Annotated in this window: 112 protein-coding genes and 1 tRNA gene (1 of these 113 only partly in view); 53 read left to right on the top strand and 60 right to left on the bottom strand. The window is 63.1% G+C overall.

The genetic code is table 11. From position 1 onward, the window contains the following. The 7 genes from BV95_RS07095 to BV95_RS07060 all read left to right on the top strand — a co-directional run. Positions 1–941: the 3' portion of a KpsE/RkpR family capsule polysaccharide export protein gene (locus tag BV95_RS07095; RefSeq protein ID WP_234703111.1), read on the top strand. The gene continues 58 nt to the left of window position 1, outside the view; only the last 941 of its 999 coding nucleotides appear in the window; its start codon lies beyond the left edge, outside the window; its stop codon occupies positions 939–941. Further along, positions 938–1,744, top strand: coding sequence for an ABC transporter permease (locus tag BV95_RS07090; protein WP_234703110.1), 807 nt, complete (start codon positions 938–940; stop codon positions 1,742–1,744). Before BV95_RS07095 ends, BV95_RS07090 begins: the two co-directional genes overlap by 4 nt. Continuing rightward, a complete protein-coding gene (locus BV95_RS07085; RefSeq protein ID WP_037449253.1) occupies positions 1,741–2,388 on the top strand; it encodes an ABC transporter ATP-binding protein in 648 nt (215 codons plus the stop codon). Before BV95_RS07090 ends, BV95_RS07085 begins: the two co-directional genes overlap by 4 nt. 15 nt (positions 2,389–2,403) lie before the next feature. Beyond that, positions 2,404–3,936: a glycosyltransferase family 4 protein gene (locus BV95_RS07080; RefSeq protein WP_037449249.1), complete on the top strand. Its 1,533-nt coding sequence runs from the start codon at positions 2,404–2,406 to the stop codon at positions 3,934–3,936. A gap of 23 nt (positions 3,937–3,959) precedes the next feature. Then, positions 3,960–5,588, top strand: coding sequence for a glycosyltransferase family protein (locus tag BV95_RS23465; RefSeq protein WP_156028605.1), 1,629 nt, complete (start codon positions 3,960–3,962; stop codon positions 5,586–5,588). A gap of 10 nt (positions 5,589–5,598) precedes the next feature. Further along, positions 5,599–6,201 carry a tetratricopeptide repeat protein gene (locus BV95_RS23460; RefSeq protein ID WP_156028603.1) on the top strand — a complete coding sequence of 201 codons (603 nt, stop codon included), beginning with the start codon at positions 5,599–5,601 and terminating at the stop codon, positions 6,199–6,201. An 86-nt stretch (positions 6,202–6,287) separates the two neighbouring features. Next, positions 6,288–7,358, top strand: coding sequence for a polysaccharide biosynthesis/export family protein (locus BV95_RS07060; RefSeq protein ID WP_234703109.1), 1,071 nt, complete (start codon positions 6,288–6,290; stop codon positions 7,356–7,358). A 243-nt stretch (positions 7,359–7,601) separates the two neighbouring features. Here BV95_RS07060 and BV95_RS23000 read toward each other — a convergent pair whose 3' ends face one another. The 5 genes from BV95_RS23000 to BV95_RS22995 form a co-directional block, all read right to left on the bottom strand. Next, the gene (locus BV95_RS23000) at positions 7,602–8,252 is read right to left on the bottom strand and encodes a class I SAM-dependent methyltransferase (RefSeq protein ID WP_081873301.1); all 651 of its coding nucleotides are present in this window, start codon (positions 8,250–8,252) and stop codon (positions 7,602–7,604) included. A 298-nt stretch (positions 8,253–8,550) separates the two neighbouring features. Next, a complete protein-coding gene (locus BV95_RS23455; RefSeq protein ID WP_156028601.1) occupies positions 8,551–9,606 on the bottom strand; it encodes a hypothetical protein in 1,056 nt (351 codons plus the stop codon). Positions 9,607–10,071: 465 nt separating this feature from the next. Further along, complete coding sequence (locus tag BV95_RS07050) at positions 10,072–11,532, bottom strand: mannose-1-phosphate guanylyltransferase/mannose-6-phosphate isomerase (protein ID WP_037449236.1); 1,461 nt, start codon at positions 11,530–11,532, stop codon at positions 10,072–10,074. Positions 11,533–12,531: 999 nt separating this feature from the next. After that, entirely contained in the window at positions 12,532–12,780 is a 249-nt protein-coding gene (locus BV95_RS07045; RefSeq protein ID WP_081873300.1) for a hypothetical protein, read from the bottom strand. A gap of 34 nt (positions 12,781–12,814) precedes the next feature. Continuing rightward, positions 12,815–13,315 (bottom strand): class I SAM-dependent methyltransferase, encoded by a 501-nt coding sequence (locus BV95_RS22995; RefSeq protein ID WP_156028599.1) that lies wholly within the window; start codon positions 13,313–13,315, stop codon positions 12,815–12,817. A gap of 89 nt (positions 13,316–13,404) precedes the next feature. Here BV95_RS22995 and BV95_RS07035 point away from each other — a divergent pair, with 89 nt between their 5' ends. The 10 genes from BV95_RS07035 (at position 13,405) to BV95_RS06990 (ending at position 24,117) form a co-directional block, all read left to right on the top strand. Next, a complete protein-coding gene (locus BV95_RS07035) occupies positions 13,405–14,253 on the top strand; it encodes a transketolase (RefSeq protein WP_051749644.1) in 849 nt (282 codons plus the stop codon). Next, complete coding sequence (locus BV95_RS07030; protein WP_037449228.1) at positions 14,246–15,109, top strand: transketolase family protein; 864 nt, start codon at positions 14,246–14,248, stop codon at positions 15,107–15,109. The genes BV95_RS07035 and BV95_RS07030 overlap by 8 nt, the downstream gene beginning before the upstream one ends. 37 nt (positions 15,110–15,146) lie before the next feature. Next, positions 15,147–15,923 carry a glucose-1-phosphate cytidylyltransferase gene (gene rfbF, locus BV95_RS07025; RefSeq protein ID WP_037449226.1) on the top strand — a complete coding sequence of 259 codons (777 nt, stop codon included), beginning with the start codon at positions 15,147–15,149 and terminating at the stop codon, positions 15,921–15,923. After that, on the top strand, positions 15,905–16,999 hold the full coding sequence (gene rfbG / locus BV95_RS07020) for a CDP-glucose 4,6-dehydratase (RefSeq protein WP_051749643.1): 1,095 nt from the start codon (positions 15,905–15,907) through the stop codon (positions 16,997–16,999). Before rfbF ends, rfbG begins: the two co-directional genes overlap by 19 nt. After that, a complete protein-coding gene (locus tag BV95_RS07015) occupies positions 16,996–17,910 on the top strand; it encodes an NAD-dependent epimerase/dehydratase family protein (protein WP_037449223.1) in 915 nt (304 codons plus the stop codon). The genes rfbG and BV95_RS07015 overlap by 4 nt, the downstream gene beginning before the upstream one ends. Continuing rightward, entirely contained in the window at positions 17,907–18,293 is a 387-nt protein-coding gene (locus BV95_RS22660; protein ID WP_051749642.1) for a GtrA family protein, read from the top strand. The genes BV95_RS07015 and BV95_RS22660 overlap by 4 nt, the downstream gene beginning before the upstream one ends. Then, positions 18,290–19,297, top strand: a complete 1,008-nt coding sequence (locus BV95_RS07005; protein WP_081873298.1) for a glycosyltransferase family 2 protein — start codon at positions 18,290–18,292, stop codon at positions 19,295–19,297. Before BV95_RS22660 ends, BV95_RS07005 begins: the two co-directional genes overlap by 4 nt. Continuing rightward, on the top strand, positions 19,294–20,835 hold the full coding sequence (locus BV95_RS07000) for a hypothetical protein (protein ID WP_214442605.1): 1,542 nt from the start codon (positions 19,294–19,296) through the stop codon (positions 20,833–20,835). The genes BV95_RS07005 and BV95_RS07000 overlap by 4 nt, the downstream gene beginning before the upstream one ends. Continuing rightward, positions 20,832–22,832 (top strand): hypothetical protein, encoded by a 2,001-nt coding sequence (locus BV95_RS06995; protein ID WP_037449220.1) that lies wholly within the window; start codon positions 20,832–20,834, stop codon positions 22,830–22,832. The genes BV95_RS07000 and BV95_RS06995 overlap by 4 nt, the downstream gene beginning before the upstream one ends. A 382-nt stretch (positions 22,833–23,214) precedes the next feature. Continuing rightward, positions 23,215–24,117, top strand: coding sequence for an ROK family protein (locus tag BV95_RS06990; RefSeq protein WP_037449295.1), 903 nt, complete (start codon positions 23,215–23,217; stop codon positions 24,115–24,117). Here BV95_RS06990 and BV95_RS06985 read toward each other — a convergent pair. Next, complete coding sequence (locus BV95_RS06985; RefSeq protein WP_156028595.1) at positions 24,110–24,322, bottom strand: hypothetical protein; 213 nt, start codon at positions 24,320–24,322, stop codon at positions 24,110–24,112. The two genes, BV95_RS06990 and BV95_RS06985, sit on opposite strands and share 8 nt — an antisense overlap. 357 nt (positions 24,323–24,679) lie before the next feature. Here BV95_RS06985 and BV95_RS06980 point away from each other — a divergent pair, with 357 nt between their 5' ends. Next, complete coding sequence (locus BV95_RS06980) at positions 24,680–25,276, top strand: 5'-methylthioadenosine/S-adenosylhomocysteine nucleosidase (protein ID WP_037449216.1); 597 nt, start codon at positions 24,680–24,682, stop codon at positions 25,274–25,276. Positions 25,277–25,356: 80 nt separating this feature from the next. Here BV95_RS06980 and BV95_RS06975 read toward each other — a convergent pair whose 3' ends face one another. From BV95_RS06975 to petA, 4 genes are all read right to left on the bottom strand, one after another. Next, complete coding sequence (locus BV95_RS06975; RefSeq protein ID WP_013848559.1) at positions 25,357–25,893, bottom strand: adenine phosphoribosyltransferase; 537 nt, start codon at positions 25,891–25,893, stop codon at positions 25,357–25,359. 69 nt (positions 25,894–25,962) lie between these two features. Then, positions 25,963–26,811 carry a cytochrome c1 gene (locus BV95_RS06970; RefSeq protein WP_013848558.1) on the bottom strand — a complete coding sequence of 283 codons (849 nt, stop codon included), beginning with the start codon at positions 26,809–26,811 and terminating at the stop codon, positions 25,963–25,965. A gap of 14 nt (positions 26,812–26,825) precedes the next feature. Next, on the bottom strand, positions 26,826–28,145 hold the full coding sequence (locus BV95_RS06965) for a cytochrome b (RefSeq protein WP_037449214.1): 1,320 nt from the start codon (positions 28,143–28,145) through the stop codon (positions 26,826–26,828). A gap of 11 nt (positions 28,146–28,156) precedes the next feature. Continuing rightward, a complete protein-coding gene (gene petA / locus BV95_RS06960; protein ID WP_037449212.1) occupies positions 28,157–28,732 on the bottom strand; it encodes a ubiquinol-cytochrome c reductase iron-sulfur subunit in 576 nt (191 codons plus the stop codon). 192 nt (positions 28,733–28,924) lie between these two features. Between petA and BV95_RS06955 the strand changes: the two genes are divergently transcribed. The 3 genes from BV95_RS06955 to BV95_RS06945 are packed head-to-tail and all read left to right on the top strand — an operon-like array spanning position 28,925 to position 30,844. Next, on the top strand, positions 28,925–29,395 hold the full coding sequence (locus tag BV95_RS06955) for a tRNA (cytidine(34)-2'-O)-methyltransferase (RefSeq protein ID WP_037449208.1): 471 nt from the start codon (positions 28,925–28,927) through the stop codon (positions 29,393–29,395). Continuing rightward, positions 29,392–30,243, top strand: coding sequence for an oxygen-dependent coproporphyrinogen oxidase (gene hemF, locus BV95_RS06950; protein WP_037449205.1), 852 nt, complete (start codon positions 29,392–29,394; stop codon positions 30,241–30,243). Before BV95_RS06955 ends, hemF begins: the two co-directional genes overlap by 4 nt. Before the next feature lies 1 nt (position 30,244). Beyond that, positions 30,245–30,844 carry a GNAT family N-acetyltransferase gene (locus tag BV95_RS06945; protein WP_037449203.1) on the top strand — a complete coding sequence of 200 codons (600 nt, stop codon included), beginning with the start codon at positions 30,245–30,247 and terminating at the stop codon, positions 30,842–30,844. On the opposite strand, the gene BV95_RS06940 is transcribed toward BV95_RS06945, so the two are convergent. Beyond that, positions 30,826–31,614, bottom strand: coding sequence for a DUF7847 domain-containing protein (locus tag BV95_RS06940; protein WP_037449200.1), 789 nt, complete (start codon positions 31,612–31,614; stop codon positions 30,826–30,828). The genes BV95_RS06945 and BV95_RS06940 overlap by 19 nt on opposite strands. 79 nt (positions 31,615–31,693) lie before the next feature. Here BV95_RS06940 and lipB point away from each other — a divergent pair, with 79 nt between their 5' ends. The 3 genes from lipB to BV95_RS06925 all read left to right on the top strand — a co-directional run bounded on the left by lipB (position 31,694) and on the right by BV95_RS06925 (position 33,552). Further along, positions 31,694–32,398, top strand: coding sequence for a lipoyl(octanoyl) transferase LipB (gene lipB, locus BV95_RS06935; protein WP_037449292.1), 705 nt, complete (start codon positions 31,694–31,696; stop codon positions 32,396–32,398). Positions 32,399–32,459: 61 nt separating this feature from the next. After that, on the top strand, positions 32,460–32,765 hold the full coding sequence (locus BV95_RS06930) for a hypothetical protein (protein WP_037449197.1): 306 nt from the start codon (positions 32,460–32,462) through the stop codon (positions 32,763–32,765). Between the two features lie 70 nt (positions 32,766–32,835). After that, positions 32,836–33,552 (top strand): hypothetical protein, encoded by a 717-nt coding sequence (locus BV95_RS06925; protein ID WP_156028593.1) that lies wholly within the window; start codon positions 32,836–32,838, stop codon positions 33,550–33,552. Between the two features lie 163 nt (positions 33,553–33,715). Here the strand turns inward: BV95_RS06925 and queE are convergent, their stop codons facing one another. From queE to BV95_RS06795, 26 genes are all read right to left on the bottom strand, one after another. Beyond that, positions 33,716–34,363, bottom strand: coding sequence for a 7-carboxy-7-deazaguanine synthase (queE, locus tag BV95_RS06920; RefSeq protein WP_037449195.1), 648 nt, complete (start codon positions 34,361–34,363; stop codon positions 33,716–33,718). Between the two features lie 4 nt (positions 34,364–34,367). Beyond that, positions 34,368–35,060, bottom strand: a complete 693-nt coding sequence (gene queC / locus BV95_RS06915; protein ID WP_037449192.1) for a 7-cyano-7-deazaguanine synthase QueC — start codon at positions 35,058–35,060, stop codon at positions 34,368–34,370. 45 nt (positions 35,061–35,105) lie between these two features. Beyond that, positions 35,106–35,507 (bottom strand): DUF3617 domain-containing protein, encoded by a 402-nt coding sequence (locus BV95_RS06910; RefSeq protein WP_037449189.1) that lies wholly within the window; start codon positions 35,505–35,507, stop codon positions 35,106–35,108. A gap of 273 nt (positions 35,508–35,780) precedes the next feature. Next, positions 35,781–36,683: an Hsp33 family molecular chaperone HslO gene (gene hslO, locus BV95_RS06905; RefSeq protein WP_037449286.1), complete on the bottom strand. Its 903-nt coding sequence runs from the start codon at positions 36,681–36,683 to the stop codon at positions 35,781–35,783. A gap of 252 nt (positions 36,684–36,935) precedes the next feature. Further along, entirely contained in the window at positions 36,936–37,865 is a 930-nt protein-coding gene (gene argF / locus BV95_RS06900; RefSeq protein WP_037449187.1) for an ornithine carbamoyltransferase, read from the bottom strand. A gap of 81 nt (positions 37,866–37,946) precedes the next feature. After that, positions 37,947–39,137: an aspartate aminotransferase family protein gene (locus tag BV95_RS06895; RefSeq protein ID WP_037449184.1), complete on the bottom strand. Its 1,191-nt coding sequence runs from the start codon at positions 39,135–39,137 to the stop codon at positions 37,947–37,949. A 122-nt stretch (positions 39,138–39,259) separates the two neighbouring features. Continuing rightward, a complete protein-coding gene (locus BV95_RS06890; RefSeq protein ID WP_037449181.1) occupies positions 39,260–39,655 on the bottom strand; it encodes a flagellar export chaperone FliS in 396 nt (131 codons plus the stop codon). A 20-nt stretch (positions 39,656–39,675) separates the two neighbouring features. Continuing rightward, complete coding sequence (gene fliD / locus BV95_RS06885; RefSeq protein ID WP_037449178.1) at positions 39,676–41,079, bottom strand: flagellar filament capping protein FliD; 1,404 nt, start codon at positions 41,077–41,079, stop codon at positions 39,676–39,678. A 203-nt stretch (positions 41,080–41,282) separates the two neighbouring features. Further along, positions 41,283–41,747 carry a ribosome-recycling factor gene (locus BV95_RS06880; protein WP_037449175.1) on the bottom strand — a complete coding sequence of 155 codons (465 nt, stop codon included), beginning with the start codon at positions 41,745–41,747 and terminating at the stop codon, positions 41,283–41,285. A 105-nt stretch (positions 41,748–41,852) separates the two neighbouring features. After that, positions 41,853–42,992, bottom strand: coding sequence for a flagellar type III secretion system protein FlhB (gene flhB / locus BV95_RS06875; RefSeq protein ID WP_037449172.1), 1,140 nt, complete (start codon positions 42,990–42,992; stop codon positions 41,853–41,855). A gap of 3 nt (positions 42,993–42,995) precedes the next feature. Next, positions 42,996–43,778, bottom strand: a complete 783-nt coding sequence (gene fliR / locus BV95_RS06870) for a flagellar biosynthetic protein FliR (RefSeq protein ID WP_037449169.1) — start codon at positions 43,776–43,778, stop codon at positions 42,996–42,998. Continuing rightward, positions 43,775–44,047: a flagellar biosynthesis protein FliQ gene (fliQ, locus tag BV95_RS06865; protein ID WP_037449167.1), complete on the bottom strand. Its 273-nt coding sequence runs from the start codon at positions 44,045–44,047 to the stop codon at positions 43,775–43,777. The genes fliR and fliQ overlap by 4 nt, the downstream gene beginning before the upstream one ends. A 117-nt stretch (positions 44,048–44,164) precedes the next feature. Then, on the bottom strand, positions 44,165–44,938 hold the full coding sequence (fliP, locus tag BV95_RS06860) for a flagellar type III secretion system pore protein FliP (protein ID WP_037449165.1): 774 nt from the start codon (positions 44,936–44,938) through the stop codon (positions 44,165–44,167). 97 nt (positions 44,939–45,035) lie between these two features. After that, positions 45,036–45,302 (bottom strand): FliO/MopB family protein, encoded by a 267-nt coding sequence (locus tag BV95_RS06855; RefSeq protein ID WP_037449162.1) that lies wholly within the window; start codon positions 45,300–45,302, stop codon positions 45,036–45,038. A 77-nt stretch (positions 45,303–45,379) separates the two neighbouring features. Then, complete coding sequence (gene fliN, locus BV95_RS06850) at positions 45,380–45,718, bottom strand: flagellar motor switch protein FliN (protein WP_037449159.1); 339 nt, start codon at positions 45,716–45,718, stop codon at positions 45,380–45,382. Further along, on the bottom strand, positions 45,715–46,614 hold the full coding sequence (locus BV95_RS06845) for a flagellar motor switch protein FliM (RefSeq protein WP_037449157.1): 900 nt from the start codon (positions 46,612–46,614) through the stop codon (positions 45,715–45,717). Before BV95_RS06845 ends, fliN begins: the two co-directional genes overlap by 4 nt. Positions 46,615–47,050: 436 nt before the next feature. Continuing rightward, the gene (locus BV95_RS06840; protein ID WP_037449155.1) at positions 47,051–47,941 is read right to left on the bottom strand and encodes a DUF3800 domain-containing protein; all 891 of its coding nucleotides are present in this window, start codon (positions 47,939–47,941) and stop codon (positions 47,051–47,053) included. Between the two features lie 172 nt (positions 47,942–48,113). Next, positions 48,114–48,764, bottom strand: a complete 651-nt coding sequence (locus BV95_RS06835) for a flagellar basal body-associated FliL family protein (RefSeq protein ID WP_037449153.1) — start codon at positions 48,762–48,764, stop codon at positions 48,114–48,116. A 26-nt stretch (positions 48,765–48,790) separates the two neighbouring features. After that, complete coding sequence (locus tag BV95_RS06830; protein ID WP_234703113.1) at positions 48,791–50,491, bottom strand: flagellar hook-length control protein FliK; 1,701 nt, start codon at positions 50,489–50,491, stop codon at positions 48,791–48,793. 7 nt (positions 50,492–50,498) lie between these two features. After that, positions 50,499–50,924 (bottom strand): hypothetical protein, encoded by a 426-nt coding sequence (locus tag BV95_RS06825; protein WP_037449148.1) that lies wholly within the window; start codon positions 50,922–50,924, stop codon positions 50,499–50,501. Next, on the bottom strand, positions 50,921–52,249 hold the full coding sequence (locus BV95_RS06820) for a FliI/YscN family ATPase (protein WP_037449145.1): 1,329 nt from the start codon (positions 52,247–52,249) through the stop codon (positions 50,921–50,923). The genes BV95_RS06825 and BV95_RS06820 overlap by 4 nt, the downstream gene beginning before the upstream one ends. Continuing rightward, entirely contained in the window at positions 52,249–52,881 is a 633-nt protein-coding gene (locus BV95_RS06815) for a FliH/SctL family protein (RefSeq protein ID WP_037449142.1), read from the bottom strand. Before BV95_RS06815 ends, BV95_RS06820 begins: the two co-directional genes overlap by 1 nt. Then, entirely contained in the window at positions 52,868–53,881 is a 1,014-nt protein-coding gene (fliG, locus tag BV95_RS06810) for a flagellar motor switch protein FliG (protein ID WP_037449139.1), read from the bottom strand. Before fliG ends, BV95_RS06815 begins: the two co-directional genes overlap by 14 nt. Next, entirely contained in the window at positions 53,874–55,625 is a 1,752-nt protein-coding gene (gene fliF / locus BV95_RS06805) for a flagellar basal-body MS-ring/collar protein FliF (RefSeq protein WP_037449136.1), read from the bottom strand. The genes fliG and fliF overlap by 8 nt, the downstream gene beginning before the upstream one ends. 1 nt (position 55,626) lies before the next feature. Next, positions 55,627–55,986 (bottom strand): flagellar hook-basal body complex protein FliE, encoded by a 360-nt coding sequence (gene fliE, locus BV95_RS06800; protein ID WP_037449133.1) that lies wholly within the window; start codon positions 55,984–55,986, stop codon positions 55,627–55,629. A 15-nt stretch (positions 55,987–56,001) separates the two neighbouring features. Further along, positions 56,002–57,270, bottom strand: a complete 1,269-nt coding sequence (locus BV95_RS06795; protein WP_037449130.1) for a sigma 54-interacting transcriptional regulator — start codon at positions 57,268–57,270, stop codon at positions 56,002–56,004. A gap of 337 nt (positions 57,271–57,607) precedes the next feature. On the opposite strand from BV95_RS06795, the gene BV95_RS06790 reads away from it, so the two are divergent. From BV95_RS06790 to mdoH, 3 genes are all read left to right on the top strand, one after another. Beyond that, positions 57,608–58,441 (top strand): flagellin N-terminal helical domain-containing protein, encoded by an 834-nt coding sequence (locus BV95_RS06790; protein WP_013848523.1) that lies wholly within the window; start codon positions 57,608–57,610, stop codon positions 58,439–58,441. A gap of 220 nt (positions 58,442–58,661) precedes the next feature. Then, a complete protein-coding gene (locus BV95_RS06785; protein WP_037449127.1) occupies positions 58,662–60,146 on the top strand; it encodes an OpgD/OpgG family glucan biosynthesis protein in 1,485 nt (494 codons plus the stop codon). A 73-nt stretch (positions 60,147–60,219) separates the two neighbouring features. Further along, the gene (gene mdoH, locus BV95_RS06780; protein WP_037449124.1) at positions 60,220–62,112 is read left to right on the top strand and encodes a glucans biosynthesis glucosyltransferase MdoH; all 1,893 of its coding nucleotides are present in this window, start codon (positions 60,220–60,222) and stop codon (positions 62,110–62,112) included. 51 nt (positions 62,113–62,163) lie between these two features. Here the strand turns inward: mdoH and BV95_RS06775 are convergent, their stop codons facing one another. From BV95_RS06775 to BV95_RS06740, 8 genes are all read right to left on the bottom strand, one after another. Further along, positions 62,164–62,901 (bottom strand): FliA/WhiG family RNA polymerase sigma factor, encoded by a 738-nt coding sequence (locus BV95_RS06775; protein WP_037449121.1) that lies wholly within the window; start codon positions 62,899–62,901, stop codon positions 62,164–62,166. Between the two features lie 12 nt (positions 62,902–62,913). Beyond that, entirely contained in the window at positions 62,914–65,034 is a 2,121-nt protein-coding gene (gene flhA / locus BV95_RS06770; RefSeq protein ID WP_037449118.1) for a flagellar biosynthesis protein FlhA, read from the bottom strand. Positions 65,035–65,043: 9 nt separating this feature from the next. After that, positions 65,044–65,865 carry a lysozyme family protein gene (locus BV95_RS06765; RefSeq protein WP_037449115.1) on the bottom strand — a complete coding sequence of 274 codons (822 nt, stop codon included), beginning with the start codon at positions 65,863–65,865 and terminating at the stop codon, positions 65,044–65,046. 155 nt (positions 65,866–66,020) lie between these two features. After that, positions 66,021–66,329, bottom strand: a complete 309-nt coding sequence (locus BV95_RS06760; protein ID WP_037449112.1) for a hypothetical protein — start codon at positions 66,327–66,329, stop codon at positions 66,021–66,023. Between the two features lie 4 nt (positions 66,330–66,333). Then, entirely contained in the window at positions 66,334–66,615 is a 282-nt protein-coding gene (flgM, locus tag BV95_RS06755; protein WP_037449110.1) for a flagellar biosynthesis anti-sigma factor FlgM, read from the bottom strand. Positions 66,616–66,661: 46 nt separating this feature from the next. Continuing rightward, entirely contained in the window at positions 66,662–67,210 is a 549-nt protein-coding gene (locus tag BV95_RS06750) for a flagella basal body P-ring formation protein FlgA (protein ID WP_037449107.1), read from the bottom strand. A gap of 196 nt (positions 67,211–67,406) precedes the next feature. After that, positions 67,407–67,889: a flagellar motor protein MotB gene (locus BV95_RS06745; RefSeq protein ID WP_037449104.1), complete on the bottom strand. Its 483-nt coding sequence runs from the start codon at positions 67,887–67,889 to the stop codon at positions 67,407–67,409. Next, positions 67,886–68,554: a MotA/TolQ/ExbB proton channel family protein gene (locus BV95_RS06740; RefSeq protein WP_037449102.1), complete on the bottom strand. Its 669-nt coding sequence runs from the start codon at positions 68,552–68,554 to the stop codon at positions 67,886–67,888. Before BV95_RS06740 ends, BV95_RS06745 begins: the two co-directional genes overlap by 4 nt. A 263-nt stretch (positions 68,555–68,817) precedes the next feature. Here BV95_RS06740 and flgB point away from each other — a divergent pair, with 263 nt between their 5' ends. The 15 genes from flgB to BV95_RS06665 all read left to right on the top strand — a co-directional run bounded on the left by flgB (position 68,818) and on the right by BV95_RS06665 (position 82,043). Then, the gene (flgB, locus tag BV95_RS06735) at positions 68,818–69,186 is read left to right on the top strand and encodes a flagellar basal body rod protein FlgB (RefSeq protein ID WP_037449100.1); all 369 of its coding nucleotides are present in this window, start codon (positions 68,818–68,820) and stop codon (positions 69,184–69,186) included. Positions 69,187–69,188: 2 nt separating this feature from the next. Then, positions 69,189–69,599, top strand: coding sequence for a flagellar basal body rod protein FlgC (flgC, locus tag BV95_RS06730; protein WP_013848511.1), 411 nt, complete (start codon positions 69,189–69,191; stop codon positions 69,597–69,599). After that, positions 69,596–70,252, top strand: coding sequence for a flagellar hook assembly protein FlgD (locus BV95_RS06725; protein ID WP_037449098.1), 657 nt, complete (start codon positions 69,596–69,598; stop codon positions 70,250–70,252). The genes flgC and BV95_RS06725 overlap by 4 nt, the downstream gene beginning before the upstream one ends. 30 nt (positions 70,253–70,282) lie before the next feature. Then, positions 70,283–71,125 (top strand): flagellar hook-basal body complex protein, encoded by an 843-nt coding sequence (locus tag BV95_RS06720; RefSeq protein WP_037449096.1) that lies wholly within the window; start codon positions 70,283–70,285, stop codon positions 71,123–71,125. A gap of 137 nt (positions 71,126–71,262) precedes the next feature. Continuing rightward, complete coding sequence (locus BV95_RS06715; protein WP_037449094.1) at positions 71,263–72,003, top strand: flagellar basal body rod protein FlgF; 741 nt, start codon at positions 71,263–71,265, stop codon at positions 72,001–72,003. A gap of 63 nt (positions 72,004–72,066) precedes the next feature. Beyond that, positions 72,067–72,855, top strand: a complete 789-nt coding sequence (flgG, locus tag BV95_RS06710; protein WP_037449090.1) for a flagellar basal-body rod protein FlgG — start codon at positions 72,067–72,069, stop codon at positions 72,853–72,855. 125 nt (positions 72,856–72,980) lie between these two features. After that, on the top strand, positions 72,981–73,637 hold the full coding sequence (locus BV95_RS06705; protein ID WP_174544461.1) for a flagellar basal body L-ring protein FlgH: 657 nt from the start codon (positions 72,981–72,983) through the stop codon (positions 73,635–73,637). Positions 73,638–73,648: 11 nt separating this feature from the next. After that, a complete protein-coding gene (locus tag BV95_RS06700; protein WP_234703107.1) occupies positions 73,649–74,884 on the top strand; it encodes a flagellar basal body P-ring protein FlgI in 1,236 nt (411 codons plus the stop codon). Continuing rightward, positions 74,884–75,198 (top strand): rod-binding protein, encoded by a 315-nt coding sequence (locus BV95_RS06695; protein ID WP_037449084.1) that lies wholly within the window; start codon positions 74,884–74,886, stop codon positions 75,196–75,198. Before BV95_RS06700 ends, BV95_RS06695 begins: the two co-directional genes overlap by 1 nt. Beyond that, positions 75,195–76,535, top strand: coding sequence for a flagellar hook-associated protein FlgK (flgK, locus tag BV95_RS06690; protein ID WP_037449081.1), 1,341 nt, complete (start codon positions 75,195–75,197; stop codon positions 76,533–76,535). Before BV95_RS06695 ends, flgK begins: the two co-directional genes overlap by 4 nt. A gap of 17 nt (positions 76,536–76,552) precedes the next feature. Further along, positions 76,553–77,398 (top strand): flagellin, encoded by an 846-nt coding sequence (locus BV95_RS06685; RefSeq protein ID WP_037449079.1) that lies wholly within the window; start codon positions 76,553–76,555, stop codon positions 77,396–77,398. Positions 77,399–77,686: 288 nt separating this feature from the next. Then, positions 77,687–78,550, top strand: coding sequence for a flagellar motor stator protein MotA (motA, locus tag BV95_RS06680; RefSeq protein WP_013848501.1), 864 nt, complete (start codon positions 77,687–77,689; stop codon positions 78,548–78,550). A 3-nt stretch (positions 78,551–78,553) separates the two neighbouring features. Next, the gene (locus BV95_RS06675; RefSeq protein WP_037449076.1) at positions 78,554–79,609 is read left to right on the top strand and encodes a flagellar motor protein MotB; all 1,056 of its coding nucleotides are present in this window, start codon (positions 78,554–78,556) and stop codon (positions 79,607–79,609) included. A 461-nt stretch (positions 79,610–80,070) separates the two neighbouring features. Further along, positions 80,071–81,186, top strand: coding sequence for a GNAT family N-acetyltransferase (locus tag BV95_RS06670; RefSeq protein WP_037449073.1), 1,116 nt, complete (start codon positions 80,071–80,073; stop codon positions 81,184–81,186). Continuing rightward, the gene (locus tag BV95_RS06665) at positions 81,183–82,043 is read left to right on the top strand and encodes a cupin-like domain-containing protein (protein ID WP_037449070.1); all 861 of its coding nucleotides are present in this window, start codon (positions 81,183–81,185) and stop codon (positions 82,041–82,043) included. The genes BV95_RS06670 and BV95_RS06665 overlap by 4 nt, the downstream gene beginning before the upstream one ends. On the opposite strand, the gene BV95_RS06660 is transcribed toward BV95_RS06665, so the two are convergent. The 3 genes from BV95_RS06660 to BV95_RS06650 all read right to left on the bottom strand — a co-directional run bounded on the left by BV95_RS06660 (position 82,021) and on the right by BV95_RS06650 (position 84,544). After that, on the bottom strand, positions 82,021–83,076 hold the full coding sequence (locus tag BV95_RS06660) for a GNAT family N-acetyltransferase (protein ID WP_037449067.1): 1,056 nt from the start codon (positions 83,074–83,076) through the stop codon (positions 82,021–82,023). The two genes, BV95_RS06665 and BV95_RS06660, sit on opposite strands and share 23 nt — an antisense overlap. A gap of 67 nt (positions 83,077–83,143) precedes the next feature. After that, the gene (locus tag BV95_RS06655) at positions 83,144–83,509 is read right to left on the bottom strand and encodes an Mpo1-like protein (RefSeq protein ID WP_013848496.1); all 366 of its coding nucleotides are present in this window, start codon (positions 83,507–83,509) and stop codon (positions 83,144–83,146) included. A gap of 63 nt (positions 83,510–83,572) precedes the next feature. Further along, the gene (locus BV95_RS06650; RefSeq protein ID WP_037449064.1) at positions 83,573–84,544 is read right to left on the bottom strand and encodes a serine hydrolase; all 972 of its coding nucleotides are present in this window, start codon (positions 84,542–84,544) and stop codon (positions 83,573–83,575) included. 82 nt (positions 84,545–84,626) lie between these two features. On the opposite strand from BV95_RS06650, the gene ung reads away from it, so the two are divergent. The 6 genes from ung (at position 84,627) to BV95_RS06620 (ending at position 92,903) form a co-directional block, all read left to right on the top strand. After that, positions 84,627–85,322 (top strand): uracil-DNA glycosylase, encoded by a 696-nt coding sequence (gene ung / locus BV95_RS06645; protein ID WP_037449062.1) that lies wholly within the window; start codon positions 84,627–84,629, stop codon positions 85,320–85,322. Continuing rightward, the gene (locus BV95_RS06640; protein WP_037449059.1) at positions 85,319–85,585 is read left to right on the top strand and encodes a hypothetical protein; all 267 of its coding nucleotides are present in this window, start codon (positions 85,319–85,321) and stop codon (positions 85,583–85,585) included. The genes ung and BV95_RS06640 overlap by 4 nt, the downstream gene beginning before the upstream one ends. A 75-nt stretch (positions 85,586–85,660) precedes the next feature. After that, positions 85,661–86,092, top strand: coding sequence for a DUF488 domain-containing protein (locus BV95_RS06635; protein WP_037449056.1), 432 nt, complete (start codon positions 85,661–85,663; stop codon positions 86,090–86,092). A 123-nt stretch (positions 86,093–86,215) separates the two neighbouring features. Next, a complete protein-coding gene (locus BV95_RS06630; protein WP_037449053.1) occupies positions 86,216–89,545 on the top strand; it encodes a transglutaminase family protein in 3,330 nt (1,109 codons plus the stop codon). After that, positions 89,542–92,016 (top strand): circularly permuted type 2 ATP-grasp protein, encoded by a 2,475-nt coding sequence (locus tag BV95_RS06625; protein ID WP_037449050.1) that lies wholly within the window; start codon positions 89,542–89,544, stop codon positions 92,014–92,016. Before BV95_RS06630 ends, BV95_RS06625 begins: the two co-directional genes overlap by 4 nt. Beyond that, on the top strand, positions 92,013–92,903 hold the full coding sequence (locus BV95_RS06620) for a transglutaminase family protein (RefSeq protein ID WP_037449047.1): 891 nt from the start codon (positions 92,013–92,015) through the stop codon (positions 92,901–92,903). The genes BV95_RS06625 and BV95_RS06620 overlap by 4 nt, the downstream gene beginning before the upstream one ends. Before the next feature lie 76 nt (positions 92,904–92,979). Here BV95_RS06620 and BV95_RS06615 read toward each other — a convergent pair whose 3' ends face one another. From BV95_RS06615 to BV95_RS06570, 10 genes are all read right to left on the bottom strand, one after another. Further along, positions 92,980–95,391, bottom strand: coding sequence for a TonB-dependent receptor (locus BV95_RS06615; RefSeq protein ID WP_037449044.1), 2,412 nt, complete (start codon positions 95,389–95,391; stop codon positions 92,980–92,982). A gap of 131 nt (positions 95,392–95,522) precedes the next feature. Beyond that, positions 95,523–97,280: a tetratricopeptide repeat-containing sulfotransferase family protein gene (locus BV95_RS06610; protein WP_037449041.1), complete on the bottom strand. Its 1,758-nt coding sequence runs from the start codon at positions 97,278–97,280 to the stop codon at positions 95,523–95,525. A 113-nt stretch (positions 97,281–97,393) separates the two neighbouring features. Further along, on the bottom strand, positions 97,394–98,224 hold the full coding sequence (locus BV95_RS06605) for a sulfite exporter TauE/SafE family protein (RefSeq protein ID WP_013848486.1): 831 nt from the start codon (positions 98,222–98,224) through the stop codon (positions 97,394–97,396). 405 nt (positions 98,225–98,629) lie between these two features. Beyond that, complete coding sequence (locus BV95_RS06600) at positions 98,630–99,985, bottom strand: sensor histidine kinase (protein ID WP_037449038.1); 1,356 nt, start codon at positions 99,983–99,985, stop codon at positions 98,630–98,632. After that, complete coding sequence (locus BV95_RS06595; protein ID WP_013848484.1) at positions 99,982–100,701, bottom strand: response regulator; 720 nt, start codon at positions 100,699–100,701, stop codon at positions 99,982–99,984. The genes BV95_RS06600 and BV95_RS06595 overlap by 4 nt, the downstream gene beginning before the upstream one ends. Before the next feature lie 75 nt (positions 100,702–100,776). Further along, on the bottom strand, positions 100,777–101,400 hold the full coding sequence (locus tag BV95_RS06590; RefSeq protein WP_037449033.1) for an EF-hand domain-containing protein: 624 nt from the start codon (positions 101,398–101,400) through the stop codon (positions 100,777–100,779). 136 nt (positions 101,401–101,536) lie between these two features. Next, complete coding sequence (locus BV95_RS06585) at positions 101,537–102,754, bottom strand: argininosuccinate synthase (protein ID WP_037449030.1); 1,218 nt, start codon at positions 102,752–102,754, stop codon at positions 101,537–101,539. Between the two features lie 159 nt (positions 102,755–102,913). Next, positions 102,914–103,816 (bottom strand): hypothetical protein, encoded by a 903-nt coding sequence (locus BV95_RS06580; protein ID WP_081873296.1) that lies wholly within the window; start codon positions 103,814–103,816, stop codon positions 102,914–102,916. A 112-nt stretch (positions 103,817–103,928) separates the two neighbouring features. After that, positions 103,929–104,138: a DUF4169 family protein gene (locus BV95_RS06575; protein ID WP_037449024.1), complete on the bottom strand. Its 210-nt coding sequence runs from the start codon at positions 104,136–104,138 to the stop codon at positions 103,929–103,931. 24 nt (positions 104,139–104,162) lie between these two features. Further along, positions 104,163–104,236 (bottom strand) — tRNA-Gly (locus BV95_RS06570). A gap of 109 nt (positions 104,237–104,345) precedes the next feature. Here BV95_RS06570 and BV95_RS06565 point away from each other — a divergent pair. From BV95_RS06565 to BV95_RS06550, 4 genes are all read left to right on the top strand, one after another. Further along, positions 104,346–105,272, top strand: a complete 927-nt coding sequence (locus tag BV95_RS06565; RefSeq protein ID WP_037449021.1) for a LysR family transcriptional regulator — start codon at positions 104,346–104,348, stop codon at positions 105,270–105,272. A 128-nt stretch (positions 105,273–105,400) separates the two neighbouring features. Continuing rightward, complete coding sequence (locus BV95_RS06560) at positions 105,401–107,515, top strand: TonB-dependent receptor (protein ID WP_037449018.1); 2,115 nt, start codon at positions 105,401–105,403, stop codon at positions 107,513–107,515. Between the two features lie 105 nt (positions 107,516–107,620). Beyond that, positions 107,621–108,736: a DUF47 family protein gene (locus tag BV95_RS06555; protein ID WP_037449015.1), complete on the top strand. Its 1,116-nt coding sequence runs from the start codon at positions 107,621–107,623 to the stop codon at positions 108,734–108,736. Between the two features lie 12 nt (positions 108,737–108,748). Continuing rightward, a complete protein-coding gene (locus tag BV95_RS06550) occupies positions 108,749–109,750 on the top strand; it encodes an inorganic phosphate transporter (protein WP_037449012.1) in 1,002 nt (333 codons plus the stop codon). 61 nt (positions 109,751–109,811) lie between these two features. Here the strand turns inward: BV95_RS06550 and BV95_RS24275 are convergent, their stop codons facing one another. Beyond that, positions 109,812–109,979: a hypothetical protein gene (locus BV95_RS24275; protein WP_007682549.1), complete on the bottom strand. Its 168-nt coding sequence runs from the start codon at positions 109,977–109,979 to the stop codon at positions 109,812–109,814. A 123-nt stretch (positions 109,980–110,102) separates the two neighbouring features. Here BV95_RS24275 and BV95_RS06545 point away from each other — a divergent pair, with 123 nt between their 5' ends. Beyond that, the gene (locus BV95_RS06545; RefSeq protein WP_037449009.1) at positions 110,103–111,506 is read left to right on the top strand and encodes a helix-turn-helix domain-containing protein; all 1,404 of its coding nucleotides are present in this window, start codon (positions 110,103–110,105) and stop codon (positions 111,504–111,506) included. Positions 111,507–111,538: 32 nt separating this feature from the next. Here BV95_RS06545 and BV95_RS06540 read toward each other — a convergent pair whose 3' ends face one another. After that, positions 111,539–112,576: a Fic family protein gene (locus tag BV95_RS06540; protein WP_082807993.1), complete on the bottom strand. Its 1,038-nt coding sequence runs from the start codon at positions 112,574–112,576 to the stop codon at positions 111,539–111,541. Positions 112,577–112,740: the final 164 nt, after the last annotated feature.

Here is a 112,740-nt window from a genome sequence, read left to right as displayed (position 1 = left end):
GTTTAGGGGTACTCTTCAAGGGGCTAGGCTTCTCGAATGCTGGCGACGAAATGGCTATTAGCCGCGAAGCCGTTTTATCCCGCGACGCGCTCAGAGCCCTCGAGAAAAACCACGCCTTTAGCCAAGCCTTTCAACGAGATAATATTTCGATCTTCAACCGGTTCAATCCCTTCGGCTTCGCAAAGTCATTTGAAGACCTATACCAATATTATCTGGGAAAAGTAGACCTTGAACAAAATTCCTCGACCTCAGTAGCCATATTGAAGACGAAGGCCTACAATCCCAAAGATGCGCAGACGTTCAATGCCCAGCTGTTATCCATGGCGGAGGACACTGTAAATAAATTAAACGTCCGAGGGCGACAGGATCTAGTTCGTTACTCTGAATCGGAATATGATTCTGCGAAAGATTATGCGCGGAAGTCCGCTCTTTCACTTTCACAATATCGCAATCAAAAGCAAATTCTCGACCCAGAAGCGCAAGCCTCTGCGCAATTGCAAATGATTTCCAAACTTCAGGACGAACTAATCTCAAGCCAATCTGAACTTAGGCTATTGCAGAACCTGACTCCCCAAAATCCCAAGATACCTATTCTGCAGCAAAAGACGGATGGTCTTTCGGGAGAAATTCAAGCCCAATTGGCAGCGCTCGCTGGCGGCCGCAACTCGCTAGCGACAAATTCCGCCCAGTACCAGAGACTGATCTTGGAGAGCCAATTTGCGGATAAACAACTCGCTGCTTCTATGGCGGCGCTCGAACAGGCCCGGAATGAAGCGCGCCGTCAGCAGGCCTATGTAGAACGCATCGTTCAACCGAACCTCCCCGATTACCCGGAGGAACCCCGTCGGCTGCGCGGCATTCTTACCACCTTCATTCTTGGACTGGTCGCTTGGGGCATCGCCCGTATGCTGCTTGCTGGCCTAATGGAGCATAAAGAGTGATCAGCACTCTTGCCGATAGTCTGCGTGACGCAGGGCGTGCATGGGCAGTACAGCGCCGAGTACTGGGAGCGCTCCTCTTACGAGAGATATTAACCCGTTATGGCAGGCACAACATAGGGTTCTTATGGTTGTTCGTCGAGCCTATGGTTTTCACATTGGGAGTGACCGCCCTATGGTCAGCGATGAAGGCGACGCATGGCTCGTCGCTTCCGATCGTTGCCTTTGCGCTGACTGGCTATTCGACTGTGCTGCTTTGGCGCAACATGCCTGCACGTTGCGTCAACGCGATTGAACCCAATCAGACCCTTCTGTACCATCGCCACGTTAAGGTGTTCGACTTATATTTGGCGCGCGTTCTCCTCGAAGGAATGGGCGCAACGATATCCTTTATATTTTTGTCGATCTTCTTCATCACCATCGGCTGGATTGCACCCCCTGAGGATCTGCTGAAAGTCGCCGGCGGATGGATGATGATTTTCTGGTTTGGGGCCGCTCTAGCCATTTTTGTCGGAAGTCTAGCATACGACAACGAACTGGTGGATCGCATCTGGCATCCTACAGCCTACCTGATATTTCCGCTTTCAGGCGCAGGGTTCTTGGTTGATGCGTTGCCTACCAAATTCCAAGAAATACTGCTCTATTTGCCGATGGTCCACGGCGTAGAATATCTCCGAGAGGGCTATTTCGGTTCAGCAATACGGACCCATCATGATTTAGGATATATGGCGAGCGTCAATGCCGTCCTGACCTTCGTGGCGCTGGTAGAAGCCCGTAAAGTTTCAAACCGGGTGATACCAGCATGATGGAAATGGTCGATGTGTGGAAGCGGTACCCGATCCATGGCGGGCATCATCAGGTACTCAAGGGCGTAAATCTCAGCGTTTCCATCGGCGAGAAGCTCGGCATCCTCGGTCGGAACGGCGCGGGGAAATCTACAATGATTCGGCTGATCAGCGGGGCGGAACGCCCTGATCAAGGCCAGGTCACGCGGAAAATGTCGGTATCCTGGCCATTGGCATTTGGCGGCGCCTTTCAGGGAACGCTCACCGGCCTCGACAACCTCCGCTTTATATGCCGCGTCTATGGCGTCGATCCAAAGGATAAGGTCGATTTCGTCGATGATTTCGCTGAACTAGGGCCGTTTCTTAGGGAACCGGTTCGAACCTATTCTTCTGGCATGCGCGCCCGGTTGGCATTCGCCCTTTCAATGGTCATAGAATTCGACTGCTTCCTTATCGACGAAGTCGTATCAGTTGGCGACAGCCGCTTTACTGCTAAATGCGAACTGGAATTGTTTCAAAAACGCAAAGATCGAGCAATGATCATTGTGTCTCACGATGTGAATTATTTGAAGAAACATTGCCAAAAAATTGTTTTGCTTCAAGATGGACAAATCCGAACTGGCGAGAACATCGATGAAGTCCTCCGAATTTACAGCAAGTCGTAATAGAGAAGGAAGAAAATGGTAGGCCGGAAGACCAAGGTATTGCTGGAGATGCGTCCTGCATTGGAAGGGTTCGCAGGAATTCCGCAAGAGGTACGCCTACTGTTTAATGGGCTCCGAAAGATTGACACGCTTGAAGTTGAAGGAATGTTACAAACATCTCATCGATTCCTGTCAGCTGGAGCGACAAAAAAGACCCTCAGGAAGCCCAATAAGTCCCGGTTGATCAACCGCTATTCAAAGGTGATTGTTTCGATGGCGGAAGCCCCTCATGGGTCTGTCTTCGATCGCGTGGCTCGCCGCTTCCGACGCAAAATGAGCGCAACGACATTGGCTATCACCTCCTCCCTAGGGATGAATAAAATTGAGTTGGGATTGTTCAAGTCAGCGGGCTTCCACGACTTTGTGTGGCGCACATTATTTGATAAAAGCCTTTCAAATGGCGATTTTCGCAACGTCGTCGGTGCAGATTTCCGGGTCTGCTCCGTTCCTTGGCACACCATGCACCTGTCAGGACTGAACACCCTCGGCTGGAGTAGTGTCGCCCGATATCCTCGGCTTGAGACCGGCGATTTTCAGCTTTTCATTGGCCAGACGCCCTACCCGGGCAAGATATCCCGAAATACCAAAATGGTCATCCGGTACCATGACGCAATCCCGGTGCTCATGCCGCACACCATCCCGGACAAATCCATTCATCAGGCGACGCATTTTCACGCCTTGCAGGCTAACGTGAAAGCGGGCGCATGGTTTGCCTGCGTCTCTGAAGCAACAAGGCGGGATTTGCTGGAACTGTTTCCCGAGGCTGAGAAACGATCGGTCACGATCCACAATATGGTTTCTTCCAGCTATTTTCCTGAAGATGCTGCTCCAGACAAGGTGCCAGGGATTATAAGATCGCGCCTCCACGAGGGCGACAAGGCCAAGGGCGTCGATGTTAATCCAACCTTTCTGACCAATGCGGAACGCGAGGCATTTTACCGCAAGCATCTGGAAGCGAACGGGATAGAATATCTTCTTATTGTCTCGACGCTGGAACCAAGAAAGAACCATGCAAAATTGCTGGCGGCTTGGGAGCAGATCAAAAAGAACGAGGGTCCGAAACTTAAGCTCGTCATAGTAGGGGGCTTGGGCTGGGATTATGCGCCCATGCTTCGCCGTTTCAGTTCTTGGATCGAACGCGGTGAACTATTCCTGCTCAGCGGTGTCCCCTCAGCAGATTTGCGTACGCTCTACCGAAATGCAAAAGCCACCGTTTGCCCGAGCTTGGGCGAAGGATTTGACTTTTCCGGCGTAGAGGCGATGCGCTCAGGGGGCATAGTCATTGCTTCGGACATTGCGGTCCATAAAGAGGTTTATGATGATGCGGCGATCTATTTTGATCCCTATTCAACCGGCGACCTGACAAAGGCTCTTCGAAATACCCTTTACGGCTCCGAAACAGGCGCGATCCGCCAGTCGCTTGTGGCAAAGGGGAATGCTGTTTCTTCCCGGTATCTGCCCGAAAACATTCTGCCGAAGTGGCAAGACTTTATCGCGCGGATCATGTGACGGTGGACGCTTCGGAGTATTCCATGAAAAAGGCAATAGCCGTCGTCGCCTACGACAGGTTCGACTACTTCTCCTTGGTCTTACCCTCCATTCTGGCGCAAACTGTCGATGGCAGTCCTGCCGCCGACATTTACGATATATTCTATTTTCAGGATGGGTTCTGTCTCGATGATGTCCGGAGCGATGCATCGGGCCATAAGCATATTTCCGCCATGATCGGCCAGCATGCCAAAGAGGGGCGATCCTACATTCAGCAGGATAATCTCGGCGTCGCCCTTCATTTTGACTTCATCGAAAAGAAATTGTTTCGGGACTTGGGTTATGACTTTGTCTTGTTTTGTGAAGACGACCTGATCCTCGCTCCTGGTTATTTGGCAGCCATGGATTTGATGGCGGATCGATTCTCTGGAGATGAGCGGATTGGAATGTTTTCGGCGCATCCAGCACATGTTTCAGCTTCGCTGGACGAACAGAAATCGCGCGCTCATGAGTATGGACCGATGGACCACAATTGGGGCTTCGGTCTCTTTGGTGATTTTTGGGAACGACGGCAGCCATTCGTGGAAAAATATTTAGAGATAATAGGAAAAAGGCCATACCGCCAACGACCGCACAGAGTGGTTTACGAATGGCTAAAGGGATGCGGATTTAGGCCTGCCGCCTCCAGCCAAGACTATGTAAAACAATGTTCGACTGTAGCTTTAGGCGGCGTAAGGATTAGCACTTTATTCAATTTAGGAATGCCTATTGGTCGTAGTGGGTTACATTGCAGCCCTGAAATGTTTGATAAAATGGGTTTCAATAACACTATAGTATACCAAGGAATTCCTCGTTCAGTTGGCTCATTGGAACAAGACGATTATCATCGGATCTTCAAAGCCCAATCGAATATCATGGTTTCTCCGCCCGCTCTTATTGCTGAAGGGGTGGATAAGGTCGCGGTCACGGGATGGCAGCGACGTGTTGATTCCGGCGAATTCAATGTGGAGCGCGTTCTAGGAAATGATTGGATGACGCATGAAAAGCCGCAAGAGGCCGCACCGAAAATCGTGTGGACTCCGCAGGACATTCCTCGCCGACCTCATATGGAGCCCGAAGGGCTCGACAAGTTCACCGAACGCCTAAGGAACGCGCGCAGCTATCTCGAATATGGCGCGGGGGGCAGCACTGTTCTCGCCGCCGAAATGGGGATCGAGCGCATCATGTCGGTAGACTCCGATCGAGGTTTCCTCAAGGCAGTCAAGCTCGCCGCTTGCGGATCCGAAGGCGACAATCGCCTGACAGAGCACTTTGTAGACATTGGGCCGACGGCGGAATGGGGCAACCCCACAGATCAATCATGTTCTTCTCGTTGGCCAGCATATCCATCAACGGTTTGGAGGCGATATCTAGACAAGCAGGAGCATCCTGACCTCGTACTAATCAAAGGGCGCTTTCGGGTCGCATGCTTTTTGACGACCCTCATCATGGCTCGGAGCGGAACGACAATCCTTTTTGATGATTATTTCGATCGCCCCCAGTATCATCTGGTCGAGAAATATCTCACCCCTGTGTCCCGCGCTGGACGCATGGCTGAGTTCGTCACAAACGGGGACGCCCTGCTGCCCGCTATCACCTTGGACCTGTTGGAGAGGTCAACCGACTTCGGTTGAAAAAGCGCTTATGAGAGAAGACACCGCGCAGGCCATTTCGTCTAGCTTACGACTGATCGCTGATCAGTTGACAGTTGACACAAAATGGTCCGTTCAGCAGCTCGACAATATTTTGCAGACCACGTTGGTCCCATGGTATCGGGAACAGCGAGATGCAGCCCAAACGATTGAATCTCGGCTCACATACGCCCGAAAAATTGTGCAATCTGGCATCGGCGACGAGAAGGATTGGGCACATATTGCCCATCTTCTTGCTAATGATGAGCAATTGGACGAAGCTACCCGAACCATGGAACATGCGCGATCCATCTCCCCAAAAGCTGAATATTTTCAATTTTTGGTGAGCGTGAATGAGCGCATGGGACGCTTTGATAAGTCGCTAGAAATGCTCGCTTCATGGGGCCAGATTGCACCGGATGACCCCCAATTGAGAATTGATGAGGAGCGCGTAACACGTGCACTCAAAAGAGGGATGAGAAGGGCCGACTGCAGATCAAAAATGCGTTTAGCAAGTGCGCTTCTAAGATATGAGAGAAGCGGTTCCATTCAATTTATCCGGCTTCTCCCATACATGCTCCCCTTCACATTTGCCCGCCCAGGAAAAAAAATATGAGGAATCCAGCCCTATTTCGAATCGTCCCCTCGCTTGGCCTGACACTCGCACTTCTTCCATTGGTTAGCGGCTGTAATTCAACCGGCTTGACCACTTCCGTCGGCCCCTCGCGATCCAATGTCGATAGCGCGGTTCGCAAACAGTCGATAGACGGCGTCCAGATCATAGACCTTGATCCGGCGGGGGTCGCGGCCATGCCCAAGGATAAAGAGGCCGAGGGCTTGGCGCGTACCATCGGCGATGCGGTTCCATTCAATGCCATTGTCGGCCCCGGTGACGGCATCTCTATTTCTGTCGTTGAAGCTCCACCAGCAGTATTGTTTGGAGCCGGGACATTTGGAGAGGGACAAGAGAGCATCGAACAGGTTTCAAACGGATCGATGCCGGAAATTATGGTAAATCCCGCCGGCCAAATAGCGGTGCCGTTTGCAGGGCAAATACAAGCTGCGGGCCGTACTCCCGAAGAGATTGCAAGGGATGTCGAACTACGCTTGCGCAAAAAGGCCCATCTACCCCAAGTCTCTGTCCGAATCGTGAGGAATGCAAGCGCGAATGTCGTGATCGGTGGGGAGGTGAACAACTCAACCCGTCTACCGCTTTCCCCGAAAGGAGAAAGATTGCTGGATGCCATATCTGCAGCGGGAGGCGTAAAGCCCGCAGCCAACAAGACAACCATTCAGGTTGCCCGTGGAAGTAAAATTGCCTCCATGCCCTTGGACCTGATTTTCAAACATCCTACAGACAACATCATACTACAAGCAGGCGATGTGGTGACGGCGATTTATCAGCCGTACAGCTTTACCGTCTTGGGAGCGGCATCGCGCAGTGGTGAGGTTGAATTCGAGGCGACCGGCTTGACTCTGGCCCAAGCGCTAGGTCGAGTGGGAGGGTTACAAGATCAACGCGCCAATCCTAAGGGCGTATTTTTGTTCCGCTGGGAAGACAGCGGGGAACAAGGAAGCCCCAAGAAAATCCCGGTTATCTATAGGATCAACATGAAAGATCCTGCTATGTATTTCGTTATGCAAAAATTTCAAATGCAAGATAAGGATGTTCTTTATGTCGCCAATTCTTCATTAGCGGAATTTCAGCGATTCGCTGGTATAATTGCGTCAACGCTGCTCCCAGCCGTAGCGGTTAGTAACGCTGTCCGCTGACCGTCTGCATTGTCAAATCACGGGGACATACACTCCCGTGATTTGATCATCGGAGTATCTTGTGGACTATTTGGGAGTTCACCCGCCGCTTTGAGTGAGCGTCGGACATGGCTTCCATGTGCAATGATGACTTGGAATATGCCGCAATCGCCCGTCACAGCTCGCTAGAGGCGTTTCAACAAGAATGCGCCCAGCCTAAATATAAGGGCGCACTTCTAACACCAACCAAAATATCATTCAGATTCATGTCTTTTGTATGATAAATTTAGGAGCTTCAATCGCAAGTGGCTTTTCTACTTTCGCAGAAAACTCCCCGGCTGCTTTCACAACTCCAGGCCAAGAAACGTGATAATCATCACCAATTAAATATCCACCAGTTTGGAGAATCTCCCAATAATCCTCTATATCTTGAATAGCTTCTCTGTACTCATGCGCAGCATCGACATGGATTAAGGTTGGATTTATACCAGCGGTCCTTATTATCTTCGCGGCAGTGCTCGATGTCTGCGCCATTGGAACAATATAGTCTGTCAATCCCGCACGATACACATTAGACATAAATATGTTGTAGAGATCAGGCAGGCCGTTTTTCCTGGAAAATAGTTTACGTTCCGGAAACCAATGCTCGGGAGAACCCAGAAAAGTGTCTACGGCGATTACTACGCCGTCTATGCCGTTAGCTTTCAGAGCGTTCGCCATCGTTATTGTTGATTGCCCTTTCCAGACACCAACATCAACAATGATCTTAGATCCAGGAGAGGATGTGAGTCTTGACAGGGAAGGATGGGTTCCATTCCAGCCTTGAACATTTTCCTCAGTGACCTGGGGTGAAAAGTCTTCCCAGACATTGTGTCTGTACAACTTTTGCATAACGGTTTCAAAAATGGCGGTCATAATATTGCCTTTCTAATCTTTAGTTCTCGCGAAAATGGCTTGGCAAGCCTGAAACCGATTTGCATCGCGTTGCTATCAATGTTGAGAAACAGAAATCTTATTTAGAGGAAGACTGATTAGAGGGTAGTTAACATTAAAAAAGCGAAAACGGTATCTTCCTACGTAATAGACCCGCTGACCTTGGCATCTCTCATACCAAATTCCATCGGGATCCCGCATATTAAATCGCCCTTTTCGATCGTGAGAAGTTAGTGATACAGTCCACGATGTCGAAAAACATTTCGACTCGCAATTATCTTCAGTTCAATTTAAACGGCACTCGAGCGTAAATTGAATTCTTCCTCTGACTGTCCCAGAAATCCTTAGCGGGCGTGGGGTTGATTTCAGAGTAGCCGTTTTTCTTCGGCCTGATGAAATGCCCCATCATGAACATTTGCCCGTTAGGCTTTATAACAGGTATGGCATACTCAACTGGGTTCGTCGGAAGGTTCATCTTTACCGGCTTCGCCTCGTTGAAAACGTTTGGGCGCAGTGGCTCGGATATCGCTGCAATTGAAGGACGATAGCATCCCGGCCCATTGCTGGCTGGCGAAGTGCAGTCATCACCGCCGCTCGCGTACATTATGTACAGGGTGTTCCGAGATTGAAAGGTTCCAAACAAGTCAAAAATTTTCCCGCTCATCGGGCCAGCTGAATTGCGTTGCCAAACATCCACGGCAAGCGGCGTTGTCGCAGGAGCAGGTTTATCACCCCCCCCCTTTATCGCGACGCCTGTCCGGGTCGGAAGCAACCGCGTGCCACGCACTCGCCAGTCACTGAGTTGACCATTCTTCCACAAGTTGGCCGTCCAATAGACATACAGCTTATTCTTATATGCAAAAAGGTGGGGAATTGCTGCGGCCCACATAAAGTTTGCCCCTACGACTCCGCTAATTAATACCCGAGTGCGTGAAAGATCAATGCTACGCTTCTTTGGATCGTAAACACCGATACAAGACGAAGTCCCACTAACCTTATAATCCCCGCCATTTTGAATAATACACTCAAAGGCAACATATGTAATCCCGCCAAATTTTGCGACACTTGGATCATAAGCCGATTTAATAATCGCACCCTTCATCGCACCACCAGTGATGCGAGAGCGAGATACACCGGTCGCTGGATCTGTAGAGGTGTCCAGAAGCGGCTTGATCACCTTAAACCTATTATTTTTCCAATCGAGCTGGTCCAACATCAAGCTCCAGCGATTGTAACTTTTTCCAGTTTTTTGATTGTCCGGATTACCCCCAGAACAATCGCTGGCATTGGCAGGTGGCGCAAGCTCGCCTTCTGCCGTGAGCAACTGGCGACCCATGAAAAGATTTGGATTGTCTGGCAACTGGGCGAACGCAGACGCATTGCATCCCGGCGGTACAACCACTTGGAAGTCTAGGGGTGCCGTTGCGGCAGTCTGAGCCGATGCGCGGAGCGGTAACACCATCGATATCCCTAAAAATGCACGAACCGCAAGGCCGCTCCGAGTCATATCCGTTACTCCCAAGGTAGCGTGGGCAAGACTACGCTACGAAACGACGCATTGCTTAGCAATTAACGTAATGAGGGCTCCCACTGTGGAACCGCGATACGTCCACAAACCGACGTCGAACCGCCCTCACATCAACCCCACCTAGCGCAGATACGCATTTTGCAGCGCCCTGAGCGCCGCGACACAGAACCATCCATGCCACAGCTTTAAATTCAAATCCGGGATCAACGCGCTACACGGTAACGAATTATTCCTTCATCAAGCCGACGCCACACAAAGTTACAGTTTCGATCATCAGATCCGAGCATAAATATCTTCATATCTAACAATATCGTCCTCCCCAACATAAGATCCCGTTTGCACTTCAATGAAAACCATCGGTATTCGGCCCGGATTTTCAATCCTATGCCGCGCACCAAGAGGTATATAAATCGACTCATTCTCACCCAGTAATGTTTCATGCCCATCCAGCGTCACCTTCGCCGTGCCCTCAACGACAATCCAATGCTCGGATCGATGGAAATGGCTTTGAAGGCTCAGCGATGCTGCCGGCAGAACGGTAATGCGTTTCACCTGAAAACGGCTGCCTACAACCAGGCTTTCATACCACCCCCAGGGCCGGAAGTCCTTGGAAAATGCCTCGGCCTGACTAGCACCTTTGCGTTGCAAGGCTTCCACAGCCAACTTAACATCCTGGGAGCGCGATTTGTCCGCGATGAGAACAGCGTCGTGCATCGCCACGGCGACGATGTTGTCAAGGCCAAGACCAACAATCTCGAGACCCTCACTTTCAGAACGCAACAATGTATTTCGGCAATCGATCGCCGTCGCGCGGGCGGATGAAACAACGCCGTGTTCGTCCATATCCGAGTGGCTCCAAACAGCGTCCCAGCCGCCCAAATCAGACCATTCTGAATCATACGGAACGACAGAAAGGTTGTCCGCTCGCTCCATAATTGCATAATCTATCGCGACGCTTTCCACCTCTTGCCACGGCTCTGGCGCCAAGCGACAGAACCCCAGATCACCTTCTGCTCGCGCAATCGATTGGTCGACGGCAGACAAAATATCGGGGGCATATTTCTGGAAGGCCAATATCAGATCTTTCACAGCAAACAGAAATATGCCGGCGTTCCAAAGGTGGTTGCCCGCCTCCAGCATTCGGAAGGCGCGTTCGGCATCGGGCTTTTCCACAAAGCTTGTGAGCTTGATCGGGCGACCGGAGCCATCTGGGGCCGATGCAACCTGCAGATAGCCGTAACCCGTTTCTGCACGGGTAGGGCGTATTCCGAAAGTAACGAGATCACCAGCATTTGCGGCAGCAAGCCCGCTCGCCACCGCCTTATAGAACGCCGCCGTATCTGGCACCACGTGGTCCGAAGGCGCCACTAGTATGACCCCATCGGGTTGCTTGCGAGACAGATAAAGTGCCGCAGCCAACACGGCCGGCGCCGTATTGCGAGCTTCCGGCTCAATCAGAATAGCGTGCGGATCAATGCCCTCATTAGCAAGTTGGTCCGCAACGATGAATCGAAACAGAGAATTTGTGAGAACGAGGGGCTTACCAAACGTAAACGCCCCCGCGCTGCCGGAAAGGCGGCGCACCGCCGATTGGAAAAGGGTGGCTTCGTCTACAAGTGGAACGAACTGTTTGGGATACGATTTGCGGGACAAAGGCCAAAGGCGGGTTCCTGAACCGCCTGCGAGTATGACGGGCGTGATTTCAACGATCGAGGAACCATTATTATGCGACATAATCTGCCTATGTTGTTCGAGACATGCGCTGATCTAAACCAATGAATGCATTAGGCAAGCCGGCACAGTTCATTCAACCTTACCGGTCGACAGCACCTCTTCCTGATTCCCATTGGCAGCGCTCTTCCAATCCTGGCAGATATCAAGCAATCTTACGGTCCGAGACGCGTCCATGGTCCGCGTCCATTATTGGATGAATGATCGAATTCCGCCAAAGCAGCTGGCGGAACCAAGGCACAGCTTAGCGATGACAAGCACAGTAGGGTATCTGCCTTGGCATGCTCGCATGCATCCATTATATCAACTGCCCGCAACCCGGACGTTTGTACAAGCGGAGGTGACCGATGGACCAATTGGGCAAATCCCGGGCGAGCTTGGTCCTGAGTTTTATCAACCATATGATTTACAATAATAAAATTGGCACTAGCCACCGCCTTGACATCGCAGGGGTCGCAAATTCAATCCTTGCCACGCTCACCATTATAAGGCCTTAGTAATCTTCGGATTTCTAGGGTCTTGTTTGTTTCTGCCCTGCCTGACCAACGCCATTTCGGCGCTCCGGATACAATTTCAATACAGGATTCGCCATATGACGACTCTTACGAAGCATAACAAGGTTGGTTATGTCCGTAAACGCTTAGGCGACCGATTAGCTGCGAATGGCACGAGCGATAGCTACGCTCGCTGACATACATGGGGAGGCAGAGCAGTTCAGCGGGCCAACGGCTGCGAGAACAGCGAACTTCACGGCTTTTGGCTCACAAAGAACATGTGGCTTTTTAGGATTTTCCTCTTTTCCCGAAGCACACGGTTCTCAAGGCGAAACCGTTCATTCTCCGACGCAAGACCTGTCTGCGACGGTGCCGCCAAGTCTGAGGATCGGTGGTGTGACACCTATTTGTCAGGGTCGACTTGCCGATACCGAATCCGACGCAACCTTTCCCACGGCACCCCCTGATCAGCGCAATACCGCTACCGATCCAGCATCGACCTGGACCGCTATTTCGTGGCCGTGATGGCGTAACCCAGGCTATCGTCCTTCGATCCAAGACCCAAAGCCAAGCTGAAATGCGCCAGAAGCAAAAAGAGGAGGACAAACGGCAGCAGCAATAGCAGCGAGGCCCATTTCAAAACGCTGAAGCGTGACGGCTTCGCCAGACGAAGCGCAACGACGATCAACTTATTCGCAATGACGGCAATGTCATTGCCACGCTCCTCGATATGGGTGCCTGTGAACAACCCGAACATGCGATATAGCGCAAATTTGGTGAAACGGTGAAAGTCATAGGGGGCATAATGAACACGGGCGGAAAAAGGCACCGTGGCAATCAGCTTCCCCCCCCGGTTTCAGCACGCGATGCATTTCCGCAATCAGAGCCATCGGTTCGGGAGAATGTTCCAGCACCTCGGTGCAGAGTATCGCGTCGAAAGTCGCGTCCGGAAAGGGAATGTAAAGGCCATCGAAGGCGAGGATTTCGGCATTGCCCTGCATATCGAACGCACCCGCTTGCGGCACGTCGATTCCGGTGTAGCGCACCGCTTCAGGCAAGAAGCTGCGATATGGCATTTCCCCGCACCCGACGTCCAACAGATCACCATGTAGATCGGCAAGGCGAGGCCCAAGGAAAGTCCAGATTGTTCCCAATTGCAGATCGACGAAACGGCGCAATGCGAAGGCGACGCGGGATGGCAGGGATGAGCCGACCCGCAGGGGGATGGGTTTGAAATGTTCGACGCCGGTATGGGTTGGTGCAGCCATGAAATAAAACCCTCTTGCCGGCACCGGTGCAAATGACCGATCCTTCTACTTGATGGATACCGTAACGCTCTTTGGTTGAACAAATCTTAACTATATTTGATGAATTTGCGGACATGAGAGAAGCGCCCTTTGTCGCGGCCAAGCCGCAGGACACTTACCTATTGGCCCAACGCATACGGGAGCAGGCTCTGCGCATGGTCACGCGCGCCAAGGCCTCGCATGTCGGCTCGGCGCTGTCGATCGCAGATATCATGGCAGTGCTTTACGGCCGGGCGCTGCGCGTCGATCCCGACGCCCCTCGTCATCCGGAGCGGGACCGCTTCATCCTGTCAAAGGGTCATGCCTGCGTCGCTGTCTATGCTGCACTTGCTGAGACGCGGTTCATCGAACGGGCCTCGCTGGAGACCTATGGCGTCAACGGTTCGATATTGATGGCGCATATCAGCCACAAGGTGCCTGGCGCGGAATTTTCGACCGGAGCATTGGGCCATGGACTTCCCTTCGGCACCGGCAAGGCCTTGGCGGGAAAGCGGCGCGAGGCAAGCTGGCGCACCGTCGTGCTCACCAGTGACGGCGAATGGGGGGAAGGCAGCAACTGGGAAGCGGCGCTGTTCGCTGCCCATCACAACCTCGATAATCTCATCTGCATCCTCGACTATAACAAGCTCCAGAGCCTCAAGACTGTGGATGAAACGCTGAGGCTGGAGCCGCTGCATTCCAAGTTCGAAGCCTTTGGCTGGGCCGTGCGCGAGGTGGACGGTCACGATCATGGGGCCCTTGCCGATGCGCTGGAAGGCGCGCCCTGGGAGGCAGGCAAGCCGATGATGCTGATCGCCCATACGATCAAGGGGAAGGGCGTCAGCTTTATGGAGAACAAGGTGGAATGGCATTATCGCAATCCCACTCCGGAACTGCTAGAAGTCGCCCTGGCAGAAATCGCGGGGGCAAATAGCGATGCGTAATGCTTTCATAGAGGAGCTGACCGCGCTCGCCGCGACCCATGACAATATCGCCCTGATCGTCGGCGACCTTGGCTATAGCGTGGTCGAGGAATTTGCCGACCGCTTCCCCGATCGCTTCATCAATGCAGGAGTCGCGGAGCAGAACATGACGGGCCTGGCCGCAGGAATGGCGAGTGAGGGCTATCATGTCTTCACTTATTCCATCGCCAATTTCCCGACCTTCCGCTGCGCCGAGCAGATTCGGAACGATATCGACCATCACCGGCTGCCCGTGACCGTGGTCGCGGTGGGCGGCGGCGTCGCCTATGGCGCGCTTGGCTATTCGCATCATGCGGTGCAGGATTACGCATTGATGCGCGCCATGCCCCACATGATCATCGCCGCCCCCGGCGATCCGCTGGAAACGCGGGCCTGCCTGAGATGGCTGGTAGCAAATCCCGGCCCTTCCTATCTGCGCCTCGGCAAAGCGGGCGAGCCGCGATTTCATGAAAGCATGCCCGATGTCGCGCCGGGCCGTTGGGTGCCTGTCCGCGACGGGCGGGACGAAGCGATCATGCTGTCGACCGGCGCCGCGCTGGGCGCGGCCATCGCTCGCGCAGCAGGCCGGGCCGTCTGGTCGTTGCCGCTATGGAGCATGGCGGCCAAGGCCGAACAATCTGTGCAACTCGCCCGGCACGAGCGGGTGACGACGCTGGAGGATCATCTCGCCGACGGCGGTTTCGGATCGTGGCTGACGGAGGCTGTCGCGGGAACACCTGCCGCCGCATGCATCGAGCCCATCGCGTTATCTCCTGAAATTTGCGACATGGTCGCAGACCAAGCGACGCTCAACCGCATTGGAGGACTCACCTCCTAACGCTTTTTTTACCATGCCTGTCCATAGGATATGACCTATGAAAGCGATCATCCTTGCAGGGGGCCTCGGCACCCGACTTGCCGAAGAAACCTCGGTCCGGCCCAAGCCCATGGTGGAAATCGGCGGCAAGCCGATCCTGTGGCATATCATGAAAATCTATGCCCAGCATGGCGTCGATGAGTTCATCGTCTGCCTTGGATACAAGGGCTATATGATCAAGGAATACTTCTTCAATTACGCACTGCACATGTCCGACGTGACGATCGACCTGCGACGCGGCACGATGGATGTACATCGCAATGCCTGCGAGGATTGGAAAATTTCCCTGATCGACACCGGCGCGGAAACGATGACCGGCGGCCGCCTGCGTCAGGCGATGCAATATCTGGGCGAGGATGAAGATTTCTGTCTGACCTATGGCGACGGCGTCAGCGACCTCAATGTCAGCGCCGCGATCGATTTCCATCGCTCCCATGGCCGCAAGGCGACCGTGACGGCAGTGCGTCCAGCAAGCCGCTACGGCCAGCTCGACCTTGATGGCGACCGCGTTGCCGCCTTTGCCGAAAAGCCGGTCGAGGAAGGGGGCTGGATCAATGGCGGCTTCTTCGTCCTCAACCGCTCGATCGGCAATTACCTTGGTAATTCCGATGCTTGCATATGGGAGCGGGAGCCGCTGGAGGGCTTGGCTTCGGACGGCGAATTACGCTCCTTCTTCCATGACGGCTTCTGGCAGCCAATGGACACTCTGCGCGACCGGCAGATGCTGGAAAGCATGTGGGAACGCCAGGAGGCACCATGGAAAAGCTGGCATTAGTGGGCCGTAACGGGTCCGTACCTCTGCCCGATCCTGCCTTTTGGGCTGGGCGGCGCGTACTGGTGACGGGTCACACCGGCTTTAAGGGAAGCTGGCTTCTTGTGCTGCTCGACGCGCTGGGCGCGCGGGTGACGGGCCTGGCGCTCCCGCCCGAGACGGTGCCTTCCATGTTCGACATGATCGGGGGCGGGTCGCTATGCGATCACCATGTCGCGGACATAGGGGACGCTGCCGCTGTCGAAGCGATCTTCGCTCAGGCAAAACCCGAAATCGTCCTGCACCTTGCCGCGCAGCCGCTGGTACGCGCTTCCTATGCCGATCCGCTGGCGACCTATCGCACCAATGTGCTGGGCACTGCCCATGTGCTGGAAGCATGCCGCAATACCCATTCGGTAAGCACGATCGTCTCAGTTACCACCGACAAATGCTATGCCAATGATGGCCGCGCGGAGGGTTATCGCGAAGATGCCCCTCTTGGCGGCCATGATCCATATTCCAGCAGCAAGGCCTGCGCCGAACTGGTAAGCGCCTGCTGGCGCGACAGCTTCCTCGGCGAACGCGGCATCGGCCTTGCGACGGCAAGGGCAGGCAATGTCATTGGCGGGGGAGACTGGTCCACCGATCGGCTGGTGCCCGACGCGATCCGCGCCTTGTCCGAAAAGCGCGCGCTGGAAATCCGCAATCCTGACGCCGTGCGGCCCTGGCAGCATGTGCTGGAACCGCTGACTGGCTATCTGCTGCTTGCACAAGCGCTTGCCAACGACCCGTCCCGCTTCGCGCGCGGCTGGAATTTCGGTCCTGCCCCGGCTGATATGGCGAGTGTATGCCAGGTCATCGATATGCTCGGCCGGCATATGGGCGCGACCCGGCCCTGGACGCGGCAGCCCGGCGATCACCCGCATGAGGCGGCCATGCTGACGCTCGACTCTTCAGCCGCTGCCGAGGCACTTGGCTGGCGTCCACGCCTGTCACTCGACCGCGCTCTGGCGCTGACCGCCGACTGGTACCGCGCCACCGACAAGCGAGCGGCCACTCGCGCGCAGGCGGGCGATTTTCTCGCCATGGTGCCAGCATGAACCGCATCCTCATCACCGGAGCGGGCGGGTTCGTGGGCGCGGCGGTGGCGGATCTGGCGGCGCGGCAGGGGCATCAGGTCACCATATTAGTGCGCAACCCGGCGGGGGCGCGGGTGGTAGCGCTGGCGGACCGCTGTACAGTCGCTGTCGGGGATCTGGCTGACAGAGCGGCGGTGCGCGCCGTGCTGACAGAGGTCCGCCCCGACATCGTCATCCATTCCGCCTGGGAGGGCGTAGGCGGCCCCGGCCGCGCAGGCGACATCCAGCTAGAAAATATCCGCACCACCGTCGCGCTGCTCGACGAAGCCATTGCTCAGGGCGCAAGCCGCTTTATCGGCATCGGCAGCCAAGCCGAATATGGCCGCCATGACCGCCGCATAGACGAAAGCGCCGCGACGGAGCCCTTCCTTCTCTATGGTGCGGCCAAGCTGTCCGCCTGTCACCTGACGCGCCAGCGCGCGACCGAGGCGGGGATCGGCTTTGCCTGGCTTCGGCTCTTTTCGCCTTATGGTCCGGGGGACAATCCCAACTGGCTGATCCCCTCTGTCGCGGCGCAGATCATAGCCGGTCGACCACCGCGCACCAGCCCTGGAACCCAGAAATGGGACTATCTGCACATTGCCGACTGCGCGCAGGGCATATTGGCTGCTGCCCTGACAGACGGCGCAAATGGCGTCTTCAACCTGTCGAGCGGTCGCTCCGTTACCGTGCGTTCGATTGTCGAGCGCATCCGCGACTTGGCCTGCCCAGGCCTTGCCCTTCGCTTCGGCGACATTCCCTTCGGCCCCGACCAAATCATGCATCTGGAGGGCGATTGCAGCCGCCTGACCGATGCGACGGGCTGGATGCCCCACATCGCCGTTGAGGAGGGCCTCGTCACTGTGGTCGACGCGTTGAGACAGGCCGCATGATCACCCCCCCTATTGACCGCCGGTTTATCGGCTTTCTCATCGCGGGCGGGATCAATACACTGTTCGGCTATTGTACCTTTGGAGGTCTGGTGCTGATCGGCATGTCACCCCATGTCGCCCTGATCGTCAGCACCGTGGCTGGCATACTCTTCAATTTCCTGACGGCCAGTGCCGTGTTTCGTTCGCGCGATCCGCGCCGATTGCCGCCCTTCCTCCTCGTTTATGCCTTCATACTGGGCCTCAACATGCTGTTGCTGGATCTGGGCATGCGGGCGGGACTCGGCCCTCTGCTAGCGCAGGCGCTGATCCTGCCGATTTTCACCCTCACCTTCCTTGCAATGCGCCGCTTCGTGTTCGGGGCCTCGCCGGAGAAGACATCATGAAGACCATCTCCATCGTGACGCCATGCTTCAACGAGGCGGACAATGTCGAGGCATGCCGTGCCGCGGTCGCCGCCCTCTTCGCCCCCGGCGCGCCGCTGGAGGGCTACCGCCGCGAGCATATTTTCGCCGACAATGACAGCAGCGACGGCACGCAGGACATATTGCGCGCGCTCGCGATTGCCGATCCGTCGATGAAGGTGATACTGAATGCCCGCAACTACGGGCCTTTCCGTTCAAATTTCAACGCACTGCGCGCCGCGACCGGCGATGCCGTGGTGGTATTTCTGCCCGCCGACCTTCAGGATCCGGCGGAGATGATACCTGAATTCGTGAAGCTGTGGGAAAGCGGTGTGGAGGTGGTCGCCGGAGCCCGCGTCAATCGGCAGGAAAGCCTTGCGCTGCGAAGCTGCCGCGCGATCTTCTACCGCACCGTACGCAGCCTCAGCGACATTGATATACCTCTGAATGTTGGAGAATTTCAACTGCTTGACCGCAAAGTGTGGGAAGCGGTCATCAGCCATGACGACCATTATCCCTATATTCGCGGTATCATCGCCTCGGTCGGGTTCCGGCGCGCCATCGTCCCCTATACCTGGGCGGCGCGGCGATCGGGCATTTCCAAGAATAACTTGCCGCGCCTCATCGATCAGGCGCTGAACGGCATTTTCAGCTTCACCAACGTGCCGATGCGGCTATGCACCTTCGCCGGGGTGGGCATGGCCGCTCTCTGCATCCTCTACGCGGTTGTTTCCGTGGGTGTCTATCTCACCCGTCCGGACATGGCCCCGCGCGGCACGATGACGTTGATCGTCGCCCTCTTCTTCCTGTCAGGCGTACAGCTCGTCTTCCTGGGCATTCTGGGTGAATATGTGACCTCGATCCATGCGCAGGTCCGCAAACGCCCGCTGGTGGTCGAACGGGAACGAATCAATATGGAGGCGGATGCCGCCGCTAACGAAGTCTCGGTCCACAATCTGAAGCGGCCCAAAGCGGAGGCCGCGTGACGCGGGGCCTGACCCAAGCAGCATCCGACGATCGGCGCATGCCCCCCCTATCCGTTCCTTTGCGGGGGCTGACGGCTGCGCTTGTTGCGTTGTTCGCGCTCGACTCCATGCTGTTGCCAGGCCTGCTGGGCCTGCCGACGCCGTTGGTTGCGACCTTCGCCCTGCTGCTGCCATTGTTGCTCGCTTTTATCAGTTGGAAGCTGATGTCCGGCGAGCGTCGGATTGATTTGTGGACTCTTATCCTCTGCTTTGTTGTCGCAGCCATCCTGCTGATCCTGGGCGGAGAAGGACGGCTTTTCTATGCGACCCCCGATTGGCAGATACGCGACGCCGTGCTTGCCGACATGGGCAATCATCGCTGGCCGTTCGACTATTGGCTAGACGGTCGCACCCAATTGCTGCGCGCGCCCGTCGGCATGTATCTTGTCCCCGCACTGCTTGGCGGGGCGAGCCAGCTAGGCCGCGACTGGGCACTACTGGCACATAACAGCCTGATCCTGGGCCTTCTCTTCGCGCAGGGGGCAGCGCTTTTCGAGACGCGCCGCGCACGGCTGATCGCGCTTGTCGTCTTCATCATGTTCAGCGGGCTGGACGTGCTAGGCAATATCATCCACCAGCGGATGGTCGGCTGGGCGTATTGGGATCATATCGAAGTCTGGGCAGCTAATTATCAATATAGTTCGCACATCACCCAGATTTTCTGGGTTCCCCAGCATGGCTTTGCGGGCTGGGCATTGGCGCTAGCCTATCTTCTCTGGCGCAAAGGCCTTGCCCCCATCGGCCTTTTTGCGGCCAGCATTCCGCTTGTGGCTCTATGGTCCCCTTTCGCCCTGTTCGGCGCCCTGCCATTCGCTCTTTTCGCCGGTCTTAGCGTGCTGCGGTCCGGCTCATGGGACTGGTGCGATGTCGCCTTCTGCGCGCTGGCGCTCGCACTAGCCCTTCCGGCTCTTTTTTATCTTGCCGCAGGCGCCGGGTCGGTCGGCGGCGGCCCCCTTCCGCCCAACGGCGGCCTTTATATCCTGTTCATGATGCTGGAGGTCGTGCCCTTCCTATGGCTGCTGCTGCGCGATCGGACCAAGGGCGTCGACCGCACGACAATATTGATCGCAGGGGCCTGTCTGCTTCTTATGCCGCTCTGGAAAATCGGCGCGAACAATGATTTCGAAATGCGAGCGTCAATCATGCCGCTGGCGCTGATTGCCATTGCCTTTGCCGAATGGGCAGGCCGGCTGGAACTGCGCGAGGAAAAGGCATGGTTCCTCGTCATTCTCGCCCTGGGTTCCGTGACCGGCGCAGCCGAGATTGCCCGCGTTTTCCGTCTCGCACCATCGCCGGCTCCACAATGCTCGCTCGCGGGGGCGTGGGACCGCCAGACTGGCTTTGTCGTGCCACATGCCTCCTATTTCGCCGTACGCGATGCTTTTCCTTTCAAAATCCATCCTGCGGAACGGGTGAACAGTGCCCAGCCGGCCCATTGCTGGGATCGGCCATGGAACGTGTCGCGGTCTGACCTTGCGCGAAAGCATGGACACCCATGACCTCATCCTCGCCGATATTATTGGCCTATCTCGCGCTGCTCACCGTCGCGCTACTGACACCTTATGCCTCGTTATGGCTACGCCCGGGCCGTCCGCCGGTCTGGATCATTTGCCTGGCGATCATGGTGGGAGGGGTTGTCCTCACCGCCGCGCGTCATGGCGACGTCGCCGCGGTAGGCACGCTGCTACTTTTGCCGCTCATTGATCTTGGGATCATATCCCTTCTGGGCGGCATTTCCGTTATCCTGCTGTTCACATCGGTTATGTGGTGGTCGCCCAGCTTTGAGATCACGCCAGCCCAGTATGCGACTTTCGCCGGGCTTGCGCTGATCCCTGGGCTCCTGCTGCGTTGGAACCATTTGGCGAAGATCCCCGAACGGCAGCCGCTACTATGGCTGGCCATGCTGGTCTGCCTTCTTATCGGACTGGTTGCGGGACTGCTGACGGCTCCCTTTGAATCACTGGAACCCTTCTATACGGCTTGGCATCATTGGGGCGCCTTGCTAGCGCCGGTCGAGGCGTGGCGCGGGGGCGGTTTGCCCTATCGCGACTTTCCGATCCAATATGGGTTGGGCCCCACCGTGCTGTTGATGGCGAGTTGCGGCGAAAATTGCTGGCGCGGACTTTATAATGCCTCAATCATCGCCAATGCGCTTTATTTTGCAACGCTTGCTGGCAGCGCCATCCTTCTGACATCGCGGTCGCCGCGTGGGATACGCTGGCTTGCCCTGCTGGCAATGTTTAGCGCGAGCTTCGTATGGACCGGCTTTCCGATCCAACTTGCCGGCCCCGCATTGACGCCGGCGGTGGCGGGCCTGCGTTTCCTCACCATCTCCGCGATGCTGTTCCATATCCTGCTGGCCGAACAACGGCAGGTGCGACGGGATTGGATCGGCCATCTGCTGTGGCTGATCGATCTCTTCTGGTCGCCCGAAGCCGCCTTTTTTGGAACGGCGATCTGGTGGCCCTATCTCGCGATCCGCGATGCCGCCGCGACAGAGGGGAGGGTTGCCGTCCTGCTGGCGCAGGTTCACGGCGCGCTGCGGGGAGGAATTGCGTTGGTGTTGGGCAGTTGCGGCTTGGTCGCCCTCCTATGGTGGCTATCGGAGGGAAGCATCTCGGTCGACGACTTCTTCGCCTATATTCAGCATCCGCCAGGTATAAAGCCAATCAATCCGGTGGGAACGATCTGGATCGCGTTGGCATCGGTTGGGCTGGGCCTTGGCCTATTGCCGCGTCAGGGGCTGTCGTCGCGGACCCGCTCGCTCTACGTCTGCCTGCTGGGGTTCCTGGCGGCCATCGTCTACTTTATCAGCCGCAGCCACGACAATAACATCCTCAACCTGTTCCCATTGATGCTCCTGCTGCTGCTGGCGATCCTGGACAATGTGGAGCAGAGTGACGTCGAACAGGTCGGGATAAAGGTGCGATCCTTTATCCGGTCCTTCGTTCATGTGACGATGGCAGCCATGGTTACCTTTGTGGCAATCTTCAATTTCGGCGCATGGGCGGAAGGCATGTCGATCGCAGGTCCCCTCACGCTTGGCCCGAGACGGATGATTGCGCGCTTCGACCCCCACCATGGCGACAAACCTGCCCCGCTGCCCGCCGATGCGGTAGCAGGACTGGAATACCTTCGCGCTCGCGATGCGGGCATGGTCATTCTGCTCGACAGGCGGAAGGTGATGCCCAGTTCAGTAGGACGGTCGTGGACAGGCGTCAATAATGTTGCCAATTTTGAACCGCTGCCCGGCGCGAAGATCATCCACTATATCCAGCGAAGCGCGTTAACCTATCGGCGTCCGGGCTGGATATTGGTCGGGCCCGGCTATGAAGGATGGGCGGAGGGTTTCCAGATGGCCTATGACCTGCGCGAGCAGAGAATATTCGGCACCTACCGGGCCTATTATCTTGTGCCTCGCCGCGCCTTTGCCGGAGCGGGGGAAGTCTGGGCGGCCGCATCGCGCCTTGATCGGGACAAGCCTCCTCCATCATGACCAGAGATGTCTAATGGCTATCCTTCACGGCGTTTGAAGGGTTTATTGACAGTGCAATTTTGCCTTGAGCGCTCAAGGGATACATGTTTCCACGAGTATCTCTTTGCGCAATCCAAGCCGCGACCAGCGCGCCGACACTGATGAAGAACGTCGGTGGAGAATTCGACGCCTGCCTTAAAGAAAACCCGTGTGAAATGGTGGCCTCATCGAATGGCGATCGGCGAAGCGTTGAAACCCGAACATGATCCATAACCCTGCCATATTAGCGGCGGCACTCATTCGAGGCAGGCCGCTCGGCGAGACTTCATAGCGATCCACGACGAAAAGCCGCTATACACGTGCACTACAAATCAAGGGGTATGCCCGGATGAACGCCGAACCGATGCTCGCCGGAATCGAACTGGGGGGAAGCAAGGTGGTCATACTGGGCGCCATCGGGCGAGTGATAGTGGAGCGGGAGACGATTCCCACGACAACGCCCGCCGAGACGTTGGCCAACGCCGTCACCATCCTAGAACGATGGCATGCCGATACCCCCTTCGCGGCGATCGGCATTGGCAGCTTCGGCCCGCTGCGCCTTGACCGTCACGCGCCCGATTTCGGCGTCATGCTGCCTACGCCCAAGTCCGGTTGGGCCGGCACGGACATTTTCGGCACGCTGACGGCGCCTTTCAATTGCCCTGCCGCCATCGATACCGACGTCAACGGCGCGGCGCTGGCGGAATTGCGCTGGGGCGCGGGGGTTCAGGACAACATGCAGTCCGACAGCCTGTGCTACATCACCATCGGCACCGGCGTCGGCGGAGGCTTCGCCTTCAACGGCCGCGTCGTCCATGGCGCCATGCATCCGGAAATCGGCCATATCCGTCTTCCCCGCGCCCCAGGGGACGACTTCGCGGGCAATTGTCCTTTTCATGGCGATTGTATCGAGGGGTTGGTGTCCGGTCCGGCGCTGGCCCGGCGCTTCGGCGTTCCCGGCCACGAAATCGACGACGCCGACCCGCGATGGGACCATGTGGTGAGCGATATCTCGCATCTGGTCTCGACCGTCTTGCTGGGAACCTCAGCGCGTCAGATCCTGATCGGGGGCGGGATCGGCTTGGGGCGGCCCGAACTGCTGGGGCGGGTCCGCGAGAAAAGCGTCGTCCAGCTTGGCGGCTATTTGCCTCATATCAATGGCGACAGCATCCGGCGCATCGTCGCCGCGCCGCTGCTCGGCGATCAGGCGGGGGCCCTGGGCACGGTGGCGCTGGCCATGGATGCGTTGGGCATGGGAATCAACTGAGTTGCTGACGGCGGAACAGCGGCAGGAAGACCATCGGCACGATCAATGCGATAACGCCCGCGACCAGCGAATCGTCGACCAGCCGGTGCACGATCATGAACAATATCAGGACCGCCACGGCCGCCAGAGCGGGAAGCAGGCCCTTCTCCACCCATGGAAGAAATTGGGCAAGAACCATGGCTCTGTGCTTCGCGGGCGGGTTCATCTCTTCTCATCCTTGTCGAAGTATATAGTTTTATATAGCAACTTAAATTCAAATTGACAGGTGGGAAGGTCGCTACGGATCGTTTCCGGTCGCGCTATCGTCCCGCTTTCCGATATCGCACTTGCCTGCCGGGAGTGACCGCTCATAAAGAATTGCATGACCGCCACTCGTCTCCTTGCCCAGATGGTCGAAAACCCTGGGACCACACCAACAACCCGGACTCCGTTGGTTCGGCCGAGGGCTGGCGAGCGACAAGTCGGAATGCTGGTCGCGGATACCGGCAAGAGCGCCCTGTTTGCGCACCTGCCTTGATCGGCATCGAAGAGGGAAAGGGGAACGGCGATGTCGCGTGGAGAAATGATCGCCAACAGACGGGTGCTGTTCGTGATGGCGGTCGAGGATGAATATGGACCGCATCTCAGGGCCCGGTTCGATCCGCTGATGGTCGGCGTCGGGCCGGTGGAGGCGGCGCTCGGCACCGGGCTGGCGCTCCAGCGGCTGGAGCGGGATGGCGCATTGCCCGATCTGGTGGTGTCGCTTGGGTCGGCGGGGTCGCGCGTCTGCGCATTGGGAGAGGTCTATCAGGTGTCCAGCGTGTCCTGGCGCGACATGGATGCTTCGCGGCTGGGCTTTCCCAAGGGGGTCACGCCCTTTGCCGACCATCCGGTCGAAATGCCGTTACAGATGCCGCTGGAGCTGCGCGGGGCGCGGCTGTCCACCGGGGCGAATATCGTCGGGGGGGAGGATTATGCGGCCATCGACGCCGATATGGTCGATATGGAAACCTTCGCGGTGGTGCGGGCCTGTCAGCGCTTCGGCGTGCCGGTGATGGGGCTGCGGGGAATATCCGACGGTCCCGGCGAATTGGCGGATATGCTGGGGTGGACGCAATTGCTGGCGCTGCTGGATGAAAGGCTGGCGCAGGCGGTGGATGGGCTGGCGGAGGCGCTTTAATCAACCTTGGGACATGCCCTCCGTTGACCGCTCCCGCTAGCGGGAGGGGGACTATGACCGCTTGACCGATTTCAAGCCGGTCAATGCCCTTCGAAGGCGATGATCGCCGCCGACGCCACGCCGTCGGCTTCCAGCGCGGCCATGCCGCCCAGATCGGGCAGGTCGATGGCGAAGAGCGCCATCAGCACGGTCGCGCCCTGTTCGCGGATGAGTTGCGCCGCCGCGAGCGCGGTGCCTCCGGTCGCGATCAGGTCGTCCACCAGCACCACTCGCGCGCCGTCCGGTATCTGCCCTTCATGCAGTTCCAGCCGGTCGGTGCCATATTCCAGCACATAGTCGATGCCGACAGTCTTGCCGGGCAGCTTGCCCTTCTTGCGCACGGGCACGAAGCCGACGCCGAGCGCATGGGCCAGCGCAGCGCCCAGGATGAAGCCCCGCGCCTCGATCCCCGCGATGAAGGCCGGGTCGAGCGGCCGGGCGACCGCCGCCATGCGTTCCACCAGTTCGGCCAATCCCGCGCCGTCCGCCAGCAGGGTGGTGATGTCCCGGAACTGGATGCCGGGCTTCGGGAAATCGGGGATGGTGCGGACCAGGGCCGCCAGACTGTCAGCGCTCATTCATAACCCCTCATAAGGAAAGGGGGCCCGGTTTCCCGTGCCCCCTCCCATGTTCGGTTGCGGTCGCGATCAGGCGGCCTTTTTCTTGTCCGCCCAGATATTCTGGTAGGCCATATAAGCCAGGCCGGTCGCGATCAGCAGGAAGAAGATCGTCGCCAGACCCGCGCGGCGGCGGTTTTCCAGCTTGGGTTCGGCGGTCCAGGTCAGGAAGGCCGCGACGTCCTGCGACATCTGATCCACGGTCGCCTTGGTGCCGTCGCCATAGGTCACCTGGCCGTCGGCCGTCAGCGGCGGCGCCATGGCAAGGTTCAGGTTGGCGAAATAGGGGTTGTAGTGCAGCCCCGCCGGCGTCTTGGCGTCCGGGAATTCCTTCAGCAGCTCGGCCGGCTGTGCCTGGAAACCCGTCAGCAGCGAATAGACATAGGCGCTGCCATGGTGGCGGGCCTTGGTCATCAGCGACAGATCCGGCGGGATCGCATTGTTGTTCGCCGCCGCCGCCGCGACGTTGTTCGCGAAGGGCTTGGGGAAATAATCCGCCGGGATCGGGTCGCGGGTCGACATCTCGCCCGTCTTGGGATCGACGTCGGGGGTCTTGATCGCCCACTGCTTGGCGATCGCCTTGATCTCCGCCTCGTTATAACCAATGCCCTTGAGGTCGCGGAAGGCGACGAACTTCAGGCTGTGGCAGGCCGAGCAGACTTCCTTGAACACCTGGAACCCGCGCTGAAGCTGCGCCTGGTCATATTTGCCGAAGGGGCTGTCGAACGAGAAGGACACATGCTTGGGATCGCGGTGGAATTCATGTTCCACCGTCTTGGCCGGCGGCTCGGTGACGAAAGCCACCGCGCCCACCAGAAAGGAAATCAGCAGCCAGCCCGCGAAGAAAAGGCCGACGAGAAATGCGCCGATGCGTATCATTGGTCTTGTCCCCCTTAACCGGCGTGCGACGGCTGCGGATCGCTGCCCATGCCCGGAAGCGCTTCACGCTCCCCTTCGATGACGTCGCGGCCAAGAACCGCCTCCGTGATCGAATTGGGCAACGGCAGCGGCTTTTCGAAGCGCGAGATCAGCGGCAGGATGATCAGGAAGTGGGCGAAATAATAAGCCGCCGCAACCTGGGAGATCATCACATAGGGCTCTGCCGCCGGCGCGCCGCCGCAATAGCCCAGGATCAGCACATCGAGGATGAGGATCCAGAAGAACTTCTTGAACGTCGGGCGGTAATTGCCCGAACGCACCGGAGAGGTGTCGAGCCAGGGCAGGAAGAAGAGCAGCAGGATCGATGCGAACATCGCCAGCACGCCCAGCAGCTTCGCCGGCACGAAGAAGAAGTCGACGGTGAAGGCGCGCAGGATCGCGTAGAAGGGCCAGAAATACCATTCAGGCACGATGTGCGCAGGCGTCGAGAGCGGGTTCGCCTCGATATAATTGTCCGGGTGGCCCAGATAGTTGGGCGCATAGAAGAGCAGGATCGCGAACAGGATCAGGAACACGCCCGCCCCGAAGCCGTCCTTCGCGGTGTAATAGGGATGGAAGGGCACAGTGTCCTGCGGCCCCTTCACTTCCACGCCGGTCGGGTTCGAGGAACCCGGAATGTGCAGCGCCCAGATGTGCAGGATCACGACGGCGGCGATCACGAAAGGCAGCAGGAAGTGCAGCGAGAAGAAGCGGTTGAGCGACGCGTTACCGGGAGCGAAACCGCCCAGCAGCCAGGTCTGGATGGGTTCGCCCACCACGGGGATCGCGCCGAACAGGCCGGTGATCACCTTCGCGCCCCAATAGGACATCTGCCCCCAGGGAAGCACATAGCCCATGAAGGCGGTCGCCATCATCAGCAGGAAGATGACGAGGCCGAGCAGCCACACCATTTCGCGCGGCGCCTTGTAGGAACCGAAGAACAGGCCGCGGAAGATGTGCAGATAGACGACGATGAAGAAGAAGCTGGCGCCGTTGGCATGCGCATAGCGCATCAGCCAGCCCGCATTCACGTCGCGCATCGTCTGTTCGACGGTGCCGAAGGCGACCAGCGTGTTGGCGCCGTAATGCATCGCCATGATCACGCCGGTGACGATCTGGATCATCAGCGCCAGGCCGGCCAGGACACCGAAGTTCCAGAAATAATTCAGGTTGCGCGGCACCGGATAACCGGCGCCCACGGCGTTGTAGACGAGGCGCGGCAAAGGCAGCTTCTCGTCGATCCACTGCATCGCAGGATGCTTGGGAGTATAATGTTCAGCCCATGGAAAGCTCATGACAGTCCCCCTCAACCCACGAGAATGGCGGTGTCGGAAGTGAAGCTGAACTTCGGCACTTCCAGGTTCTTGGGCGCGGGGCCCTTACGGATGCGGGCCGCGGTGTCGTAGGAAGACCCGTGGCAGGGGCAGAAATAGCCGCCATATTCGCCGCGATTCTCACCCTCGCCCGCGCCCAGCGGCACGCAGCCCAGATGGGTGCAGACGCCCATGGTGACCAGCCACTGCTTCTTGCCGTCGACCGTGCGCTCCTCCAGCGTCTGCGGATCGCGCAGGCTGGACGCGTCGACCTTGTCGGCCTCGGCTATTTCCTTTTCGGTCAGGTGCCGGACGAAAAGCGGCTGCGACCGGAAGGTCGTCTTGATCGCCTGTCCCGGCTGGATCGCGGACAGGTCCACCTCTGTCGAGGCGAGCGCCAGCACGTCGGCGCTGGGGTTCATCTGGTCGACCAGCGGCACGACGACCGCGACCGCACCGACCCCGGCGAAACTCACCGCGGCGATGTTGATGAAATCCCGGCGACGCACGCCGTCACCCCCGCTGGAGACGGCTGTCCCCTCACTGTCCACATGTTCAACGATCGCCATGCACCTCAACCCTTGCAAGAACGTCCCTGGCCCCGCCGCATTGCCCATTATGGCTATGTTCTGGAGGGATCCGCAGCGCCCATGGAAATGGGCGCGCCTTTCCCCCTGGCGCGGTTTGCAGGCCTGATAACCGTAGGATGCGCCATTTGCCAAGCCTTTTAGACAGGCTAGGAGAATTAACCGCGCTGTTCTATGGCGCGGGGCATGCGTATCGCCCTTTATCAACCCGAAATCGCCGGCAATGTCGGCGCGATTCTGCGCCTTGCGGCCTGCTTTTCCGTGCCTGTGGACATCGTCATGCCGATGGGATTCGCCTTTTCCGACGCGAAGCTGAAGCGCGCGGCAATGGATTACGGCGCGTCGGCGGACGTGACCCGCCATGCCAATTTCGAAGCGTTCGACGCCCAGCGCCGGGCGCAGGGGCAGCGGTTGATGCTGATGAGCAGCCATGCGTCCCAGCGATTGCCCGAAGTCGAATTCCGCGCCGACGACATATTGCTGATGGGTTCGGAAAGCGCGGGCGTGCCAGACGCGGTCCGCGATCTGGCCGACGTGCGCGTGCGCATTCCGATGGCGCCGGGCTTTCGATCCTTGAACATCGCCGTTTCCACGGGCATCGCGGTTGCCGAGGCCCTTCGCCAGACTGGAAGTTTCCCGCAATGACATTGATGCTCGACCCGCAACAGCAAGCCGCCCGCACCTGGTTCGAATCGCTTCGCGACCGCATCTGCGCGGAGTTCGAGGCGATCGAGCGGGAGGCGGGGTCGGACGCCCGCTTCGACTATATCGCCTGGGACCGCGAAGCGCCGGGCCTGACGCCGGGAGAAGGCGGCGGCGGCATGCGCGGCGTCATGAAGGGCAAGGTTTTCGAAAAGGTCGGCGTCAACGTGTCCACCGTGGGGGGCGTCTTTTCCCCCGAATTCGCCAGGACCATTCATGGGGCGAGCGAAGATCCCAGCTTCTTCGCCACCGGCATCAGCCTAGTCGCCCATATGGCCAATCCGCATGTGCCCGCCGTGCATATGAATACGCGCTATCTGGTGACGTCGAAGCGCTGGTTCGGCGGCGGCGCGGACCTGAATCCGCCGCTGCCCCGCGAAGAGGACACGGCGCATTTCCATGAGGTGCTGAAGGCCGCCTGCGACGCGCATGACGCGGACCATTATCCCCGGTTCAAGGCGTGGGCGGACGAATATTTCTTCATCCCCCATCGCGGCGTGCATCGCGGCGTGGGCGGGATTTTCTACGATCATCTGGAGGGCGATTTCGATGCGAATTTCGCCTTCACGCGGGATGTGGGGGAGGCTTTCCTGAAGGCGTTCCCACCCATCGTCCGGCGACGCATGGGGGAAAGCTGGTCGCAGGAGGAGTATCGCCGGATGCTGGAATGGCGCGGGCGCTATGCCGAATTCAACCTGGTGCATGATCGCGGCACGCTGTTCGGGCTGAAGACCGGAGGCAATGTCGACGCGATCCTGATGAGCCTGCCGCCGATGGCGAGTTGGAGCTGAAATGAGCCTGACAGCCGTTCCGGACGATCGGATCGCGACCGTCGTCACGCATCTGGAGATGCGGGAACGGCCCCGGCCCGCGCCTATCCCGCCCGCCCCGCTGCGGCTGGTGCCGTGGAAGGCGCCGACGCCCGACGCCTATCGCGCCCTGTTCCGGCGGGTGGGGGAGCCGTGGTTGTGGTTTTCACGGCTGGCGATGGACGATGCCGCGCTGACGGCGATCATCCACGATCCCGCGGTAGAGGTCTATGCCGTGACCGACCCCCGCGGCGTGGAGGTGGGGCTGCTGGAACTGGATTTCCGATCGTTGCCCGATTGCGAACTGGCCTTTTTAGGGCTGATCCCCAGCCTGACCGGCAAGGGACTGGGCCAATGGCTGATGGCGCAGGCGAAGACGCTGGCCTGGCGCAAGCAGGTCACGCGCTTCTGGGTGCATAGCTGCACGCTCGACAGCCCGGCGGCGCTGGGCTTCTATCGGAAGGCAGGGTTCGTGCCCTATAAGCGCGAGGTGGAGGTTTTCGCCGATCCGCGGCTGGCCGGTCTATTGTCGCCCGACGCCGCGCCGCACGTGCCTATGCTGGCTCAGCCCGCCTCGGCCTGACGATAGAGGCGCGCCAGCATCACCAGCATATAGACCTGCACCACGGTCGAGACGGCGGCGGCGGCCACTCCGCCGATCAGCCGCCCGCCCGATTGCCCACCGACCAGCGTGCCGACGACGCCGAACACGGACTGGGCCGCGCCCCCGACGATGGCCGACAGCAGCGTCAGCACCAGAACGAATCCCAGCAACCGCCAAAAATGCCCCCGCGTCAGCGCCCAGCCATGGCGCAGCGACGCCATCACCCCCTCCGTCCCGTCGATCACCACGGGATTGAGCAGCAGCAGCCGAACGCTGGCGAAGATGGTGACGCCAACGACCCCCGCGCCCAGCAGCAGGGCCAGTGTCGCCCCCAACGGCTTGGCGATCAGCGACAGCGCGGTGACGACCAGCGTCGCGGCGATGACCGCCCCCGCCAGGAAACCCGCCACCACCAAGGCCGTGCCCAGCAGCACCGGCAGCCTGGCGATGCTGAGCCGCAACGCTTCGCCCACGCTGATGCCGGGGCGCAGGGCCAGCGCGAACAAGGTCAGCGACCCGAACCAGATGATGATCACCGTCAGCATCATCGCCGCCCAGAAGCTGCCCGACACCTGCGGCATGGTGGTCGCCGTCGGATTCCATTTGGCCAGATCCGGCGGCGTCATTTCCTGCAGGATCAGGCCCGGCAGCGCCACGAACAGCAGGGCGACAGGAAACAGCAGGCTCTTTTCGCGAGAGACGAAGGCGACCGCCTCCTCCCAAGCCTTGCCGATGGACATCGTCGCCATATCTTTACGCCCTGCATCACTCTTTTAAATTCGCGGAGGAGACTTGATCGCTCGCTCCGCCCAAGTCAAGGAAGCCTCCATGTCGGTCCCCTCCCCTGATCCCGCTGTCGAATGGCGCGTCGAAAGCGCGCCTGTCGACTATCCCGCCGCGCTGGCGGATATGGAGGCGCGGGCGGCCGCCATCTTCGAAGGGCAGGCGACGGAACGGGTCTGGCTGCTGGAGCATCCGGCGCTCTATACGGCGGGAACCAGCGCCGATCCGGCCGAACTGCTGGACCCGCGCTTTCCGGTCCACACGGCCGGGCGGGGCGGGCGCTATACCTATCATGGACCGGGCCAGCGCACCGGCTATCTCAACATCGACCTGCGGGAGCGGGGCAAGGACGTGCGCAATTTCGTCCATCAACTGGAGGGCTGGATGATCGAGGCGCTCGGCGACCTCGACATCCCGGCGCGGCGGGCGGAGGGGCGCATCGGCATCTGGACCGACGACCGGCAGGGGCGGGAGGCGAAGATCGGCGCGCTCGGCATCCGGGTGCGGCGCTGGGTCACGCTCCACGGCTTTTCGATCAACGTCGATCCCGACCTGTCCCATTTCGGAGGCATCGTGCCGTGCGGCATTGCCGAATATCCCGTGACCAGCATCGCCGCGCTGGGCGCAAAAGCGTCCATGGCGGACCTGGACGCGGCGTTGGCCCGGCATTTCCCGGCCTTTATCAGCCGTTTGCGACGCTGCGGGACCGGGACGTCCCCAGGGGTTGAGCAATGCGGGACAGGCGGCTAGGGTCGCGGCTTTCGCCAGGTGGGGGGCTACCGGGCATGCTGGAACGCTTGAGGAGACCCGGATGCGTCGTGACGTCAAGACGATGGTGACAATGTTTGTTTCGGCGGGCTGCCTGGCCTTGGCCGGATGCGGCAGCAAGAAGGAAAGCGGCACCGCCGTTCCCATGAACAATCTGGAAGTGGCGGACGGCACCGCCACCGATGCGATGACCGACCTGGACGGCGCGCAGAGCGAGGGGGTCGCCATGGCGCTGCCCGCCAATCGCGGCGACGATGCGGCCGCTCCGGCGGCGGCGAAGAATGAGAGCGAGGGGAAGCCCGCCGCCGATGCGCCCGCAGCCGATACCGAAGTGCTGTCGGATCAATAATCTGGCGTCCGCGTTCAGGCGTGATACAGACCGTTGGCAGATAGTGGGCTCGTTTCGAAGAGGGGTTTCAATGGCTTTCCGTTCAACTGGCCGATCGACTGGCCGTTCCGCCGCGCATCGAGCCGCCCTGGGACTGGCCGCGATGGGCGCGGCGCTGACGGCGCAACCGGCGGCGGCCCAGTTCTTCTGGTCGCCCCCCGATTTCTCCACCCCGCCCCTGACCGATGCGGAAGCGGCGACCGCGCTGGGCCTGCCCGGCGCGACCGCTGCAGAGATCAAGGCCGGGCTGGTGTGGAACCTGCGCGCCGCGCTCAACGTCGCGGCGCTGCAATGCCAGTTCGAACCGACTTTGCTGTCGATCAGCAACTATAACGCCACGATCGCCCATCATGACGCCGAACTGGACGCGGCGCAGGCCACGCTGCTCGGCTATTTCCAGCGCACGGTCGGCAAGGGCAAGCCCGGCCAGATGGCGTCGGACCAATATGGCACACGCATCTATTCGGGCTATTCGACGGTGCAGGCGCAGCGCGGCTTCTGCCAGGCGGCGGCGCTGGTCGGACGGCAGGCGATCTTCGCCCAGCGCGGGACGCTCAACGAAGTGGCGCGCAGCGGGCTGGGATCGATCAAGAAGTCGCTGATCCTGGCAGGCGAGCAATTTTACGGGGATCCGGGGCGCAGCTATTCGCTGGCGCTGCCGTCCTTCGATCCCAAATGCTGGAAGAAGGGTAAGATGCTGCCCGCATGCCAGATTGCGTGGAACCAGAAGATCGGCGTGCAGCCCTGAGTAAAATCCTCCCTGCGCGCAGCGTGGGGAGGGGGACCGCTCGCGTAGCGAGTGGTGGAGGGGAAATACGCAGGTCGTGCCCCTTCCCCTCCACCAGCCTTCGGCCGGTCCCCCTCCCCATCTCTCGATGGGGAGGAATAGGATAGGTCCGCGAACCGACCGTCTACCGCAACCCCAGATATTTGTGCGACTGGAGGCTCAGCCGCCAGCGCGGCCTGGCCAGCACCAGATCGACCGCCGCCTGCGCGTTGCGCGCCGCATCGGGGTCGTCCAGCGGCTGGACCAGCAGATGGTCGAACGCCCAGCCTTCCATATCCTCGACATCGGCGATGCCGTGCCCCTGCCCCGGCTGCGGCCAGACCAGCTTCAGTTCATCGCCGCTGCGCTGGACGACCTCGCTGCCCGCCTTGGGGCTGATGCAGACCCAGTCCAGCCCCGGATGCGCGGGCAAGGTGCCGTTGCTCTCGACCGCGATAGCGAAGCCGCGGGCATGGAGGGCATCGACCAGCGCATCGTCGATCTGGAGCATCGGCTCCCCGCCGGTGAGCACGATATAGCGCCCCTCCGGCCCCTCGCCCCAAAAGGCCAGCGCCGCTTCGGCCAGGCTGTCGGCGTCCGCGAACTTGCCGCCGCCGTCGCCGTCGGTCCCGACGAAATCCGTGTCGCAGAAGCGGCAGATCGCGGTTGCCCGGTCCTGTTCCCGCCCGCTCCACAGGTTGCAGCCCGCAAAGCGCAGGAACACCGCCCGGCGTCCGGCGTGGACGCCCTCCCCCTGCAAGGTCAGGAACATTTCCTTGACGGCATAGCTCATGGCGTCAGGGCTTTACCGCATAGATGGTGGGATCGGGCAAGCCCGCTTCCACGAAACCCTTGGAACGCAGGCGGCAGCTATCGCACTGGCCGCAATGCTTGCCGTCGGGCGTCGGGTCGTAGCAGGACCAGCTCAACCCGGCGTCCAGCCCCAGCCGGTGCGCCTCCCGCACGATATCGGCCTTGCTCATATGCTGGAGCGGGGCGTTGATGCGGATCGGGTGGCCCTCCACCCCCGCCTTGGTGGCCAGCGCCGCCATTTTCTGGAAGGCGTCGATGAATTCCGGGCGGCAATCGGGATAGCCGGAATAATCCAGCGCATTGACGCCGATGAACACGTCGTTCGCGCCCGCCACTTCCGCCAGCCCCAGCGTCAGCGACAGGAAGATGGTGTTGCGCGCGGGCACATAGGTCACGGGGATGCCGGGACCGACGCCTCCCTTGGGAACCGCGATGTCGGCGGTCAGCGCAGACCCGCCGAACGCCGTCAGGTCCAGCGGCAATACGATATGGGAGATCGCGTTGAGCGCCGCCGCCACCCGCCCCGCCGCCCGCAATTCCAGGCGATGGCGCTGATTATAGTCGATCGAGAGCGCCAGCACGCGATATCCGGCCTCCCGCGCCAGCCCGCCCGCGACCATGGAGTCGAGCCCGCCGGACAGCAGGACGACGGCGAATTTTCCGCTATTGGCAACCATAATCGCCCGCTACCCCTCCGGACGCGTCAGCGCAAGCGAGTCGGGTTAATGACACGCTCCCAGCCACCGTCCCTCCAGCGCGAAGGCGAAGGGCGCGCCGTCGGCGATGCCCTGCGACTGGATCTGCACGAGGCGGGAGGTTTCGATGCGCAGATCGGTCCGGCCATTGCCCGCCGCGCCGCATTCATAGGTGACGACCAGCCGGTTGGCCGCATCGCTGACGGTGAAGCTCTTGCAGCTATTGCCCGCGTGGCGGCTTTGCAAAAGCTGGCTGAGATTGGAAATGCAAAGCTTGCGGACGGCGCCGTCCCCGCCCCGTTCGCGCAATTCCCATTGCCCCGCTTCCAGCCCCTTGGGCAGGCGCTGCGCAGGGCCCGCCGCCTGAACGACGGAACCCGCCACCATCATCGCCATGGCCGCCGCAAGGGCGCGCCGTCTTGCCGTCATATCGATCCCCCCTGCCGACCGTCCGTCAATCCGCTCCTCCCCTTGCCCGCCAATTACGGCAATTTGATAGCGGAAGCGAATCGAACGACCATAAGGCGGTTCGTCCTAGGCTGTATCGACATTCAGAAGATGGCGAGCCGAAAATGGTGGTTTTCCGTGACCCGGCGCGCAGCGTACTCAAAGTAGGTGAGCACCGGAAGCGCGGGGATTGAAGCGAGGCACGTGACTCGCTTCAACCATTTGCAGGCCGCCAGGGCTGAATGTCGATACAGCCTATGCGAAACTGTCGAGCGCCACCGGAAAGAGCCGAGAGCAGAAGGCGCAATCGACGCCGATGATGCCCTGATCGTCGGCCATCTCCGCCCGTTCCGCCGCCGGAAAGCGGCTGATGACGCTGCGGATATGGTCAAGGTCGCAGCGGCAACCCTTGCTGAGCGCGGTCGGATCGATGACGCGGACCTCATCCTCTTCATGAAACAGCCGCCAGACGATGTCGGTCAGCGGCAGGGCGCCGTCGGTCAGTTCCGCATCCTTCAGCGTGTGGGCCAGCGCCTGGACATGTTCCCATTCCGGATGGTCGTGACGGACATGCAACCGTTCGCGACCGACTTCCCCTTCGGGCAGGTGCTGGAGCAGCAGGCCCGCCGCCAGGCAACCCTCGCCCGCATCGTGGCGGGTCGCGATCTGGATGATGCTGGGGATCTGTTCGGACTGGAAGAAATAATGTTCCGCCGCGTCGGCCAGCGATTCGCCCTCCAGCGGGACGATGCCCTGATAGCGCTCGCCCGACACCGCCTGGTCGAAGGTGATGGCGAGATAGCCCTTGCCGAACAGGCCGAAAAGCGTCGGGTCGGGGCCGAGTTCGGCCAGACGGTCGGCGTCGAACTTGGCATAGCCGCGCACTTCGCCGCCCTTGTAATCGGCGACCAACAGGCTGACGACGCCATTCTCGGTCTGCGCCTGGAGGGTGAGCTGCCCGCCCGCATCCTTGAGCGTCGAGCCGAGCAACGCCGCCAGCACCAGCGCGGAGGCGAGCAGCCGTTCGATCTGCGGCGGATAGGCGTGGGCGGCGAGGACATCGTCGAGGACCGGCCCCAGCCGCACGATCCGCCCCCGCGCATGACGCGAGGGGATGGTGAAGCCCAAGCTTTGGTCGAGGCTATTGGAAGGGGTCAAATCAGGCTCCGTGCGGCGCGCCAAGGCGGGCCGGTCATGCAAAGGCGGTTAGATGGGGGGCGATTGGCGCGCTTGCAAATCGGGGGATGTGGGGTGGAGAACGAACCCATCCAAATCCTCCCATCGGGAGATGGGGAGGGGGACCAGCCGAAGGCTGGTGGAGGGGAATTGGCGCGACCTCCGAATTTCCCCTCCACCATCGGCTACGCCGACGGTCCCCCTCCCCACGCTTCGCGTAGGGAGGATTTAGGGTCAGCCGAGACGCCCCAGCGCCCAGAGCAGCACCGACTTCTGCGCATGGATGCGGTTTTCCGCTTCGTCCCAGATCACCGATTGCGGCCCGTCGATCACCGCTTCGACCACTTCCTCGCCGCGATGGGCGGGCAGGCAGTGGAGGAATTTCGCCGTCGGCTTGGCCAGCGCCATCAATTCGGGCGTCACCTGATAGGGCATCATCGCCGCCAGCTTCTCCTCGGCATGGGCCTGGCCCATGGAGATCCAGGTGTCGGTGACGACGATGTCCGCGCCCGCGACCGCCGCCCACGGGTCGCGGGTGCGGGTGATGGTCGCGCCGCGCGCCTGCGCTTCGGCTTCGAAGGACGGATCGGGATCATAGCCCTCCGGCACGGCGATGCGCACGCCGAACTTCATCAGGCCCGCCGCCTCGACGATGGAATGGAGGACGTTGTTGCCGTCGCCCAGCCAGGCCCACTGGCTGCCCGGAAGCGCAACGCCATGTTCCACCACCGTCAGCAGGTCCGCGACGATCTGGCAGGGATGGGACAGGTCGGTCAGGCCGTTGATCACGGGCACGGTCGCGTGATGCGCCATTTCCTCGATCTTGGCATGATCGTCGGTGCGGATCATGATGGCGTCGGCCATGCGGCTCAGCACGCGGGCGGTGTCGGCGATGGTCTCGCCCCGGCCCAACTGGCTGGTCGCGCCGTCCAGGATCAGCGACGTGCCGCCCAACTGGCGGATCGCCATGTCGAACGAAACGCGGGTGCGGGTCGAATTCTTCTCGAAGATCATCGCCAGCGTGTGGCCGGCCAGCGGCGCGTCGGCATCGGCCCTGCCCTTGGGCTGCCCAAGTCGCGCCGCCTTGCGGTCGATGGCGTCGGAAATCATGGCGGCGATCGCATCGCCGCCCGCGTCACTCAGATTCAGGAAATGATTGGTCATGATAACCCCCACTCCCGCCCTCCGTTCGTTTCGAGCTTTTCGACTTCGCTCAAAGCGAACGGACGGGGGATATGATTGGCGTTAGGCCGCAGCCTCCGCAAAGCTCCGCGCACCGGCAGAAAGCCTCTCGACGCATTCCGCGACATGGCTTTCCTCGATCACCAGCGGCGGCAGGATGCGGACGACGTTCTGCCCCGCCGACACGGTCAGCAGGCCGTGATTGTCGCGCAGATGCGCCACGAACTCGCGGGCGTCGAAATCAGCCTTCAGCTTCACGCCAAGCATCAGGCCGATGCCGCGCACATCCTCGAACATGTCGTGATTGGGGATGAGCTGCTCCAGCGCGGCGCGCAGGCGCGCGCCGATGCTCTTCACATGGTCGAGGAAGCCGTCGCCCAACACTTCGTCCAGCACGGCCATGCCCACCGCCATGGCCAGCGGATTGCCGCCATAGGTGGACCCATGGGTGCCGAACACCATGCCCTTGGCCGCTTCCTCGGTCGCCAGGCAGGCGCCCAGCGGGAAGCCCGCGCCAATGCCCTTGGCCACCGCCATGATGTCGGGCGTCAGGCCATATTGTTCATGCGCGAAGAAGGTGCCGGTGCGGGCATAGCCGCACTGCACTTCATCCAGGATCAGCAGCAGGCCCTGATCGTCGCACAGCTTGCGCAAGCCGGAGAGGAACTCCTGCGTCGCGGGCGTCACGCCGCCTTCGCCCTGCACCGTCTCGACCAGAAAACCGGCCGTGTTGTCATCGACGGCGGCCGTCGCGGCCTCCAGATCGTTGAACGGCACCACCGTGAAGCCGGGCAGCAGCGGTTCGAAACCGTCGCGCATCTTGGGCTGGCTGGTGGCGGAGATCGTCCCCAGCGTCCGCCCGTGAAAGGCGTTGTCGAAGCTGATGATCTTGTGCCGGTGCGCCTGCCCATTGGCATAATGGTAGCGGCGCGCCGTCTTGATCGCGCATTCCACCGCCTCCGCACCCGAATTGGTGAAGAAGACCGTGTCGGCAAAGGTCGTGTCGACCAGACGCTGCGCGAACTTCTCGCCCAGCGGCATGCCGTAGAGGTTCGACGTGTGCATCAGCGTCGCGGCCTGATCGGCTATCGCCTTGACCAGTTTCGGATGACCGTGGCCCAGCAGGTTGACCGCGATGCCGCTGGCGAAATCCAGATAGCGCTCGCCGCGCTCCCCGATCAGGTAGCAGCCCTCGCCTCGGACCGGGCGTACATCGCACCGGGGGTAAACGGGCATGAGCGGCGTAATCGACATGGTCCTTCCCTTTCTGGGCTGATGCAAACAAAGTCCGAAACGCAAAAAGGCGGCCCCCGCCGGGCCGCCCTTTGCGAGCGCTGCCTATACAGGGGCGCCTTTGAAGGCGCAACCCCATGCGATCAGCCGATCTGGTTCCACGCCTCCGCGATCTCACCGACCATCACCCGCGCCTGATCGACCGGGGCGGCGTCATGCTCCTTCGCGCTGGCCAGCAGCAGGCGGCGGGCTTCGCGATAGATTTGCGCAAGGCCCGTCGCGATGTCGCCGCCCTTGTCGAAGTCCAGGCTGGATTCCAGCGCGAACAGGATGGACATGGCCCGCGCCTGCTTGTCCGACACTTTCAGCCGGTCGCCATTGCGTTCGGCCAGCGCCGTCGCGTCCAGCGCCAGCAGCAGTTCGTCGAACAGCAGCTTGACCAGCGCATGGGGCGTCGCGCCCTCGATCCGGCTGCCGGTGTGGACCGCCGCATAACGCCGCGCCGCCGCGCCGCCAAAACCGCCATGATTATAGAACATGTCTTCCTGACCCTTTTGTATCAATCGTTGCTTTTGGTCCACAGCGCCACCTGCTGCTCCAGATAGCTCTGCGTCGCCTTGAGGGCGGACAGGCGGCTTTCCATGGCCGAATAGACCTTGGTGAGCTGCGCCTGATAATCCGTCATCTGGGTGTCCAGCTTCTCAAGCTGCTTGGCGAGGTCGTCGGCCAGCGCCTTATATTTGCCCTGCGAGGCGGCGAGCGGCCCGTCGGTCTTCTGGATATTGTCGCGCACGCTGTCCATCAGCCCGGCAAGGCCGATATTGGTCGCCGTCTTGACCGAGGGGTTCAGCATCTGCGTGATCGCCGCGGGATCGGCCGCGATCGCCTTGTCCAGCGCCTTCGTGTCCAGCGCAATCGTACCGTCGCGATTGGTGCTGACGCCCAGGTCGTTCAGCGTCTTGTAGGTGCCGGTCGTGGTAAGCTGGGCCGAAACCATCTGCGACAATTGCCGCTTCATGTCGCGGATCGAGGATTCGCCGTTCAGCACGCCCGCATTGGACTGGTCCGTGCCGGTCGAGGTCGCCGTGTTCAGCGCCTTCATCAGCGTGTTGTAGGCGTCCACGAATTCGACCATCAGGTCGCGCATCGTCGTGGTCGGCTCCGTCGTAGCGAGCGTGACGCTGGTGCCCGGCGCGGCCTTGTTCAGGTCGATGCGCAGGAACGGGATCGCATTGTCGATGCTGTTGCCGGCATAATGCTGCTCCACCCCGTCGAGCAGGATGATGGCGTCCTTGGGCTGACCGGCGGAGACCATGGTGGCGCTGTCGGTGCCGCTCCAGGCGAATTTGGCGAGATCGGGCCCCGACACGCTGGCCAGCGAAAAATCATTGGCCGCGCCGGTCGGACCCTTCACCACCAGCCGCGTGCCCTGCGTGTCGGTGATGACCGAAGCGGTGACGCCAAGGCCCGCATTGTTGATGGCGGCCGCGAGGCCGGTATAGCTGTTGTTGGTCGAATTGATGGTGATGGTGGCGCTTTGCCCGCCGACCGTCAGGGTCAACTGCCCCTCGCCCACCGCCGTGGCGGCCGTCGCGCCCGCAACCGGAACCGAAGCCAGCGTCCGCGCCGACGCAAGCTGGTTCACCACGATCTGCGCGGGCAGGCCTGTCGGCGTGCCGCCGGGCAGGGCGCTGACGGAAGCGATGCTGGCGTCGTTGGAGGCGGGCGTGCCGGAATAGCCGGTGCCAGCGAGCAGGCTGTTCAGCGCGTCGGCAAAGCTATCGAGCGAACTGGAGGCGGAGGCCAGCGCGGAAATGCGCGCGCTGTTCAGTGACTGGCGGTTGGTGATGGCCGTCTGCTTGGGTTCTCTGGACGCGCTGACCAGGCTGGAGACGAGCGAGGCGGTATCGATGCCCGATCCCGCGCCAAGCGCCGTCAAGATGCTGCTGCTCACCGAAGTCATGGGCCGTCCTTTCAAATGCCAGAACGGCCCTAGGTCCAAGACCTTTAGGAATGATTTTCGCGGGGAATGGAAAATGCGGAGACGCGGGATCGCGACGCAGGCGATTTTATGAAGTGCGTTCCTGCGAAGGCAGGAACCCGGATCAGACGACGGGACTGGGTTCCTGCATTCGCAGGAACACGCTGCACATCGGTCAAAGCGCCTCAGGCGCCGATGGCTACGATCTGATCGGCCGCTCCGTGCCGGATATTGGCCTGGGCCACATGGGCGATGGCGGCCCGCTCCGCGATGCGCTTGGCGATGCGGATGGTGCTTTCCACCGCCTCCTTCGACGCAGGGGGCAACGGCACCAGCACTTGCGGGGCAGGCAGCATGGACTGGATTTCCTCGGCCGCTCCGTCGACGGTCGCGGTCGAACCCTGGCTGCTCAGTTCCGCCAATATGTCGGCTATGCGGGCATGCACCCTGGCATATTCGGCGCTGCTGGCGATGCGGCCTTCGGACGAGGGCTGATCGTCCGACGCGGTTTGCGCCGACGATCCGCCGCCCTGGCGAACTGTCGTGGAGGAGGCGGAGGAAACCGGCTGAACGGCGGACACGGCGGAGGGCGCACGGGTTGCGCTCCGTTCAACCGGCGATATCTCGCTCCGCGAAAAATAGTCGTTCATGACGCACCATGTTCATGCGTCCCCGTGAATATTATACGGACAAGAAGCGCTAAAATTTAGTTAAGTATCTGAAATCATTTTCGGGTTGAAACTAAATAACTGAAATCAATCGGTTTTTCTGCCTTCCGCATCGAAGCGCAGGTCGTCCGGCACGGTGATGAACGGCCGGTCCATCTCGCTCGCCATGCGGTTTTCCACCCGGAAGACGAAGGCCAGCACAGTGGCGACCGCCATGTACAGCCCTTCATTGACGATCTGCCCCGCCCGCGAGGTGAAGTAGATGGCGCGGGCCAGTTCCGGATATTGCAGCACCGTCACGCCATTCTGGTCGGCCAGGTCGCGGATCGCCGCCGCGATGGCGTCGCAGCCCCGCGCCACCACGACCGGCGCGGCGTCCTGCCCCGGCTTGTAGCGCAGGGCGACGGCGAAATGGGTCGGGTTGGTGATGATCACGCTCGCCTCGGCCACCGCCTTGCGGGTCGAACCGCTCAGCACCTCGAACTGCTTGCGGCGGATATGACCCTTCAGTTCGGGCGAGCCTTCGCTTTCCTTATGCTCGTCCTTGATTTCCTGCTTGCTCATCGACAGGCGTTTCGAACGCTGCATGAGCTGCGCGGGCACGTCGATGCCCGCGATCAGGAACAGGCCGCCCGCCATCACCAGGCAGGTCATGATGAACATATTGCCCAGGTCCGCCATGGCGGGGGCCAGGCCCGATTTGCCCAGGCCGACAATCTCCGTCAGCCGGTCCCAGATCATCCACACGCCGATCGCGCCCAGCAGCAACACTTTGGCGATAGACTTCACCAGTTCGATCAGGCCCTGCATGCCGAACATGCGCTTCAACCCGGCGGCGGGGTTCAGTTTCGACGCCTTGGGCGCGAAGGCGCCGGGGCGGAAGCCGAGTGAACCGAGCAGCGCCGGTCCGGCGATGGCCGCGAGCAGGGTCGCCAGCATGATTCCCGCAACCGGCAGGGCAATGCCCGAAAGCAGCGCGAAACCGCGGTCGGCGGGCGCGAAATTGACGATATCCTCCCGCCGGAAGCGCAGCGCCTCCGTCAGCATGTCGGACAGGGACCGGACGACCGAGGGGCCGGTGACGGCGATCCAGCCTATCCCCGCCATCACCACCAGGGCGGTGGCAAGGTCGCGGGACTGGAGAATGTCGCCCTTTTCCGCGGCGTCCTTCAGCTTCTTGGCTGTGGGCTTTTCGGTCTTTTCGCCGCCGCCATTGCTCTCCGCCATGGGTCAGCGCCCTTCCGCGATGGTTTGAGCCTGATCCAGCCCGGCCTTGAGCGCGGCGGTGATCCCCTCCCCCATGACCGGCGCGGTGACGGCCAGCAGGATCAGGCCCGCCATCAGCGCCACCGGCATGCCCACGGAGAAGAGGTTGAGTGCAGGCGCGGTGCGGGCCAGCATACCCATGACGATCTGCACCAGCACCAGCGCGAAGCCGACCGGGAGCGCGATGGTCAGCCCCGCGCCCAGCAGCGCGCCGCCAAATTCGATCAGGTGCCAGATCGCGTCATTGCTGAGCATCGCGCCGCCCGGCGGCAGCGCCTGATAGCTTTGCACGACGAAGCTGACGAGCATCAGATGCCCGTCCATAGCGAGCAGCAGGAAGGTGGAGAGGATGGACAGGAACTGCCCCACCGCCTGCGTCGCCTGACCGGAGGAGGGATCGACCATCGCCGCGAAATTGAGGCCCATGGTGTTGCCGATGGCTTCGCCCGCGACCAAAGCGGCGGCATAGCCGATCTGCACCGCAAAGCCGATGGCGAGGCCCGCCAGCACCTCGCCCGCGACCAGCATCACGCCCTGGAAGCTGGCGACGCCGTCGGCGGGCAGCTGGATATGCACGCTGTTGAGCGCCGCCATGCCCAGCGCCAGCGACAGGATCAGCCGCAATTGCAGCGGCACGGCGGGCGCGCCGAAGACCGGGGCGGCGATGAAGGCCGCGCCGGGGCGGATCATGGCGATCAGCCAGATCCACAATTGGACTTCGACATTGGCGAAGCCCGGCGCGATCATTGGAGCAGGTCCGGAATGCGCTCGAAAATCTCGCGCGTGAAATCAGCGATCAGCACCATGATGGAGCCGCCGAACAGCACCAGCATCGCGCCGACGACGATGATCTTGGGGATGAAGGCCAGCGTCTGTTCGTTGATGGAGGTCGCCGCCTGAACCATGCCGATCAGCACGCCCGCGACCAGCGCCGGAACCAAGATCGGCGCTGCCGCCAGCGCCGTGATCCACAACGCCTGCTGCGCGAGGCCCATGAAGAAATCGGCGTTTTCCATCGCCCGATTACTCCCCCGCCCGTTCGTCTCGAGCGAAGTCGAGAGACGGGATGGAAAGGACAGGCGAGCGTTTCTCGACTTCGCTCGAAACGAACGGAAGGAGGGGAAAGTCGGTCCTCATGTCGCGAACGATCCCGCAAGGCTGCCCATGGTCAGCGCCCAGCCATCGACCAGCACGAACAGCAACAGCTTGAACGGCATGGAGATGATCGTGGGGGACAGCATCATCATGCCCAGCGCCATCAGCGTGGAGGCGACGACGAGGTCGATGATCAGGAACGGCAGGAAGATCATGAAGCCGATCTGGAACGCCGTCTTCAGTTCCGACGTTACGAAGGCGGGAAGCAGGATCGAGAAGGGAATGTCCGCGGGCGTGCGGAAGGCGGGCGCCTCGGCCAGATTCTGGAACAGTTTGAGGTCGGTTTCGCGGGTCTGCTTGGTCATGAAACCGTGCAGCACCTTGGCGGAGCGACCGACCGCTTCCTCGATCGGAATCTGCCCCTTGCCATAGGGATCGAAGGCCTGCGCATTGATCTGGTCGATGGCGGGCCGCATCACGAACAGGGAGAGGAACAGCGACAGGCCGACCAGCACCTGATTGGGCGGCGTCTGCTGCAACCCCAGTGCCTGCCGCAGCAACGACAGGACGATGATGATGCGGGTGAAGCTGGTCATCATGAGGATCAGCGACGGCAGCACCGTCAGCAGGCTCATGAGGATCAGGATTTGCAGCGACAGCGACAGAGAACGACCGTCGCCGGAAATCTGGCCCATGGCGCGGGTCAGCGCACCGCCATTGTCTGCTGGTGCGACAGGCGCGGCCTGAGCGAAGGCGGGCATGGCGATGAACAGCGCCACGAGCAGAAGCGCTACCACCACCCCTTTCGTCATCCCCGCGAAGGCGGGGATCCATCTCCCGGCCTTGCGTCCGGGCGCTGCCGTTGGGAGATGGGTTCCCGCCTTCGCGGGAATGACGGTAGTAAAAATGTCAGCGCCCGGCACGATAGCTATCGCCTTCCGCGATCTTCTCGATGCGGCCCCGGGTCACGGAGAGCAGGATCTTCTTCCCCTCAAATTCCACCACGGCGAGCTTGCCGAAAGTCCCCAGCGGCAGCGCCTCCAGCAATTTCAGCGACCGGTCATTCTGCCCGACCATCATGCCGGGCTGATATTTGCGCCACAGCCACAGCGCGCCGAAGGCCATGCCGCCCACCAGCGGCAACAATATCAGCAGCTTGACGAAGTACCAGATCATGGACGGGCTTTCGCGACTATGGTTAATCCGTCAAGCGGTCTGCCGATAATGGCGCGCAAGGCAAGCGGTAATTCGCGTCAGCCGCGCCGCTCGACCCCTGCCAGACGGCTTTCGGCGGCCGCGATCTCCACGATGCGGATGCCGTAGCGGCCATTCACCGTCACCACCTCGCCCTTGGCGATCAGCGCGCCGTTGACCATGATGTCCAGCAGGTCGTCGGCCTGACGGTCCAGTTCAACGACGCTGCCTTCCGCCAGGTCCATGACCTCCGCCAGACGCAGGGATGTCGATCCGACCTCCACCGACATGCGGACGGGGATGTCCGCCAGCAGGCGGAACTGGCGGTTGTTCACCATGCGGCTGATGCTGTCTTCGCCCACGCCGTCCAGGCGCGGGGCTTCGCTCATGTCGCTCATTCTTCAGTCCCCCAGGAAGGTTGATTGCCGGAAATTTTTTCGATCTGGAATGCGGCGCGGCCGTCCTGTTCGCCGATCGTGCCATGCGCGACGATGCGGTCGCCCACGATCAGCGGCAGGCTGCGGTTGATAGTGACGGGAATGACGTCCCCGGCCTTCAACTGCATCAGTTCCGCCAGCGACAGGTCGGGCCGCGCCAGCACCGTGCGGGCGGGCAGGCGGATGTCGCGCATGCGGGCGGCGATGCGCGCTTGCCAGATCGGGTCGGCGCGTTCGTCGTCGATCGGGATTCTGGCGCCCATCAGCGCCTCTACGTTGCGCAGCGCGGAAAGCGGGAAGAGCAGGTCGATAGGCCATTCGGCGTCGCGGCTGATGCTGAGCATGAAGCGTTGCAGCACCATCTGTTCGCCCGGCTGCGCGGCAGCGGCGAAACCGACGCCGGTCTCCCGGACGATCAGCCCCGCGTCCAGCGTCAGCATGTCGCTCCAGCATTCCACCAGCCGCGCCATGAAGGCGTCGGAGATGCGGGCGATCAGCCGGTCTTCGGTCGGCGTGAATTCGCCCCGCGGCGGCAGGGCGCGGTTGCCGATGCCGCCATAGAAACAGTCGACCAGGGTCGAGATCATCGCCGCGTCCAGTCGCAGCAGCACCTGCCCCTTGAGCGGCGCCAGGCGATAGACGCCGATGCTGGAGGAATCGGGCACTTCGGCGTTCCATGCGCCGAATTCCAGGGCGCGCGCGTCCTGCGCGGCCACATGGGGACGGACCCCGGCGATCGGCTCTATCAGGGCGCGCAAACGCCGGCCGAGCTTTTCGCCCAGCCGGTCCAGCCCTGACAGCATCAACGGCGCCTGAGATTCCCCGCGCCCGAAGGCGTAGGCTTGAACGTCGGTCATTTCAGTCCCCAGCCGTCCCAGGCGGGGGACTTCCCGCGCGTTCAGGCAGTCCTATTGAATAACGAAATTGGTAAAATAAACGTTAAATCCAATTCCTTGTATAACAATCACTTAGGCCTTCAAACTCATGCGACATTGACGCTAAGCCACTGTTTTGTCGCATGATCTCTTTGGTCAGGGCAGTCAAAGAACGCCCCTCTCAGGGTGCAAATTGTTTGACCGGGAGAGCGTCAAAAGCGCGTACGTCGCGTCAAATTGAACAAAAAGTGAATCCATTCCAGAGGCTTACGCATAATCCAGCATAATCAACGGGATATATGTTGAAACTGCCCCAACCTTGTGCGATTCTTGCCATGGTGCGCCGGAAAGTGGGTTGCTGGTCCAGTCCAGTGGCGATCGCTGACACGCTCGGTACGACGATAGTCGGGCTAAATGGTCAGTCGTTGAACGCTTCCGGGCACCACCACTGATTGGGGTATCCATAAAATTTGAAGATTTCGGCTTGGTCGCTGTCCAGCTTAGCCTTGCGCAAGCTCGGCATGAGCTTCACCCCAAAACCCGAAAATTGCCCACCTCTGGTCTTGTCGGGCTCCCTTCCCATCCTTGGTTTGAGGAGCTTCGCAAAGGTGGGATCGCAGGCACCTGTATCGTGCTTGTCACAAGCCTTGAAAAACGCGCTCGCAACCACATCAGCCAGCTGCAAACCTTCACGCTCAAGATGTGGGTAAACCTTGAGCAAATCCGAGTGCATCACCTCCCAGTAGATTTTTCCCCAAGGGAGGAAAGGATTGTGCTTTTTTAGCTTCATCCACTCGTAATATGCCGACATCTGCGAGTATCGAAGCCCCCCTCGCGCACTATACTCAATGCGCAATTTTTTGGGCTCGCCATACTGTCGAAGCGACGTGTCATGGACGAACTTTGTGACACGCTCCAGAAGTAGCCTAGTCATCCAGCAATAGAACCAATTGGAAGACGGAATTTTCCCAGCAAATGGGTTCGAATAACCTTCCATGTTTTTCTTGTTGGATGCGACGACGAAATATCGAGCATCCAACGTTGCCATAATCTCGCATGCACGACGCTTTTTGGCGGGGTTCAATCCTGTAAAATGAATGTCGGGCTTCTGATGATTCCGAAATTCAGATTTGATCGATTCAGTCCACTCCGAAACCCTGCTCTGATTTTCCGCTTTGATAACTACAGCGGATAGGATCAGCCATTCACTCGATCCTGGGGCACTGAGGGGCTTAACCGCCTTGAGGCCATCATCACCGGCCTCATCGATATACGCCACGTAGTGATAATCAGGTTGTTCCGAAGTCATAACGACCAAGCCAGCACAAGATCTCGAAGGGTGTCAACTCCAACAGGAAAAAAGGCCGTCCGCCAACGAGTGGAGGACGACCTTTTTGGCGGCTTTGTATGTTAATTTTTCATGCGACGTTTTGTCGCATGACGCGACGGGAGAAAGCCGCAGAAAACCTCGTATTTTCAGGCTATTGGATCACAAAATTTGTAAAATAAACGTTATCGACGCCGCCATAGCCCGTCTTTTGCTTCAAAATGTCGTTAATGATGGTCTTGATCCTGCCCTGGAGCGCCCTTTTGCCCTGCGGCGTGGAGAGCGACTCCACCGGCTGTTCGGCCAGCATCATCAACACCTGGCTGCGAATCGCCATCTCATGAGTCTTGATCGCCTCCACCACGCGGATGTCGTAATAGGTCGAAATGGCGATAGAGATCTGCGCGAACGCGTCCGTATCGGACATGTTCGAGGTGAAGGGGGTCTGAAGCTGGAAATAGGTCGCCTGATAGGCCGCCGGATTGGCCGGGACCGGCAGGTCGATGCCCTTGGCCGGGGCATGGCCGCCGCCCGCAGGATGAGCGCCGCCGCCCTCATGGCCGCCGCCTTCGCCTCCGCCGGCATAGCCATGGGCCTTGGCGACATCCTCCGCGCTTTCACCCGCCAGGACGAGCACGGGCTTGTTCGGGTCTTCCTTCGGCCCTTCTTCCTTGGGACTGAAGAAACCGGCGGCATAAAGGCCGCCCGCCGCGCCCGCACCGCCCACGACCATCGCGATGACGATGAGCAGGATCATCTTCATGCCCCCGCCCTTTTTCTTCTTCGGCTTGGCGTCGTCACTCATGGAAAGTCCCCCGTAAATCCCGCATCTCAAGCATAGCGCGCGCGAACGGCGTCATGGCCCGCCCGGCGCGTCTCGTCATGGTTAAGAACGGCGGGATCGGACGGATTTTTAGGGGCGAATGCGTTATTTTCCTGCGGGCGCCAGCGGCCCTGGCTTTGGGCCTGACCTTGAGACTGGGCCATGTTCTGGCCGTTATTCGCCCAACCCGAAGGCTGCTGCTGGGAATTTTGCTGGTTGGCGCTGTCCGCCCGCGCCGCTTCGGCGACGGGAGGCGCGCGCTCGATCTTCACCTCGGCTATGCGCACGGCGGAGAGGCCCGCGTCCAGGCGCAGCCGGTCGCTGTCCTGGCGCAGCGCCATTTCGGCGGCTTCGCTGGCGACGGTCAGGCTGACCGCAGCGCCGTCGCTGCCCTGGCGGATGTCGACCTGCACGGCCCCAAGCCGGTCGGCATTGATCTGGAAACGGCCCTGCGCGCCATTGGCGGAAAGCCCGGCGATATCGCGGGCGAGGCCGTCGATCCACTGGCCGGATACGCCCATGTCGACGACCTGCGCGCCAAGGCTGGCGGACAGATCGGCCACCGGTGGCGCCGCAACGATCGGCTGGACCGAGGGAGCGGCGGCAGGCTGGGCGAGCGGCGCCTGAGGGACGGCGTCCGTGGGCATGGGCTGGGAAATATTGATCGGGGCGCCCTCGATTGGCGCGGCGCGGCCGGTTTTGACGCGGGTCGCGAGCGGTTCCCCGGCGCGCACCGGCATGTCGGGCTGGCGGGTGGCGACCTGATCGCGGACCAGTTGAAGCAAGGCGAGAGCCTCCGACTTCACCGCATGTTTCTCGGCTGGCGGGGGCAAATCGGCCGCCACCGGGATGCTGTCGGGTGTCGCGGCGGCAAGCGCGCTTTTCGGGCGATCGGTCGGCCCCGACGCTGCGGTGGTGGGAATGGCGGGTTGGGCATCGCCTTCCACTGCGTGGGACTGTTCGGCGGCTTGCGGCAAAAGCTGCCCCTCTGGCGGCAGCTTTTTGCCGGTATCCAGCCTGATCGGCGCCGCTTCCCGCTGCGGCGCGGAGGCGGCGGTGGGCAGCGGTTGCGGCGTCTGCGCAGCCATGATGGTTGGCGGGAGCGGCTCGGCGTCGGCCTGCTCCTTGGGCTTGTCCTTGTCCTCCTGCGCGGCTTTCACCGGTTCGTCGGGCTGTTCCTTAGCGGGCGCTTCGGCCAAAATCTCGGCATGTTCCAGCTTCGCCTTGACGGGGCGAGCAGCCTTGGGCTGCGCATCCGGCTTCGCGACCGGCAGTTCCGGCGCGTCGGCTCCGCTCTCCTCAGCGGCTACCGGCGCGGGCGTTTCCGTCATAATCTCTTCGGCAGGCTCGGCAACCGCCTCGATTTTCCTGGCAAGGCCGGGCGGAAGCGGAAGCGAATCCTTGCGATGACTCTGCACGGCCTTCAGCGCGTTCGCCAGGCCGAAGGGCAAGGGCGCGGGAATCTCGGCTTCCCCGCTGGTCGCGGCGGGCGCGATCTCCATGCTCTCGGCTTCGGCCGCGTCCGTCGGGACGACCGCCAGCGGCAGGCCCGGCGTCGCGCCGCCTTCCTGTTCCTCCGGCGCGGCTTCCATCGTGCCGTTCAGCAGCTTGGCGAAATCCGTCGCCCCTTCGACGGGCGCAGCCGCCCCATCGGCCGGAATCTGCGCCGACACCGACGAAAAGAGCAGCGCCTTGAGGCTGGTCAACATGTTCACGTCAGACATCTCCTGTCCTCTGCATCCGGCGATAGCGCGGCAGGGCCGCCAACTTGTTCTCCCGCCATTCCTCCAGGTCCGCGCAGGCGCGATCCTTGAGCTTCACGGCGATTTCGCGATCCCGATTGGCCGCGAGGGAGAGGCCTTCCTTGACCTCCACCTTGCGGCGCGCATCGTAGAGCGCACCATCCAACTGACGCCCCGCCTGTTCCAGACGGCCCGCCAGTTCCTGCATCGCTGCAAAATTCGCGCCAGTTGCGACGCCCTGTCCGGTAAAAAGATCGTCGCGCACGTTGCGCAGCCTTTGGGCGTTGCGGGCGATGCCGTCCGCCTCATCGCGGGCGCGGGCGGTTTCGGCCATGGCCATGGCATGCTGGACATGGCGGACGCGCAGCACGCGCTGGCGGCGGGCGACCTCTCCCTTCACGCGCCGAACTCGGCGATCAGGGCGTTGGCGCTGGTGTCGAGGTCGATGAAGCTTTTCTGATCCTGCCGGATGAAGTCGAGTATTTCCTGACGGCGCTGCACGGCCTCGTCGATCACCGGATCGTTGCCGGGGCGATAAGCGCCCATCAGGATCAGGTCGCGATTTTCCTCATAGGCGGCCCAGAGGCGGCGATAGGCGGCGGCGGCCAGGCGATGCTCGTCCGGCACCACGTCGGCCATGACGCGGGACAGCGACTTGCCGACGTCGATGGCGGGGAAGATCGCCTGTTCCGACAAATGGCGCGACAGGACGAAATGGCCGTCCACGATGGCGCGGGCGGCGTCCACGATGGGATCGTCCGTGTCGTCGCCGTCGGCCAGCACGGTATAGAGGGCGGTGATCGATCCGCCGCTGCGCGTATCGACCCCGGCGCGCTCGACGAGACGCGGGATCAGCGCCAGGGCGGAGGGCGGATAGCCCTTCATCGCTGGCGGCTCGCCCAAAGCGAGGCCGATTTCCCGCTGGGCATGGGCGCAGCGGGTCAGGCTGTCGATCAGCAGCAGCACCTTCTTGCCCCGCGCCCGGAAATATTCGGCGATGGCGGTAGCGCGGGCGGCGGCGCGCAGGCGCAGCACCGGCGGATGGTCGGCGGGCACGGCGACGACGATGCTCTTGTGCATCGCGCCTTTCAGCTTGGTTTCCAGAAAGTCGCTGACCTCCCGGCCGCGTTCCCCGATCAGGCCCGCGACGACGATGTCGGCTTCGGCGCCCTGTATCATCTGGCCCATGAGGACCGATTTGCCCACGCCCGAACCGGCGATGATGGCAATGCGCTGGCCGCGCCCGGCGGTCAGCAGCGCGTTGACGGCGCGAACGCCCAGATCGAAAGGCTCAGTCACGCGGCCCCGGTCGAGCACATTGCCCTTCACGCCGTTCAGCGGCCAGCTACCCCCCGCGATGATCGGCCCCTTGCGGTCCAGTGGCTGGCCCATGGCGTCGATAACCCGGCCGATCAGGCCGTCCCCGACCTGCACCATGGTTGCCTGGGAATCCGGTTCCACCCGAGCCCCATTTTCCAGCGGCGCGTCGGCATCCAGCGGCACCAGCAGCGTCCTGTCGCCGCGAAAGCCCACCACTTCGGCACGGCAGATGGTGCCGTCCGACGCGATCAGCCGCGCTCCCGCGCCGATGGGGCGGCGAAAGCCGGTGACTTCCAGCATCCCCGCATCATGGCTGACCAGACGGCCGACATGGCGGGGGGAGCGGTTCTGCACCTGCATATGATCGAACAGCGTCTCCGCCTGGGCCAGCGCGGCGCGGATCATTATGCCTTGCCCTCCATATCGTCGAGCAGGGAGCGCAGGCGGGACAGGCGCACGTCCGGGCCGTCCTCCACCCAGCCGTCGGCGGTTTCCAGGCGCACGCAGCCGCGCTGCATCCCCTTGTCCGCGACCAGCTTCACGCCGATGGTTTCGCCCTCCAGCAATTCGATGTCGTCGGGATGCAGGTGCAGCGCGCCCTTCCCGTCATTTTCCTCGATAAAGGCGGCGACGCTGTCGCAGCGCTGGAGCAGCCGTTCGATGTCGATCTCCACCTCGCCCACGATCTGTTCGACCAGCCGCACCACCGTGGCGGAGAGCATGGTGGAGAGCATGCCGCTGGGCGCGGGGGCCAGCAGTTCCAGCGCCTCGGCCAGGCGGCGGCGCGCTTCGGCGTCGGTCGCATTGGCCTCCGCCGTCACGCGGCTGCCTTCATCGAAGCCCATGGCGAAGGCTTCCATCCGGGCCTGTTCCAGCAGGTCTTCCTCGGTTTCCGGCATGCTGTCGTGCATCGCCTGCCCGGACGGAGCATGCATCGGCGTGAACCGGCTGCGGAAACCGCCGCTGGTCACTTGTCCCATGCCGCCCAGGGGCACGCTGGCGACGTCCGCATTGGCCCAGAGCTTAGACAAAATCATTCCCCTTGCCGCCCAGCATGATGGTGCCAGCATCGGCCATGCGGCGGGCGGTGCCGATGATCAGCTTCTGCGCGTCGATGACTTCGGCCAGGCGGATCGGGCCACGTTCCTCGATCTCGTCGGCGATGGCCTGCGCGGCGCGGGCCGACATGGAACCGAAGATCTTCGCCTTCAGCATGTCGTTCGCGCCCTTCAGCGCGACCACCAGGATCGAACTGTCGACGGTGCGCATCAGCGTGCCCATATTCTTGTCGTCCATGTCGATCAGATTGTCGAAGACGAACATCTCTTCCTCGATGGTCTGGGCGACCATCTTGTCCCGCTTGGCCAGCGCCTTGATGATGCGCTGCTCATTTTCCTTGCGGACATTGTTCATGATCGCGGCCGCCTCTATGGTGCCGCCGCGCTGGGAAGCGCCGCCCTGCTTCTTCGACATGTTGCCGCGCAGCAGGAGCTGCTCCAGATCGTCCAGCGCCTCGTTCGACACGGGGCCGAGCGTGGCGATGCGGTAAACGATCTCCTCCTGATATTCGACCGGCAGCAATTGCAGCACGTCAGCGGCGATGGGCGCCTCCAGATGGGCCAGCACGATGGCCATGATCTGCGGATGCTCCGCCTCGATCAGGGCCGCGATTTCCTTGGCGTCCATCCATTTCAGCATCTCAAGCTGGGTGGAGCGGGTCGGCGGGGTGATGCGGGCCAGCATATTCTCCGCCCGCTCCTCGCCCAGCGCCTTGGTCATCGCGCCGCGAATATGGCGGGTCGCGCCATAGCCGATGGTGGTGCGCTTCTTCGCCTTGGTGACGAAATGGTCGAGCGCCTCGTTGACTTCCTCCACCTGCACGTCGGCCACGTCGTACATGGCATAGCCAAGCTGGCGAACTTCGTCGGGTTCCAGGCGGGAAAGTATCTGCGCGGCTTCATCCTCATCGAACAGCATCAGCAGGACGGCGGCGGCGGCGCTGCCTTTCAGCGCCGGAATGGCGGCGGCTTCAGGCATTTTCCTTCTTCCCTTCCTTCAGAAGGTCGCGGACGACCAGGGCGGCGCGGTCGGGGTCCTGCTTCACGAAATTGCGGATCAGGTCGGCGCGCTGGGCATAGTCATAGGTGGAGGAGATCATGTCGAGCGTGATCGGCGTCGACCCGTCGGGGTTGACGGTCGCCTGACGGGTGATCTCCGTCGAGATTTCGCGGCCGATCTTCTGGCCGACGACGGCGGTCTGTTCGGCGGCGGCGGCCTGGGCGGCGGCGCGGCGCTTGAGCAGCGGGCGACCGATACCGAAGATCAGCAGCAGGGCGACCAGCAGGGCCGAAACGTTGCGCACCAGCGGCGACACCCATGTGGCCTCATACCAGGGCGCCTCGACCACCTCCTCCTTGGCGAAGCTGCGCGAGGACAGAGCCACCACGTCGCCCCGCGCCTGGTCGAAACCGACCGCGCCCTTCACCAGAGCCTCCAAGGCGGCGATTTCCTGCGCGGTGCGCGGCTTGCCGTCCGCGCCATTGTCGAGAGCGACGGCGACCGACAGGCGTTTCACCGTGCCGATGGCGTCCTTGGTAACGGAAACCTCGCGGCCCAGTTCAAAGCTGCGGTTGAACGTCTCTTCGGTCTTCATCAGCGGATTGCCCGGCGTGCCGGGCTGGGCGGCGGTCTGCGCGCTCTGAGTGCCCTGGGCGACGGCCTGGCCGTTGGGATTGGTCTGGGTGACGGTCGGGTTGACCGGCGCCTGATTGCTGAGCGCGCCGGGAATGCCGCTGGCCTCGCCGCCAGCGCCCTGACCGCGCGGGTCGGACTGCCAGCTTCCGGTTTCGGTGCGCAGGCGCGCCTCATCCTGCGGATAGGTTTCGCGGGTCGCCTGACGCTCGGCAAAGTTCAGTTCGGCATGCACCTCGGTCGAAAATTTGCCCGCGCCCAGGATCGGCGTCAGCAGGGCGATCACCGACTGGCGATAACGATCCTCCATCCTGGTCTGCACGGCCAACTGACGGTCATCGGCGGCATTGCTGTCATTGTTGCTGAGCAGGCGGCCATTCTGGTCGACGACCGAAATATCCTCCGGATTGAGTTCCGGGATGGAGGAGGCGACCAGATGCACGATGGCGCTGACCTGCTGGTCGGTCAGCGACCGGCCGGAGGCGAGGCGCAGCATCACCGAAGCGGAAGGCTTCGACCGTTCGCGCAGGAAGACGCTGGGCGGCTCGACGGCGAGGTGAACCTTGGCGCTTTCCACGCTGTCGATCGCCTCTATGGTGCGGGCCAAATCCATTTCGCGGGCGGAACGCAGCTTTTCGCCTTCAACGGCGCGTGAAGCACCCATCGGCAGGCTGTCGATCATGCTGTTGCCGTCGGGTGCGCTCTTGGGCAGGCCCTGCGCGGCGAGCATCATCTTCGCCTTGAAATAATCGTCCTCGCCGACGGTCATGCCGCCGCTATTGTCGAAGTCGTAGCGTATGCCGCTCTGGTCCAGCACCTGCGCCACCGCGGACTTGTCGGCATCGGGCAGGGCGCGGAACAGGTCGCGCTGCGGCGGTTCGCGCAGGGCGAGCCAGGCCGCGCCCGCCGTGGCGACGACGCCCAGCAGGCCCAGCAGCGGCAGGCTCTTCGCCACGGCCGGTTGCTTCATGAAGCCGGTGAAGCGCGCCTTCAGCGCATCGACGCCCTTCGCGCCACCAAAAGCGGCGGGGCTGGTGGCGGGGAGAGCGGCGGCGCCGCCGACGGAGGGGGTGAGTGCGTTCTCGCTCATATTACACCGGCATGCTCATGATGTCCTTGTAGGCGGACAGCAATTTGTTGCGGACCTGAAGGGTGGCTTCGAAACTCACCGACGCCTGCTGCTTGGCCAGCATGACCCCGGCGATATCCGTCGTTTCCCCCCGTTCGAACGAGGCGGCTGCTTCACCCGCCTGATTTTGCAGGCCGTTCACCTGCTCCAGCGCCGATTTCAGCGCGTCGGTGAACCCGCCCGGCGCGGTCGCGCCGTTGGTGCCAACCGCCGCGGGACCACTGGCGTTGCCGGTCTGGGCGACATCGCGCAGCGCGGCGTTCTTCTGGAGGATGGCGTTGCGGATCGCCATCACGCTGTCTGTCGGAGAAATTCCGGTCATTGCGCCCTACCCCCCTTAAGCCGCGAGTTCGCGCATTTCGGCGAGCCGATAGCGCAGCGTGCGTTCGGAAATGCCCAGCTTGGCGGCGGCGGCGGCGCGGTGGCCGTCCGTCTCGCGCAGCGCGGCGCGGACAGCCTCCAGCTTCGAATGATGGGCCACGTCGCGCAAGCTGGTCGGGCTCAGGCGGATCGGATCGGCGGGCGCCAGCACCTGCTCCACGATGCGAAGCTGCGGCGCGCCGGTGATGTGCAGGTCGGCAGGCTCGATCCGGTCGCCGTCGCGCAGGACGACAGCGCGTTGCAGCACATTGCCCAGTTCGCGGGCATTGCCGGGCCAGACATGGGCGGTCAGCTTTTCCAGCGCGGCGGCGGTCGGCCAGACGAAGGCGTCCTTCGCCACATCCGACATGCGCAGCAGCATGGCGGCGGCGATGGCGGTCACGTCGCCCGGACGCTCGGCCAGCGGGCGCAGCTCCAGCGGCATGACGTTGAGCCGCCAGTAAAGATCTTCGCGGAAGCGCCCGGCGGCGACTTCGGCGGCAAGGTTGCGGTTGCAGGCCGCGACGATGCGGACATTGACGGGCACGGGGTGAGTCGCGCCCACTGGCAACACTTCGCCCTCCTGCAACGCACGCAGCAGCTTCGCCTGGAGCGCCAGCGGCAGTTCCGCGATCTCGTCCAGGAACAAAGTGCCGCCGTCCGCCGCCAGGAACAGCCCTTCCGACGCATTGGCCGCGCCGGTGAAGCTCCCCTTCTTATGCCCGAAGAGCATGGCTTCCATCATGGTTTCGGGCAGCGCCGCGCAGTTGACAGCGATGAAGTCGCGGGTCACGCGGCCCGACTGGGCGTGAAGGAAACGGGCCATGCCTTCCTTGCCAGTGCCGGTGTCGCCCTGGATCAGCACGGTGGCGTCGCTGCGGGCGACGCGACCGGCCAGCGTCATCAGACGGGTGCTGGCATTATCGCCCACCGCCGGGACGGCGGCCGGGCGGGCCAGTTCCGCGATCAGCGCGAAGGCGAAGCCCATATCCTCCAGCCCGAACGCCACGCGGGCGGGCAGGCCGTTGGCGGCGGGCACCAGCGAAGGCTTCCCGTCGACCATGTTGATCAGGATATCGCGATGGGTGGCGTGGCCGATCTCGGTCGCCAGCAAGATCCGGCGGTCATCCCGCTCCCGCGGGCTTTGCGCATCCACGATGCGCACCGAATAGAACGCATTTTCCAGCCAGTGCTGCAGGCCCGGAACGAGCGCGCAGACTCCTCGGCTCACGTCCAGAGATGACATGAACTTGTCCCCATGTTTTGGCTGGCTTGTGCCCCCGCACGCCCCGAACCTCTTCGATGGTTAACAACTGCCCCAATGTGGTTATCATATGGTTAATGCGGCAAAGTCCTTGCCGCATAACGGCAATTTTTTTCCGCCCTGCCGGAACCTTTTTGGGCCTGCCGCATATAGATGCGTCCTGGGGGGCGGATCGAAGCCCCGTTTTCCGGGGCTTTTCGAAAAAATCCGAAAAAAATCGCGCCCGCCCTAAAAGCTTTTTTCGTCCCGCCGTTATCCCCTTTCGAGGCCGCAAGCAGCCTGATGGCAGCGACCTGATAGTGAACGGAAAGGGATTATCATGACTGTTATCGGAACCAACTCCTCGGCGCTGCGCGCTCAGAACGCTTCGGCCATGGCCAACAAGGCTCTGGGCACCGCGATGGAACGCCTGTCGACCGGCAAGCGCATCAACAGCGCGAAGGACGACGCCGCCGGCCTCGCCATCGCCTCCACCATGACCTCGCAGATTCGCGGCATGACCCAGGGCATCCGCAACGCCAATGACGGCATCTCGCTCGCCCAGACGGCGGAAGGCGCGCTCGGCGAAGTCAGCAACATGCTGCAGCGCATGCGTGAACTGACGGTCCAGGGCCTGAACGGCACCAACGACACGAAGTCGCAGGGCAACATCAAGAACGAAATCGACCAGCTCGCCAAGCAGATCGACTCGGTCCTGAGCAAGACCCAGTTCAACGGCAAGAGCCTCTTCTCCGCGACCGCCCCGGCAACCATCAGCGTCCAGGCAGGCGCCGGCGGCACCGACACCGTCGCCATCACCCTGGGTCAGCTCGACCTGTCCACCGTCGCCACCGCCACCGGCGGCGCGCTGAGCGGCACCGTGGCGGCCCCTGCTTTCGTGGCTGCCGACCTCGCGGTCTATGACACGGCGCTGGAAACGGTTGCGACGAAGCGCGCCGACCTCGGCGCGGCGCAGAACCGCCTGGAATCGACGGTCAACAACCTGACGGCCAACGTCACCAACCTGACCGACGCCCGCAGCCGCATCGAGGACGCCGACTTCTCGGCCGAAACGACCGCGCTCGCCAAGCAGCAGATCCTGAGCCAGGCTTCGACCGCGATGCTGGCGCAGGCCAACCAGAGCCAGCAGGGCGTGCTGAAGCTGATCAGCTAAGACCTGACACCGGATTGACCGGCTGGGGTCTTGGTCACCTCAGCCGGTCATGTCGCCCCCGGCGCATTTACAGTCCCCACCGTGCCGGGGGTAAAAACTTCGATGAAACGACCAGCTTAACGAAGCCTCCGTCCCCCCGGGCGGAGGCTTCATCGCATTTACGGATCGATGCGGGATCGAAACACTTGCATCGGCGGTTGTCGCACCCATGATAAGCGCCATGACCAAGATAGATCGCCGCGCCATGATCGCCGCCTCCGGCGCGGCCCTGCTGCTTCCCCATTCGGCACTGGCTCAGGGAAGGGGCGAAACTTTCTCCTGGAACATGGTGATCGGCCGGGCGCAGCGGCTGACCCGCGCGCCCTTTGCCGTGACGCCCTTTTTCCCCGGCGCGGACAAGATCGGCTATGACGCCTTCAATCAGGCGCGCTTCCGGGACGATCGGACGATCTGGAACGACAAGGGGGACGACACCGGCATCCGCCTGTTCCCGCTGAGCGGCACGGTGCAGCAGCCGGTCGAGATCGCGCTGGTCGAAAACGGCCGCGCCGCGCCGCTGCGCTACGATCCCGACATGTTCGACGCGCCGCCGGGCAATGCGGTGCGCAACCTTGGCCCCGGCGCTGGCTTTGCCGGGTTCCGCATCATGAATGCGGCGCGGGACGGCGATTGGCTGTCCTTCCTGGGCGCGACTTATTTCCGCGCCCCCGCCGAAAAGCAGTTCGGCCTCTCCGCCCGCGCCGTCGCGATCAACACCAGCATCGCGGGGAAGGAGGAATTTCCCCGCTTCACCCATTTCTGGCTGGAGCGCACCGGGCGCAGCAGCGTCACCGTCTATGCATTGATGGACAGCGCGTCGCTGACCGGCGCGTTCCGCTTCGCCAATACGCTGACACCGCGGGGCGTGCGGCAGGATGTCGACGCGGTGCTGTTCGCGCGCAAGGCGATCAACGAACTGGGGCTGATGCCGATGACCAGCATGTTCTGGTACGATCAGGCCGACCGGCGCACCCGCACCGACTGGCGGCCGGAAATCCATGACAGCGACATGCTGTCCATCGCCAGCGCCGACGGCACCGCCCATTGCCGCCCGCTGGTGAACCCTTCAGCGCCCCGTGTCGACGTCTTTGCCGAGCGCAATCCCAAGGGGTTCGGCCTGCTCCAGCGCGACCGGAATTTCGATCATTATCAGGACGACGGCGTCTTCTACGAACGGCGGCCATCCTTGTGGGCGACCAGCCGCAGGCCGATGGGTGCGGGGCAGGTCAGGCTCTACGCCTTCCCGACCGACAGCGAATATACCGACAATGTCGCCGCCTATTGGACGCCCGCCGCGCCCGTCCGCGCAGGCAGCCGGATCGAGGCGAGCTACCGGCTGGACTGGTCGGCGGCGCGGACCCCCGCCTCCACCGGCATCGCCACGGTCGAGAATATCTGGACCGGGCAATCGGGCGAGGCCGGGGTGGACCGGTTCCTGGTCGATTTCGTAGGGGTCCCGGCGGGCGCAAAGCCCGACATATGGGTCGACTTGGCGGGCGGAACGCTGGTCAAGAAAGCGGGTTATCCTGTGCTGCACCAGAAGGACATGTTCCGCATGGTCCTGGATATCCGTCGGGACGGGGGCAGGCCGACCGATATCCGCGCCCAACTTCGCGCTGGCAATCGGCCGTTCAGCGAATATGTGCATTACCCGCTGGGCGCCTGAGGACAGGCGGAACGGAACCAGCCGGCTATAAGGCGGGTTCTGGTGACGGGTTCCAAGATAAAACGGGTCAGGCATGAAAGCGACGGGCGGCGTGCATAGCGACAAGGCGAGCGAATCGGCCCCAGTCCGGGCGTTCGAACATCTGCCGCCGGAAAGGCCGCTGGCCATGCCCGCGCAGGATTTCGCCGCGACGCCCCGCGACCTGCCCCACCGCCCGTTCAACATCGACCTTTGGGCACGGCGGACGCTGGTCGTGCTGCTGGCGCTGCTGCCCGCCTCCATGGCGGCGCATGAGATGCGGCGCTCCATCGGACTGGACGGCATTTCGGCGTGGGAGGGGGTTTATCTGGCCCTGTTCATCCCGCTCTTCGCCTGGATCGCCTTCGGCTTCGCGACCAGCCTGATCGGCTTTCTGCTGTTGACCATGGGCAAGGGGCAAAGCGTGCGCCCCTATCGCGCCCGCTCCACGACGCCGCTGCGCGGGCGCACCGCCGTGCTGCTGCCGGTCTGCAATGAGGATTTTCAGGGCGTGCTGGGCCGCCTGTCGATCATGGAGCGATCGCTGGCGCAGGTGATGGGCGGCGAACGCTTCGAATTCTTCATCCTGAGCGATTCGAACGCCGAAAATGGCGAGATCGAACGCGCCGCCTATCTGAATATGCGCAGAGGCTTCTCCCGGCCCGTCCATTATCGCCGCCGCGCCCTGAATGTCGGCCGCAAACCCGGCAATATCGCCGAATGGGTCGAACGCTTCGGCGGCGCCTATGATTATATGATCGTGCTCGACGCCGACAGCGTGATGAGCGGCCAGACCATGGCGCGGCTGGCGTCGGATATGGAGCGGCATCCCCATGTCGGACTGATCCAGACGGTGCCGTCCATCGTTGGCGCCTCCACCCTATTCGCCCGCTGGCAGCAGTTCGCCAGCCGCCTGTTCGGGCCGATCTCCGCCGCCGGTATGATCTGGTGGGCGGGGTCGGAGGGCATGTTCTGGGGCCATAACGCCATCCTGCGCACCCGCGCCTTCGCGCAAAGCTGCGGCCTGCCCGAACTGCCGGGGCGAGCGCCCTTCGGCGGCCATATCATGAGCCATGACATGGTAGAGGCCGCCCTGCTGCGCCGTCGCGGCTGGGACGTGCATATCGTCATGGCCGACAACAGTTTCGAGGAATTTCCCCCTTCCCTGCCCGACCTCGCCACTCGCGACCGGCGCTGGTGCCAGGGCAATATCCAGCATGTCCCGCTGCTCTCCAAGATCAAGGGGATGCATCCGGTCAGCAAGTTCCAGCTCTTCGTCGGAGCGTCCGCCTATTGCACCTCGCCGCTATGGCTGGCGTTGATGCTGGTGGTGCTGGGCGGCGCGGCGGCGGGCGTCTGGCCGCCCAGCGCGATCCTGCCCGCAGGCAGCCTGCTGGCGCTGACCGCCGTGCTGCTGTTCGGGCCGAAACTGCTGGCGCTGCTCTGGGCGCTGGCCGATCCGGCGCGGCGCATCGGCTTTGGCGGCGGCGTCAGGATGATGCGCGGGGTGATCGCGGACATCGCGTTGTCGATCCTGATGGCCCCCATCAGCATGCTGACCCAGACCATCAACCTGTTCGGCATATTGATGGGCCGCAAGAGCAGTTGGAACGGCCAGACCCGCGACCGCGACGGCATGGCGATACTGCCCGCGGTCTGGCTGTTCAAATGGCATATATTGCTGGGCGCGGGGCTGACCCTGCTGGCGGTCAGGTCCGGCACTTCGCTGGGCTGGATCGCGCCGGTGGCGGCGGGACTGGTGCTGGCGCCCTTCTTCGCGGCCTTCACGGCGCGCAAGGATTTAGGGGCGCAGGTCGCGAAGAGCGGGCTGTTCCAGGTGGCGGAGCCGTGGTGGCGGACGCAAAACTACCAGAAGACGCGCTATCGCCAGTTGCAGTTGGACAACGCGCCGATCAAGGGCTTTTCCAACGCCGCGAACGATAGCTGAAGCAGAACAGTGTGTTCCTGCGAAGGCAGGAACACGTCGCGCTATGTAAATTCAGTCCCAATCCCGCAATTTCTCGCGCAGCTTGTCGAGCGCCGCCTTCTTGATCTGGCAGACCCGCGCCGCGCCGATGTCCAGCGTCGCGCCGATTTCCTCCAGATTGAGTTCCTCGACGAAATAAAGCTGAAGCACCAGCGCCTCGCGCTGCGGCAATTCGCCAATATATTTTGCGAGCGCCGCCTTCAGCGACTCCCGCTCCATCACATCGTCGGCGCGGTCCTCGACATCGGCGAACCACATGGACTGGTCGGAATAGACCTCGTCCATGCTGGTGTGCTGCACCATCTCGCAACCGTCGGCCACTTCGCGATAGGCGGCGGGGTCCAGCCCCATCTCCGCAGACATTTCCGATTCCAGCGGAATGCGGCCCAATTTCTGTTCCAGCCGGTTGCGGATGCCCGCCAACTGCTTGCGCTGGGCCATGGCGGATCGCGTCATGGTCGCGTGGCGGCGCAGATGGTCGATCATCGCCCCGCGCACGCGCATCTGCGCGTAGGAGGCGAAGCCCAGGCCGCGATCCTCGAAGCCGTTGGCTGCCTCCACCAGCGCGACCATGCCGATCTGAAGCAGATCTTCTATCTCTATGGCGCTCGATACGCGGCCATGGACATGCCAGGCGGTCTTGCGCACCAGCGGCATATATTGGCGCGCCAGCCTTTCCGGCGAATTGGCGTGGGCGGACCGGCCATAGGTGTTGGCATCGGAACCGGCGACGACCCTGTTCATGAACATCAGGCTGGCTCCTTAAGCGACGCGTTCGCGGGCTGGCAGGGGGTCATGGCGCGGCGCGGGCCGCTGTTCGCCGCCGACCACGGCGACGACTTCCACGCCCTTGCCGTCGGGAATTTCCAGGAAGGACAACACGGGCGTCTCCGGCAGATGCGGTTTGAACAGGCGGGCCAGCGCGCGGCGCGCGACCGGCGATGTGACGATGGCGAAGTTGCGCGCCTGCCCCAGCAGCGGCCGGGCAGCCGTCACCACCGCCTCTATGATGCGGTTGGCGAGCGCGGGCTCGATCGGGTGCCGGGCATCGCCCGCCACGCGCATCGCCTGCGCCAGCAGCGCTTCCAGATCGCCGTCCAGCGTGATCACCGGCAACGGCATCTTCACCGGGACAAGGCCCTGGATGATGAGCGATCCGATGCGCTGCCGCACCGCTTCCACCAGTTGGTCCAGGTTCATGTCGGGCCGAGCAGCATCGACCATAGCCTCGCAAATGCGGCGGAAGTCCTTGAGCGGAATGCCCTCGGCCAGCAGCGCACGGCACAGCGCGCTGATCTGCGTAAGGTTCAGCAGGCCCGGCGTCAGCCCGTCGACCAGTTGCGGCGCGACGTCCTTCAGATTGTCGAGCAGCTTGCGCGCTTCATCCAGGCCGAACATCTCGCTGGCGTTCATCGCGATGAGCTGGTTGAGATGGGTGGCGACCACCGTCGGCGGATCGACCACGGTATAGCCCGCGACCACGGCCTCGCTGCGCTTGGCGGGCGAAATCCACACGGCTTCCAGACCGAAGGTCGGGTCTTTCGCCTCGCGGCCGGACACCGTGCCCTCCAGCGCGCCGCTGTCGAGCGCCAGCAGATCGTCAGGGAAAATCTCGTCCTCGCCCACGACGACGCCGGCGATGGTGATGCGATATTGGTTCGGCTCCAGCGCCAGATTGTCCTTTACGCGGACCATCGGCACGACGAAACCCAGTTCCTTGGAAAGCTGCCGACGGATGCCGGTGATCCGGGCCATCAGCGGCGCGCCCTTGCGCTCGTCCACCAGGGCGATCAACCCATAGCCGATCTCCAGCCCCAGCACCGCGCCGTCCGACACGTCGTTCCATTCGATCAGCGCCGGATTGGGCGGCGGAGCGGCGGGTTCGGGTTCGGCGGCCTTGCGCTGGCTCGATTTGCGGAGGTGCCATGCGATGCCGCCAGCCACCGCAGCGGCGGGCAGGATGATCATGTGCGGCATGCCCGGCAGGATGCCGAGAAAGGTCAGGATCGCCGCGACCGGCATCCATGCCTTGCCCGAACCGAACTGGCTGGTGATCTGGTTGGACAGATCGTCCTCGCTGCCGACCCGCGTCACGATGGCGGCGGCGGCGATGGAGAGCAAAAGCGCAGGAATCTGCGCCACCAGCGCATCGCCGATGGCCAGGATGATATAGGTCTGCGCGGCCTCGCCGATGCTCAGCTTATGGCTGACCACGCCCAATATGATGCCGCCGACGATGTTGATCGCCAGGATCAATATGCCCGCGACCGCATCGCCCTTCACGAATTTGGACGCGCCGTCCATGGAGCCGTAGAAATCGGCTTCGGTCGCGACTTCGCGGCGGCGGACCTTGGCCTCTTCGGGGGTCAGCAGGCCTGCGTTCAGGTCGGCGTCGATGGCCATCTGCTTGCCGGGCAAGGCGTCCAGGGTGAAGCGCGCCGACACTTCCGACACGCGGCCCGCGCCCTTGGTGATGACCACCAGATTGATGATCATCAGGATCGCGAAGACGAAGATGCCGACGACATAGTCGCCGCCGATCAGGAAGTGACCGAAGGCCTCGATGACGTGGCCCGCCGAATCGGTGCCCTCATGCCCGTTCACCAGCACGACGCGGGTCGATGCGACGTTCAGCGCCAGCCGCAGCAGGGTTGCGAACAGCAGCACCGTCGGGAAGCTGGAGAAATCGAGCGGCTTGGCCGCGTTCAGCGCCACCATCAGCACGGCCAGCGAGATCATGATGTTGGTGATGAACCCGATGTCCAGCATGATCGCCGGGACCGGCACCATCATGAACAGCACGACCATCAGCGTCGCGATGGGCAGCACCGCCCCCTTGGCGGCGCTCATCCAGATCTTCGCTTTGACTTGGGCGGGAGTCATATCGGGCCGTTACCTTCCGAGGGTGGCGAGCATGAGATAGGCGAGGCGCGCCGTCTGCGGTTCCGGCCGGACGGTGACGTCGGCGGCGGTCGCAAGGCGCTGGGTTTCGATCCGCACATAGTCGGCGGGCTGCACGGTCTTCGCGCCGGAGGGCAAGGACGCGTCGGCATATTGAATGTCGCCGCCGCCGACCGAATCGAAGCCCTTCTGGAGCTTCGCGGCGAAGCGGTCGCGGATTTCGGCGAAGCTGCGGGCGTTGCCCTGCCTGTCGTAGAAGATCGCGCGGTTGGCGCGGGCCGCCGCCGGGAACATCGATGCGGCGGACGCATCCGGCGCTCGGTCGTTCATCGACAGGAATTTGCTGGCCCCCCCGACGCCCAGGAAATGCGCCATATACAGGTCGACCGGCTCCGCCTCCCGGCCCAGCCGCTGTTCCAGGGTCGCCTTGTTGTCCGCCGCATGTTCGGCCGCCATGACAGAGGCGGTTTCAGGATGCTTGCGCAGGTCCAATATCTGCTGGCGAAGTTCGGGGTCGGACACATAATAACGGCCGTTGCTGCCCCGGCTGATCGCGTCGGCGGCCCAGCCCAAGCCATATTCGCTGCCATGCTGGTCAATGACCGCCAGCCAGCTCTGGTCGACGAACTGGTACAGGCCGGTCGCGGAGGAAGTGGTGGCGCGGGCCGTGGGATTGAGGCTGCTCTCGATCTTGGCCTGGCCCAGCAGATAGGCGAAGTCTACGCCCGTCCTGCGGCTGGCCATGGCAATCGCGTTGGTCACGCGGTTGCCCGTCGAAGCGCCTGTTGCTGTGATGTCTGCGAATGCCGACACTGATTACACAATCCCCGTTGGTACCGGGGGTCATTAGAGCAAGTGACGTGCCAAGATTTGGTTAACGCGCGCTCATAATTCGCTTTTTCGCATTCGGCTCAAAGCAAAAAGGCGCCCATGGGCGCCTTCCGGAAACATGAGGAAATGGGAGTTTTTCAGCGACCGTAGACCAGCGGCGCATTTTCCGCGCCCCGCTCAGCCAGAATGGCGAGCCGCTGATTCATATGATCGGCCAGCAGGTTCGTACGAATCCGCGCCGATTCGATCAGCGGCTGCAAAGCCGTCAGCCGATCCCGCACCGCCGGATCGGAACGCCACACGCCGATGGCGCGAACGGCGGAGGCGGCTGCGGCGATCCTGTGGGTCGCGGCTTCTATCGCCGCCACGTCCGTGCCGTCCAGCACCGACCGCAGCGCTTCGAACGCCGCGTTCAGTTCATCCAGCGCTGCAAGGCCGAGCGGCATGGGTTCAATCAGCGCCCGGCAGGTCGAGCGCGATCATGCGGTCGGCAATCGCCGCCGGATCGACCGGATAATTGCCCGACGCGATCGCGGCCTTGATGGCGGCGACCCGATCCATGTCGACCGGCGCACCTTCCGCCGCCATGCGGGCGGCGGGGCTGGCCGAGCGAGCCGACGAAGACGTGCCGCCGACCGAGCCGGTCGACGAAGCGCGCACGGTCTTGCCGCCTTCCTTCAGGCGGCTCGCCTCTATGGCGGCGCTGATATTCTGGCCGACAGACTTAATCATGATTCCATTCCTTCACTCGTCCCGCACAGCCTATATACGGACGGGTTCAAAAATTATTAAATCCCGGAACGCGAACAATTCCCATTTCCACGACCTGCGCCAATATCGGCGCGCCTTTCTTGTCTTCGCGCACGCGGATCGTCTGGCCCACGGCGCCGTCTTCGTCCGCGACCATCATTCGCGAAACGCTGAAATTCTCATTGCCCGCCATCAGTTGGACGGGATCGCCCCTCTTCACGACGGCCTCCCTGGCTACAGGACGCGCGGCGGGCGCATAGCGGGCGACCGGCCCGGAAGCCGCAGCCGCGCCGCCCGCTGCCAAAGGCACGCGGATCCGCCAGCCCAGGGCGTCGCATTTGACGATGGCCGCGCCGAAGACCGGCCCGTCGACGCTGGGCGTCGTGGGGCATGCGGCCAGCCGCAACCGCCGATCCACCGGCGCGATGGGGCCGCCCGGCTCGCCCATATTGGCGCCGACGGTCATCGCGACCAGACTGTCGATACGGTCCAGATTCTCGAACTTCTGCTGCGCCAGCGCAGGATCGGACGCCGAAATGGACAGCGCCAGAAGGAGGATCTTGGGCAAATTCGTCACGGTTTCTCTCCGGAAGCGGACAGGGTTAACCATGAGTTACGCAATATTCGTGCCATATGATCGCTCACCTGCAAGCAATCTCGTCATGCTGAACTTGTTTCAGCATCCATTTCTCCCCACGCGCCGAGGCTCTTGGGGCACGATGGATGCTGAAACAAGTTCAGCATGACGGGGAATTGTGGGAGTCTTTGTGGCCCTAACGCCCCGGCGCGATCAGGATCACCTGTCCCTTGCCGCTATCGCCATCCAATTGGTCCAGCCCGCGCAGCACCAGTCGCTCGCCGCCAATCCCCTCCGCCTTCAGCGCCCGCGCCACCGCGCCCAGGCGCGCCGCCGACAAGTCCCAGCCGTCAAACCGCTGCCGCGCTCCATCCGTGCCGCGGCTGCTCACCTCCAGCCGCTCCCGACCTCCGGCATAACGGTTCGCCACGATCTTCAGCCGCTTCCGCCCTTCCCCCGTCAACAGCGCTTCACCCGGCAAGAACAGTTCCGCAGCACGGATTTCCATGGCCTGCCGGACATGCCCGCCGAACTGCTGCCGCACCTGCGCCAGCATGGCGTCCCGGCGTTGCCCGCTGGCCTGGAGCATCACGAAAAAGCCAAGCAGCAGCAGCAACAGATCGGCAAAGCTGAGCGCCCAGCGGCTGCGCCGAACGCCGGAGGATGCCGGGATGTTCATGCCACCTCGCGGATCGAGGCGCGGCGCGTCGGCACATTTTCCCGCCGGGCGATGGCCGCCATGCGGTCCGCCACTTCCTTCTGCCAGGCCAGCTCGCGCTCCGACAGGTCGGCCAATCGCGCAGCGACGGGAGCGGCCACAATATTGGCGATCACGACGCCATAAAAAGTGGTGAGCAGCGCCAGCGCCATGGACGGCCCCAACGTAGCCGGATCGTCCATGCCCGCGAACATGCCGACCAGCCCGACGATCGTCCCCGCCATGCCCAGCGCGGGCGCTGCATCGGCAATCGACAGCCAGACGTTGCGCGCGCTCGCATGCCGCTGGGCGCGATCCGCCAAAGACTGCGCCGCCCAGAGTTCGAACTGATCGGTCTTCTCGCAATTGGCGAGCTTGCGCGCCGCCTGTGTCAAGAAAGGATTGGCGGTCTTCACCCGGTCGGTGCAGGCCAGCCCGCGCAGTTGCGCCACCTGATCGATCTTGAGCAGCGCCGCCCGCGCCGCGTCGCGATCCTTGGCCGGATCGGCGGTCAGCAAAGGCGCCAGCGCCGCGAAGGCACGGCCCAACGCCCGCCCGCCATTCTGGAACAGCGCGACGATCCCGATCCCCGCCACCATCGCCAGCAGGGTCAGGGGATCGAACAAATGCGCCAAGATTCCGACCATATCACCGTCCCCAAAATCACCCGTCCGGCCCTGCGGCAAAGCCCTGCCGCCGACCGGCAAATTTATGCCGCCCTTGCCGCCACCCTCATGCGATCCCCCGGATTTCCGCCATTTCCGCCCTGCCGATGCGTCACCCACGCAAATTGGCACGGCTCTTGCGAATATCAGGCTGGATCACCCGCAATTCACGCCATCAGGCAATAGAACGACGGGCGGATCGGAAGTTTTAGGCCCGTTGAGGGCGAAAAACGGAAAGATTTGAAATGCCGCTGGAAGACGGATTGTTCGGGATACACGGAAAGGCGCTGGCGCTTCGCTCGCAGCGCCTTTCCCTGCTCGCGTCCAACATCGCGAACGCCTCCACGCCCGGCTACAAGGCCCGCGACATCGATTTCGAGTCCGCGCTGAAGGAAGCCACCACCCGGCAGGGCAAGTCCGCCGCCGACGTGTCGCAGGCCGTCGATGATTCCATGGGCTATCGCGTGCCGCTTCAGTCGAGCCTGGACGGCAACACCGTCGAACTCAGCACCGAACAGACTTTGTTCGCTGAAAACGCCGTCAAATATCGCACGACCCTCTCCTTCCTGGAGGGCCGCATCAACACCATCACCCGCGCCCTGAAGGGAGAATGAGCATGAGCGGTTCCGGCCCCATGAACGTCTTCGACATCGCCGGCCGCGCCATGAGCGCGCAGCTCGTGCGCCTGAACGCCACCGCCTCCAACATGGCGAATGCCGGAAACGTCACCGGCAGCGCGGCGGAAGCCTATCGCGCGATCAAGCCGGTGTTCCAGTCGGTCACCGACAGCCCCGGCGTCTCGACCGTCAAGGTCCAGAATGTCGTCACCACCAACGCGCAGCCCACCAAGCGCCACGACCCCAACCATCCGCTGGCCGACAAGAATGGCGATGTGTGGGAAGCCGCCGTGGATAGCAGCGCGGAACTGGTCGACATGATCGAGACCGCCCGCATGTACCAGAACAATGTGCAGGTGCTGAACACCGCCAAATCGCTGATGATGGAAACCATAAGGATCGGCAAATGACGACCACGACCGCCACCGACAAAGCGGGCCTGTCCGTCTACAACCCCAATGCCAAGGTCGGCACGGGCAAGTCGGAAATGGGTCAGGCGGATTTCCTGCGCCTGCTGACCGCGCAGATGCAGACGCAGGACCCGTTCGAACCCGTCGATAACGCGCAGATGGTCGCGCAGATGGCGACTATCACCAACAGCAGCGGCATCGCGGAGATGAACCAGACGCTGAAGAATCTGGCGTCGCAACTCACCGGATCGCGCCTTGGCGACGCAGCAAGCTGGATCGGCAAGTCGATGCTGGTGCAGAGCAATATCGCCGCGCCCGACGCCGCCGGCCAATATATGGGCCAGGTCAGCTTCGCCGACGCGACCAGCGGCGCCAGCGTCGATCTGATCGACGGCAGCGGCAATGTCGTCAAGACGATCGCCCTCGGCGATCAGCCCAAGGGCGACGTCAATTTCTATTGGGACGGCAAGGACGACGCAGGCAACACCGTCGCCACCGACGCGCTGAAGATCAAGGTCAACGGCGCCAACCCCAGCCGGGTGGCAAGCTGGGCCACCATCGCCGCCGTCCAGTCACCCGCCGACGGCAGTTCGTCCAAACTCATCACCCCGCTCGGCACCTACAAGCCCACCGACGCCATTTCACTCGCTTAATCCCTTTCCTTTCACCCAAGGAGCAACGCCATGTCCTTCTACATCTCGCTTTCCGGCCTGAAGGCCGCCCAGACCGACCTGTCGACCACGGCGAACAATGTCGCCAACGTCAATTCGACCGCCTTCAAGAAGAGCAAGGCCGTGTTCGGCGACATCTTCGCCGCCGCGCCGATGCAGACCACCACGCAGGTCGCGGGCCAGGGCGTCCGCACCCAGGGCATCAGCCAGCAGTTCACGCAGGGCACCATCGAAACCACCGACAAGACGCTGGACCTCGCCATCACTGGCGAAGGCTTCTTCACGGTGAAGCGCAGCGCGGACGACCAGATCGGCTATACCCGCAACGGCGCTTTCTCGGTGGAGGAGGACCGCTATGTCGTCGACACCACCGGCGCCCGGCTTCAGGTCATCCCGCTCAATCCGGCCACCGGCGCGCCCACGGTGACCGGCACGCTGACCCCCGCTTCGCTCACGGACCTCAAGATTCCGACCAACTGGCCCGACGGCGGCACCGGCAACCAGCTCACCAGCGTCGGCGTGTCGGAAGAAGGCAAGATCACCGGCGTCTATGCCGATGGATCGACCGTCTATCTGGGCGCGACCGCCATCGCCGCCTTCAACAGCCAGGAAGGGCTGCGCCAGAGCGGCGACGCCCACTGGACCGCCACCAACGCCAGCGGCGCGCCGATGCTGGGCACCGGCAATAGCGGCCTGTTCGGTTCGGTCCGTTCCGGCGCGCTGGAACGCTCCAACGTCGACATCACCGAAGAACTGGTGAACCTCATCTCCGCCCAGCGCAACTTCCAGGCGAACTCGAAGGCCATCGAAGCGGCGAATACGCTGTCGACCACCATCGTCAACATGCGCACCTAAGCTGACTGATCAATCCGTCATTCCCGCGAAAGCGGGAACCCATCTCCCTGCATAGCATCAAGCTCAACGTTCAGGAGATGGATCCCCGCCTTCGCGGGGATGACGGAAATCATTACCCGCAACAACAGGACAAACCCATGGACCGGCTCGTCAACACGGCACTCACCGCGATGCGCGGCGCGATGGCGCGGCAGGCGGCGATCTCCAACAATCTGGCGAACGTCAACACCACCGGCTTTCGCGCCGAGATCGCCAATGCCGAGACGCGCTGGATCAAGGGCGACAACCTCAACACGCGGGCGCAGGCGTCCGAACAGGTGATCGCCGCCGACATGGCGCAAGGCGCGGTCACCGAAACCGGCAACCCGCTGGACGTGGCCATGAACGGCGATGCGATGCTCGCCGTGCAGGCCCCGGACGGCGGCGAAGCCTATACGCGCCGCGGCGACCTGAAGGTCAGCGACAGCGGCCTGCTCACCACCGGCGACGGCCTGGCCGTGCTGGGCGAAGGCGGTCCCATCACTTTGCCGCAGATGGACAGCGTCTCCATCGCGAAGGACGGCAGCATCTGGGGCGTGCCGCAGGGCGGCGACCCCGCCAACCCGCAGCAGGTCGACAAGCTGAAGCTGGTCAACCCGGTCGGCTCCAGCATCGCCAAGGGCACCGACGGCCTGTTCCGCGAAGCGAATGGCGGCGTCCTGCCAGACGACCCCATCGCCACCGTGACCGGCGGTTCGCTGGAAGGATCGAACGTCAACGCCACATCGGCGCTGGTGCAGATGATAGAGGCCAGCCGCGCTTGGGAAACCCAGATCAAGATGATCGATACAGCCAAGCAGTTGGACGACGGCGGCGCTTCGCTGATGCGGCTGGATTAATGGTTAATATTGGCACGGCTCTTGCTTTGAAACCCGCATGACCATGCGTCACGGAGATAGTAAATGACCAACGCAGCCCTTCATGTCGCCCGCACCGGCCTCGACGCGCAGAACACGAAGATGCGCGTGATCGCCAACAATCTGGCGAACGTCAACACGACAGGCTTCAAGCGCGACCGCGCCGATTTCGAAACGCTGGCCTATCAGCAGATCGTGGCGGCGGGCGCCAACAGCGACAGCGAGAACAAGTTCGCCACCGGCCTGAACCTGGGTTCCGGCGTCGCGTTGCAGGGCACCAGCAAGATCAACGCGCAGGGCACGCTGAACCAGACCGGCAACACGCTGGACATGGCGATCGAGGGATCGGGCTATTTCCAGGTGCAGCAGCCGGACGGCTCCATTGCCTATACCCGCGCAGGCAATTTCACGACCACGGCGGAAGGCGTCGTCGTCACCAGCGACGGCCTGCCCCTGATCCCGCAGATCACCGTCCCCGAAGGCGCGACCAGCGTCACCATCGGCAATGACGGCACCGTGTCCGCCACCTTGCAGGGCCAGACCGAACCGACCCAGCTCGGCCAGATCGAACTGGCCAGCTTCATGAATCCGGGCGGCCTCCAGTCGGTGGGCGGCAACCTGCTGAAGGAAAGCGCCGCCAGCGGCACGCCGCAGGTCGGCGTCGCAGGCCTGGACGGGCGCGGCGTCGTCCGCTCCGGCTATCTGGAAACATCGAACGTCAACGTCGTGGAAGAGCTGGTCGACATGATCGAGACCCAGCGCGCCTATGAGGTCAATTCGAAGATGATCAAGGCGACCGACGAAATGCTCCAATATGCCAACCAGCAGTTGTGAGCGGGATGATGCCTAACCCCATCCAACCGTTCGGGCTGAGCCTGTCGAAGCCTGCTGCTGAGCCTGTCGAAGCAGCCTCCCTGCCGGTCGGCCGTGCCCTTCGACTTCGCTCAGGGCGAACGGTGATGATTGGGCTGGCTATTTCCGCCCTCGCCGCCTCCCCGGCCATGGCCGGCAAGAAGCGCGATGCCGAGCGGCAATTTTATGCCCCCACGGTCGTTGCCGCACCTGCCGCTCCCGCCGCCAACGGGTCCATCTTCCAGGCGTCGATGGGTTATACCCCTCTCACCAGCGGGGCGCGCGCGACCAGCGTGGGCGACATCATCACCATCGTCCTGGTCGAACGGACGCAGGCGACCAAGAGCAACAGCGCAGATACCAGTCGCGACGGCAGCATCGCGCTGACCCCGCCGAGCACCGGCCCGCTCTCGAAAATCTTCTCCGCCAGCGACATCGGCTCCAGCGGCAGCAACGCCTTCACCGGCAAGGGCGCCGCCACCCAGTCCAATGCGCTGAACGGCGAGATCACCGTGACGATCGCGGCGACCTACCCCAACGGCACGATGCTGGTGAAGGGCGAAAAGGCGCTGACGCTCAACCGCGGCGACGAATTTATCCAGATCAGCGGCCTCGTCCGCCAGGCCGATATCGGCCCGGACAACCGCATCGCATCGACCCGCGTGGCCGACGCGAAGATCATCTACACCGGCAAGGGGGAAATCGCCCGCGCCAGCCGTCAGGGCTGGTTGCAGCGCTTCTTCTCCATGATCAGCCCCTTCTGATGGAACGTCCCATGGCCTCCTTCTCGCACCCTTTCCTTTCCGTCATTCCCGCGAAGGCGGGAAACCATCTCCCGGCCTTGCGCCTGGGGATGCGGCAGGAGATGGTTTCCCGCCTTCGCGGGAATGACGAGAGTGTTTGGAGCAAAGCCTTCCGCCGCACTATAAGCGCCCTGCTCACGGTCCTCACCCTCCTCGCCGCCCCGGCCCATGCCGAGCGGATCAAGGATCTCGGCACATTCCAGGGCGTGCGTCCCAACCAGCTAACCGGCTACGGCATCGTCGTCGGCCTTGCGGGCACGGGCGACGACAGTCTGGACTATGCGACGCAGGGCATGAAAGGCGTCGTCTCGCGCTTCGGCCTGACGCTGCCGCAAGGGATCAACCCCGCGCTCAAAAATGCGGCAGCGGTGCTGGTGACGGCGGACCTCCCCGCCTTCGCCAAGCCCGGCCAGCGTCTCGACGTCACTGTATCAGCACTCGGCAAGGCCAAGTCGCTGCGCGGCGGCACCCTTATCATGACCCCCCTGCGCGGCGCGGATAACGAAATTTACGGCATGGCGCAGGGCAACCTTGCGGTCGGCGGCCTGGGCGTATCCGGTGCGGACGGCAGCCAGGTTTCCGTCAACATTCCCTCCGCCGGGCGCATTCCGGGTGGCGCGACGGTCGAGCGCGCTGTCGCCACCGGCTTCGACACCGCCCCGACCCTCACCTTCAACCTTTCCGAAGCCGACCTCACGACGGCCCTCAGGGTCGCGGACGGCATCAACCGTACCTTCGGCGACCGCCGCGCCAAGGCGACGGACGCGGTCTCCGTCTCCATCGACGCGGCGCCCGGCGCGACCGACCGCATCATGATGATGGGCCTGATCGAGAATATAGAGGTTTCGCCAGCCGACGCGCCCGCCAAGGTCATCGTCAACGCCCGCACCGGCACCGTTGTCATCAACGGCGCGGTAAAGATCCATCCCGCCGCCATCGCGCACGGGAAAATCACGGTCAGCGTCAACGAATCCCCCCGCATCGTCCAGCCCGCCCCCTTCTCGCGAGGGCAGACAGCGGTGGAGCAATCCAGTTCGATTTCGATCGATCAGGAAAAGCGGCCGATGATTAATTTTAAAGGTGGGGCCTCTCTGGCCGATATAGTCAAGGCGGTGAACGCCATCGGCGCCTCCCCCGCGGACATGGTCGCGATCCTCGAAGCCCTCAAGCAGGCAGGCTCGCTCAAGGCTGAACTGGTGGTGTTGTGATGCAGATCGGTGCGACGACAGGAACGGCGGCCCAGCCAGGCAGCGCCCCGAACAAGGCGTCGCTCGAAAAGGCGGCGCAGCAGTTCGAGGCGATCTTCCTGCGCCAGATGATGGGCGCGATGCGCTCAGCCAGCCTGGCCGAGGGCATCAGCGATTCCAGCGCCACCGACCAGTTCCGCGACATGGCCGACGCCCGCACCGCCGACAGCATGGCCAGCCGCGGCACGCTGGGCATCGCGGAGATGCTGATGCACCAGTTCGGGGCCAAGCCCGGCGCATCCGCGCCCGCCAGCCCGACGGACAAGGCTGAATGAGCGACCTCTTCATCATCGGCGCCTCAGGCACGAAGGCCTATCGCACCGCCATGGCGGCGGTGTCGGAAAATATCGCCAATGCCAGTACGGAGGGCTATTCGCGCCGGTCGGTGACGACGGTCGAATCCGGTTCGTCCACGGCGACCATGGCCGTCTATATTTCCCGCGCCAATTTCGGCGGCACCGACGTCAAGAGCGTCAACCGCTCTACCGATCCCTATCTGGACGCGACGGTGCGCTACACCAATACGCAGCTTGGCAGCGCGGTGGCGCGGATGCGCTGGCTGACCGATTCGGAAACGGCGCTCAACGACACGGAAACCGGCGTCGGCCAACTGATGACCGGCATGTTCCAGAATATGGACAAGCTGGCCGCCAGCCCCAACGACAAATCCCTGCGCGTGACGACGCTGGACAGCATCAGCCGCGTCGCCCAGGCCTTCAAGCAGACGGCGGCGGACTTGACCCAGGTGTCGAGCGGCATCGCGACGGAGGCGCAGGCGTCCGTCACCACCATCAACCAGGCGCTCTCCGCCCTGGCGGACATCAACAACAGCCTGTTGCGGGCGCAACCGGGCACATCGGCCTATGCGCAATTGCTCGACAGCCGGGACGCGGCGCTGGGCACATTGTCGTCCAACCTTAATATCGACGTCAGCTTCGGCGCGCATGATCAGGCGCAGGTGACGCTGAACGGCCAGACGCTGGTGCAGGGCGACAGCGCCACGCCGCTGGCGCTGACCGTCAACACCAACGGCACGCTGTCCCTGACGACGGGCGCGGGCGCCGCCCTCGCCGCGCCGGCCAGCGGCACACTGGGCGGGCTGTTTTCGGCCGCCGTTACGGTGACGCAACGCCGCACCAGCCTGGACACGCTGGCGCAGCAATTCGTCGCCAACATGAACAACTGGCATGCCCAGGGCCTGACCGACGGCAACCCGGGCGCGGCAGGCGCGGCGCTGCTGTCCGGCACCAGCGCCGCGACCGTCACCGCATTGATCAGCGACCCCAACCAGCTTGCCGTCAAATCCAGCGACGGCACGGCGAACGGCAATCTGCTGACGGTATCGACTGTGCTGCGCGGCAATGGCAGCGTCGAACAGGGCTGGACCGCGCTGATCGCGACCCACGCCAACCTCCTTTCCTCCACCAAGGCGGAACAGACCACCGCGCAGAGCCGCAGCGACCAGGCCGTGGCCGCGCGCGAGGCGGTGAGCGGCGTCGACCTGGACATGGAGGCGGCCGACCTGCTGCGCATCCAGCAGGCCTATTCGGGCTGCGCGAAGATCCTTCAGGTCGCGAAGGAAACCGTCGACGCGATCCTGCAGATCATCTGAAGGCAAGGAACCGAACCATGGTAGGCATCACCAACAAGATCCTTCTGGCGGAAATCCGTCGTCAGCAGCAGCTTTCCCAGGGCATAGTCGACGGCCAGACCGCCATTTCGACCGGCAAGACGCTCACCAGGCCGTCGGAAAACGCGCTGGCCTGGGTGCAGGTGTCGGACATCGGCCGGGCGCAGGCGCAGCAGGCGGCCTGGCAATCCAATATCAGCACGGGCACGGCGCGGGCCGCCACGGCCGAAGCCAATCTGGACGAGATGAACACGTTGCTGACCCGCGCGCAGGAATTGTTGACGGCGGCCCGCAACGGATCGCTGAACGACGCCAGCAAGACCGCCATCGTGGAGGAGATGAAGACGATCCGCACGACGATCGATTCATTGCTCAACCAGAAGGATTATAACGGCGTCCCGACCTTCGACGACGGCCAAAGCGTGCTGGTTCCGGTCAGCCGCGGCCTCAACCTGGCGGTGGTCGGCACCCGGCAGGAAGTGTCCGAAGGGATCGACGTCAACGGCACGCCGATGACGCTGGACGGCATATTGGGCCAGAGCATCACCGCCCTGCAAAGCGGCAACGACGCCAATGTCGTCGCCGCGCTGGACGCGATCAAGGCGGCGCAGAATCACGTCGTCCTGGAACAGACCAAGCAGGGCGTGCGCAGCGACCGGCTGGACGTGATCGGCACGCGCCTCACCGATATCGACATCGACCTCAAGGAACGGCGGAGCAATCTGGAATCGACCGATCTGACCGAAGTCATTTCCTCGGTTTCGGCCAAGCTGCTCCAATTGAATGCGGCGCAATCCGCCTTTGCGCGGATCAACCAGCAGACGCTGTTCGACCTGATCAAATAGGGGTAAGCGGCACCCGCAATTCCCCGTCGTTCCCGCGAAGGCGGGAACCCATCTCCTGACGCTGCGCCAGGCGCATTCTTGTGGGAGATGGATCCCCGCCTTCGCGGGATGACGAGAATAAGGATACACCCTCCAAAGCCGCGCCTTTCCGGTCGAAAACATCGCCACCCTTTTTTCGACCGGCGCCCTAAATCACATCCTAACCAAGCCGTATTAACCAATCGAGAGCGTCTCTCATGCGATGCTTCGATCAAGACGGCGCCTTCGGGCAGAATTTCGGGGATAATCATGTTCGCAATCATCGGCCTGGTCGTGCTGCTCGCCATGGTGTTCGGCGGCTTCATCTTTACAGGCGGCGACATCGGCCCGGTTCTGCACGCCCTGCCCCACGAAATGCTCATCATCGGCGGCGCGGCTGTCGGGGCGCTGATCATCGGCAATTCAGGCGCCGACCTGAAGGCGCTGGGCGGCGGCCTGGGCAAGGTGTTCAAGGGGCCGAAATACAAGAAGCAGGATTTCCTCGACTGCATCTTCCTCGTCTCCAAGCTGATGAAGACGCTGCGCGTCGAAGGCCCGGTGGCGCTGGAACCGCATATCGAGGATCCAGCCAGTTCCACCATCTTCTCCGAATATCCGCGCCTGATGGGCGACAAGACGCTGATCCACCTGATCAGCGACACGTTGCGGCTGGTGGTCGTCTCCTCCGGCACGCTCGACCCGCATGCGGTCGAGGAGGTGATGGATAATGCGCTCAAGACCCATCATCATGAATCGTTGAAGCCCGCCGACAATCTGCAAGGGCTGGCCGACGCGCTGCCCGCGCTGGGCATCGTCGCGGCGGTGCTGGGCGTGGTGAAAACCATGGGCTCCATCGACCAGCCCCCGGCGGTGCTGGGCGCCATGATCGGTTCGGCGCTGGTCGGCACCTTCCTGGGCGTGTTGCTGGCCTATGGCATGGTCAATCCCTTCGCCAATCGCTGCCGCGCCGTGATCGAGGCGGACGGGTCGATGTACCATGTCGTCAAGCAGATCATCGTCGCGTCGCTGCACGGCCACCCGCAGCCGCTGGTGATCGAGGCGGCCCGCTCCAGCCTGACCCATGCGAACCAGCCGGCCTTCGCCGAAGTGTTCGACGGCATGCGGGGCAAATAAGCCATGGCGGACAAGAAGCGCGGCGCGAACGAGCCGGAACCCCGGCCGATCATCGTCAAGAAGATCATCGTGGAGGGTCATGGCGGCCATCATGGCGGTGCATGGAAGGTCGCCTATGCCGACTTCGTGACGGCGATGATGGCCTTCTTCCTGCTGATGTGGCTGCTGGGCGCGACCACCGAAAAGCAGCGCAAGGGGCTGGCCGACTATTTCACGCCCACGCTGGTGCAGGTGAAGGAAGGATCGGCCGGGTCGAACGGCATGTTCGGCGGCGACAGCATGACGGCAAAGGAAAATTACCCGACCACGGGCGGTCAGGGCAATCTCGCCATCACCATCCCCCGCGATGCCAGCGGCACGAAGGATCAGGGCGGCAAGGCGACCAAGGCGGCCGACCGCGCCAAGTTCGAATCGATCAAGAAGGAATTGGAGGCGCGCATGGCCCGCCGCCATGGAATCAACAAGCTGCGCAAGAATGTCCGCTTCACCGAGACGCGGGAAGGGCTGCGCATCGACCTGATCGACGAGGCGGATTTCGCCATGTTCGCCATGGGCACCGACCGGCTGCTGCCGCAGGCCCGCGAACTGGTGGATGAGGTCGCGAAGACGATCCGGACCATGCCCAACCCGCTGATCGTGCGCGGGCATACGGACGGCCTGCCCTATAGTTCGGGCCAGACGATGAACAACTGGATGCTGTCGTCCGCCCGCGCCGAAGCGACCCGCAAGGCGCTGGCCGCCAGCGGCATCGGCAACGACCGCTTCGCCCGGATCGAGGGCGTGGCCGACCGCGAACCTTTCGCGAAGGGCGACGTGTACGACCCGCGCAACCGGCGCATGTCGATCATCCTGGGGTGGAGCCGCGGCGCGAGCGATAGCGATCCGGATGGACAGGCCGACGCGGAGACCAGGGCGGCGATCAGGGAACGCGACAATCCGCTGACCCTAGCCCGCAGCGAAGCCCAGAAGCTGGACATGGGCGGAACAAGCCTGCCCTCAGGCGCGCAGTTGATCAATCCCACGGCCAAGGGAACATCGAGCAAGCCGGGCAAGCATTGAGGTGAATGACGGTTTGGGGTGAAAAGCAGCCCTCTCCTATTCCTCCCTACGCGAAGCGTGGGGAGGGGGACCGCTCGCGCAGCGAGTGGTGGAGGGGAAATACGCAGGTCGTGCCCCTTCCCCTCCACCAGCCTTCGGCCGGTCCCTCCCCATCTACCGATGGGGAGGATTTGATAGACCGCCACCTCCACCCTCAACACCAAAATAGGTGGCCCACCAGCCACAACCTCCCAAAAACCATCCTATCCCTCCAACAATCGCCCATTTCACGCTGTCCTATTCCGCCCCCACCACCCTATCCCCCATCCCTCTTTGAAACCGTCCGGTGAAAACCCGCCTCGCATACGCGCGCTCAGGCACGCGCGCGCATACAGTGTGAACTTCGACGCAAAACCGCCGAATTTTCCCCTGTTCGCCTGCAATTAGCCTTTCCCTAATCATTGCTGGATATTGCCGGAATCATGGACATGGCTTCCCATCCCGCCCTGGCGAGCGCGCGCGCCTATGCGCCGGTGCAGCGGGCGCGCTGGGCCGCGTTGGCCGACCAGGCGGCGGAGGCCAATGCCTTCTACATGCCCGAAATGCTGTGCGCGGCGCTCGATCATCTGGCGGGCGGCGCCACCGTCCGCATGCTGGAGGCGCAGCGGGAGGGCGATCTGATCGGGCTGATGCCGGTGGTCGTCGCTGCGCGCCATGGGCGCTTGCCGCTGCGCTGCGTCACCAACTGGATGCACGATCATTGCTTCTTCGGCGCGCCGCTGATCCGGCGGGGCGAGGAAGTCGCGGCATGGCGCAGCCTGCTTGGGCAGTTGGACGACGCGCCCTGGGCGCCCGGCTTCCTGCATCTACGCGGGCTGGACGCGGCGGGAGCGAATGCGGCGGCGCTGGAGGCGCTCTGCGTCGAACAAAGGCGCGGACGACAGGAGGTGCATCGCTACGACAGGGCGATGCTGCGGTCGGAACTGGACGCCGACGCCTATTGGGAAACCCATGTGCGCGCCAAGAAGCGCAAGGAATTGCGGCGCCTGCAGAAACGGCTGGCCGAACTGGGCCGTGTCGAAAGCCGGTTGCTGATAGACGGGGCGGACCTCCCCATTTGGTGCGGGGAATTTCTGGCGCTGGAGGCTTCGGGCTGGAAAGGTGCCGAAGGGTCGGCATTGGCGTGCAAGGCCGACGATGCGGCCTTTTTCAACGCGGCCTGCGCGGCGGCTTTCGGGAATGGACGACTGCATTTTCTGCGCATGGACCTGGACGGACGCGCCATCGCGATGCTGGTCAATTTCCGCCATGGCGAGGGGGCCTTTTCCTTCAAGATCGCCTTTGACGAGGCGCTGGGCCGCTTTTCGCCGGGGGTGTTGATAGAGATCGCCAATCTGCAGGAGGTACTGGGCCGTTCGGATATCGGCTGGATGGATAGTTGCGCGGCGGCGGACCATCCGATGATCGACAGCCTGTGGGCCGAACGGCGGACGATCACCCAATATCGCATCGCCCTGCGCGGCGCGAAGCGGAGCATGGCCTTCGCGCTGGCCAATGGGGTGGAGGCGCTGGGGCAGAGGTTGAAGGGGCAGATATGAACGCGGTGAGTTCCATCGAGGCGGCGGTGTTTCCGGAACAGGCGCGGACGGCCTTTGCGGCCGCTTATCCGGACCGGGCGGTGAAGTTGAGCCATGATCTGGCCGGGCATGATCTGCTGACGCTGGAGGCTCTCGCCGGGTTGGCGGAACGGATGCCTGCCGCCTCCGTGGAATATAATCTGGGCAAGCTGCCCCTGGGGGTGCGGCCGGAGGATACGCCGTCCAACGGGCTGAGCCTGGGCGAGACGATCCGGACCATCGAGAGCAACGGCAGTTGGGCAGTGCTGAAGAATGTCGAGCGGGATGCGGCCTATGGCGCGCTGCTCGACCGGGCGCTGGCGGAACTCGCGCCGCTGGTGGAGCGGGAGACGGGGCCGATGCTGCATCGGGAGGCGTTCATCTTCCTGTCCTCGCCCGGCAGCGTGACACCGTTCCATATGGACCCGGAGCATAATATCCTGCTCCAGATACGGGGCGAGAAGACCATGACGGTCTTTCCGGCGGGGGACGAGGAACTGGTGCCCGCGGTGCAGAGCGAGGCCTTCCATGCGGGCGGGCATCGCAATCTGGACTGGCAGGACGGGTTTCGGGACCGGGGCATGGCGGTGACGCTGCTGCCGGGCGATGCGATTCATGTGCCGGTGAAGGCGCCGCATTTCGTGGAGAATGGCCCAGCAGTGTCGGTCAGCCTGTCCGTCACCTGGCGGTCGGAACGGAGCGTGGCGGAGGGCGAGTTGCACAGCCTGAACGCTCTGCTGCGGCGGCGCGGGCTGCCGGTCGGGCGGATCGGCGCACGGCCGGAAGCGCAGGGCGTGCGGCGGATCGCCTACCGCATCATGCGGAAGCTGGGCGTCTGAGGATTTTGCGCAAGACCGCTTCGGCTTCGAGACGGGGGCTGAAGCGGTCGATCTGCCACCATTCCAAGGCTTCCTCGCAGGTGGCGAGGCTCTGCTTGTAGCGGTCCTTGCCCGCAAGCAGGGAGTAGAGAGCGAGGCCGCGCCCGGCATAATGGTCGACGGCGGCGGCGTGGCAGAGCAGGCCGGGCTTGTCCTTGGCGGTGCGGGGGGCGGCGAAGGCGGACTGGTAGTTCATTGCCGCGCCATCGTGCAGGAAGTTGAGGAGCAGCCCGATCGTTCCATCGCCATCAGTGAAGCGGAGCAGTTCGACGGCTTCGTCGCGCCTCGCAAGTGTGGCGGCGAAGCGGCGGAAGGCCGGATCGTCCCAGGCATTGTCGGCGTGGCGGCCGGTATTGAGGGCCTGCATTTCAGCGAGCCAGGGTTCGATGTCGGCTGACGCGGCCCTGGCGATGTCGGGGAACGCGCCATGATGGTCCTTGAGGGCGCGGCGGATCTGGCTGCGACTGTTGGAACTGAGCAGCGAGAGATAATCGGCGGCGCGGACGGCGGCCAGGTCGACCTGATAGACCGTGGAGCGGTCGAGGCGGGTCTTGCGGCGGGCGGGAATTTTCAGGAGCGGCGAATGGGGAGCGATGCCGCCGAGGCACAGGGTGCGCCAGTCATTGCGGCTTTGCAGGGCCTTGAGGGCGGCCTGTGTCGCCTCCCCTTCCCTGCCCTTGGCGGCCAGCAGGCCGTTATATTCGATGAAGGGGCGGTCGGCGTCGGGGTCGCCGGACTGGTTGAGCGACAGGGTGGCGCTGCGACCCAGCAGGCGGGGTTGCATGGCGTGGCCGAACAAAGCGAGCGCGACGTCCCGGCCCTGCGCGTCGGTGACGGCGAGCAGTTCGGGCCGGACGCCGTAGCTTTCCAGCCAGGCGCCGGTCCAGGTCCAGCCGAGGAAGAAGCTGGCGGCGGCGCGGGACTCAAGGGCCTGCCAGCGGGGGGCAAGGCTCGCAAGGTCGGGCAGGCGGGTGAACTGGGCGGTAAGGGCCATTGCGAGGCCCCTTTTGGCAGAGCGGCGGTGGGGGTCAAGCTTGGCGTCGAACGGCAGGACCAGGCCGCTACAGTTCGCGGCGCAATGCGGGATCGACGGTGCCGTCGGGCCGGATGCCGGCGCGTTTCAGGTCGCGGCCCATTCTTCCGGTCAGGAATCGGAACCACATCAAGAAATCGGCGCGCAGCGACCAGAAGGGATAGCGGAGGGTCGCCGGGCGGTTATGTTCGATCAGGCTGTGGCCGATCCAGGCGAAGCCGTAGCCCGCCAGCGGCATGGCCGGGACCATCCACCATTTCCCCGCCACCGGCAGCGCGGCGAGCAGCGCCACCACCAGGCTGGTGCCCGCATAATGCATCGCCCGCGTGCCCGCATGGGCGTGTTCCTGGAGGTAATAGGGCCAGAAGTCCTGGAATACAGCCTTGCCGTCCATCGCATCCCTCCTTCTTTTTCCCGCAGGCTATCGGGAAAAGAAGCGGATGTTAAGGTCAATGCGTCAGGCCGTATGCCGATCCGGGGCGAAGAGGAAATAATCATAGGCGGCCCGCGCCGCTTCGGCCATGATGCGGTCGCGCATCTCATGCCCCCTATAATCCTTCATCACGAAGACCGAAATGACGAACATGCGCCCGTCCGGCAGGGTGACGATGCCCGCGTCGTTGCCCAGGCCGTTCAGCGTCCCGGTCTTGTGCGCGATGCGCGTGCCCGGCGGCAGCATGGCGCGCAGCCGCGCCTTGCCGGTCTTGCAGCGTTCCATGACCGACAGCATCAGCGCGGTCGTCTGGGGCTTCAGCACCTTCCCCAAGCGGATCGCGGCGAGCAGGTCGTCCATCGCCCGCGGCGTGGCGGTGTCGCGGGGGTCGGCGGCAAAGCCGATATTGGGCATGTCGCGGGCGTCGCGCTGCGCGGCGGAAAGACCGGATTCCATCGCCGCCTCATCGCCGAAGCCGACGCCCGCCACCTTGGCGCGGGCCAGCAGGTCGCGGGTGTTGCTGTCGACGCGCAGGCCCTTGATCCCGGCGGCACGGACCCAGTCGTTGACCGCCTGCGGCCCGCCGGCGCGGGCGACGAGGGCGTCGGTCGCCTCATTGTCGCTGAGCGTCAGGCTCATGTCGATCAGGGTGCGCACCGGCAGCGGGCGGCCGAGCCGGGGCAGTTGCTCATCCAGGCTGAGGCTGCCCGCGTCGAGCAGCGAGAGAATCTTGGCCGTCACCGCCACCTTGTAGGTGCTGGCCATGGGGAACAGCGTGTCGCCATTATAGGCCAGCGTCTCCCCGGTGCTAAGGTCGCGCACGGCGATGCCGACCGTGCCGTCGGTCAGCGTCGCGAAGCGGGCGAATTCGGCCATCAGGCGGGATTCTGCGCTGTGCTGGACCGGATTGGGGGTCGGGCCGAAGGCGTCGGCGGTGGGCAGCGGGGCGAGGAACAGGCCCAGAAAGGCGATCAGCTTGGTGCGAAGGCGCGGCATTCCCTTTCTTTTCCCGATTCGCGGGACAAGAGCAAGGGCGGGACGTTGACAGCGGTTCGCCCGCCGGTTCATCACGCCGGTCATGAGCGACACCATCAAGCTGGACGAGAGCTGGCGCGCCCCGCTGCTCCAGGAATTCGAAAGTCCCTATATGCAGGGGCTGAAACGCTTTCTTCAGGAGGAGAAGGCGCAGGGGAAACGCATCTTTCCCAAGGGCGGCGAATATTTCCGGGCGCTGGATCTGACGCCGCTGGACAAGGTGAAGGTGGTGGTGCTGGGGCAAGACCCCTATCATGGCGAGGGGCAGGCGCATGGGCTGTGCTTTTCGGTGAAGCCGGGGGTGCGGACGCCGCCGTCGCTGGTCAATATCTACAAGGAATTGCAGAGCGACCTCGGGCTGCGGCCACCGCGCCACGGTTTCCTGGAACATTGGGCGCGGCAGGGCGTGCTGCTGCTCAACAGCGTGCTGACGGTGGAGATGGGCAAGGCGGCATCCCACCAAAAAAGGGGTTGGGAGCAGTTTACCGACGCCATCGTCCGGCTGGTCAACCAGAAGAGCGATCCGGTCGTCTTCCTGCTCTGGGGCAGCTATGCGCAGCGCAAGGCGGAATTCGTCGACCGCAGCAGACATCTGGTGCTGAAGGCGGCCCATCCTTCTCCGCTGTCGGCGCATAACGGGTTCCTGGGGTGCAGGCATTTTTCGCAGGCCAACGCCTTTCTGGAGAAGAAGGGGCGCGGGGCGATCGACTGGGGCTTGCCGGAGACGGTGGCGGCATGAATTTCGACGATCAGTTGCATCGCTATTTCGGGGTGCGCGATGTGGATGCGCTGACGCCCGATGCGCTGGAGGCCGGGATCGAGCATATGCGGGTCGATTTCGGGCTGGAGACGGACAGGCGGCGGCGGTTCGCGCTATGGTCGCTGATGTTCCTGCTGGGGTCCGCGCCCGATCTGGACAAGGCGTTCGAAGACCCGGCGGACCGGGACGCGGCGCGGGATTTCATGGAGATGATGGAGCGGGCCGAGGGGGATGGCGGCTGAAAGGGTTTATCGGCGAGTTGGGCGGGTGGCGGGACTGGGTTCCTGCCTGCGCAGGAACACGGTAATGTATCGGGCATGCGAATCTTTACCATCGGCTATGAGGGCGCGACGCAGGATGAGGTGATCGCGGCTCTGCGGGCGGCGGGCGTGACGATGCTGGCCGATGTGCGGGCGGTGCCCCTGTCGCGGCGGCCGGGTTTTTCCAAGAATATCCTCGCCGCCGGGCTGCGGGAGGCGGGGATCGACTATGTCGGGTTGAAGGCGCTGGGCACGCCCGCCGCCGGGCGGGAGGCGGCGCGCAAGGGGCAGCATCAGCGGCTGGCGGAAATCTATGCGGGGCAGTTGGAGCTGCCCGAGGCGATGGTGCAGGCGGCGCAGTTGCTGGACATGGCGGAGGAGCAGCCGACGGCGCTGCTGTGCTTCGAGCGGGATGCGGCGGCGTGCCACCGGTCTCTGCTGATCGATGCGGTCATGCCGGATGCGGAGCGGGTGGATTTGGTGCCTTGAGGAGCGCGCTTCCCCTCCCCTGAAGAGGAGGGGCTTTAAGAGGCAAGCCCGTAACGGCAGATTCTTTGATCCCGAAACGATTCCATATTGCATTGCAGCAGGGGGTGGCGTTTCATCGCTGTCATGCTGAAGGCCGCGCTCCACCATCTGACGTCCTACCGCTACAGCCGCCCGATCCGGCTTGGGCCGCAGGTGATCCGGTTGCGGCCCGCGCCGCACAGCCGGACGAAAATCCCCAACTATGCCCTCAAGATCGACCCGCCGGGGCATTTCCTGAACTGGCAACAGGACCCGCACGGCAATTGGCTGGCGCGGATCGTCTTTCCCGATCCGGTCGACCGCTTTTCGGTCGAGGTCGATCTGCTGGCGGATCTCGACATCATCAATCCCTTCGATTTCTTCGTGGAGCCTTATGCGGAGGATTATCCCTTCGCCTATGACGAGCAGCTTCGCACCGACCTGGCCGCCTATTTCGATCTGGAGGATCAGGGGCCGCTGTTCGAGGCTCTGGTGGAGGAACATCGGGGCTTTGAGGGGCGGACGATCGACTTTCTGGTCGAGGTGAACCGGCAACTCCATCAACGAGTTGGTTATGTGATCCGGATGGAAACCGGGGTGCAGTCGCCGGAAGAGACGTTGGAGATCGGCACCGGGTCGTGCCGGGATTCGGCCTGGTTGCTGGTGCAGTTGCTGCGGCGGTTGGGTTTTGCGGCGCGGTTCGTGTCGGGCTATTCGATCCAACTGGTGGCCGATGTCGAGCCTTTGGAGGGGCCGAAGGGGGTTTCGCAGGACGTGGTCGACCTGCATGCCTGGGCGGAGGCCTATGTGCCGGGCGCGGGATGGGTGGCGCTGGACGCGACGTCGGGGATGTTCGCGGGCGAAGGGCATATTCCGCTCTGCGCGACGCCGCATTATCGCTCCGCCGCGCCGATCAGCGGCATGGCCGAACCGGCGGAGGTGGATTTTCATTTCTCCATGGGGGTCAGCCGCATTGCCGAGGCGGTGCGGATCACAAAGCCCTTTACCGATGCGCGCTGGGATGCGGTGATGGCGCTGGGCGCGCAGGTGGATGCCGATCTATTGGCGCAGGACGTGCGGTTGACGACCGGGGGCGAGCCGACCTTCGTGGCGGAGAATGGCGGCGATGCGGGCGAGTGGAACGGCGATGCCGTGGGGCCGACCAAGGCGGGCTATGCCGACCGGCTGATCCGGGGGCTGCGGGAAGCCTTCGCGCCGGGCGGGATGCTGCATCATGGGCAGGGCAAATGGTATCCGGGCGAGAGCCTGCCGCGATGGGCCTATGCGGTCTATTGGCGGCAGGATGGGGTGCCGATCTGGCGCGATGCCGGGCTGATCGCGGATGAGGTCGCGCCGGAAGGTGCGCGGGTCGTGACGGCAGCGGATGCCGAGGCCTTCATCGCGCATATGGCGGGGGCGATGGGCTTTTCCGCCGACCATATCCAGCCGGTCTATGAAGACCCGGCGGTGTGGGCGGTCAAGGAGGCGGACCTGCCGGTCAACACCTCTCCCGACGATCCCAAGATCAGCGATCCCGAAGCGCGGGCGCGGATGGTGCGGGCGTTCGAGCGGGGACTGGACCAGCCGGTGGGCTATGTGCTGCCGGTGCAGCGCTGGCAGAGCCAGGTGGCGACGCCGCGCTGGCAGAGCGAGATATGGCAATTGCGGCGCGGACGGCTGTTCGCGGTGCCGGGGGATTCGGCGCTGGGTTATCGCCTGCCTTTGGGGTCGCTGCCGCATGTGCCGGAGGCGGCCTTTCCCTATATCCATCCCCGCGATCCGAGCGAGCAGCGAGGGCCTTTGCCCGATTTCCGGGCAACATTGGACGAGGTTCATGCCCAGCCGGTGCAACGGGTGCCCGACGCGCCGGGCGGGGCCGTGGCGCAGGAGCGGGTCGAGCAGTTCCATATCGAGGGGGCGGTGCGCACCGCCGTGACGGTGGAGCCTAGGGGCCATTTCCTGTCCATCTTCCTGCCGCCGGTGGAGGCGCTGGAGGATTATCTGGAGCTGGTCGCGCAGGTCGAAGGTGCGGCGGAGGCGATGCGGATTCCGGTGCGGATCGAGGGCTATGCGCCGCCGCCCGATCCGCGTTTGCAGGTGCTGAAGGCCACGCCCGATCCCGGCGTGATCGAAGTGAATATCCAGCCTTCGTCAAGCTGGGACGAGACGGTGGAGATCACCGAGCGGCTCTATGCGCTGGCCCGGACTTGCGACCTCACCGCCGACAAGTTCATGGTGGACGGGCGTTCCGTGGGCACCGGGGGCGGCAATCATATCGTGCTGGGCGGGCCGAGTTTGAATGACTCCCCCTTCATCCGGCGACCCGATCTGTTGAAGAGTTTCGTGCTCTATTGGCAGCGGCATCCTGCGCTGTCCTATCTGTTTTCCGGGCTGTGCATCGGGCCGACCAGTCAGGCGCCGCGCATCGACGAGGCGCGGCATGACGGGCTGTATGAACTGGAGATCGCGCTGGCGCAGGTTCCTGCTCCGGGCGAGGGGGATGCGCCGCCGCCATGGCTGGTGGACCGGCTGTTCCGCAATCTGCTGGTCGACGTGACGGGCAATACCCATCGCACCGAAATCTGCATCGACAAGATGTTCTCGCCGGACGGGCCGACCGGGCGGTTGGGCTTGCTTGAGTTCCGGGGCTTCGAAATGCCGCCGGAGCCGAGGATGAGTTTGGCGCAGCAATTGCTGTTGCGGGCGCTGACGGCGTGGTTCTGGCGGCAGCCGCAGCAGGGCAATCTGGTGCGCTGGGGGACGGCTTTGCATGATCGCTTCATGCTGCCGCATTTCGTCTGGGCGGATTTTCTGGAGGTGCTGAGCGACCTGAAAGGCGCGGGTTACGACTTCGATCCCAACTGGTTCGAGGCGCAAAGGCAGTTCCGCTTCCCGATCCATGGCGCGGTGGATGCGGGCGGCGTGGCGCTGGAGATCAGCCACGCGCTGGAGCCATGGAACGTGCTGGGCGAAACCGGGGCGATCGGAGGCACGGTGCGCTATGTCGACAGTTCGACCGAGCGGTTGCAGGTGCGGGCGACGGGCCTGATCGCCGGGCGGCATGTCATTGCCTGCAACGGGCGGCGGGTGCCGATGACCCCCACAGCCGTACCGGGCGAAGCGGTCGGCGGCGTGCGCTACAAGGCATGGGCGCCCGCCGCCTGCCTGCACCCTGCCCTGCCCGTCAACGCGCCGCTGACCTTCGACGTGCTGGATAGCTGGAGCGGGCGGTCGCTGGGTGGCTGCGTCTATCATGTCGCGCATCCGGGCGGGCGCAATTACGACACGCTGCCGATCAACGCCTATGAGGCGGAGGCGCGGCGCAAGGCGCGGTTCCAGGACCATGGCCATACGCCGGGACCGGTCGACATGCCCCCCGCCGAAGCCCCCAGCGAATTTCCGATGACGCTGGATTTGCGTTTCCGGCATCCATGACGAAGACCGCCACCCCTGTCATGGAAGCCGCCGGTTGGGCCGACGCCTATCTGGCGCGGGCGCCGGAGGGCGACCTGTTCGCCGGGGCGAGCGCGGAGATGGCCGGGCACTGGCGGGCGATGCTGGACCGTCTGTCGGCGCAGGCGCAGGGCGATCCGGCTATGCTGGCCGGTAATGTCGAGCGGCAGGCGGTCGACCTGGGCCTGGCCTTTCGGCTGACCGGGGACCAGCAGGAAAGGCCCTGGCCACTCAGCCCCATTCCGCTGCTGATCGGGGCGCGGGAATGGACCCATATCGAGCAGGGACTGGTCCAGCGGGCGCAGTTGCTGGAGCGGGTCATCAGCGACATCTACAGCACGCAATCGCTGGTGCGCGACGGGAAGCTGCCCGCGAACGTCATCACCGGCAGCCCGCATCATTGGCGGGTCATGACCGGCGCACCGCCGCCGCATGGGCATTTCATCCATTTCTACGCCGCCGATCTGGCGCGGGGGCCGGACGGCGAATGGCGCGTGCTGGCCGACCGGGTGCGCACGCCGGTGGGCGTGGGCTATGCGCTGGAGAACCGGCTGGCGCTGTCGCGGGCGACCGGCGATCTGCTGGGGGCGCTCAATGCGCGGCGGCTGGCGCCGTTTCTGAGCGATTTGCGCCGGGGGCTGGCGGCAGATTGCGAGCGGAGCGATCCGCGCATCGGCCTGCTGTCGCCGGGGCGTTTCAACCAGAGCTATGCCGAGCAGGCGCATCTGGCGCGCTATCTGGGGCTGTTGCTGGTCGAGGGCGAGGATCTGATCGTGTCCGACGGCCAATTGTTCGTGCGGACGATCCAGGGGTTGAAGCGGGTCGACGGGCTGTGGCGCTGGATGGACAGCCGCTTCATCGATCCGCTGGCGTTCGACGCGGAATCGCGCATCGGCGTGCCGGACCTGTTCGACGCCTGCGTGAAGGGCGGGTTGATGCTGGCTAACTGGCCGGGCGTGGGCGTGATCGAATCGCGGGCGATGGCGGCTTTCCTGCCGGGGTTGGCGCGGGATTTGCTGGGCGCGGAGCTGATCCTGCCCAATATCGCGACATGGTGGTGCGGGCAGGCGGCCGAGCGGGCGCATGTGGCCGATGCGATGGACGAATTGGTGGTCGGGTCGGCATTCGACCGGGATGTGGCGGGATTGACGGGTACGCGCTTCCTGCCCGGATCGGCGATGGATGCGGGGCAGCGGGCGGCGTTGCTGGAGGCCATGGCGCGGCGGCCGATGGACTATGTCGGGCAGGAGGTGGTGCGGCTGTCGACCACGCCTGCCATCGTCGATGGGCAGCTTACCGCCCTGCCCTTCACTCTGCGCGTGTTCGTGGCGCGGGATGAGCTGGGCCAGTGGCGGATCATGCCGGGCGCCTTTACCCGGCTGGCGGCGCATGGCGACATTCGCGCCGCGCTGATGGGCGAAGGCGATCTGTCGGCGGACATGTGCGTGGTCGATGCGCGGCCGGCGCCCGCGGACGGGCTGGCTTCGGCGATGGCTCCGGCGATCCGGCGGGTGGGCGGCATGCTGCCCGCCAAGGCGGCGGACAATCTCTATTGGCTGGGGCGCTATATCGAACGCACGGAGATGACGGCGCGGGTGATCCGGGCGATTGTCGGGGGGTCGATCGAGGCCGATCTGGGTCCGGCGGTCGGGTCGCCCACCATGGACCGGCTGATGGGGCAGTTGGCGCTGTGGGGCGCGATTTCGGGGACTGCGGGGGCGGTCGGGCCGCTGTGCGCGCAGGCGCTGGGCGACGGCGCGCAACCGGGTAGCGTGCGGGCGCTGCTGGCGGCGGTGGCGGGGATCGGCGAAGGGCTGCGCGACCGGCTAGCGGTGGATTATTGGCGGCTGGTGCGATTGCCCCTGCCCGATTTCGATGGCGGGGTGACGGAGACGCTGCTGGAGGCGTCCTCCCGGATGATCGAGCGGATTTCGGCGCTTTCGGGACTGGCGGCGGAGAATATGGGGCGGACCGAGGGGTGGCGCTTCCACGATATGGGACGGCGGATGGAGCGGGCGATCAACGGCTGCCGCCTCGCCATGCTGTTCGGGGGCGATAGGGCTTCGGCGGATGACCTGACCGTGCTGCTGGACCTTAACGACAGTCAGATCAGCTATCGCAACCGCTATCTGGCCGGGCCTGCTTTGGCGCCGGTGCGCGATCTGGTGGCGCTGGAGCCGCAAAATCCGCGCTCCATCGTCTATCAGGCCCAACGGCTGGCGGAGCATGTCGCCGCGCTGCCGACGCTGCATGGCGACGGCATGCCGGAGGAACCGCAAAGGCTGGCGGCGATGCTGGCGGCGCGGCTGGCGCCGATGACGGGGGATATATTGAGCGTGGCCGATCTGGCGGACGCGGAAAGCCGGTTGCTGGAGTTGTCGGACGCCATCGGCCAGCGCTATTTCCTACAACGGCGCAAGGAGAGGAGCGAGGGCGTCAGCCTGCTGTCATGATCTACCGCATTCGGCACCAGACCATCGTGCATTATGATGCGCCGGTGCAGTTGGCGCGGTTCAACCTGCGGCTGCGGCCCGCGCCATGGCCGGGGCAGTGGACGTCGGATTATCATCTGGCGGTCGATCCCGCGCCCGCCTCCATCGAATCGCGGCCGGGGGCGTGGCCGGTGCATGTGGCGCGCATCGAGATCGACAGTCCGCTGCATCGGATCAGCATCGAAAGCAGCTTTCGCACTGGGGTGCAGGGCGGCCCGCCCATAGAGCCGCAGCCAGACGATCCGACCGTCGGCGCGGTGGCGGAGGCAGCGCTGGCGGCGCGGGACATGGGACCGGCGGGGCCCGCGCATTACCTCCATGCCTCGCCGCGCGTGCCCCTGGTGGCGGAGATCGGGGCATGGGCGGGCGATCTGCTTGTCCCGCACCGGTCCATCGTGGAAGCGGCACTGGAACTGGCGCGGCGGATCAGGAATGAATTCGCCTATGTCAGTGGGGCGACCGATGCGGCGACGCCGGTGGCGGAGGCCTTTTCAGCGCGGCATGGGGTGTGCCAGGATTTTGCCCATGTGATGGTGGCGGCCTTGCGCTGGTTCGGGCTGCCCGCCGCCTATGTCAGCGGCTATCTGCGCACCGATCCGCCGCCGGGCATGGCGCGGCTGGTGGGCGCGGACGCGATGCATGCCTGGGTCATGCTGTGGTGCGGGCCAACGCGAGAGTGGATCGGATTCGATCCGACCAACGGGGTGATCGCGGGCGATGGGCATCTGTTCGTCGCCATGGGGCGGGACTATGCCGATGTCGCGCCGATGGACGGGCTGTTCGTGGGCGGCTCCGGACAGAATGTTCAGGTGATGGTGGACGTCATGCCAGAGGGTGAGGAAGCGTGAACGCCTCATCAGGCAGTTAGGTCATTCCCGCGTAGGCGGGAATGACGATTCTATTCAAACCTACCGGAACCGCCCGCTATTCGAAATCATATCCCAGCTTCAGCCCGAAAAATTGCGGCTTGGTGGGATAGGTCCGGGCATAGGCGCCGCAGATCTCCGTGGCGCAGATGGTGTTCCGGCCCAGCGCGCCATGGCTGCTAAAGGCGTTCTGGATGAAGGCCTCTATCCGCCAACTGTCCCAATGCGCGCCGATGGAGAAATCGGCGGTGGTGAAGGGCCGGGTCGGTCCAACCGCCGCAAAATCGGCATCGGTCAGGAAGGTGCGGGTGCCGCCCTGGTGCGTCACCGATCCCTGCACGAAGGCCGTCGTCGCGCCCAGCGGCCATTCGTAGCGCGCCGTGGCCGACCCCTTGAAGCGGGGCATGATCGGCAGGCGGGTGCCCTTGGCTGCGGCGGGCGGGACGCCGGGGGTGCAGACGATATTCTTCGTGACCGGATCGACCTCGCAGAAATCGCTGGTCAGTTGCGCGTCGACATAGGTGGCGCTGGCCGACAGGGACAGGCCGCCGAAGCGCGCCGACAGGTCGCCCTCCACGCCATAGATGCGCGCATCGCCCGCATTATAGGTGTTGGTGACGCCGTTCTGGCCGACCGGCACCAGTCCGAACTGAAGGTCGCGCCATTTCTGGTAGAAGGCCGCGCCGTTGAAATAGATGCGGCCGAAATGGGTTTTCCAGCCCAGTTCGAAATTGTCCAGCTTGTCCGATTTGAACGGATTGACGCCCGGCCGCCGGTTGTTGCCGCCCGGCCGGTAGCCGCGAGAGACGGTGCCATAGAGCATCACGTCCGGGCTGACCTGCCACTTCAGGCCGCCGCGCCAGATGACGCCGGTTTCGACCTGCTTCTTGTGCACATTGGCGCAGGGCACGTCGGGCATGTTGGTGGGGAAGCAATTGGCGGGATCGAGGTTGCCGGCGCTGTTAGTCCCGGAAAAACCGTAGATGCTGTTGTGCGCCGTATATCCGCGAATCCCCGCGATCAGCGTGACGCTGGGCACGATGTCATATTCGGCCTGCGTGAACATCGCATAGTCGCGGTCCTTGCGCTTGACGCGGGTCAGGAACACGGTGTCGGTGTTGCCGAACGGCGCGATCCAGTCGGGCGTCGGAATCTGGCTGATGCCGACGGTCTGGTAATCGGCGCCGATCTTGTCGGTCTGGACCTGAAGGAACATGCCCGCCGCCAACCGGAAAGGCTTGTCCGTGGGCGAGTTCACCCGGATTTCCTGGGTGTGCTTGGTATATTTGTCGAACTGGTGCGATGTTTGGGTCGGGTCGATGAAACCGCCATTGCCGTCGGGGAAATAGGTGGCCTTGCCGAACTGCGTCACGCCATTGTCGTCGACATAGGTATAGCTGTCGTAAGCGACGGAATAATAGGAATAATCGGCGATATTATCGACCTTGCGCTCGAAATAGCCGCCCGAATAGGTGATGTCCCAGTCGCTGAGCTTGCCCTGGATCGTCAGCGCCGCCTGCCACCAGCGGTCCTTGTTGCGGCTGGGCAGATAGTCGGTGACGTTCAGATAGCCCTTGGTCGGATCGTAGAAGAAGCCGCCATGGGCGATCTGGCTCTGGTAGAGGAATTGCGGCGTGACTGTCCAATTGTCGTCCAGATCGACGCGCAGCGCGGCGCGCCCGCCCCAGGTTTCGACGTCGTTATAGTCGTTTTCGACCAAGCCGGGCTTGTCGGTATTGCGAACCGTGAGTTCTGTGTCGTCGTCGCCGTCATCCAGCGTGAAGGTGCGGCTGCCGGGGATATTGTCGATATAGCCGCCGGTGCGGTCGTAGAAACCGACCACGCGCAGCGCAGCATTGTCGCTGATCGGCAGGTTGATGTAACCTTCCGCCGATCCGCCGAAATCGCCCTTGCCGAACTTGTTGACCTGCAGGTCGATGCTGCCGGTCGTCTTACCCAGTTCCGGGCGGTTGGTGATGATGCGCAGCGTGCCGGACAGTGAGCTGGCGCCGAACAGCGTGCCCTGCGGTCCGGCCAGCGCCTCTATCCGGGCGACGTCGTAGAGATGGACATCCACCATGCCGCCGATGGTCGTGACCGGGATTTCGTCGACATAGGTGCTGCTGGTGGGCAGCGGGCCGATATGCAGCGGCGGGCCACCCGATCCGGTGGCGACGCCGCGGAAGAAGACCTGCGCCTGGCTGGGGCCGAAGGACTGGATGGAAACGCTGGGCAGCAGCTTGGCGTAATCGTCCAGCGCCTTGGCATTGGCCTGTTCCAGCTTGGCCTGGCCGAGCGCGTTGATGCTGATCGGCACATCCTGCAACCGTTCCTCGCGGCGCTGGGCGGTGACGACGATCACGTCGCTGTCGGCGGGCGGGGCGGCCTGTTGCGCCATGGCGGGAACGGCCATGGCCGTGGTGGCCAGCAAAGCGGACGAAAATTCCATCAAGCGAACGCGACCGGACATCGGCTACCTCCCCTCAGGTGCACGAATTTCTGCTGGAAATTTGTCATCAACTGCCGGAAACGCACAACGGAAAATCGTTGCGTTGTGGCAATCATGCGATTTTTCAGGCGATTGTTACCCGAAAGCCACGATCAGGGCGCGTCGGGATAGCTGTCCAGCACCGGGCCGAGGGCAGCAATCAGGGGCTGGAGTTGCGCTTCGACGGCGCGCCATTGCCCCTCGCCGTCCCGGTTGATTGGGCGGCGGACCTGTTCGCTGCTGGCGGTGCGGACGGCGCGGCGGTTCTGGTGGAAGTTGAGGCAGGCCTCCTCGAACGGCAGGCCTAGGGCCGCGAGCAGGGCGCGCACCTCCCCTTCCGGATCGTCCAGCAGCCGTTCGTGGACGACGCGATGGACGCGACCGGGCAGCACAGCGTCGACATGCGCCATCAGCCGGACATAGTCGGCATAATAATGGCCGATGTCGCCAAGGTCGTAGCTGAACGCCTGTCCCCGCGCGAAATGCTGGCGGAAATTGGAATAGCCGCAGTCGAGCGGATGACGGCGCGCATCGACGATCCGCGCATGGGGCAGGATCAGGTGGATCAGGCCGGCATGCAGCCAGTTATTGGGCAGCTTGTCGATGAAATAGGGCCGCCCTTCGCGCCGCTGGATGCGGGTGCGGTCGATATAGGCCTGCCCCAGGGCGCGCAGGCGGGTGGGGTCGAGGTCGCGCAGCAGGGTTGGCCAGTCGCCCTCCTGCCGCAGTTCCGCGACCAGCGCTGGCAGGTCGGGCAGTTCCATCGTCCCTTCGACCTGGCTGTGGCTGGACAGGATCTGCTCGACCAGCGTGGAACCGGCGCGGGGCAGGCCGACGATGAAGATCGGATCGGGCGCGGGGTTGCCCATGCCCTTGCGTTCCGCGAAGAAATCGGGGGTGAAGAGGTCGATCGCAGCATCGACGGCGCGGGTGGTGCGCGCCGCTTCATAGGGTTGGCTGAGGCGGCGCAGGCGGTTCGCTTCGGCATAATGAACGAAGGCGGCTTCGGCTTCTCCCTGATCGCTCTTCGCCTTGCCCAGCGCGAAATGGAGGTGGAATCGGTCCTCAGCGCTGGCCTGCGCATCGCGCAACGCATCCTGCATGGCGGCGATGTCGGCGGCATCGAAGGCGGCGGTTTTCAGATTGGCGATGCTCCACCAGGCCTCTCCAAAGGCCGGGCGCAGCGCGGTGGCCCGGCGATAGGCTGCGACGCTGTCCGCCGTGCGGCCGACAGTCTTGAGCGCATGGCCATAGCTCATCCAGATTTTCGGCTGGCTCGCCGCCTGATCCAATATCCGTTCGTAGAGCGTAATGGCTTCGTCGAAATCGCCCAGGCGGCCCAGCACGGCGGCGCGCAGATTAGCGTGGACGGGGTTGGACTGGTCCTGCAACCGGTCCAGTTCCTCCAGCGCCTGCGCCGTCTTGTTCTGGCGATGCAGCGCGGTCGCCAGATTGGCGCGGGCGGCGGTGAAGCCGGGCGCCAATTCCAATGCGCGGCGCAGCAGCTTTTCCGCATCGGCGTTGCGCCCGATGCGCCCCGCCAGTTCGGCCAGCATGCGGATCGCCGCGACATCGAAGGGATTGTCCCTGAGCCGTCCGCGCAGGATCGGTTCGGCCTGATTCAGACGGTTGTCGAGCAGGGCGATGGCGGCCTGCTGCAAGACCGGGTCCGTGGCGGCGGCGTCGATGGCCGCGGCTTCATGCCGTTCTGCCTCCGCGTCGCGATTCAGGGCGCGCAGGGCGCGGGCGGCGAGGCGATGGAGTTCGGCGTCTCCGGCGCTTTGCTCCAGCCGGTCGAGGCACAGCGCAAGCGCCTGCGCAGCGTCTTGCGCAAGCGCTTGCCGGATGGATGAATAGCTTTCGCCCCGCATTCGTCTTTAGATGTCAAGACAAGCGGGGCCTGGCAAGCCGAAGCCGTCCGAAACATCCCCGGCATGAAAATCCGCCCATGGCCTGTGCAGGGTCCATGGGCGGTCAGGGGGAATCACATCTTCATGGCGTTGCGGAACATGACGAAGGCGATGATGACCAGATAGACGCCGAAGAATTTCTTGAGCGGCGCGGCAGGCAGGCTGTGCGCCGCCGCCACGCCGAGCGGCGCGGTCAGGATCGACATGGAGGCGATGGCCAGCGTGGCGGGAATGTTGACATAGCCCAGCGACCCCCAGGGCAGGCCCGTTTCCTTGAGGCCGATCAGCGCGAAACCGATGGCGCTGGGAATGGCGATCAGCGTGCCGATGCCCGATGCGGTGGCGATGGCGCGGTGGATCGAGCGGCCGCACAGCGTCATCACCATGATGGCGATGGTGCCGCCGCCGATGCCCAGCAGCGCGGAGAAAGTACCCAGGCCCCCGGCGATGCCGACGCGGGCGATGCCGGACGGCATGGTGTCGCTGATCACCTTGCCGCCCACCTTGGGCAGCAGGAAGTTGAGCGACATCAGGAACACGCCGACCGCGAAGATCATGGTCAATATGTGCCCGTCGACCCGACCGGCCAGCAGCACGCCGACGCCGTCGCCCAGGATGATCCACGGCGCCCAGGTCTTGAGTATCTCAAACTCCACCGCGCCGCGCTTGGCATGGGCGAGGAGGGAGCGGATCGACGTCACGATGATCGTCGCGGCGGAGGTGCCGATGGCGACATGGGCGATGGCCTCATGCGTGCCGCCCAGCAGAGGCAGCACCACGAACAGCGCGGGCACCACCACGAAACCGCCGCCAATCCCGAAAATCCCCGCCGCGAAACCGGCGAACAGGCCCGCGCCCAGCATCGCGACCAGGGGTACGAGCCAAGTCATCATGTCCCCCTGCATCAGCGCCGATCCTCCGCCACTGTGGCGCGAACGGCGCTGTCGGGGAAGATGCCTTTATGGATCAAGGCGGCGGAAACTGTGCAATCGACCATGATGGAAACCCATGCCTCTCTTCGGCGGAACAGTATGCGGCAGGGGGCGATCAACAACCCCTACATCCCCGCAAGACGAACGAAGCCGGGGAACCCGCAAAGGAGGGAGGAATATTGTGGGGGGTGGAGGCGGACCTATCCTATTCCTCCCCATCGGGAGATGGGGAGGGTCGAAGAGAGGCACGTGACTCTCTTCGACGGCCGAAGGCTGGTGGAGGGGAATGAGGCGCGTCCTGCGCATTTCCCCTCCACCATCGGCTGCGCCGACGGTCCCCCTCCCCACGCTTCGCGCAGGGAGGAATTGATGGTTGCTTCAGGCAGGCAGGACCAGGCTTGCTTCCAGCCCGCCCTGTGGGCGGTTGGCGAGCTTCAATGCGCCGCCATGTTCCGCCATGATCGCCCGCACCAGCGCCAGCCCCAGGCCCGCGCCGCCCGTCTCCCGGTTGCGGGAGCCTTCCAGCCGGGTGAAGGGTTCCATCATCTCTTCCATCCGGTCTTCGGATATGCCGGGGCCGTCATCCGCGACGACCAGCCGGATCGTGCCCTCGCCCCGCTCCACCGACACATGCGCCCGCTCGCCATAGACGATGGCGTTTTCGATGAGATTGCGCAGCGCCCGGCGAATCTGCTGCGGACGCACATCGGCCACGACCCGCTCGCCTTCAGCCAGATCGACCGGGGAACCCAGTTCCAGAAAATCCTCCACCACCGCGTCGGCCAGCGCGGACAGGTCGACCTTCTGCTGCGCCTCGCTGCTGCGTCCGGCGCGGGCCAATGACAATATATCCTCCAGCATGCGATTCATCTCATCGATCGTTTCGGACATGCGGGCGCGCTCGCCCTCATCCTCGACCGATTCCGCCCGCACCCGCAGCGAGGCCAGCGGCGTGCGCAGATCATGGCCGATCGCGCCCAGCATCCGGTCCTTCTCGTTCAGCATGGCGAAGATGCGGCTGCGCATCGCGTTGAAGGCCATGGTGAGTTGCCGCACGTCGCCGGGGCCGCGCTCCTCGACCGGGTCCGCCGATCCGGTGCGGGCGAATTGCTCCGCCGACCCGGTCAATTGCTTGAGCGGCCGCGCCAGCCTGCGCCCCACCCATAGCAGCGGCAACAGCACGATGACGTAGAGGATCAGCGTCTGTCCCACCAGCCATCCGCCGAAGCGCGCTGGCCGGTCCCCGATGCGCGTCTGCGTCAGCGCCCATTTTCCCGGCTGATATTCGACCGCCATCGCCAGACGCGCCATGCGGACATCTGTATGCAGATGGCCGTCCGCCCGCAGGCGAAAACTGTCCCAGCGCCGCATCGGCAGCGCCTGGTCCTGTTCTACCGCGTGGATGGAGCGGACCGAAAGGCCGACATCGTCGAACATCGCCCTGGCGCGGCGTTCGATATCCGGCCGGCCGGTGCCCTGCAGGGATGGGGCGGCATCCAGGAACCGCACCCTCCCCCGCCGCTCGCCATCGTCGCTCCCGCGCCGATCAGGCCTATTGTCGAGCGCGTCGACGATCCGGTAGACGCCGGGCGCTGTCTGGGCCGTGAGTTCGATCCGCTGGCGTTCGCGCAGCAGCAGGGCGAAATTGATCGCCTGCGCCACGAACAACGCCAGCGCGACAAGGACGATGATCTGGCCGACGATGCTTTGCGGCCAAGGACGTAGCCGCCTCACAGCTTTCGCACATCCGACGACAGCGTATAGCCGCCGCCCCAAACGGTCTTGATCAGGGTCGGGTTTTTGGGGTCAGGCTCGATCTTCTTGCGCAGGCGGCTGATCTGGTTGTCGATCGCCCGGTCGAAGGCGTTCGCCTCCCGCCCCTGGGTGATGTCCAGCAACTGGTCGCGGCTGAGCACCTGATTGGGCCGCGTGGCGAAGGCCAGCATCAGATTATATTCCGCCGTGGAGAGCGGGAGCGCCACGCCCTCACTGTCGACCAGCGTGCGTTCCTGCGTCTTGAGCAACCAGTTGGCGAAGGCATAGGTCGCGCCGTCGGGTGCCGTGACGCGCTGGCCGCCGGTCGCTACGCGGCGGAAAATCACCTTGATGCGGGCGACCAGTTCGCGGGGGGAAAAGGGTTTCAGCACATAATCGTCCGCGCCCATCTCCAGCCCGACGATGCGGTCCGTCTCTTCCGATTTCGCGGTGAGCAGAATCACCGGAATCTCGCTGGTTTCGCGGATATGGCGGCAGAGCGACAGCCCATCCTCCCCCGGCATCATGATGTCCAGGATCACCAGGTCGATGGCGTTGGCGTTGAGGCGCATCCGCGCTTCCGCCGCATTTTCGACGGCCGTGACGCGAAAGCCGTTGCGGCCGAGATATTGCGCCAGCGGCTCGCGGATCGAGCGCTCGTCGTCGACGAGCAGCAGATGGGGTCGTTCGCTCATGGTCCGGTTCTTGTCATGGCTTGAGGCGGGGTGGAAGGGCGAAGGCCCGCCAATCGGCGCCTTCGCCCTTTACCCTCAGTTGGCGGGCGTCGGGGCCTTCCGGTCCTTCCAGCCGTCGCGGAAGGACTGGCGCGCCGCCTTCATCTCCTCGGCGGTCACCTTGCCGTCATGATTGGCGTCGGCCTTGTCGAACAGGGCGAGCGGACGGGCCAGGAACTCGGCCCTGGTGATGCCGTCCTTCTTCATCTCGTCGCCCGGACCACCGCGCATGTGGCCCCATCCGCGATGGCCCCAGCCCCGGCCGTCCGGCCCGCCGGGCTTGCCCATGCGGTCGTGCTTGCCATCCCGGCCCTGATGCCCGGCGGCGAATTCCGCCTTGCTGATCTGGCCGTTTTTGTCGGTGTCCAGCGCGGCGAAGCGTGCATCGAGCCGCTGCTGGCGGAGGATGTCGCGATCCGCCTGGTCGAGCTTTCCGTCCTTGTTGGCGTCCAGCCTGGCGAAGCGGGTTTCCAGCGCGGCGGTCAGTTCCGCCTTGGTGACAGCGCCGTCCTTGTTGGCGTCGGCCATCATCAGCATGCCGCCGCCGCGCGGTCCGGCGCGATCCGGGCCGCCATCCTGAGCGAAAGCGAGGTGAGAGGCAGCGAGCCCGCCGACGAACAGCGAGCCCAGCGCCACCGTGGTCATGAATTTGCGAGTCATGGGATTCTTCCTTCAAAGCGTCTGTCACGAACGGCGCCCTGCCGTCCTTGAAGACGCTTATCGGAGAGTTTTGTCCCGCAATTTTGTCACGTCACCCGATAAAATGTCGCAATTTGTATCGGGCGACGGAGCTTTCTCAGCGGTCGCGGCGGCCCAGAAGGCGCAGGCGGAGCGCGTTAAGCTTGATGAAGCCCGCCGCATCGCGCTGGTCGTAGGCGCCCGCATCATCCTCGAAAGTCACGACCTTCTCGCTGTAGAGCGAATAGGGCGACTTGCGGCCGACGACATAGACGCCGCCCTTGTACAGCTTCAGGCGGACGGTGCCGGTCACCTTCTCCTGGCTGTGGTCGATCGCGGCCTGAAGCATCTCGCGCTCCGGCGAGAACCAGAAGCCGTTATAGATGAGTTCCGCATAGCGCGGCGCCAGTTCGTCCTTCAGATGCGCCGCGCCCCGGTCGAGCGTCAGTTGCTCGATCCCGCGATGGGCGAGGTGATAGATGGTGCCGCCCGGCGTTTCGTACATGCCGCGCGACTTCATGCCGACGAAGCGGTTCTCCACCAGATCGAGGCGGCCGATGCCATGCTTGCGACCATAGTCGTTCAGCGTTTCCAGCAGGGTCGCGGGCGACATGCCGACGCCATTGATCGCCACGCCGTCGCCACGCTCGAAATCGACGGTGATATATTCGGGCGCGTCGGGCGCATCCTCCGGATTGACCGTGCGCGAATAGACATAGTCCGGGGTTTCTTCCCACGGATCTTCCAGCACCTTACCCTCGGACGAGGTGTGCAGCATGTTCGCGTCGGTCGAGAAGGGGCTTTCGCCGCGCTTGTCGCGGGGGATCGGAATCTGATGCTTTTCAGCGAATTCGATCAGCTTGGTGCGGCTCGCCAAATCCCATTCGCGCCAAGGGGCGATCACCTTGATATCGGGGGCGAGGCCGTAATAGCCGAGTTCGAAGCGGACCTGATCATTGCCCTTGCCGGTCGCGCCGTGGGACACCGCGTCGGCGCCGACCTGCTTCGCGATCTCGATCTGGCGCTTGGCGATCAGCGGACGGGCGATGGAGGTGCCGAGCAGATACAACCCCTCATAGAGCGCGTTGGAGCGCATCATCGGGAAGACATAGTCCTTCACGAATTCCTCGCGCAGGTCGTCGATGAAGATATGCTCTTCCTTGACGCCCATCAGCCGGGCCTTGGCGCGGGCCGGTTCCAGTTCCTCGCCCTGGCCCAGATCGGCGGTGAAGGTCACCACCTCGCACTGATAGGTTTGTTGCAGCCATTTCAGGATCACGCTGGTATCCAGCCCTCCAGAGAAGGCGAGAACGATGCGGTTGATCTTGTCGGACATGGTTAGGGCGACTTTCCTTGAGGCTGAAGGGCCGTGAAATTACCGGCGGGCCGGTATCAGGCAAGGCGCATCAGTGCAACCAGATCGACCAAACTAATCCATGACAAAGGGGTCGCCAGCCTCGGCCGGCGACCCCTTTTCGCTGCAAATCCAAATCTGTCAGCTTGTGCGGGGTTTGAAGAGAGTCTCCCGACGCCGCTCCTGACCGAACCGATAGACGGTCTGCGTGGCCGTCGGCACCGGCCGGGGCGAATCGGCCGCAACAGTTGCGGGGGCCGACGGCGGAGCGGCTGCCTGACCCTGCTGACGGAGCAGGAATTTGGCCCTGGTGCGGCGTTTGGCTTGCGTGCGGAACGGGTTTTCCGGGCTCGGCGGCGCAGCGACCATCGCCTCCAACGTCCTTTCCTCATCGCTGGATGCGGGGGTGCTGACCGGCGGCGGCGTCATGAGCGGCATGGCGGCGGCGCGGGGGGCGACCGGTTCCGCCAATACGGGCTGGTCAACCCCTTCCACCCAAAGCTCATCCTGCCGCTTGCGCCGACGGAGCAGGGCCATGCTCCCCAGGCCGATCATCAGCAGTGCGCCACCGCCAAGCGCCCATAGCAGCGCCGGATCGATTCCCGCTTCCGGCACGGGCGTCGGGGTTGCGGGAGAGATGACCGGAGCCGGTTCAATGGGCGCGGCGGTTTCGACGGGCGGCGGCGCCACCGGGGCTGTTTCGCGAGGAGCGGGCGTTGGGGCGCCGATTGGCCGCTCCGCCTGGGTCTTTGCGACAGGCTTGGGCGCCACACGCTTCACCGCGACGGGTGAGGACGGCTTTTCCGCCTCCGAAGCGGCGATGGCGGCGTCCAGCCGCTCCTCGACCGAAGGCGTCTGCTGAACCACCGGCTGCGGCGGAGCGAAGTTCGGCGCCAAAACCGGCGCAGGAACGCCCTCAGGCGCGGCAACCACCGGTTCGGCAGGCGGCACGACAGTCTGCGCGAGCAATGCGGGAGAAGAGAAGGCCAGAACAGCGGCAATCGCGGCCCTGGCCGGGCGAAGTGAGCGAATGTTTCCAGTCATAGCGCAGGGTAAACCTGCGAAGTTCAGGATTCAGCGCAATGCCGGATCGGCATTCCGGATCAACGGAGGCAAAATATCGATCAATCGATCAGATCACCGCCAATATTAACAGTTATTCATCACCGATATTAGAGCAATTGTCTGGCCTATGGTCGCGCCGGGCGCCTTCGATTTCACGGTTCCGCCGTTCTTCTTCAGTCGACTGGGCCAGCCGCTCTGCCTTGGTTCGGCCGAATTTGACGCGATTGCCCTGCGCCAGACGATCCTTGTCCGCCCGCGCCCTGGCCTTCCGTGCCTGCCGAAGATTGATGACGTCGCCCATATGGACGGACCCCTATGGAGGAAATGGAGCGGGTAGCGGGGATCGAACCCGCATCACAAGCTTGGAAGGCTAGTGCTCTACCATTGAGCTATACCCGCCCGTCAGGCTGAGCGCCCTGCCATTATCGGGCGGGGTTCGTCAATATGGCAAAATAATAAAGCCCAATATCCGCCTTAACCCCGTGCGATATTTGCACTATCAGAGGCCATGGCCACGCCCTCCCTGCGCCAGTTGGATATTTTCGCGCAGATGGTGGCGTCGGGCAGCCTCTCGCATTGCGCCCGTGAACTGGGCGTCACCGCAGACGATGTCGCGCGCGACCTGGCTTCGCTGGAACTGCGCCTGGGCTATCGCCTGTTCGACGATCTGGCCGGGGATGCCCACCTTACCGCCGCAGGCCGGAAGACCGCGCAGGCCATGACACTATTGTCGCAGGATCGGCCGGACAACTGGCAGGTCGATCAGGCCGACGACATCGCGCCTCCGCCGCCCGACGCCGCCTTGCAGCCCGCCGCTCGGCCTGCGCGGGAGACCATCGTCCTGGCCGCGCCGGCGCCGGTCTTCGGCCATTTTCAGGAGGCTCTGGCGGCTTTCGAAGCCGCGAACGACGATATCGCCATCACGCTGGATCTGACGATCCATCTGGCCGACGAAGCGGCCTGGGCGCTGCACCGGGGCAAGGCCGACATTGCCTATTTCTATGCCCTAGGGGAGACGGACGATCTGCCGTCCCGCTATGGCTGGTCGGAGCAGATCAACCTCTATGCCGGTACCGACCATCCGCTGGCCCGGCGCGAAAGCGTGGCGATGACGGAACTTGCCGCCATGCCGACGCTGGCCATGGAGCCTCGCAACGGCTTGCGGCTGATCATCGACGAAGCGCTGATGCGCGGCGGCGTGCGGCTGGGCGATCCCGTGCTGGAAACCGACAATCTCTTCGATATCGTGACGATATTGCGGGAAGGCGCTGGCTGTTTCGCCGCCTTCGGCCCGCTGGCGCGGGATCTGGGACGCATGACGGGGATCAGGCGGATCGCGCTCGAACGGCCTTTGCCAGCCATAGAGGTGCGGCAGGCCGTCCATCCCCAAAGCCCTGCCGCCGCAGGTGCCTTGGCGGAATTCCTCTTTCTTTAGAGCGCATCTGCGGTTGGCCGAGGCGATTTCGCGACCGGCGATCATCCATGCGTCGAACAGGTATTGATATGCTATATCATTCCAGATAGGAGAGCGCATCTCCTCCCGATTCAAGGATGACGAGCCGAATGTATCGTTCCGCGCTGTTGCGTGCCGGTTGCGCCCTGACCGCACTTTCCGTCCCCCTCCCCGTCCTTGCCCAAGACGCCGCCACCGACGCGACCCCGCAGTCCTATCATGATCAACGAGCGGACATTGTCGTCACCGCCATCATCCCCCGGCGGCAGGGCGACATATTGTCGGGCACTTCCGTGGTTTCGGGCCAGGAACTGACCCGCGATCTGCGTCCTACCATCGGTGAGACGCTGGCTCGCCAGCCGGGCGTTTCGGCAACGTCCTTCGGCCCCAACGCTTCCCGGCCCGTCCTGCGCGGCTTCCAGGGAGAGCGTGTGCGCATATTGACCGACGGCATCGGCAGTTTCGACGTGTCCAACACCTCGGTCGACCATGCCGTGGCGATCAATCCGCTGACCGCCGCCCGGATCGAAGTGCTGCGCGGCCCGGCAGCGCTGCTCTATGGGTCATCGGCCATCGGCGGCGTGGTCAATGTGATCGACGGGCGCATTCCGCGCCGGGTGCCGGACGAGCCGATCCACATCGACGGCATCGCCACCTATGGCAGCGCCGCCAATGAACGCACCGGATCGGGCGAGATCGAGGCGCCCATCGGCGACAAGATCGTGGTCCATTTCGACGGCAGCTATTCCAAGAGCGGCGACCTGGACACCGGCAGCTATATCCTGACCCCTGCGCTGCGCGCCCAGGCGGCGGCCAGCGGCGATCCGGCGATCCAGGATCTGGCCAATCTGCGCGGCAAATTGCCCAACAGCGCGGCGCGGACCTGGGAAGTCGCGGGCGGCGCGGCGCTGATCACCGATGGCGGCAATCTGGGCTTTTCGGTCGCGCATACCGACAATTTCTATGGCGTTCCGGTGCGCTATTCGCTCGACCCCGATGGCGAGGCGGAACAGGTGCGGCTGCATATGAAGCAGGATCGCGCCGACCTGCGCGCCGAAGTGCCGGTCAATGGCGGCTTTCTGGAATCCATCCGCCTGCGCGCCGGTTTCGCCGATTACCAGCATCAGGAGATTGAGGAAGACGGTGCGGTCGGCACGACCTTCTACAACCAATCCATCGAATCGCGGCTGGAACTGGTTCAGGCGAAGCGCGGCGGCTGGGACGGCGCCATCGGCGCGCAGTTCTTCGCCCGCAACTTCCATGTCGTGGGGGAAGAGAAGTTCCTGCCGCGCAACCAGACCGAGCAATTGGGCTTCTTCACGCTGCAATCCTTCGACCTGGGCACGACGCGGATCGAACTGGGCGGTCGTTACGAACATACCAAAGTGGGCGCGGATGCAGATGAGACGCTGTTCAACCCGGCCTATCATCGCAGCTTCGACGCATTCTCGGGATCGGTGGGGATCAGCCAGGAAATCGTCCCCGGCTGGCGCGCGGGGCTGAACCTGTCCCGGACGGAGCGTGCTCCCTCGGCGGAGGAACTGTTCGCGCGCGGCAACCATGCGGGCACGCAGGCATTCGAGCTGGGCAATCCCGATTTCGGGCTGGAAAAAAGCTGGGGCATTGAGGGCACGCTGCGCGGCCAGGGCAATGGCTATACGCTCTCGCTGTCCGCCTATCACAACTGGTTTAACGGCTATATCTACGATTCGCTTGTGGATGACAGCGTCTGCATGGCGGTCAATGGCGGCGAGCCGCTTGACTTCCCCTGCTACCAGAATTTGCAGGCCGACGCCCGCTATCTCGGCTTCGAGGCGGAGGGCACGTTGAAGGTCGGGCAGATCGGCGGCTATGCCGTCAATCTCGACGCGGTGGCCGACTATGTCCGCGCCACCATCAAGGGGACTGGTCCAGCGCCGCGCATTCCGCCGCTGCGCCTGCTCGGCGGCGTCGAGTTGCAGGGCGACCGGCTCAGCCTGCGGGGCGAGGTGGAACATAGCTTCGCCCAGAATCGGATCGCCGACACCGAAACGCCGACCGACGGCTTCACGCTGGTCAACGCCTCGCTGTCCTTCAAGCCGATAAAGGGCAATGACCGGACGACCATCACCCTGTCCGCCAACAACATCTTCGATGTCGAGGCGCGGCGGGCGGCGAGTTTCCTGAAGGATTACGCGCCCCTGGCGGGACGGGACATCCGCGTCACGGCGCGGCTGTCGATCTGACGAGCGGATCGATTGCGCAATGTGACGATTTTGTTACAAGGCGCCGGTGATTCAGGGGCCGCCATTCATCAGTCGTGAACGCCTTTCGGCACATAAGGGCGGTTGATGCGTCAGATCGCCGCCCTTCCCTATGCGACCGATCCGGACGGGTCGATGCGCATATTGCTGATCACGTCGCGGGATACGCGGCGCTGGGTGATTCCCAAGGGGAACCGCATCAAGGGCATGGCGGGTCACCGCGCCGCCGAACTGGAAGCCTATGAGGAAGCGGGCATTCACGGCATCGCCTGCCCGGCGCCGATTGGCCGCTATCGCTATGACAAGAAAAGGCGGCGCGGCGACACCAGGGAAGCCACGGTCGAGGTTTTCCCACTTGCAGTGACCGGCCAGTTGCCGCAATGGCCCGAACAAGGGCAGCGGGAACTGCGTTGGTTTCCCGTGGCCGAAGCTGCAAAGGCCGTAGACGAACCCGATCTGCAATCCATCATCGCCGCCTTCCGCGAGCCGCCCCGCGATCCGGGGCTGTTCGTGCGGACGTTGCTGCGGATCAGGGAATGGCAAACCGAAAGGACTGGAATGCTGCGCTGGTTTCACGCGCTGATGCCCAAGCAGGGCCGCTTTTTCGAGCAGTTTGAGGATCACGCCGTGACGCTGGTCGCCGGCGCGGATGCGCTCGCCAAGCTGCTGAAGGGCGGGCCGGACATCGATGCCCATATCAAGGAGATTTCGGACCGCGAGCATGAGGCGGACGACATCATCCGCGACGTGTTGCAGGACGTCCGCCGCATCTTCGTGACGCCATTCGACCGCAGCGCCATCACCGGCCTGATCGGCGTGATGGACGACGCCATCGATCAGATGAACCAGACCGCCAAGGCGATTGCCCTGTTCGAGGTGAAGGAATTTCCTTCCCAGATGCAGGATATGAGCGCCCTGATCGTGGAATGCGCGAGGATCACGGCGGAGGCTATGCCGCTGCTGCGTTCACTGAACCTCAATTCGGCGCGGCTGCATGATCTGACGGAGCGGCTGGTGAAGCTGGAGGGGCATGCCGATATCCTGCATGAGGCGGGATTGAAGGCGCTCTATGCCCAGGCGCGGCAGGGCAATCCGATGGACTTCGTCGTCGGGAACGAGATTTACAGCCATCTGGAAAAGGTGACGGACCGGTTCGAGGACGTCGCCAACGAGATTTCCGGCCTGGTCATCGACCACGCCTGACAGAGCGGATAGATGGAAGCCCATATCGCCTTTCCGCTGCTGGTCGCGCTGATCGGCGTCGCCTTGCTGTTCGACTTTTTGAACGGCCTGCACGACGCGGCCAATTCGATCGCGACCATCGTGTCGACGCGGGTTTTGAAGCCGCAATATGCGGTCGCCTGGGCGGCGTTCTTCAATTTCATCGCCTTCCTCTTCTTCGGCCTGCATGTGGCGGAGACGGTGGGCAAGGGCATTGTCGACGCCAGCATCATCGACCCCGCCGTCATTTTCGGCGCGCTGATGGGGGCGATTGCGTGGAACCTGATCACCTGGGGGTTGGGGATACCATCCTCCTCCAGCCATGCGCTGATCGGGGGGTTGCTGGGCGCGGGGACGGCCAAGGCAGGGCTTTCCGCCGTGGTGTGGAGCGGGGTGTTCAAGACCAGCGCCGCCATCGTGTTGTCGCCTGCCATCGGGCTGGTGCTGGCGTTGCTGCTGGTGCTGATCATAAGCTGGGTTTTCCGGCGCTTCACGCCGCAGGGGGCGGACCGGGTGTTCCGCAAGCTGCAACTGGTGTCGGCGTCGCTCTATTCGCTGGGGCATGGCGGCAATGACGCGCAGAAGACGATGGGGATCATCGCCGTGCTGCTCTATTCGCAGGGCATGCTGACCGGCGGGTTCCATGTGCCCTTCTGGGTGGTGCTGAGCTGTCAGGCGGCGATGGGGCTAGGGACGCTGCTGGGTGGGTGGAAGATCGTCCATACCATGGGGTCGAAGATCACGCGGCTGACCCCGGCGCAGGGTTTCTGCGCGGAGACTGGCGGGGCGCTGACCCTGTTCATGGCGACGCATCTGGGGGTGCCGGTTTCGACGACCCATACCATTACCGGCGCTATTGTGGGCGTCGGGGCTTCGCGGCGCTTGTCGGCAGTGCGGTGGAATGTGGCGTCCAGCATCATCGTCGCCTGGGTGGTGACCCTGCCTGCCGCGGCGGCGATTGGCGCGGCCTTTTACTGGCTGACGCGGTTGTTCTGACGCGAAGAGGGCGCGGTCGGTTGCCCGCCGCGCCCTTCCTCTCCTGAACCTTTTCGAATGCTTAGCTCACCCGGCCGAGGCGGTGGTAGAGATTGGCGTATTTGACCGATTCCGGCTTGTCCTGAACTTCGCGCAGATAATGGGCGATGGCGGTGCGGATCAGGCCGAAATCTTCCTGCGAGAAAACCGCGCGGGAGCGGGCGGGCTGGGGGGCTTCGGTCGTTTCCATGGGTCTTCCTTTCGTTTCGATGCCCCCCTGAAACCACGAATGAGTTGGTGAAGTAAGGGCGATTAGTGAAGCGGTGTCATTGGGTGACTTGTTCATACTGTCATTTTTTGACATAGTGACAGTATGGCGGATGATCGGAAACTCTATCTGGGACCGAAGCTGCGGGTCTTGCGGCGGGAATTGGGGCTGAACCAGACGCGGATGGCGGAGGAATTGGGGGTTTCGCCCAGTTACCTCAACCATCTGGAGCGCAACCAGCGGCCATTGACGGCACAGATGCTGCTGCGACTGGCCAATGTCTATGACATCGACATTCGCGATTTCGTCGCCAGCATGCAGGAGGGCGCGGCGAGCGCCTTGGGCGAGATTCTCTCCGACGCGCTGGTGCGGGACATCGGGGTCGCCCGCGACGAGGTGCTGGAGGTCGCGGAAAATTATCCGGGGGTGAGCGAGGCGATCGGGCGATTCTATCGGGCGCTCAGCGACTTGCGGCGCTTGCCGGAGCAGGTGGCGGCGAGTCCGGGGGGCGCGGCGCCGCTGCATGCGCCGCTCGACTGGCTGCGCGAGACGATAGCGCGGGCAGGCAATCATTTCGCGGAGCTGGACGCGGCGGCGGAGACGCTGGCGGGGGAGTTTGGCGACGATCCCTCAGCCTTGCAGGCAGGCATTCGGGCGCGGCTGAAGGAACGGCATGGCATGGCCGTGCAGATCGTGCGGGAAGATGTGCTGGCGGGCACGCTGCGCCATTATGACATGCATCGGCGGCGGCTGTTGCTGAGCGAGCGGCTGGCTTCATCGGGGCAGTTGTTCGCGGTCGCCTATCAACTTTGCGCGCAGGAAATGGCGGACGCCATCGCGGCGCAGGTGGCACGGGCGGGGCCGCCGGACGAGGACAGCCGCAGGCTCGCCGGGATCGCGCTCACCAACTATGCGGCGGCGGCGCTGATCATGCCCTATGACCGGTTTGCCAAGGCGGCGGAGCAAAGCAGGCACGACCTGCCGCTGTTGCGGGCGCGCTTTGGCGTGTCGATGGAGCAACTGGCGCATCGGCTGACCAGCCTGGGGCGGACGGGGGCGCGGGGCGTGCCCTTCTTCATGGCGAAGGTGGACCGGGCGGGCATCCTGTCCAAGCGGTTCGACGGGGAGGCGTGGCCCTTTGCGCGGCTGGGCGGCACCTGCCCACGCTGGGACGCGCATGGGGGGCAGGCGCCGGATGCGGTGGGCGCGCAACTGATCGAGACGATGGACGGGCGGCGGTTCATTAGCCTGACCGTCGGGCTGCCCAGGGAAGGCGGTGCGCGGGGGCGGTCGGTGATCGCGCTGGGCTGCGAGGCGAAGCATGGGGCGCGGATCGTCCATGCCGACGGGATCGATCTGGAGAAAGGCGCGGCGACCGAGGTGGGGCCGACTTGCCATCTGTGCGAACGGCGGGGGTGTCCGGACCGCGCCTTGCCCCCGGTGACGCGGGCGCTGGATCTGCATGGCTATGAGCGGACGGTGGCGCCGTTTCCGTTTCGGCGGGTTTGAGGGGAAATGGCCAGCAGTCATGCAACACCTGCTTATACCTTGAGTATGTCAAGCAGGGGATCAAACGCATAAAGAGCAGCGCGACGCCCAGCAGCAGGTTCAATTGTGCGGAGCAACCCTTCCTCAACAAGCCTCCGTGACAATGAGCGAGCGGACGAGGCCGGTATACCTGATCGATCCACGAAGCGGTCATTGCGGAAAACCGGGCTGGCAAACACGAAATCCAACGCCTGATCATGGAATTGTGAGTTCAAGGCCGCGCGAAATCGCTCCCTCATTTCGCTATGCAGCGCAAATATCTTGTCGGCGGTCTGAATATTGACCGAGGCTTGGGCATGCATGGCTCGAAGGAAAAATATACTCCAGCCTGACCAGTCCCCTTCGGCTGACACGGCGCGCATTCTCTCGATATATTCGTCCTTGTGCGTTTCGAAATATCCCGAGACGAAGAAATTCGGCTGACTTATAATTCCGAGCTTCCAGAGCATCAGGGTAATGAGCATGCGTCCGATCCGGCCATTGCCATCCTCGAATGGATGGAGAGCCTCAAACTCCACATGCGTGAGGGCGGTTCGAAGAAGCGGACGCATCGTGCTTTCATTCATGAACTGCACGAGTCCGGCCATGGCGGGAGCCAATTGCTCCGGAGCTATCGGGACATAATATATCTTTCCACGCCGATCATCACCGATATAATTCTGTTCCACCTTATACATGCCCGGGCGCTTTCGGGCACCTCTTCCGAAATATAGCAATTGCTGGTGCGCTGTTTTGACAAGATGCTCGCTTAGCGGCGCGCCTTCCGCAAGCGCCTGCTGGGCATTGCGCAGGGCGCGCGAGTACAGAAAAGTCTCAATATCATCATTACGAGCTTCTCGATACGGGTCGCTCGCGCCCGCATCCTCCTCAGCTTCAAGGCGATACAGTTCTTCAATGGTCGAGATCGTTCCCTCCATTCTCGATGAGCTAACAGCATCTTGACGACGCAGTGGCGCAAGGAATAGCTCGCTATTCACCATATTCGTCATTTTCGCATCGTAGCGAGCCAATGACGCTGCGGCCTCTTCCAACGGCCCAAGGAGAGCCTCATAATGTTGATTGCCACTGAGAGTTGACCCGGGATTTCCACCGAGAAGTGACCCGCCTGAAGGTTATGTTTCGGATATCATCGGTGGGTCAAGATGGGGTTTTCTCCTTTCGGGATTTGCCCTGCTGGGCAGAGCTGTTTTTGAAC

Origin of the sequence: Sphingobium chlorophenolicum (assembly GCF_000722875.1) — a bacterium.
GTDB lineage: Bacteria > Pseudomonadota > Alphaproteobacteria > Sphingomonadales > Sphingomonadaceae > Sphingobium > Sphingobium chlorophenolicum.
This window is presented reverse-complemented; position numbering and strand designations above follow the sequence as displayed.

What these genes read in the sequence shown, in the direction of transcription:
- BV95_RS06715 (WP_037449094.1), top strand. Translation starts at nt 71,263, where the DNA reads ATGGACCGGCTCGTCAACACGGCACTCACCGCGATGCGCGGCGCGATG.
- BV95_RS06790 (WP_013848523.1), top strand. Translation starts at nt 57,608, where the DNA reads ATGACTGTTATCGGAACCAACTCCTCGGCGCTGCGCGCTCAGAACGCT.
- mdoH (WP_037449124.1), top strand. Translation starts at nt 60,220, where the DNA reads ATGAAAGCGACGGGCGGCGTGCATAGCGACAAGGCGAGCGAATCGGCC.
- fliE (WP_037449133.1), bottom strand. Translation starts at nt 55,986, where the DNA reads ATGACCGGAATTTCTCCGACAGACAGCGTGATGGCGATCCGCAACGCC.
- rfbF (WP_037449226.1), top strand. Translation starts at nt 15,147, where the DNA reads ATGAAAGCGATCATCCTTGCAGGGGGCCTCGGCACCCGACTTGCCGAA.
- BV95_RS06880 (WP_037449175.1), bottom strand. Translation starts at nt 41,747, where the DNA reads ATGAACGACTATTTTTCGCGGAGCGAGATATCGCCGGTTGAACGGAGC.
- BV95_RS06605 (WP_013848486.1), bottom strand. Translation starts at nt 98,224, where the DNA reads ATGCAGGGGGACATGATGACTTGGCTCGTACCCCTGGTCGCGATGCTG.
- rfbG (WP_051749643.1), top strand. Translation starts at nt 15,905, where the DNA reads ATGGAAAAGCTGGCATTAGTGGGCCGTAACGGGTCCGTACCTCTGCCC.
- BV95_RS06975 (WP_013848559.1), bottom strand. Translation starts at nt 25,893, where the DNA reads ATGAGCGCTGACAGTCTGGCGGCCCTGGTCCGCACCATCCCCGATTTC.
- BV95_RS06590 (WP_037449033.1), bottom strand. Translation starts at nt 101,400, where the DNA reads ATGACTCGCAAATTCATGACCACGGTGGCGCTGGGCTCGCTGTTCGTC.
- BV95_RS06695 (WP_037449084.1), top strand. Translation starts at nt 74,884, where the DNA reads ATGCAGATCGGTGCGACGACAGGAACGGCGGCCCAGCCAGGCAGCGCC.
- BV95_RS06635 (WP_037449056.1), top strand. Translation starts at nt 85,661, where the DNA reads ATGCGAATCTTTACCATCGGCTATGAGGGCGCGACGCAGGATGAGGTG.
- BV95_RS06660 (WP_037449067.1), bottom strand. Translation starts at nt 83,076, where the DNA reads ATGGCCCTTACCGCCCAGTTCACCCGCCTGCCCGACCTTGCGAGCCTT.
- BV95_RS06580 (WP_081873296.1), bottom strand. Translation starts at nt 103,816, where the DNA reads ATGACTGGAAACATTCGCTCACTTCGCCCGGCCAGGGCCGCGATTGCC.
- BV95_RS06610 (WP_037449041.1), bottom strand. Translation starts at nt 97,280, where the DNA reads ATGCGGGGCGAAAGCTATTCATCCATCCGGCAAGCGCTTGCGCAAGAC.
- BV95_RS06745 (WP_037449104.1), bottom strand. Translation starts at nt 67,889, where the DNA reads ATGAACATCCCGGCATCCTCCGGCGTTCGGCGCAGCCGCTGGGCGCTC.
- BV95_RS06575 (WP_037449024.1), bottom strand. Translation starts at nt 104,138, where the DNA reads ATGGGCGACGTCATCAATCTTCGGCAGGCACGGAAGGCCAGGGCGCGG.
- BV95_RS06985 (WP_156028595.1), bottom strand. Translation starts at nt 24,322, where the DNA reads ATGAACCCGCCCGCGAAGCACAGAGCCATGGTTCTTGCCCAATTTCTT.
- lipB (WP_037449292.1), top strand. Translation starts at nt 31,694, where the DNA reads ATGTCGGTCCCCTCCCCTGATCCCGCTGTCGAATGGCGCGTCGAAAGC.
- BV95_RS06625 (WP_037449050.1), top strand. Translation starts at nt 89,542, where the DNA reads ATGACGAAGACCGCCACCCCTGTCATGGAAGCCGCCGGTTGGGCCGAC.
- BV95_RS24275 (WP_007682549.1), bottom strand. Translation starts at nt 109,979, where the DNA reads ATGGAAACGACCGAAGCCCCCCAGCCCGCCCGCTCCCGCGCGGTTTTC.
- BV95_RS23000 (WP_081873301.1), bottom strand. Translation starts at nt 8,252, where the DNA reads ATGACCGCCATTTTTGAAACCGTTATGCAAAAGTTGTACAGACACAAT.
- BV95_RS06545 (WP_037449009.1), top strand. Translation starts at nt 110,103, where the DNA reads ATGGCGGATGATCGGAAACTCTATCTGGGACCGAAGCTGCGGGTCTTG.
- BV95_RS06965 (WP_037449214.1), bottom strand. Translation starts at nt 28,145, where the DNA reads ATGAGCTTTCCATGGGCTGAACATTATACTCCCAAGCATCCTGCGATG.
- BV95_RS06995 (WP_037449220.1), top strand. Translation starts at nt 20,832, where the DNA reads ATGACCTCATCCTCGCCGATATTATTGGCCTATCTCGCGCTGCTCACC.
- flgC (WP_013848511.1), top strand. Translation starts at nt 69,189, where the DNA reads ATGAGCGGTTCCGGCCCCATGAACGTCTTCGACATCGCCGGCCGCGCC.
- BV95_RS06990 (WP_037449295.1), top strand. Translation starts at nt 23,215, where the DNA reads ATGCTCGCCGGAATCGAACTGGGGGGAAGCAAGGTGGTCATACTGGGC.
- BV95_RS06760 (WP_037449112.1), bottom strand. Translation starts at nt 66,329, where the DNA reads ATGCCGCTCGGCCTTGCAGCGCTGGATGAACTGAACGCGGCGTTCGAA.
- fliP (WP_037449165.1), bottom strand. Translation starts at nt 44,938, where the DNA reads ATGACGAAAGGGGTGGTGGTAGCGCTTCTGCTCGTGGCGCTGTTCATC.
- BV95_RS06615 (WP_037449044.1), bottom strand. Translation starts at nt 95,391, where the DNA reads ATGTCCGGTCGCGTTCGCTTGATGGAATTTTCGTCCGCTTTGCTGGCC.
- BV95_RS07045 (WP_081873300.1), bottom strand. Translation starts at nt 12,780, where the DNA reads ATGTTCGGGTTGTTCACAGGCACCCATATCGAGGAGCGTGGCAATGAC.
- BV95_RS07080 (WP_037449249.1), top strand. Translation starts at nt 2,404, where the DNA reads ATGGTAGGCCGGAAGACCAAGGTATTGCTGGAGATGCGTCCTGCATTG.
- BV95_RS07050 (WP_037449236.1), bottom strand. Translation starts at nt 11,532, where the DNA reads ATGTCGCATAATAATGGTTCCTCGATCGTTGAAATCACGCCCGTCATA.
- petA (WP_037449212.1), bottom strand. Translation starts at nt 28,732, where the DNA reads ATGGCGATCGTTGAACATGTGGACAGTGAGGGGACAGCCGTCTCCAGC.
- BV95_RS06630 (WP_037449053.1), top strand. Translation starts at nt 86,216, where the DNA reads ATGCTGAAGGCCGCGCTCCACCATCTGACGTCCTACCGCTACAGCCGC.
- BV95_RS06835 (WP_037449153.1), bottom strand. Translation starts at nt 48,764, where the DNA reads ATGAGTGACGACGCCAAGCCGAAGAAGAAAAAGGGCGGGGGCATGAAG.
- BV95_RS06555 (WP_037449015.1), top strand. Translation starts at nt 107,621, where the DNA reads ATGCGTCAGATCGCCGCCCTTCCCTATGCGACCGATCCGGACGGGTCG.
- BV95_RS06650 (WP_037449064.1), bottom strand. Translation starts at nt 84,544, where the DNA reads ATGCCGCGCCTTCGCACCAAGCTGATCGCCTTTCTGGGCCTGTTCCTC.
- BV95_RS06795 (WP_037449130.1), bottom strand. Translation starts at nt 57,270, where the DNA reads ATGTCATCTCTGGACGTGAGCCGAGGAGTCTGCGCGCTCGTTCCGGGC.
- BV95_RS06640 (WP_037449059.1), top strand. Translation starts at nt 85,319, where the DNA reads ATGAATTTCGACGATCAGTTGCATCGCTATTTCGGGGTGCGCGATGTG.
- BV95_RS06620 (WP_037449047.1), top strand. Translation starts at nt 92,013, where the DNA reads ATGATCTACCGCATTCGGCACCAGACCATCGTGCATTATGATGCGCCG.
- BV95_RS22660 (WP_051749642.1), top strand. Translation starts at nt 17,907, where the DNA reads ATGATCACCCCCCCTATTGACCGCCGGTTTATCGGCTTTCTCATCGCG.
- BV95_RS06720 (WP_037449096.1), top strand. Translation starts at nt 70,283, where the DNA reads ATGTCCTTCTACATCTCGCTTTCCGGCCTGAAGGCCGCCCAGACCGAC.
- BV95_RS23465 (WP_156028605.1), top strand. Translation starts at nt 3,960, where the DNA reads ATGAAAAAGGCAATAGCCGTCGTCGCCTACGACAGGTTCGACTACTTC.
- flhA (WP_037449118.1), bottom strand. Translation starts at nt 65,034, where the DNA reads ATGACTCCCGCCCAAGTCAAAGCGAAGATCTGGATGAGCGCCGCCAAG.
- BV95_RS07015 (WP_037449223.1), top strand. Translation starts at nt 16,996, where the DNA reads ATGAACCGCATCCTCATCACCGGAGCGGGCGGGTTCGTGGGCGCGGCG.
- BV95_RS06670 (WP_037449073.1), top strand. Translation starts at nt 80,071, where the DNA reads ATGGACATGGCTTCCCATCCCGCCCTGGCGAGCGCGCGCGCCTATGCG.
- BV95_RS23455 (WP_156028601.1), bottom strand. Translation starts at nt 9,606, where the DNA reads ATGGGTCGCCAGTTGCTCACGGCAGAAGGCGAGCTTGCGCCACCTGCC.
- BV95_RS06910 (WP_037449189.1), bottom strand. Translation starts at nt 35,507, where the DNA reads ATGACGGCAAGACGGCGCGCCCTTGCGGCGGCCATGGCGATGATGGTG.
- BV95_RS06970 (WP_013848558.1), bottom strand. Translation starts at nt 26,811, where the DNA reads ATGATACGCATCGGCGCATTTCTCGTCGGCCTTTTCTTCGCGGGCTGG.
- queE (WP_037449195.1), bottom strand. Translation starts at nt 34,363, where the DNA reads ATGAGCTATGCCGTCAAGGAAATGTTCCTGACCTTGCAGGGGGAGGGC.
- BV95_RS06785 (WP_037449127.1), top strand. Translation starts at nt 58,662, where the DNA reads ATGACCAAGATAGATCGCCGCGCCATGATCGCCGCCTCCGGCGCGGCC.
- BV95_RS06945 (WP_037449203.1), top strand. Translation starts at nt 30,245, where the DNA reads ATGAGCCTGACAGCCGTTCCGGACGATCGGATCGCGACCGTCGTCACG.
- BV95_RS06675 (WP_037449076.1), top strand. Translation starts at nt 78,554, where the DNA reads ATGGCGGACAAGAAGCGCGGCGCGAACGAGCCGGAACCCCGGCCGATC.
- flhB (WP_037449172.1), bottom strand. Translation starts at nt 42,992, where the DNA reads ATGGCGGAGAGCAATGGCGGCGGCGAAAAGACCGAAAAGCCCACAGCC.
- BV95_RS07035 (WP_051749644.1), top strand. Translation starts at nt 13,405, where the DNA reads ATGAGAGAAGCGCCCTTTGTCGCGGCCAAGCCGCAGGACACTTACCTA.
- fliQ (WP_037449167.1), bottom strand. Translation starts at nt 44,047, where the DNA reads ATGGAAAACGCCGATTTCTTCATGGGCCTCGCGCAGCAGGCGTTGTGG.
- BV95_RS06820 (WP_037449145.1), bottom strand. Translation starts at nt 52,249, where the DNA reads ATGATCCGCGCCGCGCTGGCCCAGGCGGAGACGCTGTTCGATCATATG.
- BV95_RS06700 (WP_234703107.1), top strand. Translation starts at nt 73,649, where the DNA reads ATGGCCTCCTTCTCGCACCCTTTCCTTTCCGTCATTCCCGCGAAGGCG.
- ung (WP_037449062.1), top strand. Translation starts at nt 84,627, where the DNA reads ATGAGCGACACCATCAAGCTGGACGAGAGCTGGCGCGCCCCGCTGCTC.
- fliF (WP_037449136.1), bottom strand. Translation starts at nt 55,625, where the DNA reads ATGAGCGAGAACGCACTCACCCCCTCCGTCGGCGGCGCCGCCGCTCTC.
- BV95_RS06705 (WP_174544461.1), top strand. Translation starts at nt 72,981, where the DNA reads ATGATTGGGCTGGCTATTTCCGCCCTCGCCGCCTCCCCGGCCATGGCC.
- queC (WP_037449192.1), bottom strand. Translation starts at nt 35,060, where the DNA reads ATGGTTGCCAATAGCGGAAAATTCGCCGTCGTCCTGCTGTCCGGCGGG.
- BV95_RS06895 (WP_037449184.1), bottom strand. Translation starts at nt 39,137, where the DNA reads ATGTCGATTACGCCGCTCATGCCCGTTTACCCCCGGTGCGATGTACGC.
- BV95_RS06775 (WP_037449121.1), bottom strand. Translation starts at nt 62,901, where the DNA reads ATGTTCATGAACAGGGTCGTCGCCGGTTCCGATGCCAACACCTATGGC.
- flgK (WP_037449081.1), top strand. Translation starts at nt 75,195, where the DNA reads ATGAGCGACCTCTTCATCATCGGCGCCTCAGGCACGAAGGCCTATCGC.
- fliD (WP_037449178.1), bottom strand. Translation starts at nt 41,079, where the DNA reads ATGACTTCGGTGAGCAGCAGCATCTTGACGGCGCTTGGCGCGGGATCG.
- BV95_RS06685 (WP_037449079.1), top strand. Translation starts at nt 76,553, where the DNA reads ATGGTAGGCATCACCAACAAGATCCTTCTGGCGGAAATCCGTCGTCAG.
- argF (WP_037449187.1), bottom strand. Translation starts at nt 37,865, where the DNA reads ATGACCAATCATTTCCTGAATCTGAGTGACGCGGGCGGCGATGCGATC.
- BV95_RS06830 (WP_234703113.1), bottom strand. Translation starts at nt 50,491, where the DNA reads ATGTTGACCAGCCTCAAGGCGCTGCTCTTTTCGTCGGTGTCGGCGCAG.
- fliN (WP_037449159.1), bottom strand. Translation starts at nt 45,718, where the DNA reads ATGAGCGACATGAGCGAAGCCCCGCGCCTGGACGGCGTGGGCGAAGAC.
- BV95_RS06560 (WP_037449018.1), top strand. Translation starts at nt 105,401, where the DNA reads ATGTATCGTTCCGCGCTGTTGCGTGCCGGTTGCGCCCTGACCGCACTT.
- flgB (WP_037449100.1), top strand. Translation starts at nt 68,818, where the DNA reads ATGCCGCTGGAAGACGGATTGTTCGGGATACACGGAAAGGCGCTGGCG.
- BV95_RS06725 (WP_037449098.1), top strand. Translation starts at nt 69,596, where the DNA reads ATGACGACCACGACCGCCACCGACAAAGCGGGCCTGTCCGTCTACAAC.
- BV95_RS06955 (WP_037449208.1), top strand. Translation starts at nt 28,925, where the DNA reads ATGGCGCGGGGCATGCGTATCGCCCTTTATCAACCCGAAATCGCCGGC.
- BV95_RS06930 (WP_037449197.1), top strand. Translation starts at nt 32,460, where the DNA reads ATGCGTCGTGACGTCAAGACGATGGTGACAATGTTTGTTTCGGCGGGC.
- BV95_RS06665 (WP_037449070.1), top strand. Translation starts at nt 81,183, where the DNA reads ATGAACGCGGTGAGTTCCATCGAGGCGGCGGTGTTTCCGGAACAGGCG.
- BV95_RS06815 (WP_037449142.1), bottom strand. Translation starts at nt 52,881, where the DNA reads ATGATTTTGTCTAAGCTCTGGGCCAATGCGGACGTCGCCAGCGTGCCC.
- BV95_RS06890 (WP_037449181.1), bottom strand. Translation starts at nt 39,655, where the DNA reads ATGTTCTATAATCATGGCGGTTTTGGCGGCGCGGCGGCGCGGCGTTAT.
- BV95_RS06855 (WP_037449162.1), bottom strand. Translation starts at nt 45,302, where the DNA reads ATGATCTGGTACTTCGTCAAGCTGCTGATATTGTTGCCGCTGGTGGGC.
- BV95_RS07030 (WP_037449228.1), top strand. Translation starts at nt 14,246, where the DNA reads ATGCGTAATGCTTTCATAGAGGAGCTGACCGCGCTCGCCGCGACCCAT.
- BV95_RS06980 (WP_037449216.1), top strand. Translation starts at nt 24,680, where the DNA reads ATGATCGCCAACAGACGGGTGCTGTTCGTGATGGCGGTCGAGGATGAA.
- flgM (WP_037449110.1), bottom strand. Translation starts at nt 66,615, where the DNA reads ATGATTAAGTCTGTCGGCCAGAATATCAGCGCCGCCATAGAGGCGAGC.
- BV95_RS06585 (WP_037449030.1), bottom strand. Translation starts at nt 102,754, where the DNA reads ATGTCCGACAAGATCAACCGCATCGTTCTCGCCTTCTCTGGAGGGCTG.
- fliR (WP_037449169.1), bottom strand. Translation starts at nt 43,778, where the DNA reads ATGATCGCGCCGGGCTTCGCCAATGTCGAAGTCCAATTGTGGATCTGG.
- flgG (WP_037449090.1), top strand. Translation starts at nt 72,067, where the DNA reads ATGACCAACGCAGCCCTTCATGTCGCCCGCACCGGCCTCGACGCGCAG.
- BV95_RS06940 (WP_037449200.1), bottom strand. Translation starts at nt 31,614, where the DNA reads ATGGCGACGATGTCCATCGGCAAGGCTTGGGAGGAGGCGGTCGCCTTC.
- BV95_RS23460 (WP_156028603.1), top strand. Translation starts at nt 5,599, where the DNA reads ATGAGAGAAGACACCGCGCAGGCCATTTCGTCTAGCTTACGACTGATC.
- BV95_RS06740 (WP_037449102.1), bottom strand. Translation starts at nt 68,554, where the DNA reads ATGGTCGGAATCTTGGCGCATTTGTTCGATCCCCTGACCCTGCTGGCG.
- BV95_RS06840 (WP_037449155.1), bottom strand. Translation starts at nt 47,941, where the DNA reads ATGACTTCGGAACAACCTGATTATCACTACGTGGCGTATATCGATGAG.
- motA (WP_013848501.1), top strand. Translation starts at nt 77,687, where the DNA reads ATGTTCGCAATCATCGGCCTGGTCGTGCTGCTCGCCATGGTGTTCGGC.
- BV95_RS06925 (WP_156028593.1), top strand. Translation starts at nt 32,836, where the DNA reads ATGGCTTTCCGTTCAACTGGCCGATCGACTGGCCGTTCCGCCGCGCAT.
- BV95_RS06565 (WP_037449021.1), top strand. Translation starts at nt 104,346, where the DNA reads ATGGCCACGCCCTCCCTGCGCCAGTTGGATATTTTCGCGCAGATGGTG.
- hemF (WP_037449205.1), top strand. Translation starts at nt 29,392, where the DNA reads ATGACATTGATGCTCGACCCGCAACAGCAAGCCGCCCGCACCTGGTTC.
- BV95_RS06655 (WP_013848496.1), bottom strand. Translation starts at nt 83,509, where the DNA reads ATGGACGGCAAGGCTGTATTCCAGGACTTCTGGCCCTATTACCTCCAG.
- fliG (WP_037449139.1), bottom strand. Translation starts at nt 53,881, where the DNA reads ATGCCTGAAGCCGCCGCCATTCCGGCGCTGAAAGGCAGCGCCGCCGCC.
- BV95_RS07005 (WP_081873298.1), top strand. Translation starts at nt 18,290, where the DNA reads ATGAAGACCATCTCCATCGTGACGCCATGCTTCAACGAGGCGGACAAT.
- BV95_RS06595 (WP_013848484.1), bottom strand. Translation starts at nt 100,701, where the DNA reads ATGAGCGAACGACCCCATCTGCTGCTCGTCGACGACGAGCGCTCGATC.
- BV95_RS07085 (WP_037449253.1), top strand. Translation starts at nt 1,741, where the DNA reads ATGATGGAAATGGTCGATGTGTGGAAGCGGTACCCGATCCATGGCGGG.
- BV95_RS06845 (WP_037449157.1), bottom strand. Translation starts at nt 46,614, where the DNA reads ATGACCGACGTTCAAGCCTACGCCTTCGGGCGCGGGGAATCTCAGGCG.
- BV95_RS06550 (WP_037449012.1), top strand. Translation starts at nt 108,749, where the DNA reads ATGGAAGCCCATATCGCCTTTCCGCTGCTGGTCGCGCTGATCGGCGTC.